Origin of the sequence: Synechococcus sp. LA31 (assembly GCF_018502385.1) — a bacterium.
Taxonomy (GTDB): Bacteria; Cyanobacteriota; Cyanobacteriia; order PCC-6307; family Cyanobiaceae; genus Vulcanococcus.
Window position 1 is genome coordinate 2,457,025 of the sequence record NZ_CP075523.1, and the last position, 110,346, is coordinate 2,567,370.

At 61.7% G+C, this 110,346-nt stretch carries 105 protein-coding genes, 6 tRNA genes, 3 rRNA genes and 1 pseudogene (1 of these 115 only partly in view); 50 read left to right on the top strand and 65 right to left on the bottom strand.

All coding sequences use genetic code 11. The features are described 5' to 3' along the window. Positions 1-170: 170 nt before the first annotated feature. Together KJJ24_RS13320 and KJJ24_RS13325 are read right to left on the bottom strand one after the other, a co-directional pair. The gene (locus KJJ24_RS13320) at positions 171-2,183 is read right to left on the bottom strand and encodes an NAD(P)H-quinone oxidoreductase subunit 5 (RefSeq protein WP_214339446.1); all 2,013 of its coding nucleotides are present in this window, start codon (positions 2,181-2,183) and stop codon (positions 171-173) included. 57 nt (positions 2,184-2,240) lie between these two features. Next, positions 2,241-2,942 carry an NnrU family protein gene (locus KJJ24_RS13325; protein WP_214343713.1) on the bottom strand — a complete coding sequence of 234 codons (702 nt, stop codon included), beginning with the start codon at positions 2,940-2,942 and terminating at the stop codon, positions 2,241-2,243. Between the two features lie 140 nt (positions 2,943-3,082). Between KJJ24_RS13325 and KJJ24_RS13330 the strand changes: the two genes are divergently transcribed. Further along, positions 3,083-4,078, top strand: coding sequence for a LysR family transcriptional regulator (locus KJJ24_RS13330; RefSeq protein ID WP_214339448.1), 996 nt, complete (start codon positions 3,083-3,085; stop codon positions 4,076-4,078). Here the strand turns inward: KJJ24_RS13330 and KJJ24_RS13335 are convergent. After that, entirely contained in the window at positions 4,069-4,698 is a 630-nt protein-coding gene (locus KJJ24_RS13335) for a DUF3172 domain-containing protein (RefSeq protein WP_214339450.1), read from the bottom strand. The genes KJJ24_RS13330 and KJJ24_RS13335 overlap by 10 nt on opposite strands. After that, a complete protein-coding gene (locus KJJ24_RS13340) occupies positions 4,695-5,042 on the bottom strand; it encodes an NAD(P)H-quinone oxidoreductase subunit M (protein WP_214339451.1) in 348 nt (115 codons plus the stop codon). The genes KJJ24_RS13335 and KJJ24_RS13340 overlap by 4 nt, the downstream gene beginning before the upstream one ends. A gap of 133 nt (positions 5,043-5,175) precedes the next feature. Between KJJ24_RS13340 and pds the strand changes: the two genes are divergently transcribed. Genes pds through KJJ24_RS13375 form a run of 7 tightly spaced genes read left to right on the top strand, consistent with a single transcriptional unit; the run spans position 5,176 to position 14,007 of the window. Further along, a complete protein-coding gene (gene pds, locus KJJ24_RS13345) occupies positions 5,176-6,570 on the top strand; it encodes a 15-cis-phytoene desaturase (protein WP_214339452.1) in 1,395 nt (464 codons plus the stop codon). Continuing rightward, positions 6,570-9,242: a response regulator gene (locus tag KJJ24_RS13350; RefSeq protein ID WP_214339453.1), complete on the top strand. Its 2,673-nt coding sequence runs from the start codon at positions 6,570-6,572 to the stop codon at positions 9,240-9,242. Before pds ends, KJJ24_RS13350 begins: the two co-directional genes overlap by 1 nt. A 6-nt stretch (positions 9,243-9,248) precedes the next feature. Beyond that, the gene (locus KJJ24_RS13355) at positions 9,249-9,632 is read left to right on the top strand and encodes a response regulator (protein ID WP_214339454.1); all 384 of its coding nucleotides are present in this window, start codon (positions 9,249-9,251) and stop codon (positions 9,630-9,632) included. Beyond that, complete coding sequence (locus tag KJJ24_RS13360; RefSeq protein ID WP_214339455.1) at positions 9,632-10,669, top strand: response regulator; 1,038 nt, start codon at positions 9,632-9,634, stop codon at positions 10,667-10,669. The genes KJJ24_RS13355 and KJJ24_RS13360 overlap by 1 nt, the downstream gene beginning before the upstream one ends. Beyond that, positions 10,666-11,613, top strand: coding sequence for a phytoene synthase (locus KJJ24_RS13365; RefSeq protein ID WP_214339456.1), 948 nt, complete (start codon positions 10,666-10,668; stop codon positions 11,611-11,613). The genes KJJ24_RS13360 and KJJ24_RS13365 overlap by 4 nt, the downstream gene beginning before the upstream one ends. A 32-nt stretch (positions 11,614-11,645) precedes the next feature. Next, a complete protein-coding gene (locus KJJ24_RS13370; protein WP_214339457.1) occupies positions 11,646-13,211 on the top strand; it encodes a TolC family protein in 1,566 nt (521 codons plus the stop codon). Positions 13,212-13,239: 28 nt separating this feature from the next. After that, on the top strand, positions 13,240-14,007 hold the full coding sequence (locus tag KJJ24_RS13375; RefSeq protein ID WP_214339459.1) for a MinD/ParA family protein: 768 nt from the start codon (positions 13,240-13,242) through the stop codon (positions 14,005-14,007). Between the two features lie 290 nt (positions 14,008-14,297). Here the strand turns inward: KJJ24_RS13375 and KJJ24_RS13380 are convergent, their stop codons facing one another. The 5 genes from KJJ24_RS13380 to KJJ24_RS13400 are packed head-to-tail and all read right to left on the bottom strand — an operon-like array spanning position 14,298 to position 19,302. Further along, on the bottom strand, positions 14,298-15,509 hold the full coding sequence (locus KJJ24_RS13380) for an MFS transporter (RefSeq protein ID WP_214339461.1): 1,212 nt from the start codon (positions 15,507-15,509) through the stop codon (positions 14,298-14,300). Further along, a complete protein-coding gene (locus KJJ24_RS13385; RefSeq protein ID WP_214339463.1) occupies positions 15,503-16,453 on the bottom strand; it encodes an alpha/beta fold hydrolase in 951 nt (316 codons plus the stop codon). The genes KJJ24_RS13380 and KJJ24_RS13385 overlap by 7 nt, the downstream gene beginning before the upstream one ends. Before the next feature lie 15 nt (positions 16,454-16,468). Continuing rightward, positions 16,469-17,176 (bottom strand): ATP-binding cassette domain-containing protein, encoded by a 708-nt coding sequence (locus tag KJJ24_RS13390; protein ID WP_214339465.1) that lies wholly within the window; start codon positions 17,174-17,176, stop codon positions 16,469-16,471. A 15-nt stretch (positions 17,177-17,191) separates the two neighbouring features. Further along, positions 17,192-18,388 carry an ABC transporter permease DevC gene (devC, locus tag KJJ24_RS13395; RefSeq protein ID WP_214339467.1) on the bottom strand — a complete coding sequence of 399 codons (1,197 nt, stop codon included), beginning with the start codon at positions 18,386-18,388 and terminating at the stop codon, positions 17,192-17,194. After that, positions 18,388-19,302, bottom strand: coding sequence for an HlyD family efflux transporter periplasmic adaptor subunit (locus tag KJJ24_RS13400; RefSeq protein WP_214339469.1), 915 nt, complete (start codon positions 19,300-19,302; stop codon positions 18,388-18,390). Before KJJ24_RS13400 ends, devC begins: the two co-directional genes overlap by 1 nt. A gap of 75 nt (positions 19,303-19,377) precedes the next feature. On the opposite strand from KJJ24_RS13400, the gene KJJ24_RS13405 reads away from it, so the two are divergent. Then, positions 19,378-19,896, top strand: coding sequence for a cyclic nucleotide-binding domain-containing protein (locus KJJ24_RS13405; RefSeq protein ID WP_214339471.1), 519 nt, complete (start codon positions 19,378-19,380; stop codon positions 19,894-19,896). Between the two features lie 7 nt (positions 19,897-19,903). On the opposite strand, the gene KJJ24_RS15010 is transcribed toward KJJ24_RS13405, so the two are convergent. Next, on the bottom strand, positions 19,904-20,485 hold the full coding sequence (locus KJJ24_RS15010; RefSeq protein ID WP_250544794.1) for a hypothetical protein: 582 nt from the start codon (positions 20,483-20,485) through the stop codon (positions 19,904-19,906). Here KJJ24_RS15010 and KJJ24_RS15015 point away from each other — a divergent pair, their 5' ends adjacent. Beyond that, entirely contained in the window at positions 20,486-20,731 is a 246-nt protein-coding gene (locus tag KJJ24_RS15015) for a hypothetical protein (RefSeq protein ID WP_250544795.1), read from the top strand. Here KJJ24_RS15015 and KJJ24_RS15160 read toward each other — a convergent pair. The 3 genes and pseudogenes from KJJ24_RS15160 to KJJ24_RS13420 all read right to left on the bottom strand — a co-directional run. Beyond that, positions 20,696-20,911, bottom strand: a pseudogene (locus tag KJJ24_RS15160) (Rieske 2Fe-2S domain-containing protein); the annotation flags it as partial. The gene KJJ24_RS15015 and the pseudogene KJJ24_RS15160 sit on opposite strands and share 36 nt — an antisense overlap. A gap of 5 nt (positions 20,912-20,916) precedes the next feature. Beyond that, positions 20,917-21,909 (bottom strand): Rieske 2Fe-2S domain-containing protein, encoded by a 993-nt coding sequence (locus tag KJJ24_RS13415; RefSeq protein ID WP_214339475.1) that lies wholly within the window; start codon positions 21,907-21,909, stop codon positions 20,917-20,919. Between the two features lie 53 nt (positions 21,910-21,962). Beyond that, positions 21,963-22,961, bottom strand: a complete 999-nt coding sequence (locus tag KJJ24_RS13420) for an aromatic ring-hydroxylating dioxygenase subunit alpha (protein ID WP_214339477.1) — start codon at positions 22,959-22,961, stop codon at positions 21,963-21,965. Between the two features lie 152 nt (positions 22,962-23,113). Between KJJ24_RS13420 and KJJ24_RS13425 the strand changes: the two genes are divergently transcribed. Then, positions 23,114-23,290, top strand: coding sequence for a hypothetical protein (locus KJJ24_RS13425; RefSeq protein ID WP_214339479.1), 177 nt, complete (start codon positions 23,114-23,116; stop codon positions 23,288-23,290). 87 nt (positions 23,291-23,377) lie between these two features. Here KJJ24_RS13425 and KJJ24_RS13430 read toward each other — a convergent pair whose 3' ends face one another. Together KJJ24_RS13430 and KJJ24_RS13435 are read right to left on the bottom strand one after the other, a co-directional pair. Then, the gene (locus KJJ24_RS13430) at positions 23,378-23,806 is read right to left on the bottom strand and encodes an RNA-binding protein (protein ID WP_214339481.1); all 429 of its coding nucleotides are present in this window, start codon (positions 23,804-23,806) and stop codon (positions 23,378-23,380) included. 204 nt (positions 23,807-24,010) lie between these two features. After that, positions 24,011-25,291 carry a CCA tRNA nucleotidyltransferase gene (locus KJJ24_RS13435; RefSeq protein WP_214339483.1) on the bottom strand — a complete coding sequence of 427 codons (1,281 nt, stop codon included), beginning with the start codon at positions 25,289-25,291 and terminating at the stop codon, positions 24,011-24,013. Between KJJ24_RS13435 and KJJ24_RS13440 the strand changes: the two genes are divergently transcribed. The 3 genes from KJJ24_RS13440 to KJJ24_RS13450 all read left to right on the top strand — a co-directional run bounded on the left by KJJ24_RS13440 (position 25,290) and on the right by KJJ24_RS13450 (position 26,820). Further along, a complete protein-coding gene (locus KJJ24_RS13440; RefSeq protein WP_214339484.1) occupies positions 25,290-25,541 on the top strand; it encodes a Ycf34 family protein in 252 nt (83 codons plus the stop codon). The genes KJJ24_RS13435 and KJJ24_RS13440 overlap by 2 nt on opposite strands. Further along, positions 25,538-26,179, top strand: coding sequence for a tRNA (adenosine(37)-N6)-threonylcarbamoyltransferase complex dimerization subunit type 1 TsaB (gene tsaB, locus KJJ24_RS13445; protein ID WP_214339485.1), 642 nt, complete (start codon positions 25,538-25,540; stop codon positions 26,177-26,179). The genes KJJ24_RS13440 and tsaB overlap by 4 nt, the downstream gene beginning before the upstream one ends. A 158-nt stretch (positions 26,180-26,337) precedes the next feature. Further along, entirely contained in the window at positions 26,338-26,820 is a 483-nt protein-coding gene (locus KJJ24_RS13450) for a YdcF family protein (protein WP_214339486.1), read from the top strand. Here KJJ24_RS13450 and KJJ24_RS13455 read toward each other — a convergent pair. The 5 genes from KJJ24_RS13455 to rpaB form a co-directional block, all read right to left on the bottom strand. Beyond that, positions 26,762-27,505 carry a 1-acyl-sn-glycerol-3-phosphate acyltransferase gene (locus KJJ24_RS13455; RefSeq protein ID WP_214339487.1) on the bottom strand — a complete coding sequence of 248 codons (744 nt, stop codon included), beginning with the start codon at positions 27,503-27,505 and terminating at the stop codon, positions 26,762-26,764. The two genes, KJJ24_RS13450 and KJJ24_RS13455, sit on opposite strands and share 59 nt — an antisense overlap. An 8-nt stretch (positions 27,506-27,513) precedes the next feature. Next, positions 27,514-28,404, bottom strand: a complete 891-nt coding sequence (gene fabD, locus KJJ24_RS13460) for an ACP S-malonyltransferase (protein ID WP_214339488.1) — start codon at positions 28,402-28,404, stop codon at positions 27,514-27,516. Between the two features lie 59 nt (positions 28,405-28,463). Further along, on the bottom strand, positions 28,464-29,456 hold the full coding sequence (locus KJJ24_RS13465) for a beta-ketoacyl-ACP synthase III (protein WP_214343715.1): 993 nt from the start codon (positions 29,454-29,456) through the stop codon (positions 28,464-28,466). Positions 29,457-29,523: 67 nt separating this feature from the next. Further along, complete coding sequence (plsX, locus tag KJJ24_RS13470) at positions 29,524-30,864, bottom strand: phosphate acyltransferase PlsX (RefSeq protein WP_214343717.1); 1,341 nt, start codon at positions 30,862-30,864, stop codon at positions 29,524-29,526. Then, positions 30,845-31,612 carry a response regulator transcription factor RpaB gene (gene rpaB, locus KJJ24_RS13475; protein WP_214339489.1) on the bottom strand — a complete coding sequence of 256 codons (768 nt, stop codon included), beginning with the start codon at positions 31,610-31,612 and terminating at the stop codon, positions 30,845-30,847. Before rpaB ends, plsX begins: the two co-directional genes overlap by 20 nt. Positions 31,613-31,709: 97 nt before the next feature. Here rpaB and radA point away from each other — a divergent pair, with 97 nt between their 5' ends. Next, a complete protein-coding gene (radA, locus tag KJJ24_RS13480; protein WP_214339490.1) occupies positions 31,710-33,158 on the top strand; it encodes a DNA repair protein RadA in 1,449 nt (482 codons plus the stop codon). Positions 33,159-33,171: 13 nt separating this feature from the next. Here radA and KJJ24_RS13485 read toward each other — a convergent pair whose 3' ends face one another. Beyond that, positions 33,172-33,693 (bottom strand): photosystem I assembly protein Ycf3, encoded by a 522-nt coding sequence (locus KJJ24_RS13485; protein ID WP_214339492.1) that lies wholly within the window; start codon positions 33,691-33,693, stop codon positions 33,172-33,174. Positions 33,694-33,858: 165 nt separating this feature from the next. Here KJJ24_RS13485 and KJJ24_RS13490 point away from each other — a divergent pair, with 165 nt between their 5' ends. From KJJ24_RS13490 to KJJ24_RS13500, 3 genes are read left to right on the top strand one after another with little or no spacing between them, the layout of a single operon-like run. Then, a complete protein-coding gene (locus tag KJJ24_RS13490; RefSeq protein WP_214343719.1) occupies positions 33,859-36,162 on the top strand; it encodes a cation-translocating P-type ATPase in 2,304 nt (767 codons plus the stop codon). After that, positions 36,155-36,793 (top strand): dTMP kinase, encoded by a 639-nt coding sequence (gene tmk / locus KJJ24_RS13495; RefSeq protein ID WP_214339494.1) that lies wholly within the window; start codon positions 36,155-36,157, stop codon positions 36,791-36,793. Before KJJ24_RS13490 ends, tmk begins: the two co-directional genes overlap by 8 nt. Continuing rightward, on the top strand, positions 36,793-37,764 hold the full coding sequence (locus KJJ24_RS13500) for a DNA polymerase III subunit delta' (protein WP_214339496.1): 972 nt from the start codon (positions 36,793-36,795) through the stop codon (positions 37,762-37,764). Before tmk ends, KJJ24_RS13500 begins: the two co-directional genes overlap by 1 nt. On the opposite strand, the gene KJJ24_RS13505 is transcribed toward KJJ24_RS13500, so the two are convergent. Then, on the bottom strand, positions 37,761-38,531 hold the full coding sequence (locus KJJ24_RS13505) for a response regulator transcription factor (RefSeq protein WP_214339497.1): 771 nt from the start codon (positions 38,529-38,531) through the stop codon (positions 37,761-37,763). The genes KJJ24_RS13500 and KJJ24_RS13505 overlap by 4 nt on opposite strands. Before the next feature lie 73 nt (positions 38,532-38,604). Here KJJ24_RS13505 and KJJ24_RS13510 point away from each other — a divergent pair, with 73 nt between their 5' ends. After that, positions 38,605-38,751, top strand: a complete 147-nt coding sequence (locus KJJ24_RS13510) for a hypothetical protein (protein WP_214339498.1) — start codon at positions 38,605-38,607, stop codon at positions 38,749-38,751. A gap of 83 nt (positions 38,752-38,834) precedes the next feature. Here the strand turns inward: KJJ24_RS13510 and KJJ24_RS13515 are convergent. The 3 genes from KJJ24_RS13515 to KJJ24_RS13525 all read right to left on the bottom strand — a co-directional run bounded on the left by KJJ24_RS13515 (position 38,835) and on the right by KJJ24_RS13525 (position 39,884). After that, positions 38,835-38,906, bottom strand: a tRNA-Asn gene (locus KJJ24_RS13515). A 35-nt stretch (positions 38,907-38,941) separates the two neighbouring features. Then, a complete protein-coding gene (locus KJJ24_RS13520; RefSeq protein ID WP_214339499.1) occupies positions 38,942-39,628 on the bottom strand; it encodes an ABC transporter ATP-binding protein in 687 nt (228 codons plus the stop codon). Further along, positions 39,621-39,884: a hypothetical protein gene (locus tag KJJ24_RS13525; RefSeq protein ID WP_214339500.1), complete on the bottom strand. Its 264-nt coding sequence runs from the start codon at positions 39,882-39,884 to the stop codon at positions 39,621-39,623. Before KJJ24_RS13525 ends, KJJ24_RS13520 begins: the two co-directional genes overlap by 8 nt. A gap of 148 nt (positions 39,885-40,032) precedes the next feature. On the opposite strand from KJJ24_RS13525, the gene psbD reads away from it, so the two are divergent. Further along, on the top strand, positions 40,033-41,088 hold the full coding sequence (gene psbD / locus KJJ24_RS13530) for a photosystem II D2 protein (photosystem q(a) protein) (protein ID WP_214339501.1): 1,056 nt from the start codon (positions 40,033-40,035) through the stop codon (positions 41,086-41,088). A gap of 81 nt (positions 41,089-41,169) precedes the next feature. On the opposite strand, the gene KJJ24_RS13535 is transcribed toward psbD, so the two are convergent. Together KJJ24_RS13535 and KJJ24_RS13540 are read right to left on the bottom strand one after the other, a co-directional pair. Then, on the bottom strand, positions 41,170-42,855 hold the full coding sequence (locus tag KJJ24_RS13535; RefSeq protein WP_214339502.1) for a DUF2079 domain-containing protein: 1,686 nt from the start codon (positions 42,853-42,855) through the stop codon (positions 41,170-41,172). Positions 42,856-42,927: 72 nt separating this feature from the next. Continuing rightward, positions 42,928-44,523 (bottom strand): multicopper oxidase family protein, encoded by a 1,596-nt coding sequence (locus tag KJJ24_RS13540; RefSeq protein WP_214339503.1) that lies wholly within the window; start codon positions 44,521-44,523, stop codon positions 42,928-42,930. A gap of 270 nt (positions 44,524-44,793) precedes the next feature. On the opposite strand from KJJ24_RS13540, the gene KJJ24_RS13545 reads away from it, so the two are divergent. After that, the gene (locus KJJ24_RS13545) at positions 44,794-45,786 is read left to right on the top strand and encodes an FUSC family protein (protein WP_214339505.1); all 993 of its coding nucleotides are present in this window, start codon (positions 44,794-44,796) and stop codon (positions 45,784-45,786) included. Here KJJ24_RS13545 and KJJ24_RS13550 read toward each other — a convergent pair. The 4 genes from KJJ24_RS13550 to minD form a co-directional block, all read right to left on the bottom strand. Then, positions 45,777-45,848 (bottom strand) — tRNA-Thr (locus KJJ24_RS13550). The two genes, KJJ24_RS13545 and KJJ24_RS13550, sit on opposite strands and share 10 nt — an antisense overlap. Before the next feature lie 27 nt (positions 45,849-45,875). Beyond that, positions 45,876-46,079, bottom strand: a complete 204-nt coding sequence (locus KJJ24_RS13555; protein ID WP_214339507.1) for a response regulator transcription factor — start codon at positions 46,077-46,079, stop codon at positions 45,876-45,878. A 34-nt stretch (positions 46,080-46,113) separates the two neighbouring features. Beyond that, positions 46,114-46,455 (bottom strand): cell division topological specificity factor MinE, encoded by a 342-nt coding sequence (minE, locus tag KJJ24_RS13560; protein WP_214339509.1) that lies wholly within the window; start codon positions 46,453-46,455, stop codon positions 46,114-46,116. Between the two features lie 4 nt (positions 46,456-46,459). After that, the gene (minD, locus tag KJJ24_RS13565) at positions 46,460-47,278 is read right to left on the bottom strand and encodes a septum site-determining protein MinD (RefSeq protein WP_214339511.1); all 819 of its coding nucleotides are present in this window, start codon (positions 47,276-47,278) and stop codon (positions 46,460-46,462) included. A gap of 120 nt (positions 47,279-47,398) precedes the next feature. Between minD and KJJ24_RS13570 the strand changes: the two genes are divergently transcribed. From KJJ24_RS13570 to KJJ24_RS13580, 3 genes are read left to right on the top strand one after another with little or no spacing between them, the layout of a single operon-like run. After that, the gene (locus KJJ24_RS13570) at positions 47,399-48,394 is read left to right on the top strand and encodes a phosphatidylserine/phosphatidylglycerophosphate/cardiolipin synthase family protein (RefSeq protein WP_214339513.1); all 996 of its coding nucleotides are present in this window, start codon (positions 47,399-47,401) and stop codon (positions 48,392-48,394) included. After that, positions 48,394-48,951: a chromate transporter gene (locus tag KJJ24_RS13575; protein WP_214339516.1), complete on the top strand. Its 558-nt coding sequence runs from the start codon at positions 48,394-48,396 to the stop codon at positions 48,949-48,951. Before KJJ24_RS13570 ends, KJJ24_RS13575 begins: the two co-directional genes overlap by 1 nt. Then, positions 48,948-49,562 (top strand): chromate transporter, encoded by a 615-nt coding sequence (locus tag KJJ24_RS13580; protein ID WP_214339518.1) that lies wholly within the window; start codon positions 48,948-48,950, stop codon positions 49,560-49,562. The genes KJJ24_RS13575 and KJJ24_RS13580 overlap by 4 nt, the downstream gene beginning before the upstream one ends. On the opposite strand, the gene minC is transcribed toward KJJ24_RS13580, so the two are convergent. From minC to ctpZ, 3 genes are read right to left on the bottom strand one after another with little or no spacing between them, the layout of a single operon-like run. Then, a complete protein-coding gene (gene minC / locus KJJ24_RS13585) occupies positions 49,552-50,220 on the bottom strand; it encodes a septum site-determining protein MinC (RefSeq protein ID WP_214339520.1) in 669 nt (222 codons plus the stop codon). The genes KJJ24_RS13580 and minC overlap by 11 nt on opposite strands. 10 nt (positions 50,221-50,230) lie before the next feature. Further along, positions 50,231-51,493 (bottom strand): HD domain-containing protein, encoded by a 1,263-nt coding sequence (locus tag KJJ24_RS13590; RefSeq protein WP_214339521.1) that lies wholly within the window; start codon positions 51,491-51,493, stop codon positions 50,231-50,233. Beyond that, complete coding sequence (gene ctpZ, locus KJJ24_RS13595) at positions 51,493-52,740, bottom strand: carboxyl-terminal processing protease CtpZ (RefSeq protein WP_214343721.1); 1,248 nt, start codon at positions 52,738-52,740, stop codon at positions 51,493-51,495. The genes KJJ24_RS13590 and ctpZ overlap by 1 nt, the downstream gene beginning before the upstream one ends. 77 nt (positions 52,741-52,817) lie before the next feature. On the opposite strand from ctpZ, the gene petB reads away from it, so the two are divergent. Together petB and petD are read left to right on the top strand one after the other, a co-directional pair. Continuing rightward, on the top strand, positions 52,818-53,498 hold the full coding sequence (gene petB, locus KJJ24_RS13600) for a cytochrome b6 (RefSeq protein WP_214339522.1): 681 nt from the start codon (positions 52,818-52,820) through the stop codon (positions 53,496-53,498). A 123-nt stretch (positions 53,499-53,621) separates the two neighbouring features. Continuing rightward, complete coding sequence (gene petD, locus KJJ24_RS13605) at positions 53,622-54,104, top strand: cytochrome b6-f complex subunit IV (protein ID WP_214339523.1); 483 nt, start codon at positions 53,622-53,624, stop codon at positions 54,102-54,104. A 72-nt stretch (positions 54,105-54,176) separates the two neighbouring features. Here petD and KJJ24_RS13610 read toward each other — a convergent pair whose 3' ends face one another. After that, positions 54,177-55,628 carry a glycoside hydrolase 100 family protein gene (locus tag KJJ24_RS13610; RefSeq protein WP_214339524.1) on the bottom strand — a complete coding sequence of 484 codons (1,452 nt, stop codon included), beginning with the start codon at positions 55,626-55,628 and terminating at the stop codon, positions 54,177-54,179. A gap of 733 nt (positions 55,629-56,361) precedes the next feature. Between KJJ24_RS13610 and KJJ24_RS13615 the strand changes: the two genes are divergently transcribed. From KJJ24_RS13615 to rrf, 5 genes are all read left to right on the top strand, one after another. Continuing rightward, positions 56,362-57,846 (top strand): 16S ribosomal RNA (locus tag KJJ24_RS13615). Positions 57,847-58,039: 193 nt separating this feature from the next. Then, a tRNA-Ile gene (locus KJJ24_RS13620) sits at positions 58,040-58,113 on the top strand. A 55-nt stretch (positions 58,114-58,168) separates the two neighbouring features. Next, a tRNA-Ala gene (locus tag KJJ24_RS13625) sits at positions 58,169-58,241 on the top strand. Between the two features lie 443 nt (positions 58,242-58,684). Next, positions 58,685-61,560, top strand: a 23S ribosomal RNA gene (locus tag KJJ24_RS13630). 132 nt (positions 61,561-61,692) lie between these two features. Continuing rightward, positions 61,693-61,809 (top strand): 5S ribosomal RNA (rrf, locus tag KJJ24_RS13635). Together the 16S, 23S and 5S rRNA genes with 2 tRNA genes alongside form the textbook arrangement of a ribosomal RNA operon. 137 nt (positions 61,810-61,946) lie before the next feature. Here rrf and KJJ24_RS13640 read toward each other — a convergent pair. Both KJJ24_RS13640 and KJJ24_RS13645 read right to left on the bottom strand, forming a co-directional pair. Beyond that, positions 61,947-62,393 (bottom strand): hypothetical protein, encoded by a 447-nt coding sequence (locus KJJ24_RS13640; RefSeq protein ID WP_214339525.1) that lies wholly within the window; start codon positions 62,391-62,393, stop codon positions 61,947-61,949. A gap of 86 nt (positions 62,394-62,479) precedes the next feature. Beyond that, a complete protein-coding gene (locus KJJ24_RS13645) occupies positions 62,480-62,890 on the bottom strand; it encodes a hypothetical protein (RefSeq protein ID WP_214339526.1) in 411 nt (136 codons plus the stop codon). 154 nt (positions 62,891-63,044) lie between these two features. On the opposite strand from KJJ24_RS13645, the gene KJJ24_RS13650 reads away from it, so the two are divergent. Then, positions 63,045-64,379, top strand: a complete 1,335-nt coding sequence (locus KJJ24_RS13650; RefSeq protein WP_214339528.1) for a hypothetical protein — start codon at positions 63,045-63,047, stop codon at positions 64,377-64,379. Positions 64,380-64,412: 33 nt separating this feature from the next. Then, on the top strand, positions 64,413-65,504 hold the full coding sequence (locus tag KJJ24_RS13655; protein WP_214339530.1) for a hypothetical protein: 1,092 nt from the start codon (positions 64,413-64,415) through the stop codon (positions 65,502-65,504). A gap of 5 nt (positions 65,505-65,509) precedes the next feature. Here the strand turns inward: KJJ24_RS13655 and KJJ24_RS13660 are convergent, their stop codons facing one another. From KJJ24_RS13660 to KJJ24_RS13680, 5 genes are read right to left on the bottom strand one after another with little or no spacing between them, the layout of a single operon-like run. Next, the gene (locus tag KJJ24_RS13660; protein ID WP_214339532.1) at positions 65,510-65,776 is read right to left on the bottom strand and encodes a hypothetical protein; all 267 of its coding nucleotides are present in this window, start codon (positions 65,774-65,776) and stop codon (positions 65,510-65,512) included. Positions 65,777-65,778: 2 nt separating this feature from the next. Further along, complete coding sequence (locus KJJ24_RS13665) at positions 65,779-67,179, bottom strand: HlyD family efflux transporter periplasmic adaptor subunit (RefSeq protein WP_214339537.1); 1,401 nt, start codon at positions 67,177-67,179, stop codon at positions 65,779-65,781. Positions 67,180-67,213: 34 nt separating this feature from the next. Continuing rightward, positions 67,214-70,222, bottom strand: coding sequence for a peptidase domain-containing ABC transporter (locus KJJ24_RS13670; protein WP_250544796.1), 3,009 nt, complete (start codon positions 70,220-70,222; stop codon positions 67,214-67,216). Next, positions 70,219-71,019, bottom strand: a complete 801-nt coding sequence (locus tag KJJ24_RS13675; RefSeq protein WP_214339538.1) for a hypothetical protein — start codon at positions 71,017-71,019, stop codon at positions 70,219-70,221. The genes KJJ24_RS13670 and KJJ24_RS13675 overlap by 4 nt, the downstream gene beginning before the upstream one ends. Next, on the bottom strand, positions 71,016-73,877 hold the full coding sequence (locus KJJ24_RS13680; protein ID WP_214339539.1) for a glycosyltransferase: 2,862 nt from the start codon (positions 73,875-73,877) through the stop codon (positions 71,016-71,018). Before KJJ24_RS13680 ends, KJJ24_RS13675 begins: the two co-directional genes overlap by 4 nt. Positions 73,878-73,933: 56 nt before the next feature. Between KJJ24_RS13680 and KJJ24_RS13685 the strand changes: the two genes are divergently transcribed. Both KJJ24_RS13685 and KJJ24_RS13690 read left to right on the top strand, forming a co-directional pair. Then, positions 73,934-76,093: a hypothetical protein gene (locus tag KJJ24_RS13685; protein ID WP_214339540.1), complete on the top strand. Its 2,160-nt coding sequence runs from the start codon at positions 73,934-73,936 to the stop codon at positions 76,091-76,093. Between the two features lie 235 nt (positions 76,094-76,328). Then, entirely contained in the window at positions 76,329-77,039 is a 711-nt protein-coding gene (locus tag KJJ24_RS13690; protein ID WP_214339541.1) for a class I SAM-dependent methyltransferase, read from the top strand. 11 nt (positions 77,040-77,050) lie between these two features. Here the strand turns inward: KJJ24_RS13690 and KJJ24_RS13695 are convergent, their stop codons facing one another. Beyond that, positions 77,051-77,254: a hypothetical protein gene (locus KJJ24_RS13695; RefSeq protein ID WP_214339542.1), complete on the bottom strand. Its 204-nt coding sequence runs from the start codon at positions 77,252-77,254 to the stop codon at positions 77,051-77,053. 234 nt (positions 77,255-77,488) lie between these two features. Between KJJ24_RS13695 and KJJ24_RS13700 the strand changes: the two genes are divergently transcribed. Both KJJ24_RS13700 and KJJ24_RS13705 read left to right on the top strand, forming a co-directional pair. Next, a complete protein-coding gene (locus tag KJJ24_RS13700) occupies positions 77,489-78,001 on the top strand; it encodes a hypothetical protein (protein ID WP_214339544.1) in 513 nt (170 codons plus the stop codon). A gap of 80 nt (positions 78,002-78,081) precedes the next feature. Next, positions 78,082-80,154, top strand: coding sequence for a hypothetical protein (locus KJJ24_RS13705; RefSeq protein ID WP_214339546.1), 2,073 nt, complete (start codon positions 78,082-78,084; stop codon positions 80,152-80,154). Here KJJ24_RS13705 and KJJ24_RS13710 read toward each other — a convergent pair. The 10 genes from KJJ24_RS13710 to KJJ24_RS13755 all read right to left on the bottom strand — a co-directional run bounded on the left by KJJ24_RS13710 (position 80,151) and on the right by KJJ24_RS13755 (position 88,818). Beyond that, the gene (locus tag KJJ24_RS13710; protein WP_214339548.1) at positions 80,151-81,287 is read right to left on the bottom strand and encodes a hypothetical protein; all 1,137 of its coding nucleotides are present in this window, start codon (positions 81,285-81,287) and stop codon (positions 80,151-80,153) included. The genes KJJ24_RS13705 and KJJ24_RS13710 overlap by 4 nt on opposite strands. 83 nt (positions 81,288-81,370) lie before the next feature. Further along, the gene (locus KJJ24_RS13715; RefSeq protein ID WP_214339550.1) at positions 81,371-82,828 is read right to left on the bottom strand and encodes a hypothetical protein; all 1,458 of its coding nucleotides are present in this window, start codon (positions 82,826-82,828) and stop codon (positions 81,371-81,373) included. A gap of 60 nt (positions 82,829-82,888) precedes the next feature. Beyond that, entirely contained in the window at positions 82,889-83,986 is a 1,098-nt protein-coding gene (locus tag KJJ24_RS13720) for a glycosyltransferase family 2 protein (protein ID WP_214339552.1), read from the bottom strand. Continuing rightward, positions 83,983-84,966, bottom strand: a complete 984-nt coding sequence (locus KJJ24_RS13725; RefSeq protein WP_214339554.1) for a HAMP domain-containing sensor histidine kinase — start codon at positions 84,964-84,966, stop codon at positions 83,983-83,985. Before KJJ24_RS13725 ends, KJJ24_RS13720 begins: the two co-directional genes overlap by 4 nt. Continuing rightward, positions 84,963-85,655: a response regulator transcription factor gene (locus tag KJJ24_RS13730; RefSeq protein ID WP_214339555.1), complete on the bottom strand. Its 693-nt coding sequence runs from the start codon at positions 85,653-85,655 to the stop codon at positions 84,963-84,965. Before KJJ24_RS13730 ends, KJJ24_RS13725 begins: the two co-directional genes overlap by 4 nt. A gap of 156 nt (positions 85,656-85,811) precedes the next feature. After that, positions 85,812-86,207, bottom strand: a complete 396-nt coding sequence (locus tag KJJ24_RS13735; protein WP_214339557.1) for a DUF4440 domain-containing protein — start codon at positions 86,205-86,207, stop codon at positions 85,812-85,814. Beyond that, on the bottom strand, positions 86,188-86,958 hold the full coding sequence (gene mtnC / locus KJJ24_RS13740; RefSeq protein ID WP_250544797.1) for an acireductone synthase: 771 nt from the start codon (positions 86,956-86,958) through the stop codon (positions 86,188-86,190). Before mtnC ends, KJJ24_RS13735 begins: the two co-directional genes overlap by 20 nt. Continuing rightward, a complete protein-coding gene (gene mtnB / locus KJJ24_RS13745; RefSeq protein WP_250545035.1) occupies positions 86,958-87,626 on the bottom strand; it encodes a methylthioribulose 1-phosphate dehydratase in 669 nt (222 codons plus the stop codon). The genes mtnC and mtnB overlap by 1 nt, the downstream gene beginning before the upstream one ends. A 23-nt stretch (positions 87,627-87,649) precedes the next feature. After that, positions 87,650-88,498, bottom strand: coding sequence for a DNA-formamidopyrimidine glycosylase (locus KJJ24_RS13750; RefSeq protein ID WP_214339559.1), 849 nt, complete (start codon positions 88,496-88,498; stop codon positions 87,650-87,652). Between the two features lie 110 nt (positions 88,499-88,608). Then, positions 88,609-88,818: a photosystem I reaction center subunit IV gene (locus KJJ24_RS13755; protein WP_214339562.1), complete on the bottom strand. Its 210-nt coding sequence runs from the start codon at positions 88,816-88,818 to the stop codon at positions 88,609-88,611. Between the two features lie 110 nt (positions 88,819-88,928). Between KJJ24_RS13755 and KJJ24_RS13760 the strand changes: the two genes are divergently transcribed. Both KJJ24_RS13760 and KJJ24_RS13765 read left to right on the top strand, forming a co-directional pair. Beyond that, positions 88,929-89,972 (top strand): hypothetical protein, encoded by a 1,044-nt coding sequence (locus tag KJJ24_RS13760; protein ID WP_214339564.1) that lies wholly within the window; start codon positions 88,929-88,931, stop codon positions 89,970-89,972. A gap of 10 nt (positions 89,973-89,982) precedes the next feature. Beyond that, entirely contained in the window at positions 89,983-91,467 is a 1,485-nt protein-coding gene (locus KJJ24_RS13765; protein ID WP_214339566.1) for an ATP-dependent DNA helicase RecQ, read from the top strand. 9 nt (positions 91,468-91,476) lie between these two features. Here KJJ24_RS13765 and KJJ24_RS13770 read toward each other — a convergent pair whose 3' ends face one another. The 7 genes from KJJ24_RS13770 to KJJ24_RS13800 all read right to left on the bottom strand — a co-directional run bounded on the left by KJJ24_RS13770 (position 91,477) and on the right by KJJ24_RS13800 (position 97,873). Then, a complete protein-coding gene (locus tag KJJ24_RS13770; RefSeq protein ID WP_214339568.1) occupies positions 91,477-92,802 on the bottom strand; it encodes a LysM peptidoglycan-binding domain-containing protein in 1,326 nt (441 codons plus the stop codon). A gap of 100 nt (positions 92,803-92,902) precedes the next feature. Beyond that, entirely contained in the window at positions 92,903-94,252 is a 1,350-nt protein-coding gene (locus tag KJJ24_RS13775; RefSeq protein WP_214339569.1) for an aldehyde dehydrogenase family protein, read from the bottom strand. A gap of 38 nt (positions 94,253-94,290) precedes the next feature. Next, entirely contained in the window at positions 94,291-94,878 is a 588-nt protein-coding gene (locus tag KJJ24_RS13780) for a hypothetical protein (RefSeq protein WP_214339571.1), read from the bottom strand. A 49-nt stretch (positions 94,879-94,927) separates the two neighbouring features. Further along, positions 94,928-97,015: an ATP-binding protein gene (locus KJJ24_RS13785; RefSeq protein WP_214339573.1), complete on the bottom strand. Its 2,088-nt coding sequence runs from the start codon at positions 97,013-97,015 to the stop codon at positions 94,928-94,930. Then, positions 97,015-97,665: a response regulator transcription factor gene (locus KJJ24_RS13790; protein WP_250544798.1), complete on the bottom strand. Its 651-nt coding sequence runs from the start codon at positions 97,663-97,665 to the stop codon at positions 97,015-97,017. Before KJJ24_RS13790 ends, KJJ24_RS13785 begins: the two co-directional genes overlap by 1 nt. A gap of 44 nt (positions 97,666-97,709) precedes the next feature. Further along, positions 97,710-97,781 (bottom strand) — tRNA-Thr (locus KJJ24_RS13795). 10 nt (positions 97,782-97,791) lie between these two features. Beyond that, a tRNA-Tyr gene (locus KJJ24_RS13800) sits at positions 97,792-97,873 on the bottom strand. A 94-nt stretch (positions 97,874-97,967) separates the two neighbouring features. On the opposite strand from KJJ24_RS13800, the gene aroQ reads away from it, so the two are divergent. Together aroQ and KJJ24_RS13810 are read left to right on the top strand one after the other, a co-directional pair. Next, entirely contained in the window at positions 97,968-98,414 is a 447-nt protein-coding gene (gene aroQ, locus KJJ24_RS13805) for a type II 3-dehydroquinate dehydratase (RefSeq protein ID WP_214343732.1), read from the top strand. Continuing rightward, complete coding sequence (locus KJJ24_RS13810) at positions 98,411-99,049, top strand: tRNA-(ms[2]io[6]A)-hydroxylase (RefSeq protein WP_214339575.1); 639 nt, start codon at positions 98,411-98,413, stop codon at positions 99,047-99,049. Before aroQ ends, KJJ24_RS13810 begins: the two co-directional genes overlap by 4 nt. On the opposite strand, the gene KJJ24_RS13815 is transcribed toward KJJ24_RS13810, so the two are convergent. Continuing rightward, positions 99,046-99,594 (bottom strand): acireductone dioxygenase, encoded by a 549-nt coding sequence (locus KJJ24_RS13815; RefSeq protein ID WP_214339577.1) that lies wholly within the window; start codon positions 99,592-99,594, stop codon positions 99,046-99,048. The genes KJJ24_RS13810 and KJJ24_RS13815 overlap by 4 nt on opposite strands. Positions 99,595-99,700: 106 nt before the next feature. Here KJJ24_RS13815 and KJJ24_RS13820 point away from each other — a divergent pair, with 106 nt between their 5' ends. Further along, positions 99,701-100,426: an SAM-dependent methyltransferase gene (locus tag KJJ24_RS13820; RefSeq protein ID WP_214343734.1), complete on the top strand. Its 726-nt coding sequence runs from the start codon at positions 99,701-99,703 to the stop codon at positions 100,424-100,426. Between the two features lie 13 nt (positions 100,427-100,439). Then, positions 100,440-101,195, top strand: a complete 756-nt coding sequence (locus KJJ24_RS13825) for a DUF4079 domain-containing protein (protein WP_214339579.1) — start codon at positions 100,440-100,442, stop codon at positions 101,193-101,195. On the opposite strand, the gene KJJ24_RS13830 is transcribed toward KJJ24_RS13825, so the two are convergent. Together KJJ24_RS13830 and dusB are read right to left on the bottom strand one after the other, a co-directional pair. Continuing rightward, positions 101,110-103,158, bottom strand: a complete 2,049-nt coding sequence (locus tag KJJ24_RS13830; protein ID WP_214339581.1) for a glycosyltransferase — start codon at positions 103,156-103,158, stop codon at positions 101,110-101,112. The two genes, KJJ24_RS13825 and KJJ24_RS13830, sit on opposite strands and share 86 nt — an antisense overlap. Continuing rightward, a complete protein-coding gene (dusB, locus tag KJJ24_RS13835; protein WP_214339583.1) occupies positions 103,091-104,161 on the bottom strand; it encodes a tRNA dihydrouridine synthase DusB in 1,071 nt (356 codons plus the stop codon). The genes KJJ24_RS13830 and dusB overlap by 68 nt, the downstream gene beginning before the upstream one ends. Between dusB and KJJ24_RS13840 the strand changes: the two genes are divergently transcribed. Next, entirely contained in the window at positions 104,160-104,669 is a 510-nt protein-coding gene (locus tag KJJ24_RS13840; protein WP_214339585.1) for a DUF1823 family protein, read from the top strand. The genes dusB and KJJ24_RS13840 overlap by 2 nt on opposite strands. A 6-nt stretch (positions 104,670-104,675) precedes the next feature. Here KJJ24_RS13840 and KJJ24_RS13845 read toward each other — a convergent pair whose 3' ends face one another. Beyond that, positions 104,676-105,059 carry a L,D-transpeptidase gene (locus KJJ24_RS13845; RefSeq protein WP_214339587.1) on the bottom strand — a complete coding sequence of 128 codons (384 nt, stop codon included), beginning with the start codon at positions 105,057-105,059 and terminating at the stop codon, positions 104,676-104,678. A gap of 142 nt (positions 105,060-105,201) precedes the next feature. Between KJJ24_RS13845 and der the strand changes: the two genes are divergently transcribed. The 6 genes from der (at position 105,202) to proC (ending at position 109,889) form a co-directional block, all read left to right on the top strand. After that, positions 105,202-106,566, top strand: a complete 1,365-nt coding sequence (gene der, locus KJJ24_RS13850) for a ribosome biogenesis GTPase Der (protein ID WP_214339590.1) — start codon at positions 105,202-105,204, stop codon at positions 106,564-106,566. Between the two features lie 15 nt (positions 106,567-106,581). Beyond that, positions 106,582-107,490: an energy-coupling factor transporter transmembrane protein EcfT gene (locus KJJ24_RS13855; protein ID WP_214339592.1), complete on the top strand. Its 909-nt coding sequence runs from the start codon at positions 106,582-106,584 to the stop codon at positions 107,488-107,490. Between the two features lie 36 nt (positions 107,491-107,526). Continuing rightward, positions 107,527-107,793, top strand: coding sequence for a PipX family protein (locus KJJ24_RS13860; RefSeq protein ID WP_214339594.1), 267 nt, complete (start codon positions 107,527-107,529; stop codon positions 107,791-107,793). A gap of 9 nt (positions 107,794-107,802) precedes the next feature. Continuing rightward, positions 107,803-108,474 carry a YggS family pyridoxal phosphate-dependent enzyme gene (locus tag KJJ24_RS13865; protein WP_214339596.1) on the top strand — a complete coding sequence of 224 codons (672 nt, stop codon included), beginning with the start codon at positions 107,803-107,805 and terminating at the stop codon, positions 108,472-108,474. A gap of 27 nt (positions 108,475-108,501) precedes the next feature. After that, a complete protein-coding gene (locus KJJ24_RS13870; protein ID WP_214339598.1) occupies positions 108,502-109,056 on the top strand; it encodes a cell division protein SepF in 555 nt (184 codons plus the stop codon). Positions 109,057-109,118: 62 nt separating this feature from the next. Further along, positions 109,119-109,889 (top strand): pyrroline-5-carboxylate reductase, encoded by a 771-nt coding sequence (gene proC / locus KJJ24_RS13875; protein ID WP_250545036.1) that lies wholly within the window; start codon positions 109,119-109,121, stop codon positions 109,887-109,889. A gap of 3 nt (positions 109,890-109,892) precedes the next feature. Here the strand turns inward: proC and plsY are convergent, their stop codons facing one another. Then, positions 109,893-110,346 carry the 3' portion of a glycerol-3-phosphate 1-O-acyltransferase PlsY gene (gene plsY, locus KJJ24_RS13880; RefSeq protein WP_214339602.1) on the bottom strand. 170 nt of this gene lie beyond the right edge of the window, so only the last 454 of its 624 coding nucleotides appear in the window; its start codon lies off the right edge, out of view — the gene reads right to left on this strand; its stop codon occupies positions 109,893-109,895.

Genomic DNA, 110,346 nt, shown 5'->3' on the forward strand with positions numbered 1-110,346 from the left:
CACACCCCAGGCCCCCCGAGGGTGGGAGGCAGGGGCTGGCGGGGATCACCCACGCTGACCTGGCTGGCTCCTGGTGTGCCTCCCCCTTATGGGCGCCTGAGGCGTTGCCCTGAAGCTGGCATCCGCAGCGCTTGCGCGCGGCAGCCAGCTTCAGGGCAATGCCTCAGGTATCACCCAAGGACGCCGAACAGCACAACCAGCGCGATCACGCCTCCGAACACAATCAGGGCGTAGAACTGCGCCCGGCCGGTTTCGAAGTATTTGAGGCCTTCGCCGCTGCCGAGGGTTACCAGGCCGGTGAGGTTCACCACGCCGTCGACCACTTTGGAATCCACTTCCAACACGGAGCGGGCCAGCTTGCGGGTGCCCTGCACAAACAGCTTGTCGTTGATGGCATCGAGATACCACTTGTTGGCCAGGAAGGCGTTGATCGTGGGGAAGCGGCCGGCTACAGCCGTGCCCAGATCGATCCGGCGCAAGGCGTAGGCCAGCACCGCCACGGTGATGCCTACCAGGGAAACGGCCACGGAGGCGCCGGCTAGGGGCAGGAATTCACCCCAACTGAAATGCTCGGCCACTTCTGCGGCTTCATGGGGATCCAGCAGGAATCCGAATCTGCTGTTCCAGGGCACGCCCAGCAGGCCCACCAGCACCGAGGGCACCGCTAACACCGCCAGGGGCATGGCCATTTGCCAGCCAGACTCGTGGGGGTGTTCGGCATGGGCGTGGCCGTGGTCATCGCCATGGTCTTCAGCGCTCTTGCCAGCGGCCGCCATCAGCTGAGCCTGCATGGCCTTGTCGTTGCCGCGGAAGCTGCCCTCGAAGGTGAGGAAGTAGAGCCGGAACATATAGAATGCAGTCATGCCGGCAGTAATGAAGCCGGCGGCCCAAAGCACCGGAAAGCTGCCGAAGGCCTGGCCGAGGATTTCGTCTTTGCTCCAGAAGCCCGCCAGAGGAGGGATGCCGCTGATCGCCAGGCAGCCGATGAAGAAGGTGCTGCTGGTGATCGGCATGTGCTTGCGCAGGCCTCCCATCAGGCGCATGTCCTGCGCGAGAACCGCCTCGTGACCCACCACCTCTTCCATGGCGTGGATCACCGAGCCTGAACCCAGGAAGAGCATGGCCTTGAAGAAGGCGTGGGTCACCAGGTGGAACATGCCCGCCACTGGGGCGCCGCAGCCCATGGCAAGCATCATGTAACCCAGCTGACTCACGGTGCTATAGGCCAGCCCCTTCTTGAGATCCATCTGGGTGAGGGCGATTGAGGCCCCCAAAAACAAGGTGATCGTGCCGATCACGGCGATCACCACCTGCACCTCGGGGAACGGCACATACACCGGCTGCAGTCGGGCCACGAGGAACACTCCAGCGGCCACCATCGTGGCGGCGTGGATGAGGGCGGAGATCGGTGTAGGGCCCTCCATCGCATCGGGCAGCCACACGTGCAGGGGGAACTGGGCTGACTTGGCCATCGGGCCCATGAACACCAGCAGGCAGAGCAGAACGGCCACGCCATTGGACACGCTGCCATTGGCAATGGCGGTTTGAAGGCCACTGCCCACCTGCTCGAAGCCGAAGCTGCCGGTTGCCCAGAACAGACCGAGGATGCCAAGCAGCAGGCCGAAGTCGCCCACCCGGTTCACCACAAAAGCCTTCTGGGCGGCATTGGCGGCGCCATCACGGTCGTACCAGAAGCCCACCAGTAGGTAGGAGCACATGCCCACCAGCTCCCAGAACACGTAGATCTGGAGCAGGTTGGGACTGATCACCAGGCCCAGCATCGAACTGCTGAAGAGGGCCAGGTAAGTGAAAAAGCGCACATAGCCCTTGTCGTGGGCCATGTAGCCATCCGAATACACCATCACCAGCACCGCGATGGTGGTGACCAGCGCCAGCATCACAGCGCCAAGGGCATCCACGCGGAATCCCATCTCCAGGGTGAAGGCCCCGGCGCTGGCCCAGTTGAACAGCACTTCGGTGGGGCCCGCTCCAGCCAGCTGTTGGGCCAGCACGGCGTAACTGAGCACAGCGGCCGCGCCCACACTGGTGATCAGCAGCAGCGCTACCGGCTTGCGCAACCGATTCACGGTGCGGTTAAAGCTGATCAGGCCAAGACCCACAATCGCCGCCCCGATCAAGGGCAGCACCGGAATCAGCCAGGCGAGTTCGGCGGGCGAGGGCATCCGGGGCTGAATCAATCAGGGCGAGTGTAGGCAGAGCGGAGCAAGCTTTCCTGGCGCCTATCCGAGCCAGTGGGAAAGCCCGGTGCGGGCAAATGTCACCGCGCCGGCGCCGATGAAGCGATGGGCCCACCAGAACACACCCACGGCAATGACGATCCCCAGCTGGGCCGGCCTGAGAAATTCGCTGATCACGAGCTGCTGGCGGCCGTCGAGCACGGCGCGAAACGGGATCACTGAGGTGCTGGCCCTCAACTCCTCAAAGGCAGCCCCGAAGCGGTTGGCCAGGCGCCGATCACCGTTCCAGATCGCGAAGAGGTGGTGTGCGATCAGACCCACACAGGTGGCCACCATGAAGCTGCTGCCGATCCAGAGCAGGTGGGTGCAGCACCAGAGGATCTGGCCGATCGCTTGGGGGTGGCGGCTGATTCGGATGATTCCGGTGGCGTACATCCGCACCTGCGGCTTCAACACGGCCGGAATCTCCAACAGGTTGTAGGTGGCCGGGTAGAGAAACAAAAAGCTGATCGCGGTGCCGCACCACACCAGCGGGATGATCCAGGGTTGGTCCTGCAGGTTCCAGAGCCGCAGGCCGTCGTAGCGGTGTTGCAGGAAATAGCCGATCACCACGACGGCCGAAGGAATGCTCAGCGCGGCAAACAGCAGCCGCCAGGCCCGCTCGCCGATGCGTTCAACCCCCCAGTAGCGCAGCGAAGCGCCACCGCTGTGGATCACGGCAAAGCCCAGCAGCAAGGCCAGCATCACCCAACTGCTGTGGTGCAGATCGCTGGTGGGAGTCACGGAGTGGGCGGTGCGTGGAGTGGGCTGATTCTCCCCAGCCATGAGCCCTGCCCGAGAAGGCTCCTAGAGTTCGACTTCTTGCAGGCCTCCTGCGCCTCTGCATGGCTGATCTGCCCTTCACTCTTGATCAGTTGCGCATCCTGCGGGCGATTGCCAGCGAGGGCAGCTTCAAGAAGGCGGCCGACAGCCTCTATGTGACGCAGCCGGCCGTGAGCCTGCAAATCCAGAATCTGGAGAAGCAGCTCAATGTGTCGCTCTTCGATCGGGGCGGCCGCAAGGCCCAGCTCACCGAAGCAGGCCATCTGCTGCTGAGCTACTGCGACCGCATCCTGAGCCAGTGCCAGGAGGCCTGCCGCGCCCTCGATGATCTTCACAACCTCAAGGGCGGCTCGCTGATCGTGGGTGCTAGCCAGACCACGGGCACCTATCTGATGCCGCGGATGATCGGTCTGTTTCGCCAGAAATATCCCGAGGTGGCCGTGCAGCTCCAGGTGCATAGCACCCGTCGCACGGGCTGGAGCGTGGCCAACGGCCAGATCGATCTGGCGATCATCGGTGGGGAGCTGCCCAGCGAACTCAACGAGCTGTTGCAGGTGCTTCCTTACGCCAGCGATGAGCTGGCCCTAGTGCTGCCCACCAAGCACCCCCTGGCGCGGTTGGCTGAGCTCACCAAGGATGATCTCTACCGGCTCGGCTTCGTCTGCCTGGATGCCCAGTCCACCACTCGCAAGATGGTGGATCAGCTGTTGGCGCGCTCCGGGCTGGATGTGTCGCGGCTCAAGATCGAGATGGAACTCAACTCGTTTGAAGCGATCAAAAATGCAGTGCAGAGCGGCCTTGGGGCAGCCTTCCTGCCGGTTGTGTCGATTGAGCGAGAGCTAGCTGCCGGCAGCCTGCATCGCCCCAGCCTGGCCGACCTTTCGGTGCGCCGGCAGCTGAAGCTGATCAGCCATCCCTCGCGCTACTGCTCACGGGCAGCGGATGCATTCCGCAAAGAAGTGCTGCCGGTGTTTGCCAGCCCCGACAGCCCTCTGCGCCGCCCGTTGCTCCAGAACCAGGCACCTGCTGCCGAGGTGCCGGCCACCGATCAGAACTGATCAGCTTCGGGGGTGATGCCAACGGTGTCGTCAGCGACGCCCTTGGTGAGGAACTTGTTTTCGCTGATGTCGGTTTGGTAGACGCAGCGCACGATCGGCTTGTCTTTCACCGAACCGATGTAGGCAAAGGTGTTCATGCGTTGTTTGCATTGACGCATCTGCTCGGAGGTCACCGCACCTTGCTTCTGCAGCACGCTCCAGTTCTCCCGGCGGATCACGCAGCCTGGCTTGAGCGCAGGCTGCGTCACGAAACTGGTACTGGGATTCATCGTGGTGTACAGCTCGATGTCCATCACGAAGGCGCTGGCGCCCCACTGCCGACAGAATTCCGGATCGGGCACAGCCATATCGAGCTGCTGCGAGCTGGCGATGTTGCCCTGATCGCCCTGGGTGGTGCTGGAAATCCCGGTGCCGATGCCGATGCCCACCACCAAGACGCCCGCGAGGATGGCCCCGCTAGCCACGTTGAACTGGAAGCCATTGCCACCACTGGGTCCGCCACCTGGGCCGCCGGGAGGTTTGCCGTAGGGGTTGCGGCCGCGGGGTTCACGCCCGCGCCGCTCGTCTGGATAGCCGTAGCGATCGTCGTCGTAGCCGCGGCTGTTGCGGGATCGGGTCATGCGCTCTGGGGAGCCTGAGGCAGGCCCATGGAGTAATTGAGCACCCGGCAATCGGGGTTGTAGCGGAGCTGGCCGGCCTGCAGCAGCTCACGGATCTTGCCTTCCAAGTCGGAGCCGATGCGGCGGAGGGTGTAGTCGTTGAGGTCGTCGCCTGCATGGGCCTCCACCAGCTCACGGAAGCGCTGCTGCAGGGCCTCCTGGCTGGCGTTGTCCCAGAGGAATTCGTTGTCGGGGTCCAGGTCGAGGGTGAGCTGGTGGGGGTCGGTGACCAGCTGGCCGTTGTCCACGCGGGCGGTGAAGATCCGCACGTGGCGGGTGGTGCACTTGATCAGGGTGTCGGCCATGGTTCGGGTTGGGGCAGCACAGGCCGGCAGACCCAGGGACCGGCTGCATTGACTTTAGAAACCCTGCGCCTCTGCCGGTCAAGCGGCTCAGCGGCGGGCCCCCTTAAGGTTGTTTCCTGATTCGGGGTTTTTCATGCGCGTCGCCATTGCTGGTGCTGGTCTGGCCGGTCTGGCCTGTGCCAAGTACCTCTGCGACGCAGGCCACACCCCGGTGGTGGTGGAAGCCCGCGATGTGTTGGGCGGCAAGGTGGCCGCCTGGCAAGACGAAGACGGTGACTGGTACGAGACCGGTCTTCACATCTTTTTTGGCGCGTATCGCAACATGCGCCAGCTGTTCAAGGAACTCAACATCGAGGACCGGCTCCAGTGGAAGAGCCACTCGATGATCTTCAACCAGAAAGAGACGCCCGGCACCTACAGCCGCTTTGATTTCCCAGATCTCCCGGCGCCTTTCAACGGGGTGGCGGCGATTCTCGGAAATAACGACATGCTGAGCTGGCCGGAGAAGATCTCCTTCGGCCTCGGTCTGGTGCCGGCGATGCTGCGCGGTCAGCAGTACGTGGAGGAGTGCGATCAATACTCCTGGACCGAGTGGTTGAAGCTGCACAACATCCCCGAGCGGGTGAACGATGAGGTGTTCATCGCCATGGCCAAGGCGCTGAATTTCATCGATCCCGATGAGATCTCCAGCACCGTGGTGCTCACGGCCCTCAACCGCTTCCTGCAGGAGGGTGATGGCTCGAAAATGGCCTTCCTCGATGGCAACCCACCTCAGCGGCTGTGCCAGCCGATCGTGGATTACGTCACCGAGCGCGGCGGTGAGGTGCATCTCGATTCGCCCCTGAGGGAGATCGAACTCAATGCCGATGGCAGCGTCAGCGGCTTCCGCATCGGTGGAATCAAAGGTAAGGAGGGCTTCACCCTGCAGGCTGACGCCTACGTGAGTGCCCTGCCGGTGGATCCATTCAAGCTGCTGCTGCCTGAGCCCTGGAAGCAGATGCCCTACTTCAAAAAGCTCGATGGCCTCAACGGCGTGCCCGTGATCAATATCCACCTCTGGTTTGATCGCAAGCTCACTGAGATCGATCACCTGTTGTTTAGCCGCAGCCCCCTGCTCAGCGTGTATGCCGACATGAGCAACACCTGTAAGGAGTACGAAGATCCCAATCGCTCCATGCTCGAGCTGGTGTTTGCTCCAGCGAAGGATTGGATCGGCCGTAGTGACGAGGAGATTATTGCCGCCACGATGGAAGAACTCAAGCGTCTGTTCCCGATGCACTTCACCGGGGATGATCAAGCACAGCTGCGCAAGTCGATCGTGGTGAAGACGCCTCTGTCGGTTTATAAAACCGTGCCGGGCTGCCAGCAGTTACGCCCGGATCAGACCTCCCCGATCGCCAACTTCTTCCTCGCCGGCGACTACACGATGCAGCGCTATCTGGCCTCAATGGAAGGCGCTGTGCTCAGTGGCAAATTGTGTGCTGAGGCCTTGGCTCAGTCACCTCTCGCCATGGCGCCAGCTGCTTGATGGCCCATACAGGCCCTGCACCTGCCGCTTCGCTCGAGGTTGAGGCTCGCTCCATTGCTCGTCGGGTTAGGCGTGGTGCAATCGCCTGGTTTTGTCTCATTACTGCACTGCTTCTAGGGTCTGGCGGCTACAGCTTTTATCGGCTGCGGCAAACCATCCTCACGCTTACAGATCAGAAGGTTGAAGCGATTGGTAATAACCTCATCAGCCAGCTCAAGATTTCGGATGCGATCTACCGCCGCATGTCGCTCGGTGGTGCGCGCTTCCTTGAGTCTGATTATCTAGCTCTCGGTGATCCCGAGCTCTTGCCTGTTTCGGTAGCTCGGTCTGGTCAGCCGCTGCCCGGCTTGCGTTTTGGCGGTCAGCTCCTCACAGACCGTAAGGACTTGCTGGAGAATGTTGTTGCAAAGATGGGAGGTACTGCCACTGTCTTCGCACTAAATCAACAAGGTGAGTTCGTTCGTGTGGTCACGAATGTGCGTGATGAGAAAGGAGTTCTTGCTGTTGGAACATTGCTCCATCCAGGTGGCGATGCTGAGCGTGCCTTGAAGCGAGGAGATCAGTTTCTTGGTGTTGTTGAGATTCTCGGACAGCTATATTTTGCTACTTATATCCCTATCCGTGATCGATCTGGCGGGATCATTGGCGCGTTTTATAGTGGCTATCTAATTGATTCTTTGAAGGAGATTACGCGCACGGTAAGGGATGTTCGCATCCTTGAGAAAGGTTTTATAGCCGTGCAAGACCCTGATGGCGATATAGAGTTGTGGTCGAGCTCCGTCACAAAGCAGCAGGTTGATACGGTTCTTGGTGGCTTGCTCGCAACATCGCGTGACTCCTCGACAAACCGGGATGGTTATGCAATCTCAACGAGGCTCTTTGCGCCTTGGAAATCTCGTGTTTTTATCGCATCTTACACGCCTGATATTGATCGGCGCGCGCGCCAGTTAACGATTGGTGTGCTGGGAGTCACCGTTTTGGTGATTTTCTTGGTGTTGGTGCTCTCTTGGTTCGTGAGTCGTCGCCTCACCCAGGCTCTGATTGAGGGCGAATCGGCAAGGCGTGTTGCTCAGTTTGAAGAGCGTGCTGCCCTGAAGGCACGCCAAGAGGCTGAAGAGGCGAACCAGGCCAAAAGTGCTTTTCTCGCCAACATGAGCCATGAGCTGAGAACGCCCATGAATGCCATCATCGGCTACAGCGAGATGCTGATTGAAGAGGCGGAGGATCTGGAGCCAGATGAGATGGCCGACGATTTGCAAAAAATCCTCTCCGCAGGCCGTCATCTCCTTGGCCTGATTAATGATGTCCTGGATCTTTCCAAGATCGAGGCAGGCAAGATGACGCTCTATCTGGAAGATTTCGATGTGCCTGAGCTTCTCGATGGAGTTGTCTCCACGGTTGGCTCACTGCTTGAGCGAAATCGTAACAAGTTGAGTCTAGATTCTTCGTCTGATGTGGGTGTGATGCATGCCGACGTCACCAAGGTGCGTCAATGCCTGTTAAATCTGCTCAGCAACGCCAGTAAATTCACTGAGGATGGAGTGATTAGCGTCAGGGTCTCAGTGGTAGATGGCCATGGTGATGAAGACAGTGCCGAGTGCGTTCAATTTGCGGTTTCAGATACTGGAATTGGCATGACAGATGAGCAAATGGCGCGTCTGTTCCAGAGTTTCAGCCAGGCTGACAGCAGCACCACCCGCAAGTACGGAGGTACAGGTTTGGGTCTCGCGATTAGCCGGCGCTTTGCTCGATTAATGGGTGGCGACATCACCGTTAGCAGTGAAGTGGGTGTTGGCAGTACCTTCACCCTCACGGTTCCTCGGGTGGTGAGCGAGGTCACCTCGGCCAGCGGTGAGGTCCATGCTGTGCCGGCGACGCCTGGAGCAATCACGGAACCCTCTGATCCCGAGGGCATGCCAGTGGTTGCAGCAAGGGGTACGGTTTTGATTATCGATGATGATCCTGCCTCCGCTGATCTTGTTCGCCGTCATCTACAAACGGAAGGTTTTAGGGCGGTTATTGCCCAGTCTGGTGAACAGGGCATCGATTTGGCCCGTCAGCTGGTCCCGGATGCGATCACGCTTGATGTGATGATGCCCGGTCTTGATGGCTGGGATGTGTTGCAAACCATCAAGTCAGATCCTTCTCTCTGCAGCATTCCCGTCGTGATGATGAGTGTGCTTGACAATCATTTACTGGCGCGTTCTCTGGGTGCCAGCGGCTGGTTGCATAAGCCTCTGCATCGACCTGAGCTCAAACAACTGCTGTCGGCTATCCAGTCCAGCGGCGGGCCTGAACCGCCACGTTTGCTTGTGGTGGAAGACGAGCCTGCCAATGCAGAGTGGCTGCGCAAACTCTTAGAGCGTCGAGGTTGGTTGGTGGTTCACGCTGCTAACGGGCATGAAGCCTTGGCTGAGATTGCCCATGTGCGGCCCTCGTTGATTCTGCTGGATCTGATGATGCCAGAGATGGATGGGTTGCAGTTTCTCGAGCGATTACGCTTAAATCCCCTGGCGGCTTCGATACCTGTTGTTGTTCTTACAGCAAAAGACCTAACTCCGGACGACCACCGACGCCTTAACGGCAGGGTCGCAGATGTGCTCACAAAGGGCAATATTACTGCAGTATCTTTGCTCGATCAAATCAATGCAATTCTTTCGGTGAAGGCCTAAGCAACGATGACAATCCGAATTCTGCTAGTTGAAGACAATGAGATGAACCGCGATATGCTTTCGCGCCGTTTATCCCGTAAAGGTTTTGAGGTATTGATGGCCGTTGATGGTCAGCAAGCCATCGAAATGACCTCTCAGGTCAGCCCCGATCTCATCTTGATGGATATGAGCTTGCCTGTTCTGGATGGCTGGGAGGCCACACGCCGGTTGAAGGCCGATCCTGCTTCGTCGGGTATCCCAGTGATTGGTCTCACGGCCCATGCCATGGACGGTGATCGTGAAAAGTGTTTGCAGGCTGGCTGCGACGAGTACGACACCAAGCCAATTGATCTACCGCGTTTGTTGGAGAAAATCTCCGCCCAATTAGATCGTGTTGGCAAGGTGCTGTGATGTCTACTGCATCTGAAGCTCATCAACAGAATCTGGCTGATCTCCGCCATGACCTCTGTACGCCAATTAACCAGATCCTTGGTTATAGCGAGATGTTGGAGGAGGATGCAGCTGCTTCCCAGCAGCAGGAGTTTGTCGACGACTTGCGCAAAATCCAACGCGCTGCTACCAGCCTGTTGACAATGATTCGCGAGCGTCTAACGGAAGCCCCGCCTCTCGCATCTTCGCAACATGAGGTTCCATCCTTTGCTTTTGAGGTTCCTCCAGACTTAGAGGAGGAAGCTGGATCAGACGTTGGCTTTCGGTCAGCGGAGGCCACCTTGCCTGGCCGGATTCTTGTGGTTGATGATGACGAGCTTAACCGCGATGTTCTGGCGGAACGTTTGAGCAGGCAGGGCCATGTCGTCACAACAGCCTGCGATGGAGAGGACGCTTTGCTTCAAGCTAAGCGAACGAGTTTTGACCTCATTCTGCTTGATGTGATGATGCCTCGTCTGGATGGATATGGAACCTTGAAGGCTCTAAAGAATGACGATCGGCTCCGATCTATTCCTGTGATTATGATCAGCGCGCTGGATGAGCTCTCCAGTGTGGTGCGGTGCATTGAGATTGGCGCAGAAGATTATTTGCCTAAGCCTTTTAACGCCACTCTTTTGAGGGCGCGAATTGGTGCTTGTCTGCGTGACAAAGCGCGCCACGATGAAGAGGTGAAGCTGTATGAGGAGCTGCTGCAAAGTCAACAATGCTTGCAGCGCGAACTCAAGCGCTCCGATCAGGCAATGACGGCTATTGACCCGTCCCTTCGCGATGACCCGCGTTTTCAGCCTCTGTTCTCCGCCATCGACAGCATGACTGGAGCCATCCAGCGGCGCGAAAGCGATCTTCGCCACACGATGAAGGGCCTGGAGATTCAGATCAATCGTCAGGCTCTCAAGGTCCAGGTTGGCTCGATCGTGTCGAATCCGTCATTTTCGGCCCTCTCAGAGCGGGCCCGGGCCATGCGCGAGCGTCGCCAGCGGCGTGGAGGAACGAAATGAGTGTCGCGCTCTGCCACGATGGCGGTCGTTCTCCCGCTTCCGTGGTGCTTCCCACCCTGCCTGAGGCCTATGAGCAGTGCCGCCAGGAGACGGCTCGGTGGGCGAAGACCTTTTACCTCGGAACCTTGCTGATGCCCCCGGCCAAGCGTCGGGCGATCTGGGCCATCTACGTCTGGTGCAGGCGCACCGATGAGCTCATGGACAGTGCGGAAGCACAACAGCAACCTGTTGAGGAGCTTGCTCGACGCCTCGATGCGTGGGAGGCGCGAACGCGTGATTTGTTCAACGGTGAGATCAGTGACGGCCTTGATCTGGTCATGCGGGATACCCTCGATCGCTATCCACAGCCGCTTCAGCCGTATTTGGACATGATTGAAGGCCAACGGATGGATCTTCATCAGCATCGCTATGGCACGTTTGCTGATCTCAAGCTCTACTGCTATCGAGTTGCTGGAACTGTGGGCCTAATGACTCAAGAAGTGATGGGCTTGGATCCGGCCTATACATCAGCGCCCTGGAGTGAATCTCCAGACACATCTGATGCTGCCGTTGCCTTGGGAATTGCCAATCAGCTCACCAATATCCTGCGCGATGTGGGTGAAGATCGTGGCCGCGGAAGGATTTATTTGCCACAGGAAGACTTGGAGCGTTTTTCCTACAGTGAGGAAGAGCTGATGCGCGGTGAGCTCAATGATAATTGGCGATCCATGATGCGTTTCCAGGTTGAACGAGCGCGTTCTTGGTTTGCTCGTTCCGAAACTGGTGTTCGCTGGCTGGGTCCCGACGCTCGCTGGCCAGTGTGGGCGTCTCTTCGCTTGTATCGAGGCATCCTTGATGTGATCGAACAAGCTAATTATGATGTGTTTAATCATCGTGCTTTTGTTCCAAGAGCTGGGAAGCTACTTGATTTACCTTTGTCCTTCGTGATCTCACAAGCCCGATGATGCGCCCCATTCTTGGCTGGGGGCCTGTCGGCATGCCTGCCACCTTCCTGGCTGCTTGTCTTGCTGCTTCTGGTGTTGCCCGTGCTGCTGAGCCAAAGCCGTTGCCCAGCACCGCTGATGTGGAATCGCTCGGTGCTGGCTGGCCAAGCCAGAAGCCCCTCCCACTTGAAGAGTTCCAGCCCATCCCTGTTGAGCAGCTAGGCAATCTCGATCTCGAATCGGCTGTTCAGCTGTCTGATCGTCGCAATCCTGTTGTGCGTCAAAGCTATGAAGAGCTTGTTGCGACTCAAAATGCTTTGGGAGCTGCCTATGCCACCTGGTGGCCAGTGATCAATGCCACGCTCAATGGAGGCATGTACGGGGAGACTGCTTTCTACAACTACCCTGGTGCTCTAACGGGTGTAGGCGCGCCCGCCGACGGCAATCCCTATGCCAGCCAGCGCGGCTTCAGTGGCAGCTATTTCCAGAGTCTCAGCCAATTTGATATCGCCTGGAATGTCTTTGACCCTGCTCGCACCCCTTCGATCTGGAAGAATAAATATCTTGTCCGTCAATCTGTCGATTCTTATGTGATTGCTCGTCGCGATAACCGGCTCCGAACAAAAGAGGCTTATATCCAGCTCCAGCGCTCTGTCGCCAAGATTGAGACTGGTCGTGATTTGGTTGATAATGATCAGCGACTTCTCACTTTGGCGAAGTCAAGGGTTCGCTTTGGCGTTGCATCCCAGCTGGATGTCGCTAAACAGATTACGGTTCTCAAGAGTGATCAAGTCAATCTTGTTAACGCGATTGGTACTGCCGAAGAGGCACAGGCCGATTTGGCGGAGCGCCTGAACGAAGTCAAGGCGGCTCAGATTCTGTTATCTCAAGAGCTTGCGCCTCTGGGGGTCTGGAGCGCCAGTCTCGAAGACACGATTCAATCTGCTTTGCAATATCGCAAAGTGATCGAGCAGCAGCTTGCAGAAGTAAAAGTGAATGAAGCGCAAGCTCAGATTGACCTTTCGATCTACAGGCCAACCATTGCCCTGGTGAATACACTGTATTGGAATAAAGGTGTTGGCTATACGTCTATTGGGCCTCCTTGGGTCTCAGAGGCGCGTTCTGATTTGTGGAATGGTTCTACTCTTTTGCAGATCACGTTCACTGGTTTTGATGGTGGCCAAGCCAGGATGACCGCCGCCGCATCACGGCGTCGTGCGCGAGCGGCTGAAGCTGGTTTTCAGCAGGCCGTCAACCAGGTCAGGCGAGATGTACAAGCCTTTTACGCACAGGTGAAACAAGGTCGTGAAGCCGTTGTGCTTGCCTCGCAGCGGGCTAACGCAGCCAGCGAAGCACTTCGTTTGCAGTCCTTACGCTTTAATGCTGGCTATGGAAATATCACTGATGTTGTGCAGGCACAGCAAGATCTAACCGGCGCTGTTAGTGACTATATAGACCAGCTGGCTGATTACAACATCTCTCTTGTGAGCCTCTCTCGGGCCAGCGGCCTCACTTATCAAGAGGATCCCTCACTCCTTCAGGAGATCGGTAATCCGTTGTCGAAACTGAGGATCCCGCGATTGACGCCGGTCTCAAAGCCATCTTTCCCAGGCAGTTAGAGTAAGGGCTCTTGGGCCTGTGGCATCGATGGCGCACATCCTGGCGATCCACTCCTTCAGAGGCGGTACCGGTAAATCCAACCTCTCCGCAAACATGGCTACAGCCCTGGCTCTGCAGGGCAAGCGGGTTGCTGTGTTCGATACCGATCTGGCGTCTCCAGGGGTGCATGTCTTGTTCGGGTTCACCGCGCAGCCAGGTGACGCGACCCTGAATGATTTTCTTCAGGAAGACGCTCCGATCCTCCGATGTGCTCATGAGGTGACACCCGAGCCCGTGAAGCGCGCCAAGGGGCACATCTGGTTGGTGCCCGGCTCTATGGACAGTGATCGAATTGCTCGACTGCTTCGTGAGGGCTACGAAGTTGAGCGACTCAATGACGCCATGTTCGCGTTGATTGATGAGCTCAATCTGGATGTTGTTCTAGTTGATACCCATCCTGGTATTAATGAAGAAACTCTCTTGTCAACCGCAATTGCCGACTGCCTATTCATGGTCATGCGGCCTGATAGTCAGGATTACCTGGGCACTGCTGTTGCTGTGGAAGTGGCGCAGCAGCTTGATGTGGCAGAGATTCGTATTGTTGTTAATAAGCTCCCTTCGCATTATGACCCCGAGACCGTTCGTGAGAAGGTGCTCGCGAGTTACAACACTGAAATTGGCGCCGTTCTTCCGTTGAGCGAAGACCTGCTTACGCTTGCCAGCGGTGGTCTGGCTGTGCTGGCCTACCCCAATCATCCTTGGAGTTCAGAGGTGAACCAGCTAGCTAAAACTCTGACCCAAGATATTTTCACCTAGAGAGCTGTGTCTCATCAGTTCTCTGATCTTGATGGGCTCCCCGATAGCCCACTGACGATGTCATCGATGGTTGGTTTGCCTTCCTCGCGACTACGTCGGTTGCTCAAGGCGGGTTTGAAACGCGGCCTCAAGCATGAGGATCTCAGCTTGCTACTTGAACAGGACTGGGGCCTTTCGTGGGAGTCTGCAGACGCCTTGTCACTGCTCGATCAGCTGGCAGATAAAGGTTGGATGACCTACCAACCGGAACAGCAGGTCTGGAAAACTCGGCTTGGTAACCGAAGTAACGCTTAGCTTGCGCTGGATTCTGAGGCCAAAGGATGTGCGCCTGGAGCTCGCCCCAGCAACACCATTCCCAGAAGGCATGCGCCAGCTTCAAACGCGAAACTCGTGAGTGAGGATTGGTCGTAAAGCCAGCCCGCGGCAACAGGCCCAGCTGCACTGGCAATACCCGTGAGCGAGGCCAGGCTGCCCAGGGTGACCCCCTGGTTGCGCTGACTGACCATGCCTGACACAAGGCTTCGTGCAGTGGGAATCACGAAGGCGGCGCCGGTAGCCAGCAAGACTCCACCGAATACAACCATCGAAGCAGCCCATGGCCCCAGGATCTGGGCTGCTGGGATGGTCATCACACCAAGGGCAACCAACCCCATGCCATAGCGGTTGACCTCCCATTCACCCCAGCGCTTCACGGCTTTGGCAATCAGAGCAACTTGAACGTAGGTGAGTGTCACACCCACCACCACAAATAGCCCGCTGGTCTGCCCGGGGTTCCACCCGAATTGATCTTTCAAAGCAAGAACCAGCAAGCTAGTAAAGGCAGAGAACGAGAGATTGAAGGCTGCAAATGCCAGTGAAATTCTATTAATTCCTGGCCGCGTCACTAACTGCAGCACTGGAGCCACGATGTTCAGAGCACTCCAGCGGGGGGCTTGCCGTTCGGCAACGGGCAGCGACTCACGCAGAAGCATTGATGCCGAAAGCAGGTTGTAACCCGAGAGAGCTGCGGCTACAAAAATGGGGACTGACGCACCAAGACCTACGAGCCCACCACCAAGTGCAGGCCCCGCAATCGCTCCGAGTCCGAAGGCTGCGCCACTAACTCCAAGATTTTTGGCCCGATTTTCGGGCGTTGAAATGTCGGTGATGTAGGCCTGCAGCGTTCCCATCGTTGAACTCCCCACACCATTGAGGGCACGTGAGGTGAACACCATCGCCAGGCTTCCAGCCCAGCCAAACATCAACAGAGAGATCAGGTTGATGGCAATACAGATCAGAATCACCGGCCTACGCCCAAGGGCGTCGCTGAGCGCACCGGCGATTGGCCCTGTCAGTACCGCGCACAGCGTTCCCACAGAGGCCACAAGGCCAAGGGTCAGTGCATCGGGTTTGTACGCAGCAAGGATGAAAGGAAGCAGGGGATAAACAATGTTTTCTCCGAGCTTGTCCAGAAACAGCGTGGTGAAGACCAGGCCGATCGGAGTATGCAGTTTCTTCAGCACGTGGGTTGGTCCACTTGGGTGAGCAGGGTTTTGAGAGTGTCGTTCACGGCCCCGGGGTCTTCGTCGTGTGGACAATGCCCCAGTCCAGGTAGGCGATGCAGGCTTTTGACGCAAGGGAACCTCAGCCATCGCTCGGCTTCAGCGATGGGCTCCCAGGGGTCTTTTTCCCCCCAGATCATCGCAACAGGGGTATGCAGTGTTTCAAGGATCTCAGGAGCTAGGCGGTCGTCGAACAGATTGATGAAGCCATGAAAAGCCTCATCAGCACCGCTTTGTTGGGCCGGTGTGATCAGGATGTCAATCAGCTGTTCATCCACATTGCGCCCAGACGGATACGCTTGCAGTAACACTTTTCTGATCACGCCTCTCTGCACCACCGACCGGAACACGACGCGTGTGAACCAGCGTTGGCGCACCAGTGATTTCAGCAGAGGGCGACCCCAGCGTCGCAGCGGCGGTTGCTCAGCCAGTCGTTTGTCGTCAAGGTTGCGCTGGGCACAGTCGATCAGCACCACCTGAGCAACGGGATCGCCCTGCTGCTCAAGTTGCTGTGCAGCTGCGAGAGCCACAACGCCACCGATCGAGTTCCCGACCAGTTGCACGGGCCCTAGTTGGAGATGCTTTACGAGCGCAACCACCTGTTCGGCCCAGCTATCGATGCCGTAGCGCCACCCCTGCCGTGCTGTCTCTGATTTGAGTCGTGAGGCTGGCTTGTCAGTGGCTCCAAACCCAACGAGATCGATTGCGATCACCTGTTGCTGCTCCAGCAGGGCTGGAACGGTATGTCTCCAGTGCTCCTTACAGGCACCGAATCCGTGGATGAGTACTGTCGCTCCCTGCCCGGACGGGCGCGATGGTTGGTCGGGGGTTTGAATGAAGCTCATCCGCAGCCCTTTCCATTCCCAACTTTTCTGCCATTCCGGTGGGTACACCAACGTCGTCATTAATCAATCCTTGAATCAGTGAGTGTTCAGCTGGGATGGGTCTGGTTGCCAGCTCGCAACTCTGCCATCTTCAATTTTCCAGATTTTGTCGGCATCCTTCAACAGTCTGAGATCATGGGTCACCAACAGCACTGCGCTGCCTCGGTTCCGGCAGAGGTTTCCCAGCAATTCCACGACATCTTGCCCTGATTTACTGTCAAGTGACGCCGTGGGTTCATCGGCCAGCACTAGTTCTGGTTCAGGAGCCAGTGCGCGTGCAATGGCTACGCGCTGACGCTGCCCTCCGGAGAGTTCGTCAGGGTAATGATGTAGCCGATGCGACAGGCCCACTGCCTCCAGCAGCTCTGAAGCTTTCTGGACTCGCTTCGACTGATTGGGCTCCTTGAGTTGCAGCAACAACTGCACGTTCTGCAGCACCGTGAGTGATGAAACAAGGTTGTGGCTTTGGAAAATAAAGCCGATGCGCCGCCGGATGTGCATCCTGGCTCTTTCGCTGGCTCCCATGAGCTCTTCCCCGAGGACCTGAAGTGATCCTTCTTCAACACTTCTTAAGGCACCGATGAGAGTTAGTAGGGTACTTTTCCCGCTTCCCGATGGGCCAACGAGTAGTGTGACTTCTCCTGCATTGACGTGGAAACTCAGCTGATGCAGGATCTGCGATTTCAGTGCTCCTTCCCCGTAACTATGGGATAGACCCTCAGTTTGTATCACGATGTTATTCATGTCTATCAAGCCCCCCTAGAACACAGATGCTGGATCGGCATCGCGCAATTTCCTGATTGCAATCGCAGCGGAGGCGGCACAGACGCCAAGCGTGAGGCTGCCAACAAGCATGGTTTTGTCGCTTGTCATGTAGATGCGAATGCCAGCCGCCGATGTGAGAAAGGCGTACATTGCTGTACTAGCAAGGGTGGCAGGGATGAACGAAGAAACTGCTAGCAGTATTGCCTCTTGAACAACGATGATCAAGATGAATGTATTTGAAAAGCCCATTGCCTTCAATGTTGCGTACTCCTTGAGGTGGTCACTCACATCGGTGTAGAGCACTTGGTAAACCACTACCCCGCCAACGAGCAGGCCCATAAACGTGCCGAATCCAAAAATGACACCGAAGGATGAGGATGTATTCCAATAGTTCTGTTCCTGCGCAATCAGCTGAGGCTTCGTCAGAACTTGGAGCTGTGATCCGTAGGTTTTCTTCAGGAAGGCTTGGACTTGGGCAATGTTGGCGCCTGGCTCAAGCCGGATCAAACCCATGGAAATTTCCCCTAGGTTAATTTGCTGATAGGCAAGCTGTATTGCAGTCGTGTCGCTACTGACGAGATTGCTATCCGCGGCAAATGTGGATCCAAGCCTGAAGAGGCCTACGACACGAAAATTCTTGGATAGATCAATCAGGCTGAGGAACTGTGATCCGTTGCTCTCAACTGCTTCGGTGATGGGTCCCGTGTTGTTATTGCCAAGCTCGTCAAACAGTACGTAGCCTGGTGTCTTGATCAGCGATATCTGGTCGTTGACTGCGGGGAGATCAAGCGCTTTATCATCTGGTGCAAAGCCAATCAATCTTAGGCTTGTGGGCTTGATGTCGCCCAATCGTTGAACGCTGATGTTGGCTATGTAGAGAGGAATCGCCTCCTTGACTCCTCCCACGCCAAGGCTGCGAAAGAGCAGCGACTGTGGAAACTGCTCAAAGCTGCCGCTGTTCAGCGTGCCAGGGCTGATCAGCACTAGATCAGCATTTAATGCCTCGTAAAAGGTTGTTGCACTGGTGAGCAAGCCCGACTGAAAGCCGATCTGCATATACATCAGCAGTGCGGCAAAGCCAATTCCCACCACCGCAACCAAGTAGCGCACAGGTTGGCGTTTTAGTTGCAACCATGCCATCGGCAGGTCAGACAGGCTCAATCTCCCAATGAGGCGCTTGATGCTTGTCATCACTTGAAGCGCACGGTTACGTTCATGCCGCTCAGTTGCTCCACCTGTGATTGGTATTGGGGATCAAGATCTAGCTTTACGAGAACAACTCGAGCGTTAACATCGTTGTTGGCATTTGTTGCGAACAAATCTCTTTCCGAAACATTCCCAATGATGGCTTCCACGGTGCCATTCATGGTTGTCAGAAAGTCGCCCGTTTCAGGTTTGATGGTTGCGGTTTGGCCGGGCCGTATTTTTGCGATATCGCTTTGGAAAACCTGAGCCCACACTTGCATCTTTCCCGTACGGCCAATCAAAGCGAGCCCGTCGCTCGTTTCCTTCATCCCAGGCCAGCTGTAGATGCGGATCAGAGTTCCATCTAATGGAGATCGGATTTGAGCGGCAGCCAGCTTGAGTCGTGCCTCTTGCACAGCAGCCTCACTTCCGATGATATCGGCTTTTCTGGTGGTTACGGTTGCTACCGCTTTCCCGTATTCCTCTTCGGATACAGCGCCTTCATCAAAGAGTTGTTCGCCTTTGTCGCGACTAATGATCAGGAAGGGTAGGAGTGACCGTGTGGCCTTTAGGTTCGCTTCAGCCCGATCTAGGGCCGCCTGCAGCTGCGGGTAGCTACTGAGCTCGGCGAGAAGCTGTCCCTTCCGGATGGTCGCACCTTCACTCACGAGCCAACGCTGCACAACCTCATTGCCACCAGCGGTTCCTGCAGGGATGGAGAGATTGACAAGGCCTCCCTCAGGAATTAACCGCCCCTGCGCTGTCACCACCTGCACGATCGGAGCAGGTGGCTTCGGGACTGGCTTTGGTTTGAGCAGGTTCCAGCCTCCAAACCCAAGCCCTCCGACCACCAGAAGCGTTAGCCAGGGTCGTTTCTTGAGGATCTGGATCGGCTGTCGCCGTGGTGTCGAGACAGCCATGAAGCTGGGTGAGGTTACGCAATCCTAAAGGGCCGTCCGCTTAGAGTTGCGCTCAGATTTGACTAAATTCGGGCAATGCGTCGCATCACTGTCCCGTCTGGTGATTACGTTTACAGGGTGGATGAGCCAAGTACATCCCTCTTTGTGGTGCGCTCTGGAAAAATCGAGCTCACTACTCCCTATCCAGAGACAGGGGAGGGTGTCGATGCCACCCATGGACCGGGTTACGTCTTTGGTGAAGTCGAAATCATTGATCGTCGTAGTCGTACGTCCAATGCGCGAGCAGCAACTGATGTGAATCTGATCGAGATTGAGCAAGAAGAGCTGATGGATATTCTTTATACTCACCCAGAGAAGAGCCTGGTGCTCGGCAAGGGAACATTTGAGCGCCTCAAGGAGTTGTTCAGCGAAGAGTCCTTGGAGTCAGAGCTTGCGCGTCTACGGGAGGAGATGCAGATCAGTATTCGTCAAGCGGTGGTTGCGCACGAGTCTCGTGTTGTTAAGAGCCACAATGGGATGGCCGCGATCGCTGTTCCCATTGTATTGATGGTTATTCTCGCGATTGGTGCTTACTGGTTCTTCCACCGAGCGTAATGGCTCTTTAGCTCTTTTGTTTCCTCTTGAGGATCTTTCTGTATTCAATTGAGAGCACGTCTGAATTCACGTGACTCTCTTGGGAAAAATCGAGAGGAACAGCATAGGGGCGTTGGCTCTGGACGACGCCGTGATCTTCATTGAAGATGGTGCGGGAGATTTCCGTTGATTTCTCCTCTCGTCCAGGCATGTTGAAAGCCTTCTTCGGTGAATATTTGATCCAGCGTGAGATTGTCTGGTTTTCACTCTGTGGAAGACTTGCATTCACAAAGATGACGTGAAGGAAGTCGCCAACCCGCGTGTCAACGATATTCAGGTTGGGATGGTAGAAGCTGAATGTGGTCTCAGCGCTCAGGCCTGGTCCTTTGCCCTGTAAGCGTTGCATCAGCTTCAGTGCGCTAGGCAGGGGAAGATCGAATTTCACCTTGGCCGAGACCCAGTCGTCGCCTTTGTTGAGGTCATAGGGAATCGACAGCGGAGAATCCTGGCTTGCGAATGTTCCCTTGTGCACCCAATAAGCATGGGAGTTGTCGAGGTTTGATTCGATAACGCGTGAAAAGTGTGCATCCCATGTGAAGCTGTTGCTCACGTGTTGCCACTGCTGGGGGCTGAACTCTGGAAGGTTGGGGAGAGTGGAGTGATCAGCAGGTTGCTCGCCAAGCCACAGCCAGATAAAGCCTGCGTGCTCACAAACGGCTTGCTCGTCTTTGAGATTGCTTCGGGCTGGAAGGGTGGCTCCATCTCCATCAGCCGGCACGGCTATGCAGTGGCCACCATCATCAAACAACCATCCATGAAATGGACAGCGGATGCATCCGTCTTCGCGGGTGCCTAAGGATAATGATGCCCCGCGGTGGGGACAGCGATCACTGAAGCACACGGGCTTGCCATCTCTGTTCCTGAACAAGACGTAGTCTTGGCCGGCAAAGGGGACGAGAACTGGTTCTTCTGTCAGTGTGACCACTGGAGCTACTGCATACCAGCAGTTCACGGGTAGGTGGGTGATTGGGTTCATGTCTGTCACTCCTTGCGGTTGGTTTGCATGCGCTTGCTCATCATCTTCCTGAACTCAATGAGAATTAGGTCAGATGCGACCAAGATGTCGTTCGATCCCTTGAAGGCTACGCTCGGCGGGTTCTGAGTCTTGATTACGTCGTCGTCTTCCAGGGCAATCTTGTCTCCTGTTTTCACGGTGACACGATTGAACCAGCTTGTCAGTAATGGTTTATTCCGCAGGAAGTTCCTCGAGTTGGTGGATAGCATCAATGTGCTGGTGCCTCCGGTGGGAACGTGAGCTTGAAGTGACACCAGCGTGAAACGGCCGAAGTTCACCAGTGAAAGCAATAAGTTAGGGTAGACAAATCGGTAGGCCTTGTAAATGTCTTCAGCGTCACCTCGTAGTAGCCATTTGGCGATGCCCCGGAGCTTCTTCACCTTGATCGGCATCCGTGAAAACAAGGTTCGTTCCGTTTGCGCCACCTCATAGGTGGGGAAGACAAGATTAGCTGTGGTGTCGACTTTGCCAATGCTGCCTCCGTGGGTAAACGGAGCGTGGGTTGGATCTATTCCGTTCTCGATGCTGCGGCTGAAGTGCGTTTGAAATGTGTAACTCAGATCAGCACTGGGTTGGTGGGTCATCCCTGGTAGCTCTAGTTCGGGGATCGCCTCAACCCCCGTTGTTGGCTGAGCATGTTCACCAGCGATCCATACCCAAACCAGCCCGTGGGCCTCTTGGGCGGGCAGCGCCTCTACACGTGCACGCGCGGGAATCGACTCCTCCTGACGCAGGGCGGGAATGTGGACACACTGTCCACTGTCATCGTATTGCCAGCCGTGATACGGGCAGGTGAGATGTCCGTTCTTGATCCACCCACCGCTGAGTGAGCAGCCGCGATGGGCGCAGCGTGCTCGCCGCACCACCACTGACCCTTGCTGAGTTCGGTTGGCAACTAGTTCTCCGCCCTCGAACGGTATTGCCAGGGGTTGATGATTCACAGCGCTTGAGAGCGCCATGGCATACCAGCAGTCGCGTGGCAGTGTCGTCAAGTCGCTTGTTTTGCTAGCCATCAGCAACTCTCCTGCTGCTGGCATATTTTGGCCAGGGCTTTGCGGTAAGCAAGAATCAGCTGGTCAGATGCCAGGAGTAGATCCGCGCCCTGTGTGACCCATGAAGGGGTGCGCGGCTGTGTTTCAACGATTGCTTTGTCTTCTTCGTAGGTTTCAACCGTATTTTTGATCGAGTTCTTGTCGGCCCAGGCCTGTGGCAGGAAATTGCGGATCCCGATCCACTTGGTTAGTGTTTCTGTTTCCGATACAGGGATATTGCTTGCAAAGTAGATGTATTGGTATCCTCGCCAGTTGAAATCAATGGCGATTCTGTTGATGCAGGGCAAATAGCATGTGAGTGTGGAGCTGGAGTGCTTGCGATCCTTTTTGATGATGTATTTGAGTAATCCCAGGCGTTTTGGGGGCTTCACCTGCTGGTGAGTGCTGACAGAGAAATCGGTTGTGGTGATTTCTAATGGGTGAACGCTGGCATCATCCCTGTTGGGAAAAAATGGTCGGTGAACGAAGGGAGCGTGTGATGTGTCGAGGCCCGCTTCCACCACTCGGCTGAAATTCGCATCCCATCGGTACTCGCCCTGCACTGTGCGCCAGCCAGGTTGATCGAATTCCGGGAATGGAGGAATCAGGTTTGGATCAGCCTGGTTGCTCTCCCCCGGAAAGATCCAGATGAAGCCGTTTCGCTCTTGAGTCGGCAGCACCCCTACCTGGGCCTTCGCCGGAATTGTTGTGCCTTCGGCGTCGGCGGGGATGCGAACACAACGCCCCTCGCTGTTGTAACTCCAACCGTGGTACGGGCAGCGAATGCAATTCCCTTCCACCCAACCCTTACCAAGGCTCGCGCCGCGGTGGGCGCAGCTGTCGATCAATGCATGAGCAGTGCCCGATTTGTCTCGGAACAGCACGTACCGCTGATTCAGCAGGCGCAGCGAGATGGGTTCGGTCTGCAGGGTCTGGCTGTGTTCCACCGCATACCAGAAGTTCTCCAGACCAGTCGCCACGGTTCAAGCACCGATTTCGAACCCTCCTAGCACTCTGGCTGTTGATCCCATGTTCGTTGTGTGCGCCAGGCTGACCGTCAGGGCCCTTTTTGGTGGAGAATCAACGTCGACTGGTTACTGCGCTGCCGGTTCGTCCCATTACTTCTTGAAGCATGTCTAAACCTCCTTCTCCGCCAGACAAGGACGCTGCCTTTGATGCCTTTCGTGCCGATCTTGAGCAGGCCGTGGATCAAGGCATGGATGACCACGAGTCGAAGATGACCAAGATGGGCTTCATGTTCCTCGGTATCTTTGCCGGTGTCATTGCCTTGGCTGCTTTGCTCCCCTAAGCGGGGCCTCGACTCCATGCAAAAGCCCGAACTGCTCACGCAGCTCGGGCTGAGTCAACGGCGGGGTCATCCCCGACGCTAGTGCGGTTAGACAGCCGCTTTTTGGTTGTCGAGCAGGTTCTTGAGCTTGGCCAGTTCGCCCGCCCAGCGGGGGTCGGGAGCACCTTCTTCAACGCTGTCGCTGTGCACCACCTTGTTCACAGCCTTGCGCGCCACAGCGGGCGTGCCGGGAGCCCCGCCGGGGCGACGGTCGTTGCCTCGGCGCTCATCGCGACGCTCGGAGCGTTCGATGCGCAGGGCATTACCTGCAAACACATGGCCGTTGAGCTGCTCAATGACGGCATCGGCCACCTTCTCGTCGTCCACGTTGGCGAAGCCGAAGCCACGACCGGCGCCGGTTTCTCTGTCCTGTACCGCCTTGAAGCGGATGCCCTCACCCACGCCAGTGAAGAGAGCGTCGAGCTCCTTGGCATCAAAGCTTTGGGGCAGATTGCCGACGTACAGACGAACGCTCATGGGAAGGAAGGGAAGAAGAGAGAAGGAAAAACGTGTTCTGGCCTCACGGACTCGAGCCACGCTGTTGGTTGACGTCCTGTAAGCCAGGCTGCACCGAAACATCGGCGCTGGCGGGGACATTCCAAGGCTGTTAACCGAACTGGCGTGAACTCAGCGTCTGAACTGGCGCGAATCAGGTCGTCTTAAACGCCTTTGCGAATGAAGTTAATCACGGCGACGTGCCCTTCCGCCAGCTTCTTCAGTTGACGCCAGCCAATTTCTGGCGAACTGCAGCGCATCGCTTCGGCTGTTTAAGCGCCCGAAGGCTTGTTGCTGCATTAGATGCAGCAACAGCGCACCCAGCTCTGGCGACGCCTTGATCTCTAACTCCCGCTGGAGGGTGGCGCCATCGATGGCCGGCCTGGGGTGAAACAGGCGGTCTTCTGGATCCTGCCAGCGCAGGAGCCAAGCCTTGGCTGTGCTGTCGCCCCAGTTGATCAGCAATGCCGGTAGATCTGCTTCCAGGTCACGGTGCAGCTGCAGGCGCTCGGGCTCTGGCAGGTCTTGTGCGGCTCCGCCTGGATCGAAGCTGCCTAGCTGCTGCTGCCAATGGCGCAGGGCCACCACGCGCTGCTGCAGCTTGCGGCTGCTGCGCAGCTGCTGCAGCGCTTCCCCATCCAACGCTGCAGCCAGCCTGGCCAAGGGCAGAGCCCAGCTGGCTTCGCTGGCACTCAGCCCCAGCGCTTGTGCCGCCTGGGCTGTGCACCGGCTCAACACCACTTGATCCGCCGGTTGGCTCCGGGCCAGCCAGGGGCTGAGCAGGCCGAGCTCCAGAGCTTCCCCCAGCTGTTGATGCCCGTTGGGGGCTGCGGCGAGCTTTTCGAGTTCCGCTAGAGCTCGCTCCCCGGCCACGCTGGCTAAGGCGCTGTTGTGTTGCGCGATCCACTGCCTTGTTTCAGCGGCTAACTGAAATCCAAGCTCAGCGCTCAACCGCAACCCACGAAGGAGGCGCAAAGGGTCATCGAGCAGGTTGGCTTCGGACACGGCTACCAGCAGGCCCGCTGTTAGATCGCGACATCCCTGCAACGGGTCCACCAGCTGCTTCGGCTTGGTCAGCGGTAGCGCTATCGCATTGATCGTGTAGTCGCGCCGATGCAGATCGGCCTCCAGGCTTCCGCCTTCCAGCCGAGCTAGATCAATGCTCCAGCCACTGATCACAAGGCGGGCGATCGAACGCTCGGCATCCAGCACCACGGCCGTGCCCCCGTGGCGCCGGCCGAGTGTCTTGCACAGCCCCACCGCATCACCGGTCACCACCAGATCGAGATCGGGTTGTGGTCCCAGGCGATTCAGCAGGGCGTCGCGCACTGCGCCCCCCACCAGGGTGGCCTCTGCTGGAAAGGCCTCAGGGGGCAGTGGCCACGTTTCGGGCTGCAAGCGCTGCCAGGCCAGCTCAGCAAGCCCGGCAGGGTTCACAATGGCCCCATCCGCTGCGGCGCCGGGCATGTGCATCTGCGTGGATTGCCGTTGGGTTGACCAGTGCCAGGCCTACCACGCTGTGGAGCGCCAGCATGGGGTGCCGCATCTCAACACCCATCCCACGTTTTCGCCTGATCAGCCCCGGATCCACGTGCAGGTGATGGATTTGCCCGAGGGTGCCGTGGGGGTGGAGTGGGACGTGCGCGGCTGCGGCAGTTTTGCCCTCGAACACGGGCGCTGGCAACGGCTACGCCCCGAGCAGGTGGTACCGACATGAGCTCAGCTCCCCGACTGCTCGCGCTGCATAGCTCCAGCGACACCCTTGCGGTGGCAGCTCAGAGCCTGGGCTCTGCAGCGACGACCCCTCAGGTGGCGACATTCCCTTTGGGGCGCCGCCTCTCGAATGAACTGTTGCCTTGCGTGGAATCGGTTCTTCCAGCCGAGTGCTGGTCGCAGATCGGGCGCTTGGTGGTGGCCACGGGGCCGGGCGGGTTCACCGGCACTCGGCTCACGGTGGTGTTGGCGCGAACCCTGGCGCAGCAATTAGCAGTGCCGCTGCACGGCTTCAGCAGCTTTCTCTTGATGGCCCGGCGTTTGCTGCACACAGATCCCCTCCTCGCTAAGCGTGAGCGGGTGTGGCTGCACCAGCTGCTGCCACGGCGCGGCAGCGTGGTGGGGTGTTACGGCCGCGATCCGGCGGTGTTGGGCGGCGTGGCGGAACTTGAGCAGCCGCGTCTCTATCGCCCCGGCGAGGGCTGGGGTGGTTCCGATGCCCAAGCTGCGGCTGTGGTGGAAGCCGAAACCGATGCGCTGCAGCTGTTGGAGTTAGGGCAACTGGCGCAGGCGGCGGATCTCCAAGGCCCCTGGGCGCCGGTGCTCCCCCTGTATCCCACCAGTCCGGTGGAGGGCTTGTGAGGGCTCAGAGGCCAACGCGTCGCCCGCAGCCTGAGCAGCGGCCCCGCCGCAGGCGTCGCTGGCCCCGGCGTGGACGCTGGTTCCTGGCGCTGTTGGCGGCAGCTGGCCTGGTCGTGCTCTCCCGCGGGCTTTGGCAGCCCCCTTTGCCGCCACCTCAGATGATCCTGGTGTTGGGCGGTGATGTGGAGCGGGAGCGGGTAGCGGCTGATTTGGCCGCCCGAGATGGCCTACCGGTGCTGGTGAGCGGCGGCAGCAACCCCGAATATGCCCATTGGCTCTTCGGTCGCCAAGGCCTCGATCACGGCCGTGTGCAGCTCGACTATCGCGCCACCGACACGCTGACCAACTTCACCTCCATCGTGGATGAGCTCAAGCGCGCCAAGGTGCGCCATGTGCTGCTGGTGACCAGCAGTGATCACATGCAGCGGGCGATGCTGGTGGGCCAGCTCGTGGCGGGTAGCCGTGGCATCGGCCTCACGCCGGTGGAGGTGGCTTGCGGGGATCGCTGTACGCCGGAGGGTTGGCGCAAGGTGTGGGGGGATGGCGCTCGAGCAGCCCTGTGGGTGATCACTGGTCGTGATCTCAAGGGCTGGGCGGCAACGCGTTTCGGTGCGCTGCTGGAGGCAGCGCAGGGCCGCTGATCAGCCCCTGATCCAGCAGCGCATTGATCTGGGCCTGGCAGGCGGCCGTGGCGGCGTCGAGGTCGGCCCGTTTGCGTGAGGGTGGTGGTGGGATCGGCGTGCCGATGCGAATGTGCACGGGAACGAAGCGTGGCTGCGTTGAGCCGGTGCCCAAAGCGCGGTGGCTGTTGATGATCGCCACCGGTAGCAGCGGCACACCGGCGCGGGCGGCCAGCAGGGCGGCACCGGCTTGAGGATCGTTCACCCGGCCATCGGCTTGGCGGGTGCCATCGATGAACACCCCCGTGGCCCAGCCTTGCTCGAGGCGGTCGGTGGCGGTCCGGATCGCTTCGCGGTCGCTGGCGCCGCGGGCCACCGGATAGGCGCCACAGGCTCGGATGATTGGGCCCAAGAGGGGGATTTTGAACAGCTCGGCTTTGGCCATAAAGGCCACTGGCCGGCCCAGGGCATGGCCCAGTAGCGGCGGATCGAGGTGGGACCCGTGGTTAGCCACCACCACCAGGGCACCTTCCTGGGGCACGTTGGCGTTACCGGCGGTGCGGCCGCGGAACAGCAACCGATAAATCGGGAACACCAGCAGATAGCTCACCAGCCGGTAGGTCAGGCTCGGGCGGGGGGTGCGCAGCAGCGCTGGAGGCTCTGCCGGTTTGCGCCGGCGGCGCAGCACTCGCTTGACAGCCCGCACAGGTTTGTTCACAGTCCCAGGTCGCCTGCACTGCTGATCTGAGCGGTGGTGATGCCTTCGCAGCTGCGTTTGATCAGGCCGCTGAGCACGTTGCCCGGGCCGATCTCCACGCTGGTGTTGATGCCATCAGCACTGAAGCGCTCCATCGTTTCTCGCCAGCGCACGCCTGTGATCATCTGGCTGCGCAGGCGGGCCTTGAGGGCGGCGCCACTGGTTTCCGGGCGGGGATCGGTATTGCTGAGCACCGGGATGATGGCATCAGCGAAAGGCACGGCGTCCAGTTCGGCGGCGAAGGCATCGGCGGCCTGCTGCATGAAGGGGGAGTGAAACGCGCCGCTCACCGCTAGGGGAATGGCCCGTTTGCACTTGAGCTGGCCGCTCACGGCGGCTACCGCCTCCGGTGTGCCGGAGATCACCACCTGAGCGCTGCTGTTGTCGTTGGCAATCACCACACCCTCGGTGGCGCTCACCAGTTGGTCGAGTTCGCCGCGATCAAACCCCATCACGGCGGTCATGGCCCCACCGCCGGCGGCCGCCATCAGCTCACTGCGGATCTTCATCAGCCGCAGGCCTGTTTCCACGTTGAACACGCCCGCGGCGTAAAGGGCCGCCAGTTCCCCAAGGCTGTGGCCAGCGACTAGGTCGGCGCTGCGGCCCTGGCTTTTGAGGCCATCCACCAGCAGGCTCTCGATCACGAACAGGGCCGGCTGGGTGTTGCGGGTGTCGTTGAGATCGCTCAGATCACCAGAGGCTTCACCGGCGCAGATGGCTGCCAGATCGCGGCCCAGCAGGTCGGAAGCCTCGGTCAATCGCTCGCGGGCCCCGGGCAGCTCCAGTACCCCGGTGGCCATGCCCACTTTCTGTGAGCCCTGTCCAGGGAACACCCAGGCAATACCCATGGCCGCTTGCGTTGCACCGTCGGGGGGAGATTACGCGGCGGTGCTGTGCGGCCCCCTGATCAGCGCTGCGGCCCGGCCCAGCGCAGCAGCGCACCGCCCCAGCTGAGGCCCGCGCCGAAGCCACTGCTGGCGATCAGATCACCTGGCTGCACGCGGCCGTCTTTCACGGCCTCATCCAGCATCAGTGGAATGGTGGCGGCGGAGGTATTGCCGTAGCTGGCCAGGTTGCTGAGCACCCGCTCGTGGGGGATGGCGAAGCGATCGGCCACAGCATCAAGGATGCGCTGGTTGGCCTGATGCAGCAGCAGCCAGTTCAGATCGGAGGCCGGTGTGCCGGTGCTTTCCAGCAGTTCTTTGAGCACCGCCGGCACTTCCCGCACCGCGAACTTGTACACCTCCTGGCCGTTCATGCGCAGCGGCGCAAAGCCACCCACCTGGGCGCTCACGCCGCCGAGTACATCGGTGTGGGTGTCGGTCTGGGCGAGGGTGAGGCAGCCGTTGCGGCTGCCATCGGAGTGCATGCGAAAGCCCAGTAGGCCGTTCTGCGCGTCTGGACAGGCCTCCACCGCCACAGCGGCGGCCCCATCGCCGAACAGCACACAGGTGGTGCGGTCGTCCCAGTCAACCCAGCGGCTCAGTTGATCGGCACCGATCACCAGGGCCCGGCGCATTGCCCCGCTGCGCAGGTATTGCCCAGCGGTGATCAGGGCAAACAGGAAGCCGCTGCAGGCGGCGGTGAGATCGAAGGCAACGGCGTGGCGGGCCCCGATCGCCCCCTGTACCCGGGGCGCGGTGCCGAACAAATCATCGGGGCTGGAGGTGGCCATCAAGATCAGATCGAGATCCTCCGCGGCCCAGCCGGCGTGCTCGAGTGCTGCCTGGGCGGCGCGGCTGGCCAGGGCGGTGAGTGGCTCATCGGCCGAGCAGATGCGTCGAGCACCAATGCCCGTGCGCGTGCGGATCCACTCGTCGCTGGTATCGACCCGTTCGCTCAGCTGCTGGTTGCTAACGCTGATGGCGGGCACGGCGCTGCCGCAGCCAACCAAGGCCATCCCGCTGCGCTGGTGATCGCTGTTGATCTGGCCGATACCCACCGGTTCAACCCAACGGTGGGGTCAGTCAACCACAGGCAACGCTCGCCTCCGCGCCATCGCTGAGCTGCTGCAGATCCTCCATGACGCCGTGGTTGGCGGCGGAGTGGGCGATGCGCAGGGCACTCACCACAGACAGCGCTTTGCTGCTGCCGTGGCCGATCACGCACACGCCATTCACGCCCAGCAGCAGAGCCCCGCCGTGCTCGGCGTGGTCGAGCCGTTTCTTGATGCGGCGCAGATTGCTCATCAAGAAGGCGGAACCCACCTTGCCGCGGCGCCCGCGGGGCAATTCCGCCTTGAGCACATCCAAGAGCACGCTGCCCACGCTCTCCAGAAACTTCAGCAGCACGTTGCCCGTGAAGCCGTCGCACACCACGACGTCGAAGTCGCCAGAGAGCACATCGCGGCCCTCGCAGTTACCGGCAAATTGAAAGCGTGTTTCAGCCGCCATCAGCGGATAGGTGCGCAAGGCCAGGTCATTGCCCTTGCATTCCTCCTCGCCGATGTTGAGCAAGCCGATGCGGGGGCTGCGCACCTGCAGCACATCACGGCTGTAGATGTTGCCGACGAGCGCCCACTGGTGCAGATAGGCGGGCTTGGCATCCATGTTGGCGCCCACATCCAGCACGAGCACCTGCTGCTCAGGATCTTTGGTGGGGAACAGCGCCCCGATCGCCGGGCGATCGATCCCCTTGAGCCGGCCAAGCCGGAAGATCGCTGAGGCCATCACGGCGCCGGAGTTACCGGCGGAGTACACGGCCGTGGCCTCACCGGTTTTCACCAGGTCCATGGCGAGGTTGATGCTGGCATCGCGCTTCTTGCGCACCACGGTGGCCTCTTCGTTCATGCCCACCGACACCCCACTGGGCACGAGCTCCAAGAGGCCAGCGCGTTGGGCGCTCTCCAGCTCCTCGCGCAAGTCCATCTCGGTGACGGCGGCCTGCACAGCGGCGATTTCCGCCACAAACTTCACGCGCAGCGGCAACAGCCGCACCGCCTTGAGGCAGCCTTCAAGAATCGGCCCTGGGGCGTAGTCCCCCCCCATGCCATCCACCGCCACCCAGAGACGCTCGGCATCGTTGATCGGGGTGCCTTCGCTGCCGCCCACGCCCTGCTGCAGCCGGCGTAGGGGGTCAAACACCAGCGGCTGCAACACCGTGTTTGCGGCTCCGGCCGCGGCCCCGGCGGCTGAACCCGCCACCGATCCCGCCATGCTGCCGGCCGCATTGGCCGTCGCTGTGGCGGTGCCCACCAGGCTGGTCACCGCCGCATTGCGGCGATACCAGATCACCAGGCGCCGGATGGCGCGGGATTGGCCGCGGCGGTTAGAGCCGTGGCCTGGGGCGTCAGAGGGCTTCGGGGGCAACGGCGTCAACGATGCGTTGGAACAGATAGCCGGTGCCGCGGGCCGTGAGGATCAGCTCGGGGTTGGCCGGATCGTCTTCCAGTTTGGAGCGAAGCCGGGAGATATGGACATCCACCACCCGGGTATCCACATGACGCTCGGGGGTGTAACCCCACACTTCCTTGAGGATCTCACCGCGGCTGAAGGGTTCCCCGCTCCGCCCCACCAGCAGCTCCAGCAGGCTGAATTCCATGCCGGTGAGCCGGATGCGCTCCTCACCGCGATACACCTGGCGTTTGTTGGTGTCGATGCGCAGCTCGCCCACCTGGATGACCCCGGAATTGGGGATGCCAGCCACGCTTTCTTTCTCCACCCGGCGCAGCACGCAGCGGATGCGCGCCTCTAGTTCCTTCGGGCTGAAGGGCTTCACCACGTAATCGTCAGCGCCCAGTTCCAGGCCGGTGATGCGGTCGGCCACATCACCAAGGGCGGTGAGCATCACGATCGGCACATCCGATTCCTTGCGTAGCTCCTGGCACACGCCGTAGCCATCGAGCTTCGGCATCATCACGTCGAGAACCACCAGATCCGGGTTGGTCTGGCGGAAGGCTTCGAGCGCTTCCTGGCCATCGCAGGCGGTGACCACCTGATAGCCGATCATCGAGAGCCGCGTCTCGAGGATGCGGCGAATGCTCGCTTCGTCGTCGACCACCAGGATGGTTTCCTTGGCCGTGGACGGTGTTGTGGTTGTGGCGGTTGAGGCCGTCATTGCGCCACTCGTTGTGGACGGGTTAAGTAGTTCGACCTACTGAAAAGGTCGGCAGGCCTCCGGGTTCTGCGGCAGCCACCTTTCTTCATACACCGTTTTGGCGCGCGCCACCAGCCTTTACGTCTGCCAGAGCTGCGGAGCCCAGACCCGCCAGTTCTTTGGTCGCTGCAGCAGCTGCGGCAACTGGAACACGCTGGTGGAGCAACGTGCTGCCCCCACCGATACCCGCCGCCGCCGGCCGGTGGCGGCGGCCACCGAGGCCGAAATCCCTGCCGCACCGCGGCGCTCCGAGCCCATCGCCAGCGTGGGCGATCGGCCGCTCCAGCGGCTGTGCAGTGGCTACAGCGAGCTCGATCGCGTGCTGGGCGGTGGTCTGGTGCCTGGCTCGCTGGTGCTGTTGGGCGGTGATCCCGGCATCGGGAAGAGCACCCTGTTGCTGCAGAGCGCCCAGGCCATGGCGGCGCGCCACTCCCTCCTGTATGTGAGCGCTGAGGAATCGGCACAGCAGGTGAAGCTGCGCTGGCGGCGGCTGGCGGAGCAGCAAGGCGAGTTGCCGGCGCTGGTTGAAGCAGAAAGCGCGGGCTGCGGCCTGCAATTGCTGGCAGAAACCGATCTGGAGCTGGTGTTGCAGGAGCTGGAGGCCTTGCGGCCGGCGGTGGCCGTGATCGACAGCATCCAGGCTCTGCACGACGCTGAACTCAACAGCGCACCGGGTTCAGTGACGCAGGTGCGCGAGTGCGCCGCCGCGTTGGCCCGCATTGCCAAGCGGCAGAACACAGCCCTGTTGCTGGTGGGGCACGTGACCAAGGAGGGCATGCTCGCGGGGCCCAAGGTGCTTGAGCACCTGGTCGATGCGGTGCTCACCTTTGAAGGGGATCGCTTCGCTAGCCACCGTTTGCTGCGGGCGGTGAAAAACCGCTTCGGCGCTACCCATGAGCTGGGAGTGTTCGAGATGCGGGGCCAGGGTTTGGCTGAGGTGCTCAACCCCAGTGAGTTGTTTCTGGGGGGCGATGAGCCCTCCGCCGGCACCGCCACGATCGTGGCCTGTGAAGGCACGAGGCCCCTGGTGGTGGAGCTGCAGGCCCTGGTGAGCACTACCAGCTATGCCAGCCCGAGGCGCACCGCCACCGGGATCGGCACCAACCGTTTGCATCAGATCCTGGCGGTGCTGGAGAAGCACCTGGGCCTGCCCCTCTCCCGTTTCGATTGCTACCTCGCCGTAGCGGGAGGGTTGGAGGTGGAGGAACCGGCGGCTGATCTGGGGGTGGCGGCGGCGGTGGTGGCCAGCTATCGCGATCTCACCCTGCCGCCAGGCACGGTGCTGATTGGTGAGCTGGGGCTTGGTGGTCAGTTACGGCCCGTCGCTCAGTTGGAACAGCGCCTGCAGGAGGCTGTGCGGCTTGGATTCCGCCGGGCTGTTGTGCCCAAGGGCAGTGGGCTGGGCCGCCTGGCTGCAGGTCTCGACTTGCAGCTCCTCGAGGCCGGTGGTGTGGCCGAAGCTCTGGTGGCAGCGCTTGGGGTGAATCCTGCCGACGACCGGGCCTGAGCTCCGCTCGGGCTCAGAAATACACGTCGACGCTGCCGCGGCCGCTCGTTTTCAGCCAGTTCTGGGCTTCGATGTAGTTATTGGGGGCCATGCGGATCGCTTTGGTCCAGAGATCTGCGGCCTGGTCGAAGTGGCGATCGGCCAGGTCGCTGTCGCCGTTCTCTTCGGCCAAGGAGCCCAGATGGTGATGGATCACCGCCATGTTGTTGAGGGCCTGCGGCATCTTGCTGTTGAGATCGAGGGCCTCGCCGTATTGCGCCAGGGCCTTCTCGTGTTCGCCGTTGCTGGCATACACCAGGGCCATGTTGTAGAAGATGAAAGCGCGGTCGTTGGGGTCGTCTTCCAGCTTCAGCGCTTCGGCGTAGTTGTCGAGGGCTTCGGCGTATTCACCGTCTGCCTGGGCGCTCATCCCATCGCGGTAGTAAGCGAAGGCTTCCTTGGCGCGCTGGTTGGTCGGCAGCACCTTGAGGATCAGGTCGGCCATCACCGTGAAGCTCTTGTCGATGAAGTTGTCGTTGCGCTGAGAGCGGGGCACGGCGGATCGCGGGACTGCGTGGGCCCATCCTCACCTGCCTGCGGTGGTTGCTGCCTGAGCTGTTTGCACTCCCTAGCCTGAGGTGATCCACCCCTCAAACCCGTGAGCAGCGGCTCCGACCCCGCCCCGCAGCCGGTTGCTGCCTTGCTTCTCGAGGTGGAGGGGATGAAGTGCGGCGGTTGCGTGCGGGCTGTGGAGCAGCGTCTGCTGGCGCAGCCCGGCGTGCACCAGGCCAGCGTGAGCCTGCTCAATCGCACCGCCTGGGTGGGTCTCGATCCGGCTCTGCCCGCCACCGCTGAAGCCGATCCGGCCGATGGGTTGATCCAAGCTCTCGCTGCCATGGGCTACGCCGCCCATCGCCGCGACGATCAGAGCGCCAATACGCCGGCTGATCGCCTGAAGCAACACACCTGGTGGCAGCAGTGGCGCCAGTTGATGGTGGCCTTGCTGTTGGTGCTGGTGTCGGCAGCTGGGCATCTGGCGGAGATGGGCCAGCTGCCGCTGCCGTGGTTGGCGGAGATCCGCGTGCATGCCCTGGTGGCCACCCTGGCCCTGGCTTTGCCGGGCCGGCCCATCCTGGTGCGTGGCTTGCGCTCTGCCCTCGCGGGCGCCCCTGGGATGGACACCCTGGTTGGCCTTGGCATGGGCAGCGCCTACGCCGCCAGTCTTGTGGCGCTGATTTGGCCCTCTGTGGGCTGGCAGTGCTTCTTCAACGAGCCGGTGATGTTGCTGGGTTTCGTGCTGCTGGGCCGGTTCTTGGAGGAGCGGGCCCGGTTCCGGACCGGCCGTGCTCTTCAGGAACTCGCCCGCCTCCAGCCCGATGAAGCCCTGCTGCTGGTGGGTGAAGGGGCCGAAGCCATCACCCGGCCTGTGCGGGTGGGGGCGTTGCGTCCCGGCGATCGGCTGCGGTTGCTGCCCGGCGATCGGGTGCCGGTGGACAGTTGCGTGCTGAAGGGTGGTTCCAGCCTGGATGTCTCCAGCCTGACGGGTGAGCCACTGCCGATTGAGGTGGCGGCCGGAGCGGAACTGGCCGCCGGCAGCCTCAATCTTCAGGCCCCGCTGGTGCTGCAGGTGTTGCGGCCCGGTAGCGAGAGCGCGGTGGCGCGGATCATCGCGTTGGTGGAGCAGGCTCAATCGCGCAAGGGGCCGATCCAGGGCCTCACCGATCGGGTGGCGGGGCGGTTCAGCGTGGCCGTGATCCTGCTGGCGCTGGCCACGCTGTTGTTCTGGTGGCTTTGGGGTGCCGAGCTCTGGCCGCAGGTGCTGGCCGCGGCCCCCTCATCCCATGCCCATGGCGGCCATCAGAGCCTGGGCACGGGTGCGGAAACTCCCTTTGTGTTGGGCCTGCAGCTGAGCATTGCCGTGCTTGTGGTGGCCTGCCCCTGTGCCCTCGGGCTTGCCACACCGGCAGCCATCACGGTGGGCACAGGCCGTGCGGCTAAAGCCGGCATCTTGTTCCGAGGTGGCGATGTCGTCGAAGCGGCAGCAGGTCTGAAGGGCGTGATGTTTGATAAAACCGGCACCCTCAGCATCGGTCGCCCCAGCCTTACGGCCATCAGCGTGGCTGAGCCAACGCTTGGCCAAAACGTTCTGGTGCAGTGGGCCGCCAGCCTTGAGGCCGATACTCGCCATCCGCTGGCTCACGCACTGCTGCAGCGCGCTCAGGAACTGGAGCTGCCGCTGCTGCCGGTGCACGGCTGCCGCACCGTTGCTGGTGCCGGTCTGGAGGGAGAGTTGGAGGGTGTCGGGGCCTGTCGCCTGGGCCGCCCCCGTTGGCTTGAATCCAATGGGGTTGTGTTGCCGCCCCTGCAGCACGCCTGGTTGCAGGAGCAGGAGTCCAGCGGCGCCACGGTGGTGGGTCTGGCGGTTCACGACCAGGCAGGGGCGCGTCTGCTCGGTCTGCTTGCTATCAACGACCAGCTCAGACCCGATGCAGCAGTTGCTCTCCAGCAGCTGCAGGCGATGGGGCTGCACCTGGCCGTGCTGAGCGGTGATCGGGAAGGCCCGGTGCAGCGCCTCGGCCGGGAGCTGGGGCTGCGCCCTGATCAATTGGCCTGGGAGCTCTTGCCCCAGCAGAAACTGGAGCGTCTACAGCAGGCCCGCCACGCCGGTGCCGTAGCGATGGTGGGGGATGGCATTAATGATGCCCCGGCCCTGGCGGCGGCGGATCTGGGCATTGCGGTGGGCACTGGCACCCAGATCGCGATGGACACGGCTGATCTGGTGGTGCTGGGCGACCAGCTCACCGCGATCCCTCAAGCCCTGCGGCTGGCCCGCCGCACCATGGCCAAGGTGCGCCAGAACCTGGCCTGGGCCTTCGGCTACAACCTTCTGGTGCTGCCCCTTGCCGCCGGCGTTCTGCTGCCAGGCTTCGGTGTGTTGCTCTCGCCTCCCCTGGCAGCGCTGTTGATGGCCCTGAGTTCGATCACTGTGGTGGTGAATGCCCTGCTGCTGGGGCGTGATGACTGAGCGCGGCCGTTTTTTTGTGCTCGAGGGCATCGATGGCTGTGGCAAGAGCACCCAGGTCGACCACCTGCGCCGCTGGCTGCCGGCCAGCGGTCTGATGCCCGCGGGTGCTGAGCTGTTGGTGACCCGCGAGCCCGGTGGCACGGCATTGGGCTCAGCCCTGCGCCAGCTGCTGTTGCATCCGCCGGGGGCTGCTGAACCCTGCAGCACCGCTGAGCTGCTTCTGTACGCGGCCGATCGGGCTCAGCACGTGCAGCAACTGATCCTGCCGGCTCTGGAGGCCGGTCATTGGGTCCTGAGCGACCGCTTCTGCGGTTCCACGGCTGCGTATCAGGGCTATGGCCGCGGCCACTCCCTGGAGCTCATCGATCAGCTCAGCCTGATCGCTTGCCGTGGCCTGGCCCCTGATCTGACTGTGTTGCTGGAGCTGCCGTTGCAGGAATCCTTGCGGCGCCGGGGGCATCGGGCGGCCGATCGGATCGAGGCCAGCGGTGAAGCCTTCCTGGCCCGGGTGTGTGCGGGCTTCTCCTCCCTCGCGTCTCAGCCCCGCTGGCAACGGCTCGATGCCAGCCAATCGGTGGGGCAAGTGAGCGCTGAGCTTCAGGCTGCCATCACCACCTGTTGCTGCAGCTGATGGCTGAGGAGCTGTTTACTGGCCTGATCGGGCAGGGGCAGGCCACCGCCCTGCTATCGGCGGCGCTGGAGCGTCAGCGTCTTGCTCCGGCCTATCTGTTCTGCGGGCCCGATGGTGTGGGTCGCTCCATTGCTGCCAGGCGTTTTCTCGAAGGGGTAATCGCCGGACCTTCCGGGTCGCCCTCGGTGCGGCGGCGGCTCGAGGAGGGCAACCACCCCGATCTGCTCTGGGTGGAGCCCACCTACAGCGATAAGGGCCAGCTGGTGCCTGCATCCCAGGCGCTGGCGGCGGGCATCAGCCGCAAGGCTCCGCCCCAGCTGCGCTTGGAGCAGGTGCGGGCTGTGTCGCAGTTTCTGGGGCGCCGTCCTGTGGAGGCCGGCCGTTGCCTGGTGGTGATTGAGGCGGTGGAAGCTATGGCGGAAGGGGCTGCCAATGCCCTGCTCAAAACTCTCGAAGAACCCGGCAATGGCCTGTTGATTCTGCTCAGTGCCGCCCCGGATCGTTTACTCAGCACGATCCGCTCCCGTTGCCAGGCCATCCCTTTTGCCCGTCTGGCCCCTGAGCCGCTGCAGCGGGTATTGGCGGCGCAGCCCTCGGCTTCGCAGCCCGATCCCCCAGAGTTGCTCGAGCTGGCAGCGGGTTCACCGGGGGCGGTGCTGGAGCACCGCCAGCAGTGGCACGCCCTTCCGGAGGGGTTGGCTCAACGCTGCGCGGCGTTGATCGGGTCAACGCCGCTGCCGGTGAGTCCGCTGGCGGCGCTCAGCCTGGCCCGAGATCTCTGTGATGCTTTGGAGGTGGAACAGCAGCTCTGGCTGCTCGATTGGTGGCAGCTGCACCTGTGGCGCCAATGCTGCGACCCACGCCAACAACAACGGCTGCAAACGCTGAGACGCCAGCTGCGTGCCTACGTGCAGCCCCGCCTGGCTTGGGAGGTGGCGCTGCTTGATCTCAGTGGGGCTGCCGGCGCTTAAGCGGCAGTGCGGCGATTTTCCCGCGCGGTGTGCACCAGTTGGGCTAGTTCCGCCTCATGGGCACCGCTGGGTAGCTCGAGGCAATAGCCAGCTCCGTACACCGTTTTGATGAACCTGGGCTTGCGGGGATCGGGTTCGAGTTTGGTGCGCAGGTGGCGGATATGGACGCGGATTGTCTCGATGTCGTCGTCGGGCTCGTAGCCCCACACCTCTTTGAGAATCAGCGAGGGAGCCACGGTTTGGCCGTGGCGCTGGAGCAGGCAGTGGAGCAATTCGAACTCCAGGTGCGTGAGCCGCACCGGTTCGTCGAACCAGATGGCTTCGAAGCGCTCTGGCACCAGGGTGAGAGCGCCGTAGTTCAGGATCTCGTTGTGCTTGGTGGAGAGGGGAGCGCGATCGCTGCGGCGCAGCAAGGCTTTGATCCGTACCAACAACTCTTCGAGATCGAAGGGTTTGGCTAGGTAGTCGTCGGCGCCGGAGTTGAAGCCGCTCACCTTGTCTTTGGTGCTCCCAAGGGCTGTGAGCATCAAGATCGGGATGCCAGTGGTGCGCTCGTCGCGGCGCAGGCGCTGGCAGAGAGTGAGCCCATCCACCTTGGGGAGCATCAGATCCAGCAGGATCAGGTCGGGGGTGTATTGCAGTGCCAGTGCCTGACCCTTGATGCCGTCTTCAGCGCGTTGCACGTCGAACCCGCTGTGCTCCAGGTGGCCGGCCACCAGCTCGCGCATGTCGCCGTCGTCTTCGATCAGCAAGATGCAGGGCTTCATGATGAGGCTCCGTGGGGGAGTGCAGGCTCTGCGGAGAGTGACCGCTGTTCAGTCAACACATTCTCTCCAGAACATGGAGGAGCTGCAGAAGTTTTTGCAGGCCTCACGCCTTGCCGGTTTGGCGCAGACTCCTTGCAATGTCTGGATTTTCGGGATTATTCGTGCTGCTGAGCGGGTGGGTAATTACAGGTTTTCTTTCGTTTGTGCTGTTGCAATTTGATGGCAATTGATGCGATGCAGCCGCTTGATCGTGGCGGTGGCGCTGCCATGAAAAAACCCCAGCCGTAAGGCTGGGGTTTCAAGCTCCCCGGGCGGGATTCGAACCTGCGACCAATCGATTAACAGTCGATCGCTCTACCGCTGAGCTACCGAGGAATGCGGCCCTGACGGGTGCCTGAAGAACTTACCCCTCAGCCCTTCCCCCCGGCAAGGGGGCGGAGCTGCCGCTCCATCGTTTCGCCGCTGCGCCAGGGGCCCACGCTGCCCCGTTCCATCAGCGCGGCGCCGTTGCACCAACGCAGTTCCTCCAGGCGATGGGTAATCCAGAGCGCGGTGATCGGGTGCTCCTTCCTGTCGCACAAGTTGCGGATCAGCTGCAGTACCTCCCCCTGGCTTTGTTCGTCCAGCAGAGCTGTGGGCTCGTCGAGCAGGAGTAGTTGGGCTTCGCTGGCCAGGGCCCCGGCAATGGCCAGGCGTTGTTTCTGGCCCCCACTGAGGCTATGGATGGGCCGTTGGCGGAAGCCGGCCAGGCCTACCTGGCTGAGGGCGTGCTCCACCCGGGCTAGGCGCAGCTCAGCGGGTGTGGCTTCAGGTAAGGCCAGCTCGATCTCGCTGCCGCAACTGGGAAGTAGCAGCTGGTGATCGGGGTTCTGGAATACCACCGCCGGCTTCAGGGAGCAGTGCAGGCGGCCGCGGCTGGGGGTGAGCAGCCCAGCGATCAGGCGCAGCAGCGTGCTTTTGCCGCTGCCATTGCCCCCTACCAGCATCCACAGCCCCGGGCTGGGGATGGAGAAGCTGCAGTGATTGAGGGCGCTGTGGCCGGTGGGCCAGGCAAAACCCAGCTGGTCCACCACCAGGCTGGAGCTGATCTCAGCCATCGAAGCTGAAGCCGGGGCGCTTGCTGCCGCCGCCGATCGCCGATTTTTCATAGGTCTGAACTGCCACCACCTCGCTGGTGAGCAGCGTGACCCGCTTGCTCTCTTCTTTTTCACAGGTGAGCTCCAGCAGCCTGGGCTGTCCGCTCTCCATGGCCTGCTTGACCTGTTGGTAGAGGGCATCGGCGGCCGATTGCTCCTTGCGCTGCACGGCCACCGGCATGGGGCTCAGCTTCAGCGACAGCTCAACAACGAACACATCAGGGATTTCGGCCAGGCTCCACTTTGGCGAATCACCGCCGGTCAGAGAGCTCTCTAGGAGCATTTGCTTATCGGGCCTGGATCACCCGCCACAGTTGCCCGGTTCCCCGTACAGTGTTCGTGTAACGCTTCATGAAGCCGCTCTCATGACGATCGCTGTAGGGCGCGCGCCGCAGCGGGGATGGTTTGACGTCCTCGATGACTGGCTCAAGCGCGACCGCTTCGTTTTTGTCGGGTGGTCGGGTCTGCTCCTGTTCCCCACCGCCTACCTGGCGCTGGGTGGCTGGCTGACCGGCACCACCTTTGTCACCTCCTGGTACACCCACGGCATTGCCAGCTCCTATCTGGAGGGCTGCAACTTTCTCACCGCTGCGGTGAGCAGCCCGGCTGATGCCATGGGCCATTCCCTTCTCTTGCTCTGGGGCCCTGAAGCCCAGGGCGACTTCGTGCGCTGGTGCCAGCTCGGCGGTCTGTGGACCTTCGTGGCCCTGCACGGCGCCTTCTCCCTGATCGGCTTCATGCTGCGTCAGTTCGAGATCGCCCGCCTGGTGGGCATCCGCCCCTACAACGCCATCGCCTTCTCCGGCCCGATTGCGGTGTTCGTCAGTGTTTTCCTGATGTACCCCCTCGGCCAGAGCAGCTGGTTCTTTGCACCCAGCTTTGGCGTGGCCGCCATCTTCCGCTTCCTGCTCTTCCTGCAGGGCTTCCACAACTGGACGCTGAACCCCTTCCACATGATGGGCGTGGCCGGCATCCTCGGTGGCGCTCTGCTGTGTGCCATCCACGGCGCCACGGTGGAGAACACCCTGTTTGAAGACGGTGAGCAGGCCAACACCTTCAAGGCGTTTGAGCCCACGCAGGAAGAAGAGACCTATTCGATGGTCACCGCCAACCGCTTCTGGAGCCAGATCTTCGGGATCGCGTTCTCCAACAAGCGTTGGCTGCACTTCTTCATGCTGTTTGTGCCGGTGATGGGTCTGTGGACCAGCAGCATCGGCATCATCGGCCTGGCCCTCAACCTGCGTGCCTACGACTTCGTGTCGCAGGAAATCCGCGCTGCTGAGGATCCTGAATTCGAGACCTTCTACACGAAGAACATTCTTCTGAACGAAGGTCTGCGTGCCTGGATGGCACCGGCTGACCAGCCGCACGAAAACTTCGTCTTCCCTGAAGAGGTTCTGCCCCGCGGCAACGCTCTTTGATCCAGCCGTTTCTGGCCAAGCCACAGGGTCCCGAAAGGGGCCCTTTTTTTTGGGGCAATGGCGAGCTTTCGCAGCTCAGCTCTATTCAGCTGGCGCCGAAGCATCTCCGCGCTGCTGCATCTGAGACAAGGCCTGCGCAAACTGCACGTTTACGCAAATGTCGCCTTCCGACAGGCTGAGCTCATCGCTTGAAGTGTTCGGCACGCTCTGGTGGCGGAGCACAATGCCCCGCTGATCGCAGCGGTGCACCCGGTAGCTGCCATCAGCCAACAGCATCTTGATCTGCGCCTGACTGCGCCGCACCCAGGCGCCATTACGCCGGAATGCCGGTGCATAGTCGGCATTGAAGCCTGGCTGGCTCACCACCCACTGGGCCGGCTGCTTTTGCTTCTGGTTATCGGTGTAAGCGCTGCTTTCCGGGAAACGCAGCAGCACCCGCCGCTCCGCCAGCAGTGGCACCAGGTGGGTCTCGGCGGCCACGCTGGCCTCCGGCGGAATGCTGCGCAGCAGCTCTCGGGTTTCCCAGCCCCGCTGCAGCTGCCGCCATGGCGACACATAAACCCAAGGTTGAACACTGTCTGGAATCAGTGCTGAAAGACTTCGGTGCGGGTTGCCGGTGATGGTGAACAACACCGAAAGCACCAGGGCTGTGCGCCATAGCCGCTTGAGCCAGCGCTCGTGAAACAAGTGGGGATGACGTGCCCACCAGAGAATTCCACCGGCAAAGACCCCGGGCACCAGATAGAGCACAAAACGCAGACTCACCGCTAGTGCATTGCCCCCCTGGGAGCTCAGCGCCACAAACAGGGGGCCGGCCATCAGTAACCAACCATCGAGTGCCGCGGCTGGCAGAAAGGCAAGAGGAAGCCACAGGGTGATGAGAAACCGCAGGCTGGGGCCGATGGGTTGCAGCAGTTCCTGCAGCAGCAACAGCGGCTGGCTGGCCATTGCCTGGAGTACATCCAGGGTGCTTCCCCTGCCGTTTTGCGCGGCCAGAAATTGTCCGAATCGCTCCTCCATGAAGCGATCCGCAACCTCACTGCCGAACAGTGGCATCCACACATTTGTAATCAGCACCACCATCAGCGCTGAGTAGAGGCACAAGCCCAGCCCAGCCCAACGCCAGCCTCGATGGCAGCGCACCATCATCCAAAGGCCGAAACTGAAGCTGAGCAGACCCACGTCTTCACGTACGAAAGGAAGCAGCAGTGCGCACAACCCATAAAGCCAGGGGATGTTGCGTCTGATCCCAAGCAGCAGGCCAAAGCTCAGCACGGGGATGGCGCAGAGATCGTGGAAGTTTTCCAGGGCTGGCCCGATCACGATCCCGGCTGCGAAATAGCTGCAGGTGATCCAGGCCGCCAGTCGTGGCGGCAGGTCGACGCGAGCCAGTTGATGCAACACCAAGCCACCCGCGGTGAGCAGCCCCACCTGCACCAGTGGCAGGCTCCACACTCCGAGCAGCATCACCAGCGGCAGCCACACCATCAACAGGGGAGTGAAGTGCTGGCCTAGATGGAAGTAGCCCAGGCCTGGCAAGGCTGTGCCGTGCACCAGTACCGGAGTTGAAAGCTGTGAGGCCAGGGTGCTTTCAAACGGCCGCCCGAGATGTCCGCTCCAGATTTCCTGGAGAAACAGGCCTTGGTCGTAAGTGGCGTTGAGGGTCCAGATCCTCCACACCTGCAGGATCAGGCCAATGGCCAGAAAGAGGCTCGCAGCCAGCTGAACGCTCCGCTCAGGGGGGCGACGTTCGTGACGGGACGGCATCCTTGCGGCTTCCTGACAGGGGCGCTTAACGCTGCCGATTCTCCTGGATGGGTAGGGCTGCTTGGCCTGGGTTCAGATGCCGGACTGCTCGTGGTGGGTAGCCTCCGGATCCCACCAGCGCAGATCTGCCTGGCGATAGCTCACCACATTGAACATGCCGCGGGCGTGGTGATCACTGATGTGGCAGTGGAACGCCCAGATGCCGGGATCATCGGCATCGAGGGCGATCCGGACTCGCTCTCCCTTCGGAACAAACACGGTGTCACGGATGGGCCCCTGGATGGGCTGGTCGTTGATGGCCACCAGCTGAAACTCGTGGCCGTGCAGGTGCATCGGATGTCCCATCGGTGTGTGGTTGATCAACTCCAGCTCCACCCGCTGCCCTTGTTCAATCTGGATGGGGTCGCGGTATGGATAGAAGCGCTGATTTAATCCCCACCGGTAGGGAGGCTGGGGGCCGTTGAGCGAGACAGGAAAGGTCATCTCTGCGGCTCGCTCCGCCAGCGGGCGGCTGGCCTGTAGGTGCAGGTCTTGGCTGCTGGTGAGCTCGCCGTTCCAGAGCTCGCTCATCGGAGAGAGTGTTGGTGTCGCGCCCTTAAGCCCGCTCCGCAGGATCACACCACAACGTTGCTGGCTGCGATCCCCGTAGGCCAGGAGGGGGTAGAACCCAGGCTTCTCTGGCATGGTGATGCGCAGGCTGAGCCGCTGAGCGAGCGCTAGTTGAAAGAGTGAGCCGCGGATGGGCTGCACCGGGTTGGCATCGGTGCGTAGAAGCTCGGCATCGAGTTCACCGAGATCCAGGAAGAAATTGATGAAGGAACTGCCGGCAATCCATCGAACCACCACCGTTTCCCCAGGCTCCACATCCAGCACCTGGGGATCATCGAGCGTGCGCTCGTTGGCCAGCAGCGCGTCAAAGATCACATCCGGTTGCATCAGTACGCCTGATCGCTCCTCCCACCGGAAGCGTTGCGCGCCCTCATCCCAGGTCTGAACCCGCAAGGGTCTGGGTTGGTGCCAGGGAAATCCCGCCAGCTGACGCGCCATGGCAGTCCCTCCACCACGCTCGCCGTTCACCAGATTCCGGAGAATGCGCTCCGCCGGGGTGTAGCTGAAATCTCGCAGCATCACGGTGAAGCTGTGATCAGCCCAGCGATCTTGCTCTGGTGTGCTGATCAGCAGCGGCTCCGCCACGAAGCTCTGGGCTTGCAGGCCATAGTGCGAATGCAGCCAGAACGTGCCGTCCTGTTGCAGCGGGAAGCGCAACCGCAACCGCTCACCAGGTGGGATTGGAGGCTGGGTCGTGAACGGAACGCCGTCCATCGCATTGGGCAGGATCAGCCCATGGAAGTGGAGGGTGGTGGGCACCGCCAAGCGGTTGGTCACCACCACATCAACGCCGTCTTGGCGTGTGGTGCTGTAGCCCCGCTCGCCGCTGATTTGCTGGATGGCTCCGCGCATCACACGGCGGCCGAACACCTGCACCGGCGCGGTGGTGATCTCCAGCTGCGTTGTGTTGGGTGTGATCGGCAGCTGAAAAGCTTCCTGAGCACTGAATTGCTGCCAGGCAGCGTGCTCCTTGGCCGCTTTGGCCTGAGCGAGCCAGCCCCCTGTAGCAACAAGGCCTCCACCTGCGAGTCCCAGCTGCAACAGTTGGCGCCGTTGCATGGGTGGTGAGAGCGTCTGTTCGGGTTCTAGTCACATCGCCAGATTTCAGCCAGTTTTGGCGACGGCACGATGCGGCAGCACTGGTTAGTGCCTCTGCTTCTGTGGTGAGTGATTCGCGATTGGCTATACAGAATCTTGTTGATTGGGTGGCCATTGATGGCTGCTTGCCGGTGCTGAGATGCCTGCCGGCGTGGTTCTGGTAGTGAGGTCTTATCTGGTTATGAAGATGTGCGCTGGCTGCTATTGGTTGGTATCAGTGTGTTGCCTCGCATGAGCTCACGCGCTCGCTTGCTGGTGCAGGTCATGGCAGCAGTGGCTTCGCTGGTGCTGGCCGATCAGATCGCTCGCCATCTCGGGCTCGCTCGGGCTGCCGGCTTGCTTTGCTTAACGAGCCTGGCCACGCTGGTCATTGGTGCCCGTCTGGGTTGGCGTCAGGCCCTGCTCGGTGTACTGGGGTTGACGTTGCTCGCCATTCCAGCGGCTCTGAGCCACGGGGATCCGGTGTTGGCCACGCTGGTGATGACCTTCACGGCATTCGGCCTGGGTCTTAGTGCCCGCTGGCAGCTCCAGCAGGTGTACTACTTGATGATCGTGAGCCTTTGCTTGTTGATCACCAACACACCGCTCACCCAAGGCTCCAGCGCTTTATCGGTCCTGCGTTTGGCCGGCTCGGTGCTGATGTCTGGTGCGTTCACGATCCTGTTGCAGCGCTGGCTGGTGCCCCGTGATCCAGACAAGGTTCCCGTCGCGTTGTTCCCCGTGGCTCACAGCTGGCGGCGCAGTACGGCTTATGGCGCTTTGTTGGCCAGCACTACGCTGGTCACCACGCCGCTTGCCCTTCAGCAGCACTGGCATGTCAGCGGCCTTTGGTTGATCCTGGTGCCCTTCATGGTTTTGCGCCCTTTCGTGCGCGATTCGTGGAAGGTGGCACTGCATCGTTCACTTGGCACCGTGGCAGGGGTGCTGCTGGTTGTGTTGCTCGCCTTCATCCTGCCCAAGGGTTTACCGCTGCAGGTTCCAGCCATCGTGCTAGCGGTCGTCACCGTGTTGATTGCCATCAAGCGCGGCCATCCAGCCGTGATGCTGATGGCTTACACGGCCACGATCGTGCTGTTCGACAGCCAAAGCGCCGATTTACTCCTGATGGCTGATGAACGCCTTCAGGCGAATCTGATGGGTGTGGCCATCACCCTTGCGGCCATGGCCATCGCCCATCCGATTGAGCAACGGATGCAGCTCAAACAAGTGCGCGAAGCCGGCTAACGGATTTGAACCGATGGCCTTCGCTTTACAAAAGCGCTGCTCTACCACTGAGCTAAGCCGGCGTGAAGGTCATGCCTTCGCAGCTGAGCTTATCGCTCAGCCAGGGCCCATAGCAGCAGTTGAGTGCGGCTTCGGCAGCCGGTCTTGGCCAGCATCCTGGAGATGTGGCTCTCCACGGTGCGTGGGCTGAGCACGAGCTCGGTGGCGATGGATCGGTTGCTTAGGCCGCGCAACAAGCGGCGCAGCACCTGAGCTTCCGCCGGTGTGACGGCTTTGAGGCAGTGGGAGGGCATGGCTGGATCAGCAGTGATGCCCTGAGCATTCCCCTCAGGCCTGCGTGGCCGTCCAGACTGGATCAGCTTCGGCTTCGGGCTCTTCTGCGCTGGGCTTGGCTTCTTCTTGCGGTAATGGTTTGGTGCGCCGGATCGGGAGGTTGGCCACGAGGGCGGTCACGCGGTCTTCCGTTTCCAGGCTCACGTCGCCCTCCTCGATATCGATCTCCACGTAGCGGCTCACCACCTCGAGAATCTCGCGGCGCATCTGCTCCAGCAGTTCAGGGTTGAGGTCGCTGCGGTCGTGGGCAAGAACGAGCTGCAGCCGTTGTTTGGCGGTATTGGCGCTGGCGGGTTGGCGACCGAGCAGGTTGTTGATGAAATCGCGCAGGGTCATTAGTTCAGAAGATCTTGGTTTGCATCAGGCGGCCGAGCTTGGCCCGCAAGCCTCGCCGCACTTTGGCGGGATCGATCAGGGGAACGTCTTCCCCGCAGATGCGGCGGGCAATGTTGTTGTAGGCCTGTGCCGCAGGCGAGTTGTTGCCGTTGAGGGTGAGGGGTTCTCCGCGGTTGGTGCTCACGATCACCTGCTCGTCTTCGAGCACCAGGCCCAGCAGAGGCAGGGCCAGGATGTCGGTCACGTCGTCGACGGCCAGCATGTCCTGGTTGGCCATCATTTTGGGCCGCACCCGATTGAGCACCAGCTGGATCGGCTTGATACCGCGGGTGTTGAGCAGGCCGATCACGCGGTCAGCGTCCCGCACGGCGGACACTTCCGGGGTGGTGATCACGATGGCTTCTTTTGCGGCGCCGGCCGCGTTTTTGAAGCCGTCTTCAATGCCGGCGGGGCAGTCGATCAGCACGATGTCGAAGCTCTCGCGCAGCATGCCCACGATGGTTTGCATGTCTTCAGGCTTGAGCCACTCGAGCATGCGTGGGTTGCCTGCCGGCAGGAGCGCCAGGTTCGGCTCCAGCTTGTGTTTCACCAGCGCCTGATCGAGGCGGCAGTTGCCGGAGAGCACCTCTTGGGCGGTGTAGACGATCCGGTTTTCCAGGCCCAGCAGCAGATCAAGGTTCCGCAGGCCAAAGTCGGCATCGAGCACGGCGGTGCGCATGCCCTGGCGGGCAAGCGCGATGCCCAGGTTGGCCGTGAGCGTGGTTTTCCCCACGCCCCCCTTGCCTGAGCAAATCAAGATGGAGCGGCTTCCCGAGCTGGTCACGGGCACGATCTGGAATCGAGGCAGGTTAAGGCCATTTGCTGCGTCGGCTTGGTGTCGCTGTCACTGGGCAGGCGGGGCCGCATCCCTTAGAACAACCCGATACGCCTGTAGATCAGTCCCATGAGCGGCAGCACCAGCGGCCAGCGCCTGCTTGTTATGCCTGATGACGGGGGTGCGGCAGTTGTTGACCTCATCGATCAGGCCTGCCAGGAGCTGCTGCTCAAGCAGTTCAAGCTGCAGAGCGAGCAGGTTGAGCAAGCCCTGATCCGCGCTCGGGAGCGGGGTGTGCGGGTGCGGGTGATGCTCAACCCCCATACATCCGGCGGTGACCGCTGGAACGATGAAGCCTTCGCTTTGCTGCAGAGCCACGGCCATGAAGTGGTGTGGACAAGTGAATGTTTCCCTGTCACCCATGAGAAGTCGATGGTGATCGATGGCCATGCGGCCCTGATCGCCACCTTCAACCTCTCCGATAAATATTTCACAGAAACCCGCGATTACGGTGTGATCACCCATGACCCCGTGGTCATTGAGCAGGTGCGGGCCGGCTTTGAGGCCGATTGGCACCGCAGCTTTTTCGAGCCCCGACTGGATGTGGGCCTGGTGTGGAGCAACGCCCATAGCCGCGGCCAGATGGCTCGTGTGATCGACTCGGCCCGCAAGACCCTATGGATCCAGCACCCCAAATTCGTGGATGCAGTGATCCTCGAGCGCATCGTGGCGGCACGAGAACGAGGCGTGAAGGTGCGGGTGCTCTGCGGCGGTAAGCATGGCCTGAGCGATTGGGATGTGTATGACACCTTCAGCTCCCTGAGGGTGATGGAGCTTTTTGGTGTGAAAATCCGCCGTCAGCAGCACCTCAAGTTGCACGCCAAGTTGATCCTGGTGGATGGCCAGGCGGCGATGACCGGTTCGATGAACATTGACCGCAGCGCCTTTGATGTACGCCGTGAGCTCGGGATCGAGATCAATTCTCGCGATGTGATGAAACGCCTTGAGGCGATTTTTGAGGCTGATTGGGAGGCTTCCAAGAAGTACAGCGCTCCCGATCCACTTGATCCCGCTTATCACGAGCATGGTGAGCTGGCTCCTGATCCGCATTTCGTTCACGATTGATGACTGAATCTGCGCCGTATCCCACCCATCTTCAGTTGTTTCTCGGCATGCAGCAGGTGGCGCTTTCCTCCTTTGGGGGTGGCCTCTCTGCCTGGAGTGAGCGGATTGTGGTGGAAGATCGCCAATGGATGAACAAAGAGGAGTTCATCACCGGCCTCACTGTGGCTCGTCTATTTCCAGGGCCTAATCAGATCAACATGGCTGTTTATATCGGTAGTCGCTTCCATGGCTTGAGTGGTGCTGTTGTAGCTCTGCTTGGTATTTTGCTGCTTCCCTTCAGCGTTCTGATGGTGTTGGGTCTCAGTTACTACTACCTGCATGAAACCCTGGCGGTGGATCGGGTGCTTGCTGGTGTGATCACAGCATCGGCGGGTATGGCCCTCTCGATGGGCTTCAAGATCGCCGGGGTTTATACCCGAGATCCAGTGGCGATGCTGTTGGCCGGCGGCAGTTTTATCGCCATGAGTGTGTTTCATGTGCGATTGATTCCCCTGGTGCTGGTGGCTGCTCCTCTGGCCATGGCCTGGTATTGGCCTCGAGCAGAACAGCAGCCATGAGCGCCACCGCTGCTGCTGTTTCTGCCACCACGGCTGCCTGTCAAGCCGTTGCGCTCAGCGATTGGCGCAATTTGCTGGCAGTGATCTGGGATTTTCTGAGTCTCTCGCTGTTTTCGCTGGGTGGTGGCAACACTCTTCTTAACGAGTACCACCACATGGCCGTGGAGCAGTACTGCTGGCTGTCTTCCCGCCAATTCGCTGACATCTACGCCATCGCTGAGGCTTCGCCTGGCCCGAGTTCAATGATCGTGGGCCTGCTGGGGATGGGGGCTGCCGTGAAGGAGGGAGCCTTTTGGGCGCTGCTAAGCGGCCTGGTCGCAGAGATATCGATTCTCTTGCCTTCCACCGTGTTGATGGTGGTGGCCGCCTTGAGTTGGAATCGCATGCGCAATAGCCCCTGGCGCGTGGCTTTCGAGCGGGGGCTGGGCCCGATCACGTTGGGGATCCTCTTCTCTGTGGGCCTGAAAATTCTGCGCATTTCCGATCACGACACACCGGCCTACGCGGTGTCGTTGGTGGTTTGTGTGCTGATGCTTCGCACCAAGATTTCACCGCTGTGGTTCATGGCAGTGGCGGGGTTGATGGGCGCGCTGGGTTTGGTTAACCGTTGATCCCCCGACGTGCTTCGACCGACCAGTGCGGCTCGGCTGGTTCGATGGCAATGGAGCCCTGGATCAAGATGGCTTGCTCGCAGAAGCCTGCTGGCGGAAGATCCTCAGGCCCACGGGCCACTGCATCGGCAATCCGCAGCTGCAATGGCCGTAGCTGCAGTGCGACGATCCGCGCCCGCTGATCGCCGCCTGAGCCGGCATGAGCCACGCCCCGAAGCCTGCCCCACACCCGCACATCTCCACGGGCGCTCACCCTCGCACCTGGATTCACGTCACCCAGCACCAGCAGGGATCCCTCCACCTCAAGGTGGTCCCCTGAACGCAGGGTGCCGCGGTGGATGGTGAGGGAATCTGGAGGAGAGGGGATGTTCTGGGGCGTTTCGCTGGCTTGCTCCAGAGCGGTTTCGAGGGCTAGGCCCGCGGCAGCCACCAGGCCAAGGGCCTCACGGGCCACCACTCGCTCGATCCAGCTACCAGTGGTTTCGACCCGAGTTTGAATGGCCCGCAGCTCGGGCAGGGTCACGATGCGATCGCTGCAGTGCAGCCAGATCGCGCCAGCCTCGTGATGGCTATCGAGCCAGGTTTTCACTTCATCCAGCGTGGAGGCGCTGCTGTTGGCCTCGCTTTTGAGCCGTAGGTGCTGAGGGCTGGAGTGCATGGCGAGCAACTTAATCAGCTTCCCCCGCGGCTTCCAGCGCCAGCTGCTGGCGCAGCGTTGCGGTGATCTCAGGTGGATGGATCAGCCAGGCACTTTCGCTGGCGGTGCTCAGGCTTCTGACAAGGGCGGAGCGTTGCTCCAAGGCGGTGAGTTGATGCCCATCCCAGAGGCGCAATCCGCCTCTGTAAGGGTGATAGCCGCGGTTGTGCTGGCTTTGCAGCCCGCAGCACAGATCGGCCCTCAACCCCTCCTGCTCGCTTAGGCGTCTGGCCAGAGCCAGCAGCTCCAGCCTGCGCTCCCGGCTGAGGGAGCTCACATCACTGGCCTTGAGCAAGCGCCGATCCAGCAGGCGCCCGCAGAGCTCCTGCAGCTCGGCCGGTCCCTCCTCGCGCCAGCGCTGCAGGTGATAACCGGTGCGGTGGTCGTCATTGCCCAGAAACTCCTCCAGGGTGAGCTCCTGGGGATGCCATAGCCAGCGCTGCATCACCGCATCCGCCCACACCCTGGTAGGTCCGAGTTGGCGTGCCACGGCAATGCAGCGGCTGAGTAGCCAGTTGCACACCACATTGAGGCGGTGGTTGTACACGCTCCGATACATCAGGTTGCGCACCACTAGGTAGTGCTCCACGGCCATCAGCCCTTTGGGGTGCAGTGCCAACTGGCCATCCGGGGCCAGGGTGAGGCTGGCCAAGATCCGTTCCAGGTCAAGTTGTCCGTAACTGGTGCCGGTGCTGTAGCTGTCGCGAAGTAGGTAATCGAGTCGATCGCAATCCAGCTGGCTGCTCACCAAGGCTTTGATGGCTGGATTGCGGCATCGCCCATGCTCCAGCAGATCGGCAACCGCGTCTGCCATGCCCGCTTCCATCGCGTCCAGCGGATCCTTCAGGCTCGGGTGCTCGCGGATCAGCCGGGCTGACCACTGTTCATGGTGCAGGCCATACATCTCTTCACCGGAGTGGCTGAGAGGGCCGTGGCCCACATCGTGCAGTAGGGCCGCGGCGTAGAGCAGGCCAGCATCGCGTTCGAGATCGTTTTGGCGGCGGTTCAGCTCGCCCAGGGCGCGTCTAGCCAGCTGCAGCACTCCCAGGGAGTGGGTAAAGCGGCTGGACTCAGCTCCGTGAAAGGTGAGATAGGCAGGGCCCAGTTGTCGAATCCGCCGCAGCCGCTGAAACGGCGGGGTGTCGATCAGCTGGATCGCCAGCGCTTCAGCGGGGTGCTCCCGGTTAAGGCGGATCGCGCCATGGAGGGGGTCGTGGTAGGTGCGGGATCCCATCAGCTGGTGGCCTCAAGCTGTTGGCTCAACTGATCCAGCGCTGCATCCAGCCAGCGATCACCTGAACCACCCGGTTCCAGCGGCTCAGGGGCCGGCAGCGGCTGATCGGGTTCGATGCCCAGGTTTTGGATGTCACGTCCGTTAGGGGTCACGTAGCGAGCCACGGTGACCGCCAGGCCGCTGCCATCGCCGCCCAGCCCGATCAGGGTCTGAATCAGCCCCTTGCCGAAGGTGCGGCTGCCCATCAGCTCCGAGCGGCCGTCGTCCTGCAGGGCGCCGGCCAGGATTTCACTGGCGCTGGCGGTGCCGCTATTCACCAAGGTGAGCAAGGGGCCGTCGTACAGGCTGCCGCGGTTGGCTTGCTGAGGGTCGGCGAAGCCCTCGCGATTGCGGGTTTCCACGATGGGGGCTCCATCGAGCAGTTCATCGGCCACGGCCAGCCCAGCACTCACCAGGCCGCCTGAGTTGTTGCGCAGATCCAGCACCAGCCCCTCACTGCCTTGCTGTTGCAGCTCAGCCAGGGCTGCGGCCACCTCTTGGGGAACCGTTTCAGCGAACTGGGTGATCCGCAAGTAGCCGAGCCGGTGCCCGTTGCGCTCCACCAGGCGGTTGCGCACCGGCTGCAGGTTCACCTCACGGCGCTTGAGGTCCACCTCCCGAGCTCGGCCGCCAGGTGGGCGTAGCTCGATGAGTACGGAGCTGCCGGCCGGGCCCCGCAGCCGGGCTGCTGTGCTCTCTAAGCCCAGGTCGGCGGTGCTGACCCCATCCACCTTCAACAGTTCGCTGCCACTGCTGATGCCGGCCTCGGCTGCGGGTGATCCCTCCAGCGGTGCGATCACCACGACGGCGGTGTCGTCCTGGCGGATTCCCAGCTGGAGCCCTACCCCACTCACGCTGCCCTGGGTGCTTGCTTTGAGAGCGCTGAAATCGGCCGGGCGTAACAGGCGTGTGTAGGGGTCTCCAATCGGCTCGAGCATCCATTCGATGGCGTCGTAGGCCTCCGCGCTGGTTTGGATGGAGCGCTCCAGAGCCTTTTGGCGGAGTCGCTTCCAGTGGATGGTCTCGAAGCGATCCGGATCCACGTAGCTCTGGTTCACCAGCCTCCAGCTCTCCACAACAAGCTGCTGGCCGTCGTTGAGAGCCAGGGCACTTGCTGCACCACAACCCAGTAACAGCAGGCTGCACAGCCCAAGAGTGGCCACTGCTCTGGCGCTCCGGCTCAACCCATCGCGCAGGCGCTGCCGCATCGGTGTCACAGGCTGTGCAGCGCTCACGGGCCCCCGGAGGTGATCGGTAGACTCTGCCAACCAAACCCTCTCGCTGCATGGCGAATTCCTCGCCCGCCCCCGGCGGAAAGTCCTCGCCCGTTTACGACTGGTTCAACGAGCGCCTGGACATCCAGGAGATCGTTGACGACGTTGCGTCGAAGTACGTGCCGCCCCACGTCAACATCTTTTATTGCCTGGGCGGCATCACCCTGGTCTGCTTCCTGGTGCAGTTCGCGACTGGCTTCGCGATGACCTTCTATTACAAGCCCACCGTGGCTGAGGCCTACGCCTCGGTGCAGTACCTGATGACCGACGTCAGCTTTGGCTGGCTGATTCGCTCGGTGCACCGCTGGAGTGCCTCGATGATGGTGCTGATGCTGATCCTGCACGTCTTCCGCGTGTATCTCACCGGTGGCTTCAAGCGTCCTCGCGAGCTCACCTGGATCACCGGCGTCACCATGGCAGTGATCACCGTCTCCTTCGGTGTCACCGGCTATTCCCTTCCCTGGGACCAAGTCGGTTATTGGGCCGTGAAGATTGTGTCAGGTGTTCCCGCTGCAGTGCCCGTGGTGGGCGACTTCATGGTTGAGCTCCTCCGCGGTGGCGAGAGCGTTGGCCAGTCCACGCTCACCCGCTTCTACAGCCTGCACACCTTCGTGATGCCCTGGCTCCTTGCGGTGTTCATGCTCATCCACTTCCTGATGATCCGGAAGCAGGGCATCTCCGGTCCCCTCTGATCACCTTGTTGATCCCGGGTTTCGCATTGTTGCGATCCCGGGTTCTTTGCTAGTTGGCCGTTGCGACGGCCATCCCAAGTTTTCTAGCCTCACCTCAACTCGACCCTTCCACCGGTCACTCTCATGCACGTCCTCAAGAAGCCAGATCTGAGCGATCCCAAGCTGCGGGCCAAGCTGGCCAAGGGCATGGGCCACAACTATTACGGCGAGCCTGCCTGGCCTAATGATCTCCTCTACATCTTCCCGGTGGTGATCCTGGGCACCCTTGCCTGTCTGGTTGGTCTGGCTGTGCTTGATCCCGCCATGCTGGGCGATAAGGCTGATCCTTTCGCCACGCCGCTGGAGATCCTGCCCGAGTGGTACCTCTACCCGGTGTTCCAGATCCTGCGTGTGGTGCCCAACAAGCTTCTGGGTATCGCCCTTCAGACCATGATCCCTCTCGGTCTGATGCTGATTCCCTTCATTGAGAGCTTCAACAAGTTTCAGAACCCATTCCGTCGTCCGGTGGCGATGGGTGCTTTCCTCTTCGGCACCGTGTTCACCATCTATCTGGGTATCGGCGCCGCTCTGCCCATCGACAAGTCCCTCACCCTGGGCCTCTTCTGATCGGCCTCTCTGATCTCTGATCTCTAGCCCGGTCGTGAGACCGGGTTTTTTTGTGCTTCTGCCAGCTGCTCTTCAATCGCGATTGATATCCAGCAGGCCGGCATCTGCGGGGTTCACCCGCAGCAGGTGATGCAAGAGCAGAAATCCCACAATGGTCCAGGTTTGATAGGTACGGGCTTGCTGGCCCACCCAGGTGCCGGTGGGTCCATCGAAGTATTCAGCCCACTGCTGGCGAGGTAGCTGGTTGAGCTGCATCCAGTAGCACTCCTCAAGCATCGCCCGCATCTGCCCCATCAGCAGCACATCGGCTTGTGGGTAGCGCTGTTCATGCAGCAGCAGTGCTCCGCCCAGATACCAGAGCAGGCTCGGCCAATGCCCGCCGTTGTGGTAGCTCCAAGGCCAGTTCTTGGGATCGGAGCCGGTTTTTTCACTCCATTCATCGCCCTCTAGGGGGGGGTGGCAGATGCGCATTGGCATCTGAGCCATCAAGTGCTCGCGGTTATGCAGCACCAGCCTGAAGAGGGCCCGTTGCTGGGGCGCGGTAATCAGCTCGAACAGGCAGGCCAGGCAATTGCCCAGGCTGTAAAACCGGAAATCCGGCCGGCCCGTGCGCATGTTGCCGATCAGGTAGCCGCCGCGGTCTTCCAGCCAGTCCTGCAGCCACGGGGGAATGACCTGCGGCTGCACGTTGAATTCGTTGAGTGCTTGGCTTTCGCCGTATTGCTCAGTGGGACGCCGCCGCAGCACCTGCATGGTTTTGCTGGTCACCCAGTAGTGCTTGAGCAGGTAGCGACGCAGCTCGTGCTTCCACTCGCGGGTGAGCACGAGGCGCTGCTCCAGGAGGCGGCTGTTGTGGCTTTTCTGGGCCAGTGCCATCAGCTGGCAGCAGCTGCCCAGGCAGCCGTAGAGCAGCACCTCGATCTCGAGCGGTGCACCCCACACGTCCATGGGGCGATCAATCATGAAGGCGCAGTCGGGCACAAACAGCACCGGCGTTCCTTCAAAGGTGGGGTGCAGCACCAGATCAAGCAGCAGTTGCACGCCACGCTGAACGCGCTGGCTGGCGCCGAATTCCCAGTCGCGGCTGCGCCGCACATACAGCCAGCAGAGCACTGGCCACCACAAGCTCGCATCCACAGAGGTGATGCGACCGATCGAACGCTGGCCGTAGTCGGCGACGAGCACGCCGTTCTGTTCCACAAAGCTGGTGGGGAACACACCGCGGGTTTGATACGCGCTGCTCTGGAGCTCCAGGCAGGTTTCCAGGAAATTGCGCACGATCGCGAAGCGTCCCTGCACCAGCAGGAGCAGCATCACGGGAACGTTGTCCCGCAGAAACACTTCGTCGTAGTTGAGGGCTTGATCCTTTCCCCCTGGATGGCTGAGGGCGGCCATTGATCCCACCAGTTCCCCGCGGATCTGGATCAAGGTGCGCTCGAAGTGCTCCTGGGCGGCGTTCACCACCGCTTCCTCACTGGAGCTGGGCCGTACCCGCAGGCGTTCTTGGCTGAACTGCCTGGCCATTCGACCTCCAGCCCAAGGGCCTCACTGCCTAGACCCTAGAAATGGCAAGCGGTCTCGTCATCCCCTGCTGTATGGGTTGACACCAACCGGGCAAGGGGTGATATGGTTTTGGACTGCGCGTGAGCCGAGAGGCGATCGTCGCAGGAACCGAAGACCCGAGCGATCGGTGTTGTAGGTTCAGAGAGCGGCTGAGACGCTGCTTCGAACTGAAAGCCGGTTTCGCTGGTGATGTAGGTTCAACAAGCGGTCGAGAGATCGCTGATCCGAGAGCCAACTCCGAGAGGAGCCACCTGAGAGGGTGAGCCGAAAGGCTGCGGTGATTGGAGCACCTGGACAACTGAAACGTTTAGGAACTGACGCTTTCACTGCGTCAGCTGCTGACAGGAACCACCCGAGAGGGTGTTGAGCTTGTGAGTGGTTGGCCGCAAAGAGCAGTGAAGGTGTGAGGTCCCGTCAAAAATTTTAGTTGCAGAAGCCTATTGCTTTACAACAAGGGTGGCTCTCACGGCTGCGTTTGTTGTCGGTGTGCAGTGGGTGGAGCAACGACCGGATCTGAGATCCTGGAAAGTCAAGACGAAAGAAATTTTGTTTTTGCACTCTTTGAACGCTTCTGTCAGAGGAAGTGGCTCCAACTGTTTGATCTGCGCCAGTGGATGGAATGGGTGATGAGCAATTCAAGTTGAGATGAACCGAAGCAGCTTGCTGATGAGGGTAAGTCAACAGGACTTGAACTACAACGGAGAGTTTGATCCTGGCTCAGGATGAACGCTGGCGGCGTGCTTAACACATGCAAGTCGAACGAACCTTCGGGTTAGTGGCGGACGGGTGAGTAACGCGTGAGAATCTGCCCTCAGGAGGGGGATAACGGCTGGAAACGGCCGCTAATACCCCATATGCCGCGAGGTGAAATGAATTTCGCCTGAGGATGAGCTCGCGTCTGATTAGCTAGTTGGTGGGGTAAGAGCCTACCAAGGCATCGATCAGTAGCTGGTCTGAGAGGATGATCAGCCACACTGGGACTGAGACACGGCCCAGACTCCTACGGGAGGCAGCAGTGGGGAATTTTCCGCAATGGGCGAAAGCCTGACGGAGCAACGCCGCGTGAGGGATGAAGGCCTCTGGGCTGTAAACCTCTTTTATCAAGGAAGAAGATCTGACGGTACTTGATGAATAAGCCACGGCTAATTCCGTGCCAGCAGCCGCGGTAATACGGGAGTGGCAAGCGTTATCCGGAATTATTGGGCGTAAAGCGTCCGCAGGCGGTTTTGTAAGTCTGTTGTTAAAGCGTGGAGCTTAACTCCATTTCAGCAATGGAAACTGCAAGACTAGAGTGTGGTAGGGGCAGAGGGAATTCCCGGTGTAGCGGTGAAATGCGTAGATATCGGGAAGAACACCAGTGGCGAAGGCGCTCTGCTGGGCCATAACTGACGCTCATGGACGAAAGCCAGGGGAGCGAAAGGGATTAGATACCCCTGTAGTCCTGGCCGTAAACGATGAACACTAGGTGTCGGGGGAATCGACCCCTCCGGTGTCGTAGCCAACGCGTTAAGTGTTCCGCCTGGGGAGTACGCACGCAAGTGTGAAACTCAAAGGAATTGACGGGGGCCCGCACAAGCGGTGGAGTATGTGGTTTAATTCGATGCAACGCGAAGAACCTTACCAGGGTTTGACATCCTGCGAATCTCTTGGAAACGAGAGAGTGCCTTCGGGAACGCAGAGACAGGTGGTGCATGGCTGTCGTCAGCTCGTGTCGTGAGATGTTGGGTTAAGTCCCGCAACGAGCGCAACCCACGTCGTTAGTTGCCAGCATTTAGTTGGGCACTCTAGCGAGACCGCCGGTGATAAACCGGAGGAAGGTGTGGATGACGTCAAGTCATCATGCCCCTTACATCCTGGGCTACACACGTACTACAATGCTACGGACAAAGGGCAGCAAACTCGCGAGAGCTAGCAAATCCCATAAACCGTGGCTCAGTTCAGATCGTAGGCTGCAACTCGCCTACGTGAAGGAGGAATCGCTAGTAATCGCAGGTCAGCATACTGCGGTGAATACGTTCCCGGGCCTTGTACACACCGCCCGTCACACCATGGAAGTTGGCCACGCCCGAAGCCGTTACTCCAACCCTTGTGGAGGAGGATGTCGAAGGTGGGGCTGATGACTGGGGTGAAGTCGTAACAAGGTAGCCGTACCGGAAGGTGCGGCTGGATCACCTCCTAACAGGGAGACAATACCTGATTGTGATGTCTGAGTATTTTAATCTCAGGCCATGATCCTGTCATCTCGAAGGTCGATCGGTACCTCAACTTCAAGGTTGAGATGAATGAGATGTTTCGGCAAGTCATTCATGCTTGATTCTTGATTTTTAGTTCCTAAACGTTGTCTAGGTCACCCCATAGAGGGTTCACTTCCTGGGCCATTAGCTCAGGTGGTTAGAGCGCACCCCTGATAAGGGTGAGGTCCCTGGTTCAAGTCCAGGATGGCCCATTCAAACTCAGTTTAATTTTCATTGATGCATGTCAATGAAGAGGCGATGAGTCTTGGGGGTTTAGCTCAGTTGGTAGAGCGCCTGCTTTGCAAGCAGGATGTCAGCGGTTCGAGTCCGCTAACCTCCACTAACACCTGAACTCCTCAACCAGGAAGCAATTCTTGAGAGGTGACGTAGACGTTGTTCGCTGATCAAACGAGCTCGAGCGATCGAGCAGAGTTCAGCCTCAGAGCATTCCAAAGGATGGTTGCCCTGATGCTGAATTCAGCGAAGGAGCCTCGCGAGAGGTTTTTTCAATGAGATTCAGCAGAACCTTGACAACTGCATAGGTGAGTCTGGAAAGACAAAGCATCTCATAGAGGCGAGTCAATCAAGTCTGATGAGCCATCATTGATGGATCGTTATCAGGTTTGAGTTGATTCGTGATTCTATTTTTGAGAGCCGAGACCTTCTAGCGTTCTTCCGATGGCGCCGAGCCGGAGGGAGTCTGATCCTTAATTGGTAGCAGCAATGCTGACAATTTTGAGAGAATAGGCCTCAACAGCCTGAAGCGTTAGGAGGATTAAATTTGGTCAAGCTACAAAGGGCTCACGGTGGATACCTTGGCACACAGAGGCGATGAAGGACGTGTTTACCTGCGATAAGTCTCGGGGAGCTGGAAAAACGCTTTGATCCGGGAATTTCCGAATGGGGCAACCCCTAGAACGGCCGCCTGAATCTATAGGGCGGCACGAGCCAACCCAGCGAACTGAAACATCTTAGTAGCTGGAGGAAAGGAAAGTAAAAACGACTCCCTCAGTAGCGGCGAGCGAACGGGGAAGAGCCTAAACCGATGCTTTCGAGCATCGGGGTTGTGGGACAGCAACGTGTATCAGGGATGTTAGAAGAAGCGTTTGAATGGCGCACCACAGAGGGTGAAAGTCCCGTATTCGAAAACTGAACTGAGCTAGCTGTATCCCGAGTAGCACGGAGCACGTGAAATTCCGTGTGAATCCGCGAGGACCACCTCGTAAGGCTAAGTACTCCTGTGTGACCGATAGCGCAACAGTACCGCGAGGGAAAGGTGAAAAGAACCCCGGGAGGGGAGTGAAATAGAACATGAAACCGTGAGCTTACAAGCAATGGGAGCCCGACTGATCGGGTGACCGTGTGCCTGTTGAAGAATGAGCCGGCGACTTATAGGCACTGGCAGGTTAAACCGGGAATGGTGGAGCCATAGCGAAAGCGAGTCTGAATAGGGCGATTGTCAGTGTTTATAGACCCGAACCCGGGTGATCTAACCATGGCCAGGATGAAGCTTGGGTGATACCAAGTGGAGGTCCGAACCGACTGATGTTGAAAAATCAGCGGATGAGCTGTGGTTAGGGGTGAAATGCCAATCGAACCCGGAGCTAGCTGGTTCTCCCCGAAATACGTTGAGGCGTAGCGTCTAGTGCTCCAGCAGGGGGGTAAAGCCACTGTTTCGGTGCGGGCTGCGAGAGCGGTACCAAATCGAGACAAACTCTGAATACCCTGTGTGTAACTAGGCAGTCAGACTGTGGGGGATAAGCTCCATGGTCGAAAGGGAAACAGCCCAGACCGCCAGCTAAGGTCCCCAAATCAACACTAAGTGATAAAGGAGGTGGGATTGCCCAGACAACCAGGAGGTTTGCCTAGAAGCAGCCATCCTCAAAGGAGTGCGTAATAGCTCACTGGTCGAGCGATCCTGCGCCGAAAATGAACGGGGCTAAGTGTTGTACCGAAGCTGCGGATTAAACTTGTTTAATGGTAGGGGAGCGTTCCATGTGGGGTGAAGCGTTAGCGTAAGCGGGCGTGGACTGCATGGAAGTGAGAATGTCGGCTTGAGTAGCGAAAAAATGGGTGAGAATCCCATTCCCCGAAACCCTAAGGGTTCCTCCGGCAGGCTCGTCCGCGGAGGGTTAGTCAGGACCTAAGGCGAGGCCGAAAGGCGTAGTCGATGGACAACAGGTCAACATTCCTGTACTGATCATGTTTTGGGAAGGGGGACGGAGAAGGCTAGCCAATCCGGATGTTGGTTACCGGTCCAAGCGTTCGAGGCGTTGAGAGCTGGTGAAAACAGCTTGAGCTGAGGCGTGAGTGCGAGCTTCTACGGAAGCGAAGTTGGTGACGTCAAGCTTCCAAGAAAAGCCCTATACCCGTTAAGGCATGATTACCTGTACCCGAAACCGACACAGGTGGGGTGGTAGAGAATACCGAGGGGCGCGAGGTAACTCTCTCTAAGGAACTCGGCAAAATGACCCCGTAACTTCGGGAGAAGGGGTGCCAGCGCGAGCTGGTCGCAGTGAATAGGCCCAGGCGACTGTTTACCAAAAACACAGGTCTCCGCTAAGTCGCAAGACGATGTATGGGGGCTGACGCCTGCCCAGTGCCGGAAGGTTAAAGAAGTTGGTCAGCGCAAGCGAAGCTAACGACTGAAGCCCCGGTGAACGGCGGCCGTAACTATAACGGTCCTAAGGTAGCGAAATTCCTTGTCGGGTAAGTTCCGACCCGCACGAAAGGCGTAACGATCTGGGCGCTGTCTCGGAGAGAGGCTCGGCGAAATAGAATTGTCTGTGAAGATGCGGACTACGTGCACCCGGACAGAAAGACCCTATGAAGCTTTACTGTAGCTTGGTATTGTGCTCGGGCTCGCAATGCGCAGGATAGGTGGGAGGCTTTGATCCATTGCTTGTGGGTGATGGTGAGCCACTGGTGAGATACCACTCTTTGCGAGCTAGGGTTCTAACGGTTACCCGTCATCCGGGAACCGGACAGTATCTGGTGGGCAGTTTGACTGGGGCGGTCGCCTCCTAAAAGGTAACGGAGGCGCGCAAAGGTTTGCTCAGGCTGGTTGGAAATCAGCCGACGAGTGTAAAAGCAGAAGCAAGCTTGACTGTGAGACCTACAAGTCGAACAGGGAGGAAACTCGGCTTTAGTGATCCGACGGTTCTGAGTGGAAGGGCCGTCGCTCAACGGATAAAAGTTACTCTAGGGATAACAGGCTGATCTCCCCCAAGAGTTCACATCGACGGGGAGGTTTGGCACCTCGATGTCGGCTCATCGCAACCTGGGGCTGAAGTCGGTCCCAAGGGTTGGGCTGTTCGCCCATTAAAGCGGTACGCGAGCTGGGTTCAGAACGTCGTGAGACAGTTCGGTCCATATCCGGTGCATGCGCAGGAATATTGAGAGGATTTCTCCCTAGTACGAGAGGACCGGGAGGAACGCACCTCTGGTGTACCAGTTATCGTGCCAACGGTAAACGCTGGGTAGCCATGTGCGGAGTGGATAACCGCTGAAAGCATCTAAGTGGGAAGCCCACCTCAAGATGAGTATTCCCATGGCTTAAGCCAGTAAGGTCACGGGAAGAACACCCGTTGATAGGCTCTATGTGGAAGCGCAGTAATGCGTGAAGCAGAGGAGTACTAATAGACCGAGGGCTTGACCAAACCTCAGCTCTCAGGCCTCCATGTGAGGCGAGATCTTTGTCTTCTAGAGCGAGAGTAATCTCGTAACCTATGCAGTTCTCAGGGTTCACCTGAGAGCAAAGAAGTTGAAAGCTTTTAACCTAAGTTTTCTATCCTGGTGTCCATGGCGCATTGGAACCACTCCGATCCATCTCGAACTCGGCTGTGAAACGATGCAGCGCCGACGATATTTGGGGGGTAGCCCCCTGAGAAAATAGGTCGATGCCAGGTAAAACACTCTTTGCTCCAACCAGCTCTCGCTCCAATCGCTGCTGTTAATCAGCCGATTGGAGCGTTGAAACAGAGAAGCCACCCGAGAGGGTGGCTTTTTTGTTGGCTTATCGGCAGTAGCGCTAGGGCGGCTGAATTCACATGGCCAAGTTAACCGTGTCCATCCTGATGTCCCAAAAGGCTGATCCCTGCGTGTAACTCGCGACTCCATTTTGTTGCTCGTGCCTTTGATACTCCTTGAGCTTGCATGCCATCTCATGGCAACTGAGGCTGTAGTTCCACTGCTTTTGGCCAGTTCGTCTCACTAGAGTTAGCTCGGGATTGATTAGGTAGCCCTTCTCGTCTTGGCCGTCGTTAAGAAACTGATGCATCTGGCCTTGCAGGTAAGCCAGGTTGAGCTGCTGTACTAACGAGTCGCGTTCGTGTTCAAGGCTTTGCTGCTTCTTTTTGATCTCCCATAGACACAAGGCAAGGTTTTTGATCGCCTCAGTGGCGACTACGGACCGAGGGCTTCTGGTACTTGCTGGCTGATGGCTGATGTCTGGACGTATCACCGTTCTTGTTGAATCAGTGTCGACTTCCATGCTGTTTGTGTTCTCGTTGCTGGGTATGCGAACGCTGCTGTGACTAGGCGACCACCTGCTTTGGCCAGGTGGTCGCTCGGTCTTCGTTAGGCGTCGCGATGGGAACGGAAAATCTGTTCTGTGGGTTGTTCGCGAGTGTTTAATCCGGTGTCGATGCCCCCCAGTTCAGGTTCCAGGCCTTCTGTGCTGGTGATCTGGGTGCAGTGATCGCCAACCAGGTCAATTGGGTGTCCACCAGCGGTAGTGCGATCGAATGCGATTGGTCTTGGTTGGCCTCTCAACTCGTTGGTTGAATTCCAGCTGCCGTTGCCCCAGATCGAGTTCTGGATGGAATCTTGAATCGAACCAATATGAAACTGCTCCAGCTGGGTTTGTACGTAGCGATTGATCTCGCGTCCAAGGGTCCCACTCTGTAGGGCCTCCAATTGTTCTAGACCTGTTTTGCCGTCGAGAAAGTCGAACAGGCTTTGTCCGATTGGTGCGGTGCTCGTTGCCATGGATGTTGTGTGACGAACGTTCGCCCAGGGCGGCGTGAGAACTCACGCGCCCTGCGGCACATCAGCATCTGGCCAGCTGCAGGTGCACAGCAAGATCCCCGTAACGGCGTTTACTGAGTGCACCTCGCTCCTGCTTTGTCGCCATCGTGGGGTTGTGGATGCTGCTGCCCGTGGGGCTGACGACGTGGACGGCGCTGGCCTTGATCCCAGCTGCTACGAGCCGCTGCAACAGGCGCACCAGCTTCAAGCGGCTGGTGATTGGCTGTCGGCTGCAGCGATCTACGCCGAGTTGGCGTGTCGTCATCCCGACGACCACCGTTTGCTGGCGAATCAAGGCAACGCGCTCTGGCTTGCTGATCTGCCGGCGGCTGCCCACTTGGCCTACAGCCGTGCCCTGGCCCTGAACCCGCAATGCCTGGTTAGCAGGCGTGGACTGGCTAGCTGCCTGCGGGATCTGAATTGCTTTGATCAAGCCTTGGCGGTTCATCGCCTGTTGGAGCCGATCTTTCCGCACCGTTCAGAGGAAGGATTGGCCAATCTCTGGGCTCATAGCCAGGTGTTGATCGGTCTGGAGCGCTTTGGCGAGGCCTTCACGCGCATGGCCAGTCGACGTGCCTGGGCGGCAGGCAGGATGCCTACCCCTTGGAATGCCCTGGCTGCGCAGATCACGCTCGTGACAGAGCAAGGCTTTGGGGACAGCTTGCAATTCGTGCGCTTTCTTTTGCCGTTACTGCGTCGGCGCGCAGCCGCGGGGCTTCGGAACGGTGTGCGTCTGAGGGTGGAACCGGCACTGGTGGAGTGCTTCCGCGAAGGTTTGGCCTGGCTTGAGATTCCGCCGCAGGTTGACCCCTTGTCCCCTGATGACTCCACGCAAGACGCGTTGACCTTGCTGGAACTGCCTGGTGCCTTGGGCCTTCAGCACTTGCCGCAGATCAGGGGCGACGGGGCGTATCTCACCTCGCCGCTTTGGGTGGGTGGCGGTGCCGGGCGGCCCTTGCAGGTCGGGCTGGTGTCTGCAGCCGGGCATCCAGGTGCTGATCCTTTTTGTATTCGGGAGTTCCAGAAGCGCACGCTGCCCATGCCGATCCTCTGGCGTTTGGTGGATGCACTGCGCCAATCCGGCGCGCAGGTGCACGACCTTCAATTCGGTGCGGACGCATGTCGCCACCGGGCGCTTGGTCTGTCTCCGTTGCCGTCTGGTGCTGGCTTGGATGGTTTTGCGGCCACAGCTCGGGCTGTTGCCCAGCTGGATCTGGTGATCAGTGTGGATACGGCGATGGCCCACCTCATGGGAGCCATGGGTCGCTTTGGTTGGGTCCTGCTGCCGTGGAGCGCGGACCCCCGCTGGCTCAGTGCAGGCCCATTGTCACCCTGGTATCCAAGGCTGCGTTTGTTTCGTCAACCCCGACCCGGCGATTGGCATGGTGCTGTGGATCAGCTGTTAGACACCTTCAAATCAGGCCACTTTGCGGCGGGGAAGGCTCCATAGCCTTGAGCGCGTGAGCATCTGGGTTGGCTTCTGATGGGATTCCTGCCCCACTGGCTGGGTTGGAGCCGGCAGGAACAGGGGCAGCCCTCTCCTGTTCTTCGCTTTTCAGAGCAGTTGCCGCTGCCGCCGACTGCCGCGGGTGTGGGGGACGTGCAGCCACCCACCACATCGCCGGCGTTGGACTTCACGCCTTGGACGATCGCCCGCTTGGATGCCATCGGGCGAGAGGTGGTGGAACGACCTTGCCAGGCCAGCCTGCAGGCGGCGCGATCAGCGCGGGGCTGTCTCTCACGCTTTTGGTTGGCGGCTCCGGTGGATGGCTTGGAGACCTTCTTTCATGGTGCGATTGGCGATGTTTACCGGCATCTGTTGGCTGGCGCTCTGCCGGCGCTGCCGCTTGATCGGCCTGACCTTGCCTTAAAACAACAACTCACGGACTTTTTGCAGCAGGGTTTGGAACGTCACGGCAGCATCAATGTGCTGCTCGCGTTGTTGCCCTATCTTGACCGTGAGGCGATGCAGGTGCACGAGCCACTCCGGCACCTTCCCGCTTGGTTGATTCCGCTCTATGCCGAACGCTGTGAGCCTGGGTTGGGTGCTCAGTCAACGCCCCAGCGCCCGCAACTACCACCGATGGCAACGCACAACATCACGCTGCCGGAGTTGGCACCAATCACCGGTACGGCGAGCATGGCGCTGATTGGAGATGCAGAGTTTTTGGGTCGGATCAATGGTTTGATCACTCTCTACAACTTGGAGCCTGGTGATCCAGAAATTTGCCGGGATCTGAGTCAGGGCCGCCGTCAGGTTGCCCAGGTATGGCTGGATGTGGACAGCGATCAGTTGGAGGCTCTGTACCGCACGCCTTTCGGCCAGCTCACCGACCATCTGATCACATCACGCTTTGCCGTTGAACCGCTTAGCCAGGACGAACTGGCCATGCGTCAGCAGCTGTCGGAAGTGGCCGCTGATCTGCGCCATCCCCGAGCCTTGAATGCGCTGCTTGCCGCGTTGCTCTACTACCCCATCGAGCAGGTGACGTTGCCTGCGGATGCGATGCTGATTCCAGCCTGGTTGTCTGAGAGCCTCACGCGCAAAGGGGTTCAGCCCGCTGGCAGGGCCTGAGTCCATTAACGGTGGAAGTCAGACCAGAGCAACCAGTAGATCAGCGCGCTGAGCAGCGGCGCCAGGATTAAAGGCAGGGTTGCCAGTAAGGCCAGAACGCTGCCGGTGAGGCGGGCCAGCGTGAAGACAACCACCAGATAAACGAGCACCAGCAAGGCAATCGTGCTGCGGGGGCGCATGAGCTGGCTGCGCAGGCGCTGGATCCGCCGGCGTTGTCTCTGAGGGCCCCGTTCATGGGGCGGTAGCAGCTCAAGCCAGTCCCACCCGTGCATGATCAACGAAGCCGCTCCAGGCTGCGCAGCTTGTCCTCAAACAGGGAGGTGAGCACGCTGATGAAGGGCCTTTGCCGCAGCTGGATATCGGCCGTCAAGGTCATCCCCGCCTTGAGCGGTACCTCGCGGCGCCCTGCCTGTAGGTATTGGCGCGGCAGCTGCAACACCACTGGGTAGAACAGGCCTGTGGCTTCGGCTCCGAGGGCGCTGCGCATCTCCTCGGGGGTGAGGGCGTCGGATCCAATGTCCCGCACCACCGCTGGCAGTCGGCCGTAGTCATTGGAAGGAAACGTGTCGAGAGAGAGGTTGGCCTTCATGCCTAGTTGGATGAAGCCGATCACCTTGCTCGGCACCAGCACACGGGCTTCTAATGTTCCGCCGGGCACCAGGGCTAAGAGCTTGGTGCCGCTCTCCACCACGCTGCGGGGGCTGACCTTCAAGTCGAAGACAACGCCGTTGAGCGCGGCGCGCAGTTCGCCGTACTGAAGTTGAAGGCGGGCTTGGCGGATCTGACCGTCCAGATCGCTGATCTGTCGGAGGTTCGCCTCGATCCGGCCGCGCAGTTCTGCGCCTGGTGCGGCCTGCACCTGCTGGAGGTTGGCTTGGAGTCGATCGATGGCGCGCTCCTCTTCGAGCATCTGTGAGCGCAGCTGGTTGGCGGTCTCCTGGGTCTGTAGTTCTTGCACCGCACTGACGGCGCCAGCGCTGGAGAGGTTTCTGTAGCGACGGGCAATGTCGCTGGCGGTTCTCCATGACTGGCGCAGTCCTTCAAGGCGTTGCTGGCTCTGTTTGAGTTCTTCAGCTGCGACCCTGCGGCTGCTGCGCAGCTGAGCGCTCTGGTTCTCCAGCTGCAGTTGCTGGTTGGTCGTGAGCCCTGTGGTGTTGTGTTCTTCCAGGGCGGCGGTGTAGATGCGGTTCTCGCTCAGAAGGCGGGAGCGCACAGCCTCCGCGGCGGTGAGTTGGCTGCGGGCCTGGCGCAGATCGAAGCGCAGCAACAGCTGACCTGCCTGCACGGGCTGGCCTTCTTTCACGAGCAGTTCGGCAATAACGCCGGCCACTGGTGCTTCAACGACCTTGACGCGCCGGCTGGGCCGCAGCTTCCCCTGCACAGCCAAGCTTTGTCCCAGGGGCGCCACCAAACTCCACACCAGCAATAGGGCGGTTCCTCCCACAAGCACCCACACCATCACCGTGCGGGGACGGGGGCTGGGGTTGAGCAGCACCGGCTGTTGGAACGACCAGCGATCCGCCATTTGCTCATCCCCGGAGGGTCCTTGCGGGAGCGCGCCAGCGGTGAAGGGCCGGCCTGGAGGCTCGGGGTGCTGGCCCGTATCACCGACGAGATCCACCGGCGGTGTTGCAGGTTCCAGGTGCGGTTCGGGCCGCCGCCAGCGGCGTCGCATTGCTGAGAACCATGCGCGAGGTGTGTTGGCCATCTCAGATCCCTTGCTCCTGCTGTTGGCTCTGGTAGAGCGCGAAATACCAGCCGCGGCGAGCCATCAGCTCCTGGTGCGTTCCGGCTTCCATCACCGCGCCCCGATCCATCAGCACGATCAGATCGGCCGGCTGCACCGTGGTGAGTCGGTGGGTGATGAAGAACACCGTGCGGCCGCGGAAGGCCTCGAGCAGATTCAGGCACACCTGCCGTTCTGTGCGCGCATCTAGAGCGCTGGTGGCTTCATCCAGAATCAGGAGCCTGGGATTTTGCAGCACGGCCCTGGCTAACGCCAGCCGTTGCCGCTGGCCCCCGGAGAGTCCTGCTCCACGCTCGCCCACATCGGAGTTGTACCCCTTGGGCAGATTCATGATGAAATCGTGAGCACAGGCAATGCGCGCTGCCGCCATCAACTCCGCAGCGCTGGCATCCGGTTTCACCATCAGTAAGTTGTCGCGGATGGTGCCATCGAACAGAACGGTGTCTTGCGGCACGACGCCGATCTGCCGCCGCAGCGAATAGAGCTCCACCTTGTTGATGTCCAGTCCGTCCACCAGGACGCGGCCGGTGTTGGGGCGGTAGAAGCGCGGTAGTAGTTTTAATAACGTGCTTTTGCCACTTCCTGATCCCCCGACCAGGCCCACAAATGAGCCGGTGGGGACCTCCAAATTGACCCCGTTCAGAATCAGGTCTTGGTCGTCGCTGTAGCGGAATCCCACATCCACAAAAAGGACCTGGCCAACCACGGGTGGCATCGGAATGTTTAGGGCCTCGCTCGGGCTCTGTTCCGTAGGACGGTCCACCACGTCGGCCACCATGCGCAGGGAGGCGCTTGATTGTTCGAACTGCTGCCAGGTCTGCACCATCTTGACCAGGGGGCCTGTGATGTAGCCGCTGATGATGCGGAATGCGATAAAGCTTCCGAGTGATAGTTGGTTGTTCATCACCAGGAAGATTCCTACGCCGACCACCACAAGGCTGTTGAGGTCGTGAATGAATTCCGCCAGATTGCTCAAGGATTCACGCGTTACACGCAGCTTGAAATCCTCTCCGATGAAGCGTGAGTAGCGATTTTGAAATTCCCATCGCGTTTTGAGCTCGGCATTCTGTGATTTGATCGTCTGGATGCCGGTGATGGATTCATTCAGATAGGAGTAGGTCTTAACGGATTCGCCCATGCTGCGATTGATTTGGGCGCGCATGAGCGGGTTGCTCACGATTGCCAAGATCAGCATCAGTGGCAGGGTGGCTAGGGAGGCTAGTGTGAGAGGAATGCTGATGCTCAGCAGGATTGCCAGATAGAGAAAGCTAAAGAGAAAATCAACGGCCGTTGTGATGCTCTGGCTTACCAGGAATTCCCGTAGTCGATCGAGTTGATGGAAGTAATGGATCACCTGTCCAACGGGGCGGGTGTCGAAGAAAACCTGTGGCAGGCGCACAAGTTGATCGAGGATTGTGGACTTGGTGTCTTGGTCGATGCGGTTGGTGGTGTCGGTGAAGATGTAACTGCGCACGGACTTCATGACGCCGCGCGTTGCTGCGGCCAAGAGCAGCAAAGTTGAGATGCTGATCAGGGCATTGAGGTTGTCCTGATTAACCACCTGATCGATCAGTTGTTGCAGGCCTAGGGGGGTCACCAGTGTGAGCAGATTGATCACGATCGAGAGCGCCAGCACTTCGATCAGGGCGCGTTGGTGTCCGCGCAGGAAGGGGCCGTACCAGCCCCAGTTGAAGCGCTGTTCCTTGGCGTCATGCTTGCGTTCGAGCAGCAGCAGTGGGACCAGTCCGGTGCGGGCATCTCCCAGCTGCTGAGCTGCAATCCGCAGCGGCCCCAATTCCGGCTCCAGCAGGCGAAGTTGTCCGTCAGTGTCAACGCCTTCCAAGAGCGCGAAATGGCCGTTCTGGGCCAGTAGGGCTGGCGGTGCTACCCGGGCCAGTCGATTGCGGGGGAGCTCGGTGAGCATCACCCGCAGGCCGAGCGCATCCAGGAGCTGGCCGAGATTCACCAGATTCAGCTGTTGTTGCTGCCGCAACAGTGCATCCACCCGGTTGCCAAGAGCATCCCGATTGATCGGCACATTGAAATAGTTGGCAAGCGCCACACACAGCTCAATCGGAACGGCACGGGGGCTGCTCGCACGTCGCAGGCTGAGTGCACCCGCTTGCACCGCTGGCGGTGTTGGTGGCGCTCCCTCCAGCGGCGGGTTCTCAGGCCGTGGCTCGGTTGGGGTGAGGCGTCTTCTGGGGGGCTCGCCGATGCGCAACCCGTCTTGCTGACCGACGCCGGAGCGCATGCCTTGCACGCTGATGCGATCCGCCGACACGGGCGGTAAGCCCATCAGGCGCAGCCATGGTTCCCCGCTGGCAGGTGCCTGGCCTCTGGCTTCCAGCGGCCAGGCTTCGCCCAATGGGCCGCCACTACTCACGTACCAGTGCCGATCGCTCGGCAGATCGAGGTTTGCCGGATGGCCGGCCGGCAGGCTGCGGATCTGGGTCTCGCTTAGCAGCTGCTCCCAGGTTTGTTGGTTCGGCGGGGGGGCTGCGCTCTTGCCTTGCAGCCTCTCCAGCAGATGATGCAGTTCTGCCGCCGAACCATGACGGCCATACCAGTTGCGCAGCTCGGCTTCGCGCTCGAGCAGCTGGTGGAACGCCGTGGCAGGCAGCACCAGCACCGTTGTCTCTGTGGCGGCACGGAGCTGTTCGCACGGGGCCTGCCGCAGCAGGCTGCTCCAGCCTGCGCTGTCTCCCTCCTCCAGTAACTCCAGCGTGCGCAGTTCCTGGGTGTTCGGATCGAGGGCCAGGGAGCGCAGCTTGCCTTCCACCACCAGCAGCACCCCATCCGGCAGTTGGTCAGGGCGCAGCACCGTCTGCCCGAGCCGGTAGTGACGCGTCAGGAGCTGGGGCTCCAGTGCAGTGGCTTGCTCCGGTGTCAACCGATTGAACGGACGGCAGCAGCGCAGCTGCTGGGCGGCCCGCCCGCTGGGGGCGTCGTCGGCGGAGGTCACCGTCACGATGCGATCGGCTGCTCGGGTCGTGGCACAGCGGCCAGGGGTTCGCCCTGCAGCAGTGCCTCCACCTGGCTGTCCACCCAAGCGGCGAACAGCTCGTGCAGTAGTTGCTCACGGGTGGCTGCGTCCAGCTGGGCCGGCAGGTGCCGCTCCAGCCGCAGCACGATCCAGCGCTCGCCCATGGCGAAGGGGGCCCAGAGCTGGCCCTCGCGGCTCACCCGCAGACGGGCTGCGATTTCGGCAGCGGTTGCTGATACGGCGACCGGGCCCAGGATCCCGTGGGTGTCGCATTCCGTCCCGAGGCTGAATTGCTCCACCGCAGCGGCGAAGCTCATCTCCTCGCGGCGTAGGCGCTGGTGCAGTTCTTCGGCTAGCTCCCGCTCCGCGACCTGCAGCTGCATGTAAACCACGCAATCCAGGTCTGCTTTTCGATCCAGGTAGCGGATCTCCACCTCATGCTCGAAGCGCCAGTGGCTCCACCGCCGCAACCGCTCGGCCAGGGTTGCCATGGCGCGTAGGTCGTCGCGCGACCAGCGCTGTGCCGCGAGCCAGGGCTCCAGTTCGGCCTCACTGCGCAGCCCTAGTGCCTGGACCTGTGTCGCGATGAGCGGCAACTCCTCCTCCGGATCGAGCGGCATGACGGCGGCCACGGCGTCATGCACCACTGCCCTGGCGAGAGCGCGATTGAGGCCATGGCGGATCAGCAGCCGGTTGGTCACCTCCACCGACAGCCGTGGTTCGCCGGGACACAGGGCGATGGCCGGTGCCATGGCCACGCCGCTCAGGGGGGATTCGCTCATGGGCTGACCTCCTGCAACGGCAATCCCAGGCGCTTCAGTGCCTGGCCCATCTGCATCAGCCCATGGCTGTGGGAGTAGTGCTCACGGGCATGGGCCAAGCCCGTCGCACTGATCTGTTGCCAGAGGCTGTCGTCGTGCAGGAGCCGTTCGATCTGCTCCAGCCAGTCGTCAACGCTGGCGGCGATCAGCACCTCCCGTTCATGACGCAGGTTGGTTCCTTCCGCGGCCAGCGGGCTGAGAACTTGAGGGATGCCGCGTGCCAGCGCTCCCACCACTTTTCCCTTGAGGCCGGCGCCAGCCCGCAGCGGCGCCACCATCAGCCTGTGGCTGTCGTACACCGTATCGGTGTTGGCCACCCAGCCCTGCACCCAAACCCCCGGTTGTCGGCCCCAGGTTTCCGCCAGCTCAGGATCCAGCCCGCTGCCGTAGAGGTGGAGTTCCAGCTGGGGGCTGTGTTGCCGTAGGTGGGGCCAGATCTCCTCCAGGAGAAAGGCCACGGCATCACCGTTGGGTGGATGGGCGTAGCTTCCCAGGAAGGCCAGTCCTTGGCGCCCCTGCGGTGAAGGTGTTCCTTCAATGCAGTCGACCACCCAGGGACAGGCTGCCGTGGCAGCTCGGCCGAGGGTTTCTGCGTCGATTAAATCCCGCTCCACGCTGCTGTAGCTGAGGGTGAGATCCACCATCCCGATCGCCTCCAGCTCCTCCTTGCGGGTGTGGTTGAGACTGGTCATCGCTCGAGCGCGCGCCTCGCCGCTCAGCACAGCGGCATGCAACTGGCGCAACTCCCGCAGGTAGTGCAGATCCGCCAGGCAGAACATCAGCTGTGCCCGCGGAGCGTGCTCGCGGATCGCCTGGATATGGGCCAGCACTGTGACGTAGCGGACCAAGTAGATCAGCTGGAATTCGTGCCCCCGTTGCTGCAGAAACGCCTCGACCGAGAGCGCGAACGGGGCATAAATGGCTTCAATGCCTCGGCGTTGGAGTGCGTCGGTGTATCCCCCCAGCCAGGCCAGGTTGGTGGGCAGGAAGGTCACTTTCCAGCCCAGCTCCTGCAGCAGGCCCATCTCCGTGAGGGCGGCATGGCTGCCCGCATCCCGATCAGGCCGGGGCGGCGCATGATCAATCACCAGAACCCTGCCCACAACCCCGCGGTCCTTGTGCCGTTCGGCTGCCTCTCGGGAGGGAGGTCCTGAGGGTGTGAAGGCGTGCTGCCATTTCTGCCTGAAGCGGGGGGCATGCTCCAGCTGCAGCCGTTTGCTGCTCTCGGGGTTGCCGGTGTCGATGCCGCAGGTTGTGCCCTCGTGATGGATCACCCGAGCCAGAGGTGCACAGCGAACCTCCCGATGGCGTGCACGCACCGCAAAGGCCAGGTCTGTGTCTTCGAAGTAGGCGGGAGCGAATTCAGTGCTGAAGCCGCCGATGGCCTGCCAGAGCTCCAGTGGGATGGCGAGGCAGGCGGCGCTCACGTAGTCCACCTGGCGGGAATAACTCACGCGCGGGTCGTAGGGGTTGCCACCGCGGCCGTAATTCCAGGGCTGGCCGTTGTCCCACACCAGTCCGCCCGATTCCTGTAGCCGTCCGTTGGGAAACACCAGCTGGGCGCCGGTGATGCCGGTTTTGGGCCACAGCTCAAACGGGGTGAGCAGTTCTTCCAGCCAGCGGGCACAGGGTTCTGTGTCGTTGTTGAGCAGCACCACGAATGGGGCCTGCGCCAGAGCGACTCCGCTGTGACAGGCCTGGTTGAAGCCCTGAGCGGTGTCGTGCCGCACCAACCGGTAGCCCCGCAGGTCGTGAGCGAGTTGCTCAGCGGTGCCATCGGTGCTGCCGTCGTCGACCACGATCAGCTCCATCGGCACCCGGGTTGGGGCATAGGCGATCGCCAGCAGGCAGCGGCGCGTAACGCTGTAGTGGTTATGGGCTGGGATCACCACCGAGACGCGAGGGCTGTCGCTGCAGGGCAGTTGCAAGGGGCGATCCAACGGCTCCACGTTGGTCTCAGCCCGATGTCCCTGCACCACCAGTCGATGCAATTGCGGCAGATCGTTCGGTAGGGGGATCTCGCCGAGGTCTGCCCAGTGCAGCCAGGTGCTGAGGCTGCGGTGCTGCTCCACGACTAGCGGGTGGAGGTGGTCGGGGAACGGCGGCGGTCCGTGCTCCAACAGGGCCGGCCAGGGTGTGAGCTGAAACGGTGTGAAGACGATCCGCTCGTCGAGGCTCTGGCCGCGGCTGTTGCGCAGCTCCAGATGATGGGGGCGACCGTCGCAGCTCTCGGCCGGCAGGGCTGCATGGAGCTGACCGCGGGAATCGCTGTGCAGCTGCAGTCCTGGGCGACCATCGATCCGCAGGTGCAGGTCGCTGCCCGGTTCCCCCCAGCCGTAGACCTGCGACCCTTCCAGGCCGAGCAGTCCACCGGTGGGGCCGTGCGACCCGCTGCGTTGCAGCTGCTCCAGCAGCCGGTAGCGCTCAGGATTGAGCCGCTGGGGACTGCCGCTCAATTCCACCGGGCCATCGGCTGTGTCAAGCCAGGCGCGCAGCACGCTGCCGCTGGTGCGCGCCGGCAGAGGCTGCTCCAATGGGCCCTGTACGGCGAAGCCACAGGGCACCATCAGCCCGTCTCGTTCGAGGTCGTCTCGCTGGAGATGTGCGGGTGCCACCGCGAGCGGCCAGCTCGCTCCCGGTCGCAGCAGGTCTTCGATCACGAGCCGCACCTGCAGGGGCGCTGAGGCGTCTGCGGGTGGGACGCGGCAGGCCCAACCGCGCACCACACCACTGCAGATCAGATCGTCCAACTGTCCGGCCCAGGCACCCCGTTGGTGGTGGGCCATGGCCGGCGGCAGATCGAGCGGCACAGGGACCATTCAGGGCAGGACCACATCCACAAACTGGTTCTGGGCCTTCGCCTTGGGCCCTTCTGATGCAGGAGCGCGCGATGAAGGGTGTAGAACCGGTGCGGCACCAGTGTGCTGACGGCACAGCCCGCGCCGGGGTCTGGCTGTCACTCGAAGCTTTGCTGGCATTGCCGCTCTTGCCAGCGGCCCAGCTGGAACTGTTGGCGGCCTTGCTGGAGCTCCTGCCCAGCGGGGCAAGAGCAGAGTCCGAGAGTTGCCGGGCAGCCCTGTTGGCCGCCCTATGGGAGGGCGAGCTGCGCCAGGCGTGCGGCAGCTTTGAAACCGGTGCCTGGCAACAAGGGCGTGCGCAGTGGCAGGCAGCCGTGGCGCACCATCACGAGCTGCAGGGGCTGCGACCAGCCTCCACGGGGCTGGATGGCTTGCTGGATGGACTGATTCAGGTTCTCGCTCGCTTGGATCAGGCCCTCACCCACCGGCAGTGGCGGCCGCCGGCATCTCCACTCGACAACGCACAGGTCCACGGCATTGCGGCGGAGCTCTTGCAGCAGATCCGCGACCTCGATCGACCGCTCCCCAGTTGGTACGAGGTGGTGGAGGAGGGGCTGCTGCGGCGTGGGGGGCTGGCTTTGTTGCAGCAAGCGAGCGCTGCCTGCCGCCGGGATGGACTGGCCTTGCTGTTGCGTTGGCGGCAACGCCAGCCAACACAACCCGATTGGTTGGCCGTCTGCCTGGAGCAGTCCGTCATCAGTTTGCTGGCAGATCTGCCGCAGAGCAGCCATCCCCGCGCCGATCTGCAGGCCTTGCTGGAGTCACTCACGCTGCTGCCTGCTGTTGTGAACGGCTCGGAGCGCCAGGCTGCTGTGCGGGAGTCGCTGGCCGTGGTCCGTGGCTGTCTGACCCTGGCGGCGGCGGCTCGCCAGCCCCTGGCAGTGCGCGAATCCCTTGGCCTGGAGAGGGGGGCTGTCATTGCTCCGCCGGAGATCCGGGTGCTGGTGCGTGAGTGGCTGGAAGACCACCCAGCCCAGCGCTCACCTGTTGCGCTCGAGCTGGTGTGGATTCCAGGGGCTAGACCCCTCCCCCATGGCCACGGCCAGCTGGCCCTCAATCTGGCGGCGGTGCTGCCGCCGTCGCCCGGTCATCCTGCGCTGGTGGAGCAGGTGATGGCATCTTTCTTTGAGCCCCTGTTGCAGATCCCCTCGGGCCGGCTCTGGCAGCAGCGGCATTCCATCGCAACCCTGCTCAGTTCGCTCAGCCATTTCTGGGCTGCCGGTGGTGCGCTCAGCGCCAGCGAGTGTCGGCAGCTGGCGCTGGCTCAGGAGCAGTGGCAGCACTGGGGTGGGCCCGGCAGGCTTGACGCCCAGCAGCATCCGGCCCAGTGGCCTCCAGCCCGGCTGGGGGCGGGGTGCTGCCTGGTTCAGCCTTCAGCGCTGCAGCTGGCGGGGTTGCGCTGCTGGTTGCAGGCACGCCCAGAGGTGGGGCCAGCCCTGGCCGAGATCCGACGCCGCCATCACGACCCGGTGTTTCTGCAACAGCGAGCCGCTTGCGCGGCCGGCGATCGCGGCGATGCCTTGGAGACGCTCTGCGCGCTCCAGCTGGAGGAGGGCTTCTACGGCAGCAATACAGCCCCGGACAGCAGCTTTCAGGCCTGGGCGCACAGCAGCCTGACGCTTCTCAGTGACAGTGAACTGCTGCTGGATTCCCAGCCGCCGATCGGCTCCTGGTGGGCGGTGCTGCAGGGCTTGGCTCAGGGGTGGGGCGGCCTGCCGGATCTTGTGGCCTGGCCCGAGGATCAAGCCGTGTACGACCTGCTGGCAGGCCAAGAGGTGCTGTTGATCAGCCCGTTGGCAGCCCTGGCGGAGGAGCAGCACCGCAGTGGGCGTGCCTTCCAATTGTTTCTCGATCTGCCTATTGCTCCCTACGGCCTGCGCACGTTGGTCCCACCGGATTCTCTCTATCCCCGTCGACCCCACCAGGGCTTTGAAGCCAGCCTGGAGGCTTGTCTGGAGTCGGTGGGCGCGATGGTTCGAGAGCGTCCATTCACCGTCTTGCTCACGGCAGCTGGGGTCTACGACCTGCCGCTTTGCCATGCCGCTCGCGAACGCTATGGCGCCGCCTGCGTGGCCATCGGTCCTGCGATCCACGCCCGCTTGGGCATCGATCAGGCCTGCAGCAGGCATTGGCGGTCGGGGCAGCGTCGTGCGGATCGCTGGCGGCGGATCTGCTGAGCACCAGCACCAGGCCCGCTTGTGAGCGTCCGACGCTGCTCACGCTGGAGCTATGGCTGTGTCAACGTCTCCAACCTCTTTGGGATCAGAGCCCAAACTGCGCAAGGAGCTGCTGCGGATCCATGACGACCATCAGGTCTTCACCAGCTTCGACGCCTTTTCCGTTCAGTTGCCAGCGCTGATGCAATGGGGGAGGCATCGGCACGATGCCTCCACGTGCGTAGCACTGCTTGGCTTGCTGGAGCCGCTGAGCGGTGTACAGATCGAGCCCCGTGGGATACGGATCAGCCGGGACAACCTGCGCGAATCGCTACTGGCTGGGGGCTGTCTGTCGCGACACCGGGCCATTACCCGTGTGTTGGAGCACGTGGGTGAAAGCTTGGCGAGCCTTCGCGATCAGCACATCTATCTGCCGGAAACGTCTACGGGATTTGTGGCCTGGTTGCGTCGCCATCACATCCGGAATCTTGAGGTGAGTGACTTCCTTCAAGATGCAGAGATTGTTCCGGTTGGGGTGGGCAATCATCAGAATCTGTGTGCACTCACCTATTCCTCGCATCGTTTTGATCTGGTGATCTGTAATGATGTCTTTGAGCATGTTTACGACTTGCCGCGTGCACTTGAGGAGGTCTATCGGGTGCTCAGGCCCGGCGGCAGATTGCTGGCCACGTTCCCGATGGCATTTGGTCAGCAGGAGAACATCATCAAGGCGGAATTCAGGGGTGCACAACAGATGGCATTGTTCCGTGGAGAACCCGAATACCATGGTGATCCAATCCGGCCTACGCGTGGATCGCTGGTTTATCAGATTCCTGGGTGGCAGATTCTAGATCTGGCCTCGATGATTGGGTTTTCGGCTGTGATGATGCATCTGATCAGTAGTTGGAAATGTGGCGTGTTGGGTGGTGATTTGCCAGGTGTGTTCGTGGCTGACTTTCTGCGTTGATCATGGAGTCTTCAGCTGATCTCCATAGACTGCGGCTTGCTGTGCTTCAGCACCCAGAAGATCCCGATCGCTGGCAGGCCTTGATTGCTGTGATCGAGGCCTTGGGGGGTGGCCTTTTGTTGTCCGATCTGGATGGGCTGTTTGAGCAGCCGCTTATGCAAGCGTGCCCCCCTGATGCTCAAGATGAGCTGCTGCAGCGGGGGCTCGAGGCTCATCGCTCCGGGGATGCAGAGGGTCTTCGCAGAGCCCAGGCGCAGTTGCAAACCCTGGAGCCTGACGGAGCCTGGACTCAGGCGCTTCAGGGCCTTTTGGCCGAGATGGAAGGGGCCAGCGGCTATGCAGCCTTCGCCAAAGCCTTAGCGCTGAAGCCAGCTGATCCTTGGTTCCGCTACTGGCTGAGTGTCGCTTGCCTGCGTCGACGCGATTGGATCGATTTTTCCTGTCAGGCAATGCTTCTGGCGGCGTCAGAGACGCGGGAGCATCAGGTGCTTGTGCTCGCGGCGACCTATCACCTGATCGCGGCCGTTCTGGTGCGGTTTGCTCCTGAGTTGTGCCAGGCCAATGATTTGCGTGTTTTTGATCTGGTTCACCCAGATGCAATCCCCCATAGCGGTGAAGAGGTGGTGGCCAGCGTGCTGCGTTTTGTCGATAAAGAGCGTCGTAAGATGATTCGGATTCTGATGGTTTTGCTCGAGCAGCAGTCGGAATGGCTGCCAGAGCGATTGGCTTCCTTTGAGTCTTTGGTTGATCTGCTCAGATGGCGAATTCGGGGCCTGGCTGAACCCGGTTTCAGTGCAGATCTTTATGCGGCACTTCAGCGGCAGCTTGATCGACAACCTGTTCGCGTCCGGCAGCATGGGGATCTGCTTGACCTCCTGCCCAGCAGGCCAGATCTGACGTTCGGTTCTGAACATGGGCGGGTCTGGCGCGACTTCCGCTTCACCTTGATGCCTGCCCAGTGATGGAGTATTCAGGGGAGCCCCTGGCGCCGCTTGGTTTTGATCTTGTTGGGCTGATTGGTGTTTCGGATCGCTTCGCAGGCGTGGCTGCAGAGGTGCTGGAGCAGGGTTTGCAAACGCTTGACCGTGCAGCTCTGGATCAGGAAGCACGCGCGGGCCTAGGTGAAGCGTTGGCGATCGCTTACTACAAGGCAATCGTGTTATTGCAGCATCAGTCAGCCTTGATGAAGGCGGTCACGGAACTGCTGCTGCGCTATCGCTTCCTCTGCTCGCTGCAGGGATTGGAGGATCGACGCAGTCAGGATTTCTGGCTGCGGCATGGCCTGGATCGTGAGCTGTTGGAGTCGGAGGCGCTGCATGCCACCGCACGCCTGGCGGAGTCGCGCCAGGTGGAACGGCACAGCTTCGGTCGTCATCTTGCGGCTTACTTCGCTTTAGCTGCAGAGACCTCGATCGAGCCTGTGCCGTCTGTTAGTTCGGCCTTCACTGGGCTCGAAGCCGTGGTGGATCATCTGTGGTGGTTTCGGCCAGATGACACCAGCTCGTCATGCGCGCGTCAGGCTTATTTGCTGGCTCCGCATTCCCACATCGGCATCGTGGGACTCAAGCGGCTTTGTTCGCTGGTGGCGGAGGTGCTCCCGTTGCTGGCGCAGTGGTGCACGGATCCGGAGATGGTGATCTGCGCCCCTTTGGGGACGCGCAAGGTCTCCCTGGCCAGGGAGGGCATGCAGAGCTGTTCCACCTATTTCGATGGTGGCAAGCCTGTTCCCTTCTCGCTGAACCGCAGTTTGGAGCCTTATCTGGTGCTGACGCCTGGGCTTTTGACGCAGGTGTCCGATTTGGTTTCGGCTCGCCTTTGGTTCGCGCCGCTGCTGGACAGTTTGTCGACGTTGGTGTTTCGTGATTCGGCTGATTACCGGCTCGGTGAACATGCTTTTCAGCATCAGGCTGCGGAGTTGTCGGCCCGGTCGCCCTTGCTGGATGCGGGGCGGGGGCTGTCAGCGCCTCTACCCACCACGCCGGCAGACTGTCTTGTGGAAGGTTTGCTGGTGCAGGCCGGGCACACCGTGCTCGCGCTCACCCCCTGCCACCGGTTTTCCGATCATTACGCCCGCTCAAGCGGACTATCGGGTCATGGGCCTTCTGGGGTGATGAATCAGTCCGTGCTCGTCACGCCTCAAGGGGTGCTGTCCACTTGGCGTTATGAGCGCAATTTTGATAGCTGGTCGGGGCGTAGTGGGGATGTTGCGCGTCATCCGTCCCTGAACTTTCTGGCCTGGGAGCCAGGCGGGTCTGCCGGATTAGGTGCCGGGGGCAAACTGAGAATCACGCCACTGACCTATAGCGGATACCCGAGCGAATGCAAGATTGAAGATCTGCGCTTGTTTGCTATTGACGATCATATCTATGCCATTGTGGCTCTGATTCTGTCGCGAGCGCGCTATCGCAGCTGGTTGCCTGAACTCTCCAGTGAAGCCGCTGCGAATAACACGATCGACGATATGCTGGTGGTCCAGTCCTTGGGACGTCTTGATCTCGAGCGAGGTGATCTGCGCTTCGAGCAGTTGCCGGTATTGCATCGTTTACCTGATCCTGAACAGCCTGAGTTGGAGCTCCCCCGTGGCTTTGAGAAGAACTGGCTCCTCTGCCCGTGGCGCCAGAAGCTGGCGTTGCTGTATTCCATTCAGCCATGGCAGGTGTTTGAGGGTGGGCATGATCTCCGCCACTGGCGACTGGCACATGACATTCCGCTTGGTTTGCCTGATTCCATTCAGGGCCCATTGCGCAACAGCGCTCACCCCTTCCCTTTGCCTGATTGCAATGGCGAGAGCCAGCTAGGGCTGGTTGTGCATCGCCGTCGTCATGGCACGTATATCTATGACCAGTATTTACTCGTTCTCTCGGCTGATACCTTGCTGCCCTTGCGGGTCAGTCGTGAGCCTATTTTGTCGGTGAATGCACAGGCTCTTGGGTCGGACTTGGGTTTTCGTAAGAATCAGGGGGTTTGTTATGTGAGTTCGGTGTTGGTGCACGATGGTATGGTGCAGATCTATTTCAACCTGTTCGATTGCCGTACCTGTGTTCTGGCACTACCCGCTGCTGATCTGCGCTGCCTGATTGATAATGATGCCGCCTTCGTTTCTCTGCCTGCTTAGTCCCATAAGCCTGGCTTGGAGAAGGCAATGTGGATATCGTCGTGGGCGAGACGTCGGGTTTCGGCCAGTGAGGTGGCGTACTCTGCTGATTCCACTTGCTTCAGGGCGTCTAGAAATGTTGCCAGTGTGAACGTTTCTGGTGGAATGGAGGCAAGGTTCATTTGCTTGGTGAGATCTAGATTTTTCTTGGAGTTTCCGAGATTCATGACGGGTATATTGGCTGTCATTGGCATGATCAGGCCGTGAAACTTCATGGAGAGAGCCGCATCGAAGTAGGGCATCAGATTGATGATCTTCTGGGGCTCGATATAGTGTGTTGCAATGTTGTAGAGCGGAGCCTGCCTGGAGTTCTTTGCTAGTTGGTAGCCCACAAAAGCATCAATTGAGTTGTACCAGTAGCTGAGGCTGAATAGGTAGAGGTTGTAGTAGGGGGTGATTTCGTCGAGTGCCTGTCTGAGGTTGCGGAGGTAGGTTTTGTCGCTTGCTTCTCGTTCGATCCCGTCGAGGATGCAGGAGCTTTGAATCGTTTTATAGTCGTAATAGTGGTCGGATAAAAAGATTGCAATATTCTTGTTCCTTAATTGGCTTGCTGGCATGGTGTTTTCGCAATGCTCGCCCATGAGTTCTAGGAGGCGTTGGTTGCGAGTGTTTTGAGGCATTGCCGCGATGGTCTGCCTCTCTCTGGGGTTGGGTTCCAGGGCAAAAACAATGTCGGGTAGGTGGTGAATCTCTGATTGCCAAGGAGCCAGCTGTCTGAGTTGTTCGGTATCGCTTTCGCTGCGGATCCAGGAAGCCTGCATCCATTTCAAGCTTGAAACGTATTTTTTGAGCAGATTGTCCTGGGATCCGATGTCAGCGCTGATGATGTGAAAGGGCGTGCCCTCGGGTAGGTTCTCCCAAAAGTAGGGCTCTCCGATGATGGCTCCCCCACCTACGATTAGGCGTGCACGTCCGTCGCTGGTGTCTTGTTGGATCTGGCTGGCCAGGTTTTTGTCCTCGGCCAGTTGAGAGGGGCGGATGAACCGCAGCTCTGTTCCTGATGGGAGTAATGACTGGAAGGCAAGCCGGAAGGCTTCATCGCCTGCATTCTTGGAGCCGTAGTAGCCGTAGATATAAAAAAGTTGTGGTGCCACGGTAATTTTCCTGCTCCTATCTCTGCGGTATCAACCTAGAAAAGTCTGCTGCTCTTGGCTCTCTGCTGCTGCGTGCTGCTGCGTCATTCGCTTTGATCTGCGGCAGGTATGCCTGATTGTTCTGGTAGCTCCAGTTGGGTTGTGATCTCATGCATCGTTAGGGCAACTGCGCGTGCGATATCTCGAATTTCAAAGGGCTGATTCCGCTCCTGTTCTTGGTCATGGGGTTGCTCGATCGGATCTTGCTGATACAGCTCGATCGGCAAGGTTGCGAGGGTGCCTGCTCCTTCGCATTGCTGCCGATGCCAGAGGGCGATGGCCTCGGCTCGCGAGGAGCCCACCAGACAGAGACCAGGGATCTCGGGCCTGAGCCAGCCGAGCTTGTGTTGCATCGTGCCTTCGTGGCTCACATAAAAACGCACACCCTCGGTGCGTTGCAGCCAGCTGGCAAAGCCCAGGCCGCAGAGGTTTTCCAGTTGTGCCGCTCTGCAGTGCTGAAGGATCTGCTTCAGCCTTGTTTGGCAGGCTTGCTCGCGTTCTTGGCTCAGGGGGTGTTGGTGGTTGTTGTGTTGGTAGGTGAAGCCATCCAGCAGGATCAAGGGGCGGTGGAAATGCTGCGTGATCGCATCGATCAGGGCCTGCATGAGCGTCACCTCATTGCGTAGTTCACGTCGTCCTGGACCTCTCACGCCCAGCAGGATCAATGGCTGTGGACGATGCACGGGCAGAGCCCCCTCCACCTCCCGAGCCAGGGCATCGATCACGGTTTGGCGTGCCTTGCCCGTGACCAGCGTTCCCCCCAAGCGAACGCTCTGATGGTTGCTCAGTAGCGCCGGGTCCACTCGGCTGATGCCATCGAGCTGGGCCAGGTTCAGAACGGTGTCAGTGTCCTGCACAACGGCCAGGCTTTGGCCGGCATCGATCAGGCGCAGCAGTGGATCGAGTTCGTTCCACAGGAAGTGCGCAAAGTTGCTGTTACCGGCGCGCACCAACACCGGCTCCTGGTTGTTGAACCCATCAGGATCTGGGGCAGGGTGGTCTGCTGGCCTCAGCGTGGAGGCCGAGAGCAGATAGCCGTTGGCGCATTCATTGGATGACAGCCACCACAGTGAGGCGTTATCGCGCCGTTGCAGCAGCAGATGGTTGCGGTCGGGATCGGCTCGGCAACCACGCAGCTCAAAGCTGGCTCCGACGAGCTCCACATCCAGTGGTTGTTTGTTCAGGATGGCGAGCTGATAGCGGCGCAGTGAGCGCGGATAGACCCAGCGGTTGAGCTCATCCAGTGAGGGGGGTGAGCTTGTGCTGCCTGGGCCGTAGCTTGCCGCTAGATCGCAGCAGCGCTGAGCAGCTTGCACAAGGCCAGCTTGGCTGAGAGCCTGCCCCAAGGCGAGGGTGGCGCTCTCCAGTCCGATCTGCTCGATCACGTCTGGGGCCGTGCCGGCTTGTAGCAGTGCCTCGCGAGCGCGGCGCAGGCGGCCAACCGCTCCTCCCTGATCTGGATCCAGCAACAGGTTGCGGATCGATGGCTGTGGTTCGGCCACGGGCTGTTGATCCGGGCATTGTCTGGCCGGAGCCTATGCATGGTCCTGGGCTGCGGCGGCTCAGTCCCATTGTTTGAGCCAGCGCTGCCGCCATAACCCCGAGGTCACCCAGCGACTGCAGGGTCCCCGTTGGCGATAGGAATACCAGAGCCGATTGAGCTGAAAACTGGCGGCGTTGGCTCGGGCCAAGGCAGGGTCATCGGTGAGGGTGCAGCTCTGTTGTGGATTCCACTGCAGCATCCGGGTATGGGCGAAGCTGCCATCAAGCCGTTGCACGCTGGGTGTCGCCAGCAGGCGGTCGCGGTAGTCGAGGTCTTCGCAGTAGGCGGGGTAGTAGCGCTCATCGAAGGGCCCTACGGCATCCCACGCCAAAGCCGTGAGCGCAAAGGCGGAGAAGGCACGCTCACCGGGGAACAGCCCCAGATATTGCGGCTGGGCTGGATCCAGACGCGCCAGCGCCTCTGCCAGCAAACCGGGCGGAAAGGTCACATCGTGGTTCACCAGCAGGGCCAGGCTGGCTTGCGGGAAACTCAGCAAAATCTGGTTCCAGGCAGCCGCCACTCCGGCATTGCCAAAGGGCCGAGCGATGCGGATTTGGCCTACCCCGGTCAGCCCCTGAGCTTCTAAGTCTTGGAGCAGTTGCCGCAGCCGCAGCGACTCGGGATCATTCCGTCCTCCGCTTTGATCCACGATTGCGAGCGTCTCAATCGGCAGATCAAGGCTGTTGACGAGTTGTTGAAGGTGATCGGCTCCGTTGAGAATCGGTACACCCAGCAGCGGCAACACATCGGCTGGGGCTCTTGCTGGTTGGAGCCTGTCCAGCCCCTGCCAGAACAGCTCCAGCAGTTGATCGTCATGGCTGCGTTCGCTCACATCGGCGAGGCATCGCCAAAGCTCCACGCTGGCTTGGCGATCGGGCCGGCCGGTTTGTGGCAACTCCCCCAGCCACTCCAACAGCCATCCGAGCACGACACGGCGTGCTTCGCTCCAGGCGCCCAGCTGTAGGAGTAGATCGATCGCTTCGGCGCTGTTTTGGGCGCGCTGCTGAGCGATCTCTCGCAGAACGGCACGGGTGTAGTGATCTCCTTGCTGCCGCCAGTGGGCCACCCTTTGCTCCAGCTCCGCTGGATCGCTGCGTTTCGAAGGAGGATGGCTCATACACCCCCGTCCAGCAGACAGCTCTGCGGCAGGCTCAGCCTCACCTGCATCCCGCCCTGGGGGGAGTGGCTGATGTGCATCGTGCCCCCATGGTTGCGGCAGAACCCACGGGCGATGGCCCATCCCCGCCCCTGGTGGGATGACTTGAGGGCGGTGGTTGGATGCAGGCCCACCCTGCCTGTTGGGCCTGCATCCTCCACCACAATCACCAGCCCAGCGGAGGAGCTCGTACAACGCACCATCACCGGCGGCCCGCCGTATTCGAGGGCGTTGTCGATCAGGTTGTGCAGGGTGCGCTGCAGCCAGCGACGATCCACCAGCAAGGTGCGTGATGGTTCGATCTCCACCAGCACATCGGCGGGGGCATAACTGCAGGCGAGCTGGCGGACGCACGCCTCTAGCAACACCCGTTCGCGCCGTAGGGGGTGGGTTGATGTTTGGCCAAGCTCGCCCAGATCGGCATCCAGATCGCGGAGGGCCTCAAGGTCGGCTTCAAGGCCATTCAGCAGCTTCCGATCCTGGGCCTCCTGTTGACGCAGGGCGGCCACCCTGAGGAAGAGCCGCGTCAGCGGAGCACGAATGTCGTGGGCTAGGTCGTTGCATTGCTGTTGCTGCAACGCAGCCTTGTGGCGCTGCTCTGCGAGGAGTGCATTCAGGCGCCGCAGCAGCAGTTGGAGCGGGGCGATGCCGCTGTTGAGCCTCAGGGGCAGTGGGTCGAGGGCATGGCGAGGCAGTGCTTTGAGCAGCTGATTGAGAGGCTGCAGCAGCTCGCGCTGCAGAAAAAGCATCAGTCCTGCGCCTACACCGATGACGGCGCTTAGCGCCAGCAGAGGCCCCTCTGCCTCAACCCGGTGAGACCCTGCCAGCCGCACCAAGGCGATCAGCAAGCGAGCGGCGATCGCGGCACCGCCGCCCCCCATCACGCAGGCCAGGAGCAGGTGGCGACGATCCTTTGCACTGAGGATGATCGCCCGTTTCATGGGGTTTGGCTTGGGGGATGGCCCTCTGCAGCGTTCGGGCTGATCTGCAGGGCGTAGCCATGGGCACGAACTGTTTCGATGCGCAGTCCCCCTTGGGACACCACGCCCAGGAGACGGCGCAGCCTGGAGAGGCGCATGTCGATGCTGCGGCTGCTGCTTACGGAAATCAGGCTTCCGCTGGAATGGGCCAGCTGCTCTCGGGTTAAGACGCGACCCGGTGCACGGCAGAGGGCCAGCAGCAGGATGCGTTCGCCTCTGGTCAGCGTTACGTTCGCGGCTCCTGGCCGCTCAAGAACGCCCTCATGGGGATGAAAGAGCACATCTCCCAGGTGGATCGTTTCTTCCTCAGAGGTGGGGCTGATGGTCGCGCGGCGTTCGCTCCGTAGCAGTTGCTCGCAGCGCAGCAGCAGTTCGCGCGCATGAAAGGGTTTCACCAGGTAGTCCTGGGCGCCCTGTTCCAGTCCGACGATGCGATCGGCAGGGCTGTCCAGCCCTGAAAGCATCAACACCGGGAAGTTTCGGCCCTCGAGGCGGAGATCACGCAGCACGTGCGTGCCCTCATGGCGGGGTAGTCGCCGATCGAGCAGGAGAAGGTCGGGATGTTCGCCCTTCTCCAGTGCGGCCAGCATCGTTTCGGGACGGTGGAAGATGCGCAGTTGCCACCCTGGGGCGCAAAGACGCGGCTGCATCAGTTGGCAAAGCTCGATGTCGTCCTCAAGCCACCAAACCAAGGCGCCGGAACAGTGCGAGACAAAGTCCCGATCCGGACTCTCCGTCACGACTGCTCAGCCTCACGCCTCCTTCGCGAGTGTGACCATGCCTGGATGCCCTGAGCTGGTCAGGCTTCAGGAACGATGCACATGCACCTGCTGCCAGCTGCTGTTGCTCCGCTGCCAGATACGGGTTTCGCAGCAGCTGGCGGTGATCGCGTCGCCGCCTGAGAGTCGCTGGGTGAGCCGGGTGTAACTCAGCACCACGGCGTCATCGGAGAGCCAACGCAGGTGTGGCCGCGCCATGGTCACGTTGACCGGAGCGGGTGTGGCGTCTGGATCTGCGGGCAGCTCGAAGTAGAAGCGATGAAAATCCAGGCCTTCCGCCAAAAGACCATTGGTCTCAGCTTCAAAACAGCTCAGGTCAGGGCTGCAGAAACCGGCATAGGTGGCCCAGTCTCCCGCCGCCACACTGTTAAGCATCGCCTGATTGATGGCCAGGATGTCGCGATCACGCTCGTTGAGTGTCATCGGCGGTGTCGAGATGGGTGTAGTCGCTGATCCTCTCAAAGGGGCCACTGTCGCGGCCTGGGTTGTCATGGCGGTCACTGAACAGTGCGGCCATGCCAGCCGCGTGGGCAGCCTGCAGTTCGGCTAGGGAGTCGCTGATGAACAGCACCTGCTCCGCTGCGCAGCCCAGGAACAAGGCGATGGCCGAGTAGCTCGCGCTCTCCTGTTTCGGCCCTGTGCGGGTGTCGAACCAGTGGCTGAACAAGCCCCGTAGATCTCCGGCCTGGCTATGGCCGTAGAGCAACTGTTGGGCCGCTACAGAGCCGGAGGAATAGACCGCCAGCACGATCCCAGCCTGGTGCCAGCGCTGCAGTGCGGCTGGCACATCGCTGAACAGTGGGGCCACGAGTTCGCCGCTGGCATAGCCCGCTCTCCAGATGCGTCCCTGCAGATCCTTCAGCGGGGTGAGCTTCACATCACGGGCGATCAGACTCTGCAGATAAGGCACCACTGCTTCGGCTTTCGCCGTTTCAGCAGCCTGAGCGCTCCGCAGCGCTTGCGCTTCAGCGTGAGGATCATCGGCCCATGCCTGATCAACGGCCGCGATCAGGTTCGCGACCTCTGGCTCATCGGCATTGGCTTGTAGGTAGCTGCCGAGCTTGGCGCTGGCATAGGGGAACAGCACCTCGGCAACGAAACTCACCGGGCAGGTGGTGCCTTCGATGTCGAGCAGGACGTGGGTGATCGGCATGGCGGGCGTGCTGGATGCCATCAGTGGGGAAGCCGATGGGTGAGGGCGTTGAGCAGCAATTGCCGCCAGCGCTGCTCGAGCAGAAACTCCAGGATTTCCAGATGGCGCATGGCGCTTCCTAGATTGCGTCCCCAGGCGTAGAGGCCATGGCCGGCGATCAGTAGGCCATGGGGGGCGGAGATCAGGTCTGGCCGGGCTCGCGCGGAAAGGCGTTCCAGATTCTGGTCGTTGGCCAGCACTGGCACCCTCACGCTGCACTTATGGGTGGTCACGCCCTCGAGCCCTTTGAGCATTTCCAGATCCCTGAGCTCCAGGTGGCCGGCGTCACGCGGAGCACTGCCACCGTCTGCCTCTAGGGCCCACTGGGAGAGCAAAGTGCCGGCCTGGGAGTGGGTGTGCAGAACGGCTCCGGCGTCGCAGGTTTGGACGATTTCCAGGTGCAGCGACGTTTCGGCGCTGGCCTTGCCGGTGCCGCTCAGCACCGATCCACTGCCATCCACCTGGATCAGATCGCGCGGGCGGACAGCACCTTTATGCACTCCACTTGGGGCCATCAGCAGGCGCATGGGCTGACGCTCCAACACGCAGCTGAAGTTGCCGCCTGTGCCATCGCACCAGCCCCGCTGGTGGATGGCACTCATGCTCTCGCTGAGGGCTTTGGCTAAAGCTGTGGTGTTGGCATCAGACACGGCAGACACCAGCGCAATGGGCTTCACCCACCCTGGCAGTTGGGGCACCAGTGGCTGCTGCGGCCCGACAGTTTGTCGCGCTGGATAGGGCTGCCGCAGACCCTGCAGGGCTCACCGCTGCGGCGGTACACCCATGCCGCATGGCCGTAGTTGCCGTTGGTGCCGGTGAGATCGCGGAAGTCGCTAAAGGTGGTGCCGCCGGCGCCAATGCTGGTGGTGAGAACCTCCACCACGGCGGCGTGCAGTCGTTCGAGTTGTGGAGGGCGGAGTCGGTTGCAGGGGATGTGCGGGCTGATCCGGCTCATGAACAGCGATTCATCGGCGTAGATGTTGCCCACGCCAGCCACCAGCCCTTGATCGAGCAGTGCTGTTTTGATCGGACGCTTGGAGCCAGCCAGCCGCTCGGCCAGGTAAGTGGGGTTAAAGGCGGGGCTGAAGGGTTCGGGCCCCAGTTTTTGCAGGCCGGTTATCACCGTTTCAGGCCTCTCGCCCGGGGGGACCCACCACATCTCTCCGAAGCTACGGGTATCCACAAAGCGCAGCTCCTGCTCCTGCAGATTCCAGAAGCGCACCCGGGTGTGACGGCAGGGCTCCTGAGGCTGGCTCATCCAGAGGAATTGACCGGTCATGCGTAGGTGCACACCCCAATAGCCGCCATCGCTGTTGTCGCGTTCCAGCTGGGCCATCAGATATTTGCCCCGCCGCAGCCAGGCCTTCACTCGGCAGCCTTCGAGGGCGCTGCAGAACAGCTCCGGCAGCGGTGGGGACGCGATCGCACGGGCCCGAAGCACCTCCACCCGCGCGATCTCAAAGCCCACCACCTGGAGCTCAAGCCCCCGCCGCACCGTCTCAACTTCAGGCAGTTCAGGCACGCGCAGCCATCGATGTCAGGGCCACAGGCTGCCACGCCAGGCACAAAACAAATCCCCGACCTGTAAGCAGGCCGGGGACGCAGTGAGCATTGAGGGGCTCAGGAGTGAACTCAGGCTTTGTCGAGTTCGCTTTCCGCGAAGTTGTTGGTGTTGATGCCGCCTTCGGAGCCGCTCACGCCGTTGTAATTCACCTTCTCGAAGCGCACCACCACCGGGTAGCGGATGCCGGAGGTGTCGATCGAGGCAACGGTGCCGACTTCGTTGAACCAGTAGGACTCAGGACGCTTGATGCGCACTTTGTCGCCGCGGGAGATGGCCATCGCTGCGCAAAGAAAGGGTGGCTGTCAGACGGAATGTACCCGCGCTGGGCGGGTGTTCTCATCGGCCGTCACGAAACGTGGCACCATCGACCTTCACTGAGCGCATCCCAATGGCCGAGGCCCCTTCCTTCAGCCTCGATCTGCCGGATCCTGAGAGCGAAACCATCAGCTCGATGGAGTTCCTGGCCCGCATCGAGGAGGCCTGGGCCATCTGCGATCGCTTTGATCTGCAGACCGAGATCTGGCGGGGCCGGATCCTGCGTGCGGTGCGGGATCGCGAGCGTCGTGGTGGTGAGGGCCGTGGGGCCGGCTTTCTGCAGTGGCTCAGAGAGCAGGAGATCAGCAAAACCCGTGCCTATGCCCTGATCCAGCTGGCGGAGTCGGCCGATCAGATGTTGGGCGAGGGCGTGCTGGAGGAAACCAGCGTGAACAACTTTTCCAAGCGCGCCTTCATGGATACGGCCCAGGCCGACCCGGAAGTGCAGCTAATGATTGGTGAGGCAGCCAACGACGGCCAGCAGATCACCCGCAAGCAGGTGCGTCAGCTCACTGACGAATTCACGGCGGCCACCAGCCCGCTGCTGCCGGAAGAGATCCGCCAGCGCACCGCCGAAAACCTTCTGCCGCCGCGTGCAGTGGCTCCACTGGTGAAGGAGCTGGCCAAATTGCCGGATGAGCAGCAGGAGGATCTGCGCAAGGTGCTGCGCGATGAGCCTGAGCTCGAGCGTGTGAAGGACGTGACCAGCACAGCGCGCTGGTTGAGCAAGGCAGCGGAGGCGGGGCTGGCGGTGCGGGCTTTCCAGCAGGGCGAGCTCGATCTGGATAAAGCCATGCAGGAGGCCCTGCGCCTCGATGCCCTCGGTCTGTTGGCCGATGCCGTGGGGCAGGCCCAGGCGCTGGAATCGGCGGTGCTGAAGCTGCACACCAGCTGGCGACGGCTCAACGGCTTGCAGGAGCGGCTGTGGGTGGAGAGCGGTAGCAGCACGCCCCATCTACGCGAGCTGCTCACGGCGCTGCAGAGCCTGAGCGGCAACACCATGCGCGTGTCTCTCGGTGAGTTGGCTGGCGGCAAGCGCGTGCGCTTGCAGCTGGTGGAGGAGGCGCCCGATCAACTGGAGGCCCCGGCAATTCCGGTGATGGCCCAGCCCGGTTGAGGCTGGCGTGATGGCAGATCCTCTGGCCCAGTCCCTTGAGCAGCATTTCGGCTGGAGCAGTTTCCGGCCTGGCCAGCGGCCGGTGGTGGAGGCGATGCTCTCGGGCCGCGATTGCCTGGCTGTGCTGCCCACTGGCGCCGGCAAATCGCTTTGCTATCAGCTCCCCGCGTTGGTGCGCGGCGGTCTGGTGCTGGTGATCTCACCGCTGGTTGCGTTGATGGAAGATCAGGTGCAGCATCTGCAGCGCCGCGGTATCCCGGCTGCCTGCCTGCACCGCGGCCTGGATCCGGCGCGGCGGCGCGATTTGATTGCCCGGGTGCGCAGCAATCGGCTGCGGTTGATTTATCTGGCCCCCGAGCGGCTACAGGTGGAGGCCACCCGCCAGCTCCTGGAAGACATCAATGACCAGGGCCAGCTGGTGGGGGTGGCCATTGATGAGGCCCACTGCATCAGCGCATGGGGGCACGACTTCCGGCCCGACTACCGCCGCCTTGGGCAGCTGCGGCGCCTTTGCCCGGGGGTGCCGCTGGTGGCGCTCAGCGCCACCGCTGCGCCGCGGGTGCGTGCCGATTTGATTCGGTTGTTGGAGTTGCGGCGACCCCTGATCCAGGTGCGCTCCGCTCGGCGCGACAACCTCTCTTATGCGATGCGGCGCCGACCGGCTGACCCGATGCCTCAGGTGCTCGAAGCTCTGGCTGCAGCGCGTGGGGCCAAGTTGATCTACGCCCGCACCCGCCGTTCGGTGGAGAGCTGGGCCAAGCGGCTCAGTGAGGCTGGGGTGGAGGCCATCGCTTATCACGCCGGCATGGACCCCGAGAGCCGTGCCCTGGCGTTGGCCCACTTCCAGGAGCATGCGGCGCCGGTGCTGGTGGCCACGGTGGCTTTTGGTATGGGGGTGGATCGCCCGGATGTGGGGCTGGTGCTGCACCTCGATCTGCCGGCCAGTGCCGAGGGCTATCTGCAGGAATCCGGCCGTGCTGGCAGGGATGGATTGCCGGCCTGTTGCCTGGTGCTCTTTGACCCCGATGACCGCACCAGCCTGGCCTGGGCCATTCGCGCCTCCGCGGACGATGTGACCAATCCCCAGGAGCGTCAGCGGGTGGAGCTGGCCCAGCAGCAATTGCGGCGTATGGAGGCGGTGGCGGAAGGACCTGGCTGCCGCGAGCAGGCGCTGCTGCTGACGGTGGGAGAGCTGGTGCCGCCCTGCGGGCGCTGCGATCGCTGCAGTGTTCAACCGGCCCTGCGGGACTGGTCGCAGCAGGCTGCAGAGGTGCTGGCGGTGCTTGAGCAGCGCGGCGGCGTCGACCTCCGCAGCCTCGGCGAGGATTTGGCCCAGGCCGAAGGTGAGGAGGTGGAGCGCTGGCGCTGGCTGGCCCGCCGGCTGGTCCAGGAAGATCTGATCGCCGAAAGCGACGACGGCAGCCAGCGCCTCTGGCTCAGGCCCGCCGGTCGCCGCTTTCTGCAGCAGCCCTGGCGGCTGCGGCTGGCGGCCTGAGGGTCCTGATCAGCCGCCCTTGGCAGTGCAAAGGTCGCTGATCAGCTTGCGCTCGAAGTCGCTCTGGGGGGCATCCCAGGTTTTCCAGGTGCCCGATTGGCCGGTGGCATTCAGCCGCTTGGCACCGCAATTGATCGCCAGGTAGAGGGGCTGGCCGTCGCTGTTCAGGCTCGGGGCTACGTAACTGCCGCCCATGGGTTGCCAGTTGGCCCAGTCCACCTGAAGGGGGCCGTAGTTGCGCCAGTCGGGTGAGGCGGGTTTGCCGGGTTTGGCTGTGCTGGCCGGCTTGGCGGCGGGCTTGGCGGCCACGGGTTGAGCCGCCGGTTTCGGTTCGGGTTTGGGCTCGGGTTTGGCTTCTGGTTTGGGCTGGGGTTGTGCGGCCGCTACGGCGGCTGGAGCTGGCGTGGGTTCCGGCTTGGGCTCAGGCTTGGCGGCCACCGGTTGAACCGCCGGCTTGGCAGCGGCTGGTTGCACGGCAGGTTTGGCTGCTACCGGCTGGGCGGCTGGTTTGGCAGCCGGTTTCGCCGCCACGGTCTGGGGCTTGGCGGCGGGTTTGGGCGCTGGCTTGGCCACGGGCTTCGGTGTTCCCCGCAGCTTGAGGGTTTGCCCCACCTCCACCTGGTTGGGGTTGCTGATGTTGTTGATGGCGATCAGGTTCTGCATCGACACGCCATAGCGCTGGGCGATCACCGAGAGGGTTTCGCCGCTTTGCACCTTGTGTTGGGTGGCGTTTTTGTTCACGGCCGGTTTGGGCTTGGGCGCCGCGGCTGTGCGGGTCACCGGCACCTGGATGCGGCTGCCGGCCCAGAGATCCTGAGCGCTGCGCAGATTGTTGAGCTCCATCAGGCGCTGCACGCTGGTGCCATAGCGCTCGGCTAGTTCCGAGAGGGTTTCACCTTGTTTCACGGTGTAGTTGGCATTCACCGTGGTGGTGCGTGCTCCGGTGCTGGCGCGTGCACTACCAGCTCCGGGCACCTGGATGCGGCTGCCGGCCCAGAGATCCTGAGCGCTGCGCAGGCCGTTGAGCTGCATCAGCCGCTGCACAGATGTGCCATAGCGCTCGGCGATTTCAGACAGCGTTTCGCCGGGTTTCACGGTGTAGTTACCGCTGCCTGCATTGCTACCGCCAGCACCGGGCACTTGGATACGGCTGCCGGCCCAGAGATCCTGCGGACTGCGCAGACCGTTGAGCTGCATCAGCCGCTGTACGGATGTGCCGTAGCGCTCGGCGATTTCAGACAGCGTTTCACCGGGCTTCACCACCACCTCCCCAGCCCGGCCCGGCAGGGGCAGCATCAGGGCGAGAGCAAGCAGAGCAGCAGAGCGGCGGCGCATGGGGGCATGGGCTTTCGACTGGTGGCACCATACGGGCCCCAGCCGGGTGCGCTAGCCCCCCTTTGATAAGGCCTGGCAATCGTTTTGTGCGGCGTGGGGCTCAGCCCAGCAGGCGCCGCACCAGGGGCAGCTTGTCCCCATAGGGGGGGTAGCGGAAGGGCACATCCAGCTTGAAAGGACGCCGGAGCACGCTGCGCTGATGGGAAAAGGTGCGGAAGCCCGCTTCGCCGTGGTAGCTGCCCATGCCGCTCGGGCCCACACCGCCGAAGGGCAGATCGGGCACGCCTACCTGCATCACCACATCGTTGAAGCACACCCCGCCCGAGCTGGTGCGCTCGAGGATCTGGCGCTGGGCCTGCTGCTGTTTCGTGAACAGATACAGCGCCAGCGGTTTGGGGCGCTGGTTGATCAGGGCGATGGCCTGATTCAAATCATCCACGCTGAGCACCGGCAGCAGCGGGCCGAAGAGTTCCTCCTGCATCAGGGGGTCGTCGAGGCTCTCAACCCGGATCAGGGTGGGGGAGATCCTTCTGCGGCTCGGATCGCTCTGGCCGCCGCAGATCAGCTGGCCGCGGCTGCGGGCGCCCTCGAGCAGGCCATCCAGCCGCTGAAACTGAGCCTCATTCACGATGTTGCCCAGATCGGGCGAGTGCAGAGGTTCCTCGCCAAAGCAGGTGTGGATCCGGGCTTGCAGGTGCTCCAGAAGCGGCTGTTCCACTCCCCGCTCCACCAGTAGATAGTCGGGTGCAATGCAGGTTTGACCGCTGTTGAGGCACTTGCCCCAGATCAGCCGGCGGGCTGTGACCTCCAGATCGCTATCACCCAGCACCACCGCTGGGCTCTTGCCCCCAAGCTCCAGGGTGACCGGTGTGAGGTGGTCGGCAGCGGCCTGCATCACCAGGCGGCCGATGCGCTCGCCGCCGGTGAAGAAGATGTGATCAAAACGCTCTTGCAACAACACTGCGGCCACACGGCCATCGCCTTCCACCACCTGGGCGATGCTGCCGGGGAAGGCGGCGTTGATCAGTTCTGCGATCAGCCTGCTGGTGGCCGGCGCATGCTCAGACGGTTTGAGCACCACGCTGTTGCCTGCGGCCAGGGCGCTCACCAGCGGTTGCAAGCTGAGCAGAAAGGGGTAGTTCCATGGCCCGATCACCAGCACACAGCCCAAGGGCTCGCTGATCACCTCCGCCTGTCCGGGTTGCAGAAAAACCGGTAGCCCCACCCGCCGGGGTGCCATCCAGCGGCGCAGGCGGTTGCGCACCAGCTGGATTTCTTGCTGCACCGCCACCAGTTCGAAATAGGCCTCCACGGGGGGCTTCCCCAGATCGGCGGCCAAGGCCTCGAGCACCGCATCGCGCCGCGCGGCGATGGCGCGCTCCAGGCGCTCCAGCTGCTCGAGGCGCCAACGGCGCGGGCGGCTTTCCCCAGCGCTGATGGGCTGCCGCATGGCGGCAATCGAGGTGGAGAGCTGCTGTGAAACCGGGCTCAGCCCAACCATTCCAGATTTTGGTGCTGCTGTAGATGCTGGCGGTAGTGGCGGCGGATCGTGGTGATCAGCTCCTGCAGCACGGGCTGCTCCTGCAGATCGGTGCGCAGAGCGATCACATCCACACCGCCTGGATGGCGCAGCAGGGGCAGCTCTATCCAGGCGGTCGCGGAGTTGGCTGGTGACGGTTCCGCTTTGGTGAGGACCACCAGATCGAGCACGCGCTCACGAATCAGGCTCTCCAGCCGTTGCGGATCTCCGCAGCACTGCACCACGGTCGGTTGATGGGTCGCCATCACTTGGCCGGCGTGGCCGCAGGCCAGCCAGCGCGGCTCGGCTGGATCGTTCTGCAGGCGTAACCATTGCGATGACAGGCGCAGCCCCTCGAGCAGTGCCTGATTGGAGCCGGCGCGATAGCGGCCGTCGGTGTGTTTGCGGAATTCCAGTCCAAGCCGGCGGCTGACTTGCCTATAGATGCGCGAAATCGAGCTCTGGTCGCGCTGAGTGATCTGCGCCACGGTGCTCGTGCTGGGGGTGATCTCCAGCAGATCGAGCACAGGCAAGCCGTCAAACAGGATGTCGGCCATGACCAGCACGCGGGCTTATGCCGAATGTGCATGGGCTGGGTGCTCGAGCTCAATCCCCAGTGGTGGGTAGGGCGTGAAACCACAGCTGCAGCAAGGCTCCGCCCCGCTCGCTTACGCCGCACTCCAGTCGGCCTTGATGGTTCTCCATCGTGGTGCGCACAACGAATAAGCCAAGGCCGCTGCCCGTGGCTTTGGTGGTTTGCAGGGGGGTGTCGTCGAGAGCTTGGGGAGGCAGTCCTGGGCCGTTATCGGCCACGGCGAGGCACCACTGCTCGTCGCTGTTGGCCAGGCTGATGGCGATCCAGGGATCGTTCACGTTGCTCTCGGCCAGGGCTTCGGCGGCGTTGCGCAGCAGATTCACGATGGCGATCTGGATTTGCACCGGATCGCCTTCGATCCAGGCTGGTGTTGGGTTGCGCTCGAGCTCGGTGCTGTCCACCTCTAGGCGCGTGAGCGGCCCGCCCGAGCGGGCATAGAGCAGTGCGCTCTGGGCAACCTCGCGCAGATCGAGGCGCTGGTGTTCGGTTTGCACATTGCGCAGCAGCGCGCGCATCTTCTCGATCGTGAGCACCACGCGATCAGCTTCCTGGCGGATGCTCTGCAGTTGCTGCTGCCACGTTGACGGCAGCTCTGGTGCATTCGCTTTGCGGCTGCGCTCGAGCAAGAGCTGGCTGTTGAGCAGGAGCACGCTCAGGGGTTGATTGATCTCATGGGCCACTGCTGCGGCCTGCAGGCTGCTGCGCAATTTGTCTTTGAGCAGCGCGAGTGTTTGGGCGTCGCGGAAGCGTTCGCGCTCCTGGGCTTCTCGCAGGTTGCGGGTCAGCGTGTTGTAGCGCTCCACCAGCTCGGCGATGGCGCCATCGAGGGCCATCAGTTCTTCGCCTGCGTTGTGGCTTAGTCCGCTGCTGAAGAGGAGATCACCGCTGGCGTTGCCATCGGGGCCTGCCAGTGCGGCACCCAGCTGGCGGGAAGCTGTTTCAAGTTGGCCGAGCGGATCGAGCAGGCCACGGATCTGCCGGTTGATCAGCACCACTGAACCAGCCAGGGCTAAGGCGGCCGCGATCAGGGCCAGCTGGCTGCTGCGCTCGGCGGCGCTGTTGCTTGGATCGGCGGCCAGGGCCGTGAGCAGGATCCAGTTGAGACCTTCTTCTTCTCCCCAGGGGCTGGCTTGGAGGGTGTACGTCTGCCCTTCAACGTTCAGTCGTACGGGGCGAGCCCTTCCGCGGCGATTGCTGGTCTGCAGTTGCAAGGCGCCCTTGGCAGACCGGCTGAAGAACGACCGCTGCAGCGCTTGGGTTAGCGGATTGCTGAGGGTCTGCAGGTTGGAGCGCAGCACGCTGTCGTTGCGGCGCGTGAGGGTGAGCTCAGGGCGGGACGAGGCCACGAGATCGCCGTTGGGCTCCACGATCACGGCTAAGCCTTGGCGTTGCTTCCACACCCCCTTCAGCCAGGTGCTCATGTTGCTGAGCACCATGTCCACCCCCACCACGCCCTGCAGGCTGCGGTTCGCTGCGTAGAGGGGCGCGTTGTAGGAGATCGAGAACACCTCAGGCTGGTCTTCCCAGGCATAGATCGAGCTCCAGCTGGCATTGCCGGCTTTCACGGTGTCGGCATACCAGGCCTCTTCGTGGCTGGCTGTCATCCCGGGAATGCGCTCCAGCAGCGCGCCGCGTTGCCCTGTGGTGGTCATGGCGTAGATGGCCATCGAGCCGCGCCCGCTGCGGGGGGTGTCTTCATTGAGCAGCAGCTCGCCCTCGGCCGTGCGCTCCATCCCTACGAAGGAGCCATCGGCATTGCCGATGTTGATGTAGTCCACCGGAAACACCTGCATCTGGTGCCAAAACCGCTCACTGATGGCACTCACATCGCGTTCGCGGCTGGGATCGCTGCGCAGCCAGTTGAGGTTGAGATTGTTGATCCAGATCGGATAGCTGAGTTTTTTGGATAGGCGGATCGAGAGATCCACGACGGAGGCGTTCTGGCGGTAGACCTCGCTGATCTCCAGGCCGCTGCGGCGTCCCAGGCTGTAGCTGAGGAGGCTGAACCCACCAGTGACTAGCAGCAGTTGCAGGGTGCTCACCAGCGCCAGGCGATTGGCGAGCCGTTTGGGCAGCTGGATGCGCGGGACGGACCGCATTAATCAGAACTCCTCAGATGCTCCTGGTTCAGGCGGCCCAGCAGCGAGGCTTGCCGCACCAGCTCCGCTCCGCTCATGCCCAGCTTCTGGGCGATGGCCTTGCGGTGGGTTTCCACCGTGGCGATCGAGAGCGCAGTGGCTCTGGCGATCTCCTTGTTGCTCAGCCCCTGGCCGATCAGGCCATAAATCTCCTGTTGGCGTGGGGTGAGCGGCGCGTTGGGCTGGGGCAGCCAGCTCTCCAGCACGGCTTGCAGTTGGCTGAAGGCGGCGGTCTTGTCGACCACCCCCACGATCAATGGACGCAACGGCGCCGGGCAGACAAAGCTTCTGGCTTGGCCGGAGAGCACCACCACCTTGGCGTCTGGGCGGTGCTCGGCCAGGGTGTGCGCCACCTCCAGGCCGTCGCCATCGGGCAGGCTCAGATCCAGGATTAAGAGCTCTGGCGGTTCATCGGCGCGGCAAAGCGCGATGGCCTCGGCCTGGCTGGTTGCTGTGGCGCGCACCTCGAGGCCAGGGATGGCCTCCAGCATCGAGCGCAGCAGCTGAAGGAACATCACCTGGTCTTCCACGATCAGGCAGTGGAGGGTGTGTTGGTTCGCTGGGGGTGATGCGTTCATCCAGCGGGAGAGATGCTCCAATGAGGAGATCATGCTCTCAATCCAGCAAAAAGCAATTGTTTTTGATGGATTTTTAAAGCCCTTGACGAGACTTGAACTCGTGACCTCTCCCTTACCAAGGGAGTGCTCTACCGCTGAGCTACAAGGGCATGTGGAAGGTGGGCCGGGTTGGATTTGAACCAACGTAGGCAGAGCCAGCGGATTTACAGTCCGCCCCCATTAACCACTCGGGCACCGACCCGAACCACACCCCAAGAACTTACCAGCCGGCGGGTCTGCCCCTGCTTTGCCTGCCTACGCTTCAGGTAGTGGAGGCCGGATCAACGGCGCTGGCGATGCGGGTGCTGCTGCTGAATGGGCCGAATCTCAATCTGCTTGGGCTGCGTGAGCCTGGGCTTTATGGGGCCGACACGCTTGAGGCGATTGAGGCGGAGCTTGACCGCCAGGCTGCAGGTCTTGGCGCGCAGCTCGACTGCTTCCAGAGCAACCACGAGGGTGTTCTGGTGGATCGCATCCATGCGGCCCGCGGCCACGCCGACGGCATCTTGATCAACGCCGGCGCCTTCACCCACACCTCCATCGCCCTGCGGGATGCCCTGCTGGGGGTGGCCATCCCCTATGTGGAGCTGCATTTGAGCAACGTCCATGCCCGCGAGCCCTTCCGGCATCACTCCGTCTTGGCTGACAAGGCCCTGGGTGTGATCTGTGGCTTCGGGGCCGCCAGTTATGGCCTGGCCCTGCAGGGTCTGGTGCAGCGGCTGCGCCAAGAGGGGGCGGCGTGACGGCCCTGCTGGAGAACCCAACCGCCCGGGTGAAGTGGCTGGCCGCGGCAAGCAGCGCTACCTGGCTGGAGCAGGCCAGTGCCCGCCCCGATCTGGTGTTGATTGACCACGCCCACTGCGAGCGCAAGGCGGCGGGCGTGGCCCTGCAGCTGATGTTCCGCTATCCCTCCGATGAAGCGCTGGGGGCGGCCTTGAGCCCGCTAGCCCGCGAGGAGCTGGAGCATTTCGAGCTGGTGCTGCAGCTGCTTCAGCGCCGCGGGATTGCTCTGCGCCCCCTGCCGGCACCGGCCTATGGCGCCACGTTGACGGCCTCGGTGCGCAAAGGCGAGCCGGAGCGGATGCTCGATTCCTTTTTGGTGGCGGGCCTGATCGAGGCGCGCAGCCATGAGCGCATGGCGCTGCTGGCTGCCCATAGCCCCGACCCTGAGCTGCGGGCGCTCTATGGCGAGCTGCTAGCCAGCGAAGCCCGCCACTTCGGCCTCTATTGGTGTCTGTGCGAAGAGCGCTTCGGCCGTGAGGCCACGGTGGCGCGGCTCCAGGAGCTGGCGGCGTTGGAAGTGCAGGCGCTTACAGGGCAGCTGATCCAGGCCGACGCCGTGCGCATGCACTCGGTTGGGGTGCAGCTGGGCGCCTAGCTCAGCAGCGGGTAGTGCTCGGCGATGGCATCCCCGGTGAACTGGGCCACCCAGCCCTCGGCGTTGTCGAAGAAGCGGATGGCGCAGAACTGCGGGGCGCTGCCCATGTCGAACCAGTGCTTGGTGCCGGCCGGCACGCTGATCCAATCGCCCGATTCACAGCGCACCTGAAGCACCTCCTCGCCGATGTGCAGGCAGAACAGGCCCTGGCCTTCCACGAAGAAGCGCACTTCGTCTTCGCTGTGGGTGTGTTCAGCCAGAAACTTCTGGCGCAGAGCTTCGCGATCGGGGTGGTCCGGCGTCATCCGGATCGCATCCACGGTGGGGTAGCTGCCGCGGGCCTGCACCCGCTGGATCTCTGCGGCGTAGGCCTGCAGCACGGTGTCGGGGCCAGCGCCGGCGGGTAGCTCAGCGTGGGCTGGCCAGCGCTCGAAGCCGATGCCGCGCTCGGACAACTCCGCAGTGATCAGGGCCGGGTCGTTGCTGGCGAACACAGGCAGCGGATGGTGGCTGCCGCTGGCTTGAAAAATCTGCAGATGACTCATCGGGTCATGCCGCGCACCCCACCACCCTAGAAAGGCGGCATCACGCCCTAAGTGTTGCTTGGATCACCACCCGGCATCAGCTCAGTTGGCCGGCCAGCTCACCTTGGTGGGTGTTGGCCCCGGAGATCCGCAGTTGCTCACCGTGGCGGCGGTGCAGGCGATCGAAGCCGCTGCAGTGGTGGCTTACCCCGTGGCGCGCCTGGATGCTGAAGGGATGGCCGCCCGCATCGCGGCCCCTTGGATTGGCCCGCAGCAACGCCGGCTACCGCTGCTGTTCCCGATGGTGGCTGAGGCGGAGCCCCGCCGGCAGGCCTGGCATGCAGCAGCGGAGGCCCTGGCCCAAGAGCTGTCGGCGGGGCTGTCGGTGGTGCTGCTGTGTGAGGGCGATAGCTCCCTTTACGCCAGCTGCTCCTATGTGCTGTTAGCCCTCGCGCAGCGTGATCCGCCTGTGCCTGTGCGGGTGATCCCGGGGATCAGTGCAGTGAGTGCGGCCGCTGCCGCGGCCTCCAGCCAGGGCCACCCTTGGCCATTGGCCTTGCAGCAGGAGCCGCTGCTGATCCGGCCTACCCCTGAGACCCCCGCTGCGTTGGAGACCTTGCTGGCCCAGGCCTCTGCTGCTGGCACTGTGTTGGCGCTGCTGAAACTGGGGCACCGCTGGAGCTGGGTGCAGCCGCTGCTGCTGGCTCGGGGCCTGCTTGATCAGGCGCTGTTTGCCCAGCGTGTGGGCTGGCCCGATCAGTTGGTTGAGCCGGCGGTGATGGTCAGCCCGGCGGAGCAGCCCTACTTTTCATTGTTGTTGATCCGCCAGGGCTGGCCGGCGGTGTTGCCTTGAAGGAGCCCTTGCAGTGACCGCGATCGACTGGTTCTCCCTGCTCCACCCGGTGCTGGTGATCCTGTTTGTGTATCCCGTGGTGGGGGCCACCATTCGCCTGGGGATCCTGGTGCGTGAGAAACGCCTGGGCATCACCAAGCAGCCGGCACCCGTGCCGCGCGAACACGCCGACCACGGCCGCTGGCTCACGGCGGGGGTTGTGGTGGCAGTGTTGATCGCCCTGGTGTATTCCTTCGTTAGCAAGGCGGTTGAGCCTGGAGCTGCCTTCATCGGAGGCGCTTCGCGGCTGGCGATGTTGATGCTGGTGGCGGCAGGCACGTTGGTGGCGCTGTTGGCCCTGCTCCAGGTGAAGCGACCGGTGCTACGGGCCAGTTTCACATTGCTCACCTGGGCCGGCCTGCTGGGGTTGGGGAGCCAGCCTGAGATCTGGCGCCTCTCCGATGATCCCTTCAGCCTGGCGTTCTGGGGTTCTCATTATTGGAGTGGTGTGCTGCTCCCCGGGCTGTTTCTGATGAACCTGGCTGCCCGTCCCGAAATCAGCCGCCATCTGCGCTGGCGCCGCCTGCATGTGGCCAGCAACATTTTGATCATGGTGCTGCTGGCGGTGCAGGCGATCACGGGCAGTCGTGATCTGCTCGAGATTCCGCTCAGCTGGCAGAAGCCGGCGATTTACCGCTGCGATTTCACCAATCGGGTTTGCCCGGACCCTTCGGCTCTGCCAGCTGCTGCGGCACCAGGCTCTGGCGCTGGTGCGGGGGCATTGGGTTGATGAGCCGCCCCAGCAAAGCCAGTAGGGCACGCCATTCCGGTGGCGCCTGACGTTGCGGCCAGGCTTTGGGGCGGCCGTAAAGCCAGCCGAGGAATCTCTCACGGGATGCGGCACTCTCCCTGCTCCAGACCCAGGCCAGATGGATGGCGCGGTGGGCCGGTTGAGTCTTCACGGGTAGATCGGGCAGCTCCATCTCTCCTGGAACGTGAAGCGCCAGCCACTCAGCGCGAAAGCCCGCTGGCAGTGCCGCGGGCTCGTGCAAGGTCACACCGGTTTCACTGATGGCGCTGATCGCTGCGGCAAGCTCCAACGGCAGCCCGGCTGGTGTGCGTCCATAGAGCCGTGCCTGTAGCGGCAGGGCCAGCCAGGGGCTTGGATCGCTGGTCGCTGGATCTAGGCAGGCCCGCAGCGCGACCAGCAGGCCCAGCAGGGTGAGCCCGCCCCACCCGAGGCCCAGCCAGCCGCTGGCCGCAGCGCTGCCAGCGCTCAGATGGCGGAGGATCAAGGCCAAGTTGAGACCGTTGAGCGCCAGGAGCACCAGCAGCGGCAGCGCCAGCACGGGCGCGATGCCGCCGTCACCCTGCATGCGGTGTTTGGGGGTGATGCGAAACGGCTGCACCCGCCCCCACAGGCTGGCTAGCACCGTGCTGGCCAGCGGCACGGCCAAGGCCCAGCCCGGTAGGTCGGCCAGGAGAGCATGGCGGCTGCCGCGATTAAGCCAGCCTGTGCTGAGCAGCAGCCCGATCCAGAGGGGCAACAGCTTGCCCAGCACGGCGTCGTCCGTGAGCAGCACGGGCAACACGCCCAGTAGACCAATGCTCAGCGGCATCAGCAGCAGCAACAGCCGCGGCACGGTGTTGAACCAGTGCAGCGCTCCCTCGAGATAGGCCAGGCGCTGGCTCCAGTGCAGCCCTGGTAGCCGCAGCGGGCCCTGGCGCAACCGCAGGGCCTGGAGGGTGCCGGAGGCCCAGCGTTGCCGCTGGCGCACGAAATCGAGCATCGTTTCTGCCGCAAGGCCGGCACTGAGCTTTTCGCCGAGATACCGCAGCTTCCAGCCGCGGGAGGCCAGTGCCATGCCCGTGACCAGATCTTCCGAGATCGCCTGCTCCACAAAGCCGCCCACCTCATCGAGGGCGCTGCGGCGCACCAGGAAGCTGGTGCCGGCGCACACCACGGCATCCCAGGCACTGCGCACCGGTTCGATCCAGCGATAGAAGCTCTCCTCATCCGGCAGCAACCAGGCCTCCATCGCCAAGTTGCGCATCACCGGATCAGCATTGAGGAAATGTTGGGGCGTTTGCACCAGCGCCACCTGCGGATCGAGCAGCAGGCCGATGGTGCGATCCAGGAAGTGCTCCTGCGGCACGAAGTCGGCATCGAACACGGCCACCAGCTCGCCGCGGCACAGGGCCAGACCGGCATTGAGGTTGCCCGCCTTGGCGTGCCGCCGCTCCGGCCGGTGGTGGTAGCCGCAGTTGTAGCGAGCCGCCAGGGCAACCACCTCCGGGCGGCCGGTGTCATCGAGCACCCACAGGTGGCGGTGCGGATAGCGCATTTGGCTGCAGGCTCGCAGGCAGCGCTCCAGCACAGGCAGGGGTTCACCGCAGGTGGGGATCAGCACATCCACCTGAGGCCGCCAGTTGCTGGCTTGCCAGATGGCCTGGGCTGCATCGGCTTCTGGGCTGCCATCGCTGAAGCGTCGCCAGGCCAGAAGAAGCGGAAGTAGGCCGCTAAGCAGGAGCCAGGCCTCGGCGAATAGCAGCAGCACGCTCAGGGCTGCCGCTAAGTGGGTGCTGAGGTTGAGGCTCTGCAGGAGCCGCCATTGCAGGTAGTGCAGGTTCAGCAAGATGAGCAGCACCAGCAGGCTGCGGCGCATCCACAAGGGGGAGCGTGCTTCAGGTCGCCGGCTCAGCCACAGGGGCCAGAGGAGCAGCAGCCATGGGAGCCAGAGCTCCGCGTTCATCGAGCTGGGCCGAGGCTTTCTCCATCAACGCTAGGGCTGCAGCAGGGGTAGGGGCGCGCATCAGGGCGTGGCGTAATTGCGGTGCACCGCTGAAGCCGGTGCAAGTCCAGCTCATGTGTTTCCGCGCGATCAGCAGGCCGTGATCTCCTCGGGCTGCCACCAGCGCGCTCAGCTGCTCTGAGGCCAGCTGGATTCGCTCGCGGGGGCCAGGGGTGGGGGGGATCGCACGGCCACTGAGGGCGGCATCGATCTGTCCCACCAGCCAGGGGGCGCCCATGGTGCCGCGGCCCACCATCACGCCATCGGCGCCGGTGTGGGCCAGGCAGGCCAGGGCATCAGCCGGGCTGTTCACATCGCCATTGGCGATCACTGGGATCGTGAGTGCCTGTTTCACGGCGGCAATGGCATCCCAGTCGGCGGGGCCCTTGAAGCCCTGCTCACGGGTGCGGCCATGCAGGGTGAGCAGCTGGGCGCCGGCGCTCTCGAGCTCACGGCACCAGCCCACCGGATCGAGGCTGGTGCCGCACCAGCCCAATCGTGTTTTCACGGTGACCGGGATGCGCACGGCTGTGGCCACCGCCGCCACGATCTCTGCAGCCAGGTGGGGATCACGGATCAGGCCACTGCCGCCACCCTTTTTGGCGATCTTCTTCACCGGGCAGCCCATGTTGATGTCGATCAAATAAGCACCGGCGGCTTCGGCGCGGCGGGCTGCATCCGCCATGGCGGCCGGGCGGAAATCAAACAGCTGCACGCCGATCGGCCCTGGCTCGCTGGCGAGCTCCTCCACTTTGATCAGGCCGTGGCCCAGCTCGAGGCTCGTGGCATTCACCATCTCGGTAAACAGCAGTGCATCGGGCGCCCAGCGCCGCACCAGGCTGCGGAAGATGCGGTCGCTCACTCCGGCTAGGGGCGATTGCAGCACCCTGCAGCGCAGAGTGCGGGGACTGCCGCGGCCGCTGAGCTGCAGGGGGGCAGAGCTGGAAGGTGCTGCGGTGATCATGGTGATCCGATTGTCGGACCCCAGGTCGTTGTCTTCCGCTGAAGCCGCCACTGCGCCCGTTCCCTTCCCTTTGAGCCGTGAGCTGCTCGAAGCGGTGCTGGCAGACCGCACCAGCGATCGCTTCGTGTGTGAACTGATTTGGCCGCGCCTGGGTTACGAGCGCGACGGTTCTGGCACCTGGAGCGCGGGCCCGGCCACGGAGGCCAGCTGGCGGGAGTCATTCCCGATCGCGCCGCAGTTCATTGCCGAGCGCCCGCCCGCCGTGGCGCTCACCCGCTCCATCCCCAAGGAGCACAAGCAGCTGCTCAAGGAGCAGCTGGGCTTTGGCGGCTACCGGATCGGCGAGCTCTATCCCCGCCGTACCCGCCGCGCTACGGCGGTGAACTGGCTGCTGGCTCATCTAGCCCAGCGTGGGGAACCGCTGCCAGAGCGCGGCCTGCTGCCGGAGCTGCAAGCGCAGCCGGCTGATCCGGTGACGGGCCACCCGGGCGATCTGCCGATCAGCTGAGCGTTTTCACACCTGGATCGTGACCGGTGTTCCGACGGGGGTGTTTTCAAACAGCCAGCGGGCATGGGGGCTGGGGATACGGATGCAGCCGCTGCTGCGTGCCACACCAAAACGCTGCCCCGCCTCTTCCTGCCAGGGGGCGCCATGCATGCAGATCATTTCGTTTTCAGTGATGCACATGGTCCAGGGCACATTCGGGGCCACGTAGGTGCGGCCGCGCATGGTGACGCTGCGGTGTTTGGTGAACACCTGGGCGCTGCCGGTGGGTGTCGGGCTCGAGGCTTTGCCGGTGCTCACCAGCACCGTGCGCACGAGCTCCTGATTGGGGTTGTACACATAGAGCTTCTGGTCGGAGAGGTCGACCACGATCGAGGCGATCAGTTCCACCATGGGGGGCAGGCCGCCGCTGGGGCGGGGCTCATCACACCCGTCTCTTAGCGAGACTCGCGGTGTCGCTCACTGCGACCCTTGGAAAGATTTCGGCTTCCACCGGCCTGTAGGGTCAAAGGACGACAGTTGTTGTGATACCCGCTTGGCTCTGCCGGTCGTCGCCATCATTGGCCGCCCCAATGTGGGCAAATCCACCCTGGTCAACCGCCTCTGCAAGAGCCGCGAAGCGATCGTTCACGACGAACCCGGTGTGACTCGGGATCGCACCTATCAAGATGGCTATTGGCGTGATCGCCATTTCCGCGTGGTGGATACCGGCGGGCTGGTGTTCGACGACGACAGCGAATTTCTGCCGGAGATCCGTGAGCAGGCGAATCTTGCCCTCTCGGAAGCATCCGTGGCCGTGGTGATTGCCGATGGTCAGCAGGGGCTGACGGCGGCGGATGAAGCGATCGCTGATTGGCTGCGCGGCCACAACGTGCCGGTGCTCCTGGCGGTGAATAAGTGCGAGTCGCCCGAGGCAGGCCTCTCCATGGCGGCTGAATTTTGGAGTCTCGGCCTGGGGGAGCCCCATCCGATTTCTGCCATCCATGGTGCCGGCACCGGTGACCTGCTTGATCAGCTGGTTGATCACCTGCCACCCACCGAGGAGCTCACCGGTGAGGAGCCGATTCAGCTGGCCATCGTGGGCCGGCCGAATGTGGGTAAATCCAGTTTGCTCAATGCCATTTGTGGTGAGAAGCGCGCGATTGTGAGCCCGATTCGTGGCACAACTCGCGACACAATCGACACCACGATCGAGCGGGAGGGGCACACCTGGAAGATCCTCGATACCGCTGGTATTCGCCGCAAGCGCTCGGTGAATTACGGCCCTGAATTTTTTGGAATCAATCGCAGTTTTAAAGCGATTGAGCGCTCTGATGTGTGTGTGCTGGTGATCGATGCCCTCGACGGCGTTACCGAGCAGGATCAGCGCCTGGCGGGTCGCATCGAGGAAGACGGCCGTGCCTGCGTGCTGGTGGTGAACAAATGGGATGCGATTGAGAAGGATTCCCACACCATGCCGTCGATGGAAAAGGAGTTGCGCGCCAAGCTCTACTTCCTTGATTGGGCGCCGATGCTGTTCACCTCGGCCCTGAGCGGCCAGCGGGTGCAGAGCATCTTTGCGATTGCTGCAGTCGCGGTGGAGCAGCACCGCCGCCGCGTCAGCACCTCGGTGGTGAATGAGGTGCTGCAGGAGGCCGTGAGCTGGCGCTCACCGCCCACCAGTCGCGGTGGCCGTCAAGGGCGGATCTACTACGGAACCCAGGTGGCGACCCGCCCGCCGAGCTTCACCCTGTTTGTGAACGACCCGAAGCTCTTCGGCGACACCTACCGTCGCTATGTGGAACGGCAGATCCGTGAAGGGCTGGGTTTTGAAGGATCACCGCTCAAGCTGTTTTGGCGTGGTAAGCAGCAGCGCGATGCCGAGCGCGATTTGGCGAAGCAGCAGGCCCGCGGCCGCTAAGCCTCTGCAGCACTGATGGATTGGTTGCGGCAGATCCCCATCGGCCAATACGTCGATGGCACCGGTAGCTGGCTGCGGGATCTCGATCCGCGCCTGAAGCTGGCCTGGACCGTGGCCTTCCTGCTGACGCCAATCCTGGCCGGGCCCTGGTGGCGTCTGGCATTGGTGGGGCTGCTGCTCTTGGTCACCGCCCTGAGCGGTTTGCCCTGGCGGATCTGGCGTCGCACCCTGCCGCTGCTGTTTGCCCTCTCGCTGTTGGTGGGGGTGCTGGCCACCTTCCTGCCCGCCGGTGGCGCTCCGCCGGCGCCGTTGAATCGCTCACCTCAAGAGCTGCGTGTCGCCCCAGAAGATCTTGGGCGCAGCTGGGAGCTGCTGCGCTGGGGGCCCGTTCAACTCGGGCCTGTGCCCCTGGGGCCGTTGGTGATCACGCGCCGCTCGGCGGAGCTCGGCCTCAACAGCGCCACCCTGCTGTTCACAGTGATTCACAGCGCCAACCTGCTGCTGCTCACCACGCCGCCGGAGGCCCTGGTGTGGGGATTGAGCTGGTGCCTGGCACCGATGAGGCCGTTAGGGGTGCCTGTGGAGCGTTTGGGCTTCACGCTGTTGCTCGCCTTGCGTTTCCTTCCACTGGTGCAAGAGGAGTTTCAGAACTTGCTGCGCTCCGTGGCCACGCGCTCGGTGAATCTGCGTCAGCTGGGGCTCCAGGGCTCATTGGCCTTGGTGCTCGCCCTGGGTGAGCGTTTGCTTGCCAACGTGCTGCTGCGGGCTGATCAAGGGGCTGAGGCGCTCCTGGCTCGCGGCGGCCGCTGGATCGCTCCAGCGCAGCTGCTGCGCGATCCGCTGCCCCGCCGGACCCTGCAGGCGAGTGCGGCGCTCGGCTTGCTGGTGTTGCTTGGTTTGCGGTGGAGGTACGGTGACCTCTGATTTAGTCGTCGTCGCTGCAGACGGCGTCAACGCTGCGTGAGCACAGAGCGTTATCTCAACCACCCCACCTTCGGCTTGCTTTACCGCGTGGCGGAGGCGGGTGAGGGTCGCGATCTCTACGCGACGCTCTATGCCCAGCGCATGTTTTTTCTGGTCACCCTGCAGGATCGGGGGGCGCAATTTGAGGTGATCCCACTCATGGATGCCCGTCATCTAGCTGAGCAGAATCTGGCGCGTGCCCGCCGCGAAGGCGGGGAGGTGCATGCCCGTTGGCGGCAGCTGTTCGATAAAACGTTTATTTGATCGTTCGCCGTGCCTGAGTCAGCGGCAGAGCGTCTGGAGGCCATTCGCGCCCAGTTGCCGCCCGCCACCCAACTGCTGGCGGTGAGCAAAGGCCATCCGGTAGACGCGATTCGTGAGCTGGCGGCCCTGGGCCAGCGCAGTTTCGGGGAGAGCCGCTTGCAGGAGGCCAGCGCCAAGCAGGCGGAATTGGTGGATCTACCCGGGCTTGATTGGCATTTCATCGGCCGCCTGCAGGCCAACAAGGTGCGGCCGGTGCTCAAGCAGTTCGCCTGGGTGCATTCGATCGATTCTGTGGCCCTGGCCCAGCGGGTCGCGCGCATCGCGGCGGAGGAGAGGGTAAGCCCACGAGTGTTTCTGCAGGTGAAGCTGCGCCCCGATCCCAGCAAGGGTGGTTTCGCTGCTGCCGAGCTGCGCCAGGCCTGGCCGGAGCTGCAGGCGCTGCCAGCACTGCAGTGGATGGGGCTGATGACCATGGCGCCTCTGGGGATGGAAGAAGCCCAGCGCCAGAGCCTGTTTGAAGACTGTGCGGCTCTAGCTAGGGAGCTTGGGTTGGAGCAGCTCTCGATGGGCATGAGCGGCGATTGGCGCGAGGCCGCGGCGGCCGGTAGCAGCTGGGTGCGGATCGGCTCGGCGCTCTTCGGCCCGAAACCCTTGTCAGCGCCGGCATGGGACGCTATCTAGGTTCAGTGCCTAGTCTGAGGATTCACGGTGTCGTTGCTCTCCCGCCTGCGTGCAGTTGTCTCTGGTGACGACTACCTCGACGGCTACGACGACGAGCTCGACTACGACCACGGTGATGCGCCGGAAACCGGAAGCACCGCCCCCTCCGGGGCCCTAGCCCTCACCAGCGATTTCGACAGCGTTGACCCCTTCGCGGGCAGCAACGTGATCGGCATGCCAGGAATCGCCTCCTCGGCTGCTGAAGTGACCCTGATGGAGCCTCGCAGCTTCGATGAAATGCCTCGCGCCATCCAGGCACTGCGCGAGCGCAAAACCGTGATCCTCAACCTCACGATGATGGAGCCTGATCAGGCTCAGCGCGCCGTGGATTTTGTCGCCGGTGGCACCTTCGCCATCGATGGTCACCAGGAGCGTGTGGGTGAGAGCATCTTCCTGTTCGCGCCCAGCTGCGTCACCGTGACGTCCGCCGCCACGGAGGAGCCTTCAGCCTCCACGGTGGTGTCCCGTGAAGTGAGCCAGGAGCCCGAGGCGGCTCCCGCTCCTGCCTGGGGCCGCGAGACCTACGGCGCTAGCGTCGGCTGAGCGTTTTCGCCCCTTTGATCAGCTTCTCCCCCACCACCTTCGGGGTGATCGGCCTGGGCCGCATGGCTCAGGCTTTGCTGTTTCCGCTCCTGGAGAGTGCACTGGTGCCGGTGGGTGGCGTGCACGCTGTGGTGGCCAGTGAGGCCTCGGCGCAGCGGCTTCGCGAGCTGCGCCCCGATCTGCAGGTGGGTCGCGATGCCGCTGCAGCCTGGAGCTCAGAGGTGGTGCTGCTGGCGGTGAAGCCGCAGCAGCTGGAGGCAGTGGCTGCAGCTGCTGTGCTGCCGGCCCGGGATCAGCCAACGCCGCTGCTGATCTCGGTGTTAGCAGGAGTGCCTGTGGCCAGGCTGCAGCGCCTCTTCCCGGGGCATCTGATCGTGCGGGCGGTGCCCAATACCCCCTGTCTGGTGCGTGCAGGACTGACGGGGTTAGCCTGGGGTGCGGGCGTGCCGCCTGATCAGCAGGCTTGGGTGCAGCGGCTGTTCGCTCAGGTGGGCGAGGTGCTCGAGCTGCCTGAGATGCAGCTGGATGCGTTTCTGGCCCTCACCTCTTCAGGGCCAGCCTTTGTGGCCCTGGTGGCGGAGGCCATGGCGGATGGGGCCGTGGCTGCTGGCCTGCCGCGCCAGCAAGCCCACTACCTCGCCCAGCGCACCCTGGCCGGCACCGCCGCTTTGCTGCACGAGCAGCAGCTTCACCCCGCCCAGCTCAAAGACATGGTGAGCAGCCCTGGCGGCACCACCATCGCTGGGATCAGGGCGCTTGAGAGTGGCGGCCTGCGAGCGGCCTTAATGGAAGCGGTGTTGGCTGCGGCTGAGCGCAGCCGTCAGCTGGCCTGAGCTTCAGCTGGCCTTCTGGCCGATGCGTGGTTCGGTGCCGGCCAGCAGGCGCTGAATGTTGCTGCGGTGGCGGAAGAGCACCAGCAGCATGGCCACGATGGCGATGCTGAGATCAGCGGCACCGCCGCCTCCGCCCCACATCAGCACCGGTAGGCAGAGGGCCGCGATCACGCTCGAGAGCGACACGATCCGGAATAGGGCGATCACGGCCATGAAGATGCCGAAGCACGCCAATCCCACCGGCCAGGCCAGTCCAAGCAGCATGCCCAGGCCGGTGGCCACTGCCTTGCCACCTCGCCAGCCCAGCCATACCGGCCAGATGTGACCGGCCAGGGCCGCCAGGCCCGCGGCCACCACCCACCACTCGCTTTGGGGCGTGCTGCCCAGCAACAGAGCCATGGCCAGCCGCACCGCCGCGGTTCCCTTGAGCACATCGACAAGAAACACCACCAGGGCC

What these genes read in the sequence shown, in the direction of transcription:
- KJJ24_RS13320 (WP_214339446.1), bottom strand. Translation starts at nt 2,183, where the DNA reads ATGCCCTCGCCCGCCGAACTCGCCTGGCTGATTCCGGTGCTGCCCTTG.
- KJJ24_RS13325 (WP_214343713.1), bottom strand. Translation starts at nt 2,942, where the DNA reads ATGCTGGCCTTGCTGCTGGGCTTTGCCGTGATCCACAGCGGTGGCGCT.
- KJJ24_RS13330 (WP_214339448.1), top strand. Translation starts at nt 3,083, where the DNA reads ATGGCTGATCTGCCCTTCACTCTTGATCAGTTGCGCATCCTGCGGGCG.
- KJJ24_RS13335 (WP_214339450.1), bottom strand. Translation starts at nt 4,698, where the DNA reads ATGACCCGATCCCGCAACAGCCGCGGCTACGACGACGATCGCTACGGC.
- KJJ24_RS13340 (WP_214339451.1), bottom strand. Translation starts at nt 5,042, where the DNA reads ATGGCCGACACCCTGATCAAGTGCACCACCCGCCACGTGCGGATCTTC.
- pds (WP_214339452.1), top strand. Translation starts at nt 5,176, where the DNA reads ATGCGCGTCGCCATTGCTGGTGCTGGTCTGGCCGGTCTGGCCTGTGCC.
- KJJ24_RS13350 (WP_214339453.1), top strand. Translation starts at nt 6,570, where the DNA reads ATGGCCCATACAGGCCCTGCACCTGCCGCTTCGCTCGAGGTTGAGGCT.
- KJJ24_RS13355 (WP_214339454.1), top strand. Translation starts at nt 9,249, where the DNA reads ATGACAATCCGAATTCTGCTAGTTGAAGACAATGAGATGAACCGCGAT.
- KJJ24_RS13360 (WP_214339455.1), top strand. Translation starts at nt 9,632, where the DNA reads ATGTCTACTGCATCTGAAGCTCATCAACAGAATCTGGCTGATCTCCGC.
- KJJ24_RS13365 (WP_214339456.1), top strand. Translation starts at nt 10,666, where the DNA reads ATGAGTGTCGCGCTCTGCCACGATGGCGGTCGTTCTCCCGCTTCCGTG.
- KJJ24_RS13370 (WP_214339457.1), top strand. Translation starts at nt 11,646, where the DNA reads ATGCCTGCCACCTTCCTGGCTGCTTGTCTTGCTGCTTCTGGTGTTGCC.
- KJJ24_RS13375 (WP_214339459.1), top strand. Translation starts at nt 13,240, where the DNA reads ATGGCGCACATCCTGGCGATCCACTCCTTCAGAGGCGGTACCGGTAAA.
- KJJ24_RS13385 (WP_214339463.1), bottom strand. Translation starts at nt 16,453, where the DNA reads ATGACGACGTTGGTGTACCCACCGGAATGGCAGAAAAGTTGGGAATGG.
- KJJ24_RS13390 (WP_214339465.1), bottom strand. Translation starts at nt 17,176, where the DNA reads ATGAATAACATCGTGATACAAACTGAGGGTCTATCCCATAGTTACGGG.
- devC (WP_214339467.1), bottom strand. Translation starts at nt 18,388, where the DNA reads ATGACAAGCATCAAGCGCCTCATTGGGAGATTGAGCCTGTCTGACCTG.
- KJJ24_RS13400 (WP_214339469.1), bottom strand. Translation starts at nt 19,302, where the DNA reads ATGGCTGTCTCGACACCACGGCGACAGCCGATCCAGATCCTCAAGAAA.
- KJJ24_RS13405 (WP_214339471.1), top strand. Translation starts at nt 19,378, where the DNA reads ATGCGTCGCATCACTGTCCCGTCTGGTGATTACGTTTACAGGGTGGAT.
- KJJ24_RS13415 (WP_214339475.1), bottom strand. Translation starts at nt 21,909, where the DNA reads ATGGCGCTCTCAAGCGCTGTGAATCATCAACCCCTGGCAATACCGTTC.
- KJJ24_RS13425 (WP_214339479.1), top strand. Translation starts at nt 23,114, where the DNA reads ATGTCTAAACCTCCTTCTCCGCCAGACAAGGACGCTGCCTTTGATGCC.
- KJJ24_RS13430 (WP_214339481.1), bottom strand. Translation starts at nt 23,806, where the DNA reads ATGAGCGTTCGTCTGTACGTCGGCAATCTGCCCCAAAGCTTTGATGCC.
- KJJ24_RS13440 (WP_214339484.1), top strand. Translation starts at nt 25,290, where the DNA reads ATGTGCATCTGCGTGGATTGCCGTTGGGTTGACCAGTGCCAGGCCTAC.
- KJJ24_RS13435 (WP_214339483.1), bottom strand. Translation starts at nt 25,291, where the DNA reads ATGCCCGGCGCCGCAGCGGATGGGGCCATTGTGAACCCTGCCGGGCTT.
- tsaB (WP_214339485.1), top strand. Translation starts at nt 25,538, where the DNA reads ATGAGCTCAGCTCCCCGACTGCTCGCGCTGCATAGCTCCAGCGACACC.
- KJJ24_RS13450 (WP_214339486.1), top strand. Translation starts at nt 26,338, where the DNA reads ATGATCCTGGTGTTGGGCGGTGATGTGGAGCGGGAGCGGGTAGCGGCT.
- fabD (WP_214339488.1), bottom strand. Translation starts at nt 28,404, where the DNA reads ATGGGTATTGCCTGGGTGTTCCCTGGACAGGGCTCACAGAAAGTGGGC.
- KJJ24_RS13465 (WP_214343715.1), bottom strand. Translation starts at nt 29,456, where the DNA reads ATGGCCTTGGTTGGCTGCGGCAGCGCCGTGCCCGCCATCAGCGTTAGC.
- rpaB (WP_214339489.1), bottom strand. Translation starts at nt 31,612, where the DNA reads ATGACGGCCTCAACCGCCACAACCACAACACCGTCCACGGCCAAGGAA.
- KJJ24_RS13490 (WP_214343719.1), top strand. Translation starts at nt 33,859, where the DNA reads ATGAAGTGCGGCGGTTGCGTGCGGGCTGTGGAGCAGCGTCTGCTGGCG.
- tmk (WP_214339494.1), top strand. Translation starts at nt 36,155, where the DNA reads ATGACTGAGCGCGGCCGTTTTTTTGTGCTCGAGGGCATCGATGGCTGT.
- KJJ24_RS13500 (WP_214339496.1), top strand. Translation starts at nt 36,793, where the DNA reads ATGGCTGAGGAGCTGTTTACTGGCCTGATCGGGCAGGGGCAGGCCACC.
- KJJ24_RS13505 (WP_214339497.1), bottom strand. Translation starts at nt 38,531, where the DNA reads ATGAAGCCCTGCATCTTGCTGATCGAAGACGACGGCGACATGCGCGAG.
- KJJ24_RS13510 (WP_214339498.1), top strand. Translation starts at nt 38,605, where the DNA reads ATGGAGGAGCTGCAGAAGTTTTTGCAGGCCTCACGCCTTGCCGGTTTG.
- KJJ24_RS13520 (WP_214339499.1), bottom strand. Translation starts at nt 39,628, where the DNA reads ATGGCTGAGATCAGCTCCAGCCTGGTGGTGGACCAGCTGGGTTTTGCC.
- psbD (WP_214339501.1), top strand. Translation starts at nt 40,033, where the DNA reads ATGACGATCGCTGTAGGGCGCGCGCCGCAGCGGGGATGGTTTGACGTC.
- KJJ24_RS13535 (WP_214339502.1), bottom strand. Translation starts at nt 42,855, where the DNA reads ATGCCGTCCCGTCACGAACGTCGCCCCCCTGAGCGGAGCGTTCAGCTG.
- KJJ24_RS13540 (WP_214339503.1), bottom strand. Translation starts at nt 44,523, where the DNA reads ATGCAACGGCGCCAACTGTTGCAGCTGGGACTCGCAGGTGGAGGCCTT.
- KJJ24_RS13545 (WP_214339505.1), top strand. Translation starts at nt 44,794, where the DNA reads ATGAGCTCACGCGCTCGCTTGCTGGTGCAGGTCATGGCAGCAGTGGCT.
- KJJ24_RS13555 (WP_214339507.1), bottom strand. Translation starts at nt 46,079, where the DNA reads ATGCCCTCCCACTGCCTCAAAGCCGTCACACCGGCGGAAGCTCAGGTG.
- minE (WP_214339509.1), bottom strand. Translation starts at nt 46,455, where the DNA reads ATGACCCTGCGCGATTTCATCAACAACCTGCTCGGTCGCCAACCCGCC.
- KJJ24_RS13570 (WP_214339513.1), top strand. Translation starts at nt 47,399, where the DNA reads ATGAGCGGCAGCACCAGCGGCCAGCGCCTGCTTGTTATGCCTGATGAC.
- KJJ24_RS13575 (WP_214339516.1), top strand. Translation starts at nt 48,394, where the DNA reads ATGACTGAATCTGCGCCGTATCCCACCCATCTTCAGTTGTTTCTCGGC.
- KJJ24_RS13580 (WP_214339518.1), top strand. Translation starts at nt 48,948, where the DNA reads ATGAGCGCCACCGCTGCTGCTGTTTCTGCCACCACGGCTGCCTGTCAA.
- minC (WP_214339520.1), bottom strand. Translation starts at nt 50,220, where the DNA reads ATGCACTCCAGCCCTCAGCACCTACGGCTCAAAAGCGAGGCCAACAGC.
- KJJ24_RS13590 (WP_214339521.1), bottom strand. Translation starts at nt 51,493, where the DNA reads ATGGGATCCCGCACCTACCACGACCCCCTCCATGGCGCGATCCGCCTT.
- ctpZ (WP_214343721.1), bottom strand. Translation starts at nt 52,740, where the DNA reads ATGCGGCAGCGCCTGCGCGATGGGTTGAGCCGGAGCGCCAGAGCAGTG.
- petB (WP_214339522.1), top strand. Translation starts at nt 52,818, where the DNA reads ATGGCGAATTCCTCGCCCGCCCCCGGCGGAAAGTCCTCGCCCGTTTAC.
- petD (WP_214339523.1), top strand. Translation starts at nt 53,622, where the DNA reads ATGCACGTCCTCAAGAAGCCAGATCTGAGCGATCCCAAGCTGCGGGCC.
- KJJ24_RS13610 (WP_214339524.1), bottom strand. Translation starts at nt 55,628, where the DNA reads ATGGCCAGGCAGTTCAGCCAAGAACGCCTGCGGGTACGGCCCAGCTCC.
- KJJ24_RS13640 (WP_214339525.1), bottom strand. Translation starts at nt 62,393, where the DNA reads ATGGAAGTCGACACTGATTCAACAAGAACGGTGATACGTCCAGACATC.
- KJJ24_RS13645 (WP_214339526.1), bottom strand. Translation starts at nt 62,890, where the DNA reads ATGGCAACGAGCACCGCACCAATCGGACAAAGCCTGTTCGACTTTCTC.
- KJJ24_RS13655 (WP_214339530.1), top strand. Translation starts at nt 64,413, where the DNA reads ATGGGATTCCTGCCCCACTGGCTGGGTTGGAGCCGGCAGGAACAGGGG.
- KJJ24_RS13660 (WP_214339532.1), bottom strand. Translation starts at nt 65,776, where the DNA reads ATGCACGGGTGGGACTGGCTTGAGCTGCTACCGCCCCATGAACGGGGC.
- KJJ24_RS13665 (WP_214339537.1), bottom strand. Translation starts at nt 67,179, where the DNA reads ATGCGACGCCGCTGGCGGCGGCCCGAACCGCACCTGGAACCTGCAACA.
- KJJ24_RS13675 (WP_214339538.1), bottom strand. Translation starts at nt 71,019, where the DNA reads ATGAGCGAATCCCCCCTGAGCGGCGTGGCCATGGCACCGGCCATCGCC.
- KJJ24_RS13680 (WP_214339539.1), bottom strand. Translation starts at nt 73,877, where the DNA reads ATGGTCCCTGTGCCGCTCGATCTGCCGCCGGCCATGGCCCACCACCAA.
- KJJ24_RS13685 (WP_214339540.1), top strand. Translation starts at nt 73,934, where the DNA reads ATGCAGGAGCGCGCGATGAAGGGTGTAGAACCGGTGCGGCACCAGTGT.
- KJJ24_RS13695 (WP_214339542.1), bottom strand. Translation starts at nt 77,254, where the DNA reads ATGAGCCTCGAGCCCCCGCTGCAGCAGCTCATCTTGAGCATCAGGGGG.
- KJJ24_RS13700 (WP_214339544.1), top strand. Translation starts at nt 77,489, where the DNA reads ATGCTTCTGGCGGCGTCAGAGACGCGGGAGCATCAGGTGCTTGTGCTC.
- KJJ24_RS13720 (WP_214339552.1), bottom strand. Translation starts at nt 83,986, where the DNA reads ATGAGCCATCCTCCTTCGAAACGCAGCGATCCAGCGGAGCTGGAGCAA.
- KJJ24_RS13725 (WP_214339554.1), bottom strand. Translation starts at nt 84,966, where the DNA reads ATGAAACGGGCGATCATCCTCAGTGCAAAGGATCGTCGCCACCTGCTC.
- KJJ24_RS13730 (WP_214339555.1), bottom strand. Translation starts at nt 85,655, where the DNA reads ATGCAGCCGCGTCTTTGCGCCCCAGGGTGGCAACTGCGCATCTTCCAC.
- KJJ24_RS13735 (WP_214339557.1), bottom strand. Translation starts at nt 86,207, where the DNA reads ATGACACTCAACGAGCGTGATCGCGACATCCTGGCCATCAATCAGGCG.
- mtnC (WP_250544797.1), bottom strand. Translation starts at nt 86,958, where the DNA reads ATGGCATCCAGCACGCCCGCCATGCCGATCACCCACGTCCTGCTCGAC.
- KJJ24_RS13755 (WP_214339562.1), bottom strand. Translation starts at nt 88,818, where the DNA reads ATGGCCATCTCCCGCGGCGACAAAGTGCGCATCAAGCGTCCTGAGTCC.
- KJJ24_RS13760 (WP_214339564.1), top strand. Translation starts at nt 88,929, where the DNA reads ATGGCCGAGGCCCCTTCCTTCAGCCTCGATCTGCCGGATCCTGAGAGC.
- KJJ24_RS13765 (WP_214339566.1), top strand. Translation starts at nt 89,983, where the DNA reads ATGGCAGATCCTCTGGCCCAGTCCCTTGAGCAGCATTTCGGCTGGAGC.
- KJJ24_RS13770 (WP_214339568.1), bottom strand. Translation starts at nt 92,802, where the DNA reads ATGCGCCGCCGCTCTGCTGCTCTGCTTGCTCTCGCCCTGATGCTGCCC.
- KJJ24_RS13775 (WP_214339569.1), bottom strand. Translation starts at nt 94,252, where the DNA reads ATGCGGCAGCCCATCAGCGCTGGGGAAAGCCGCCCGCGCCGTTGGCGC.
- KJJ24_RS13780 (WP_214339571.1), bottom strand. Translation starts at nt 94,878, where the DNA reads ATGGCCGACATCCTGTTTGACGGCTTGCCTGTGCTCGATCTGCTGGAG.
- KJJ24_RS13785 (WP_214339573.1), bottom strand. Translation starts at nt 97,015, where the DNA reads ATGCGGTCCGTCCCGCGCATCCAGCTGCCCAAACGGCTCGCCAATCGC.
- KJJ24_RS13790 (WP_250544798.1), bottom strand. Translation starts at nt 97,665, where the DNA reads ATGATCTCCTCATTGGAGCATCTCTCCCGCTGGATGAACGCATCACCC.
- aroQ (WP_214343732.1), top strand. Translation starts at nt 97,968, where the DNA reads ATGCGGGTGCTGCTGCTGAATGGGCCGAATCTCAATCTGCTTGGGCTG.
- KJJ24_RS13815 (WP_214339577.1), bottom strand. Translation starts at nt 99,594, where the DNA reads ATGAGTCATCTGCAGATTTTTCAAGCCAGCGGCAGCCACCATCCGCTG.
- KJJ24_RS13830 (WP_214339581.1), bottom strand. Translation starts at nt 103,158, where the DNA reads ATGAACGCGGAGCTCTGGCTCCCATGGCTGCTGCTCCTCTGGCCCCTG.
- KJJ24_RS13840 (WP_214339585.1), top strand. Translation starts at nt 104,160, where the DNA reads ATGGTGATCCGATTGTCGGACCCCAGGTCGTTGTCTTCCGCTGAAGCC.
- dusB (WP_214339583.1), bottom strand. Translation starts at nt 104,161, where the DNA reads ATGATCACCGCAGCACCTTCCAGCTCTGCCCCCCTGCAGCTCAGCGGC.
- KJJ24_RS13845 (WP_214339587.1), bottom strand. Translation starts at nt 105,059, where the DNA reads ATGGTGGAACTGATCGCCTCGATCGTGGTCGACCTCTCCGACCAGAAG.
- KJJ24_RS13855 (WP_214339592.1), top strand. Translation starts at nt 106,582, where the DNA reads ATGGATTGGTTGCGGCAGATCCCCATCGGCCAATACGTCGATGGCACC.
- proC (WP_250545036.1), top strand. Translation starts at nt 109,119, where the DNA reads ATGGCTCAGGCTTTGCTGTTTCCGCTCCTGGAGAGTGCACTGGTGCCG.